Annotated in this window: 104 protein-coding genes, 1 tRNA gene and 1 riboswitch (2 of these 106 cut by a window edge); of the genes, 63 read left to right on the top strand and 42 right to left on the bottom strand. The window is 68.8% G+C overall.

Annotated elements, in window-relative coordinates:
- Nucleotides 1-310 carry the 5' end (the start) of an Fpg/Nei family DNA glycosylase gene (locus FQ142_RS12155; protein ID WP_149423438.1) on the bottom strand. It extends 554 nt beyond the left edge of the window, so the window shows 310 of its 864 coding nt (coding positions 1-310); it begins with the start codon at nt 308-310; the stop codon falls past the left edge of the window.
- Nucleotides 311-359: 49 nt separating this feature from the next.
- Nucleotides 360-923, bottom strand: a complete 564-nt coding sequence (locus FQ142_RS12150; RefSeq protein ID WP_149423437.1) for a GNAT family N-acetyltransferase — start codon at nt 921-923, stop codon at nt 360-362.
- A 75-nt stretch (nt 924-998) separates the two neighbouring features.
- On the opposite strand from FQ142_RS12150, the gene mfd reads away from it, so the two are divergent.
- Nucleotides 999-4586: a transcription-repair coupling factor gene (gene mfd / locus FQ142_RS12145; RefSeq protein WP_188042380.1), complete on the top strand. Its 3588-nt coding sequence runs from the start codon at nt 999-1001 to the stop codon at nt 4584-4586.
- Nucleotides 4587-4619: 33 nt separating this feature from the next.
- Here mfd and FQ142_RS12140 read toward each other — a convergent pair whose 3' ends face one another.
- Nucleotides 4620-5501: an SDR family oxidoreductase gene (locus FQ142_RS12140; RefSeq protein ID WP_149423436.1), complete on the bottom strand. Its 882-nt coding sequence runs from the start codon at nt 5499-5501 to the stop codon at nt 4620-4622.
- A 166-nt stretch (nt 5502-5667) separates the two neighbouring features.
- On the opposite strand from FQ142_RS12140, the gene FQ142_RS12135 reads away from it, so the two are divergent.
- From FQ142_RS12135 to FQ142_RS12125, 3 genes are all read left to right on the top strand, one after another.
- On the top strand, nt 5668-6330 hold the full coding sequence (locus tag FQ142_RS12135) for a gamma carbonic anhydrase family protein (RefSeq protein ID WP_262492140.1): 663 nt from the start codon (nt 5668-5670) through the stop codon (nt 6328-6330).
- On the top strand, nt 6327-9269 hold the full coding sequence (locus FQ142_RS12130) for an aminotransferase (protein ID WP_149423435.1): 2943 nt from the start codon (nt 6327-6329) through the stop codon (nt 9267-9269). Before FQ142_RS12135 ends, FQ142_RS12130 begins: the two co-directional genes overlap by 4 nt.
- Before the next feature lie 157 nt (nt 9270-9426).
- Nucleotides 9427-10854 carry an APC family permease gene (locus tag FQ142_RS12125; RefSeq protein WP_149423434.1) on the top strand — a complete coding sequence of 476 codons (1428 nt, stop codon included), beginning with the start codon at nt 9427-9429 and terminating at the stop codon, nt 10852-10854.
- Between the two features lie 108 nt (nt 10855-10962).
- On the opposite strand, the gene gdhA is transcribed toward FQ142_RS12125, so the two are convergent.
- Together gdhA and FQ142_RS12115 are read right to left on the bottom strand one after the other, a co-directional pair.
- Entirely contained in the window at nt 10963-12333 is a 1371-nt protein-coding gene (gene gdhA, locus FQ142_RS12120) for an NADP-specific glutamate dehydrogenase (RefSeq protein ID WP_149423433.1), read from the bottom strand.
- A 168-nt stretch (nt 12334-12501) separates the two neighbouring features.
- Complete coding sequence (locus FQ142_RS12115; RefSeq protein WP_262492139.1) at nt 12502-15186, bottom strand: phosphoenolpyruvate carboxylase; 2685 nt, start codon at nt 15184-15186, stop codon at nt 12502-12504.
- A 145-nt stretch (nt 15187-15331) separates the two neighbouring features.
- Between FQ142_RS12115 and nhaA the strand changes: the two genes are divergently transcribed.
- The 4 genes from nhaA (at nt 15332) to FQ142_RS12095 (ending at nt 19451) form a co-directional block, all read left to right on the top strand.
- Nucleotides 15332-16501, top strand: a complete 1170-nt coding sequence (gene nhaA, locus FQ142_RS12110) for a Na+/H+ antiporter NhaA (RefSeq protein WP_188042379.1) — start codon at nt 15332-15334, stop codon at nt 16499-16501.
- A gap of 68 nt (nt 16502-16569) precedes the next feature.
- Nucleotides 16570-17223, top strand: a complete 654-nt coding sequence (locus FQ142_RS12105) for a MazG family protein (protein ID WP_149423536.1) — start codon at nt 16570-16572, stop codon at nt 17221-17223.
- Nucleotides 17224-17288: 65 nt separating this feature from the next.
- Nucleotides 17289-18539 (top strand): histidine--tRNA ligase, encoded by a 1251-nt coding sequence (locus FQ142_RS12100; protein ID WP_223145289.1) that lies wholly within the window; start codon nt 17289-17291, stop codon nt 18537-18539.
- A 102-nt stretch (nt 18540-18641) separates the two neighbouring features.
- Nucleotides 18642-19451: an SGNH/GDSL hydrolase family protein gene (locus tag FQ142_RS12095; protein ID WP_082539450.1), complete on the top strand. Its 810-nt coding sequence runs from the start codon at nt 18642-18644 to the stop codon at nt 19449-19451.
- 58 nt (nt 19452-19509) lie between these two features.
- Here FQ142_RS12095 and FQ142_RS12090 read toward each other — a convergent pair whose 3' ends face one another.
- Genes FQ142_RS12090 through FQ142_RS12070 form a run of 5 tightly spaced genes read right to left on the bottom strand, consistent with a single transcriptional unit; the run spans nt 19510 to nt 25815 of the window.
- The gene (locus tag FQ142_RS12090; protein ID WP_149423431.1) at nt 19510-20736 is read right to left on the bottom strand and encodes an APC family permease; all 1227 of its coding nucleotides are present in this window, start codon (nt 20734-20736) and stop codon (nt 19510-19512) included.
- 12 nt (nt 20737-20748) lie between these two features.
- Complete coding sequence (locus FQ142_RS12085) at nt 20749-22404, bottom strand: CocE/NonD family hydrolase (protein ID WP_149423430.1); 1656 nt, start codon at nt 22402-22404, stop codon at nt 20749-20751.
- Entirely contained in the window at nt 22401-23702 is a 1302-nt protein-coding gene (locus FQ142_RS12080) for an MFS transporter (RefSeq protein ID WP_149423429.1), read from the bottom strand. The genes FQ142_RS12085 and FQ142_RS12080 overlap by 4 nt, the downstream gene beginning before the upstream one ends.
- Nucleotides 23702-24787 carry an alpha/beta hydrolase fold domain-containing protein gene (locus FQ142_RS12075; RefSeq protein WP_188042377.1) on the bottom strand — a complete coding sequence of 362 codons (1086 nt, stop codon included), beginning with the start codon at nt 24785-24787 and terminating at the stop codon, nt 23702-23704. Before FQ142_RS12075 ends, FQ142_RS12080 begins: the two co-directional genes overlap by 1 nt.
- A complete protein-coding gene (locus tag FQ142_RS12070; RefSeq protein WP_149423427.1) occupies nt 24784-25815 on the bottom strand; it encodes an alpha/beta hydrolase in 1032 nt (343 codons plus the stop codon). Before FQ142_RS12070 ends, FQ142_RS12075 begins: the two co-directional genes overlap by 4 nt.
- Nucleotides 25816-25917: 102 nt before the next feature.
- Here FQ142_RS12070 and FQ142_RS12065 point away from each other — a divergent pair, with 102 nt between their 5' ends.
- The 12 genes from FQ142_RS12065 to FQ142_RS12010 all read left to right on the top strand — a co-directional run bounded on the left by FQ142_RS12065 (nt 25918) and on the right by FQ142_RS12010 (nt 37418).
- A complete protein-coding gene (locus tag FQ142_RS12065) occupies nt 25918-26886 on the top strand; it encodes a LacI family DNA-binding transcriptional regulator (protein ID WP_262492138.1) in 969 nt (322 codons plus the stop codon).
- A 32-nt stretch (nt 26887-26918) separates the two neighbouring features.
- On the top strand, nt 26919-27269 hold the full coding sequence (locus tag FQ142_RS12060) for a GntR family transcriptional regulator (protein ID WP_149423425.1): 351 nt from the start codon (nt 26919-26921) through the stop codon (nt 27267-27269).
- Nucleotides 27266-28288 (top strand): hypothetical protein, encoded by a 1023-nt coding sequence (locus FQ142_RS12055; RefSeq protein WP_149423424.1) that lies wholly within the window; start codon nt 27266-27268, stop codon nt 28286-28288. The genes FQ142_RS12060 and FQ142_RS12055 overlap by 4 nt, the downstream gene beginning before the upstream one ends.
- A gap of 37 nt (nt 28289-28325) precedes the next feature.
- Nucleotides 28326-29285, top strand: a complete 960-nt coding sequence (locus FQ142_RS12050; RefSeq protein ID WP_149423423.1) for a CPBP family intramembrane glutamic endopeptidase — start codon at nt 28326-28328, stop codon at nt 29283-29285.
- A gap of 32 nt (nt 29286-29317) precedes the next feature.
- Nucleotides 29318-30019: an O-methyltransferase gene (locus FQ142_RS12045; RefSeq protein ID WP_149423422.1), complete on the top strand. Its 702-nt coding sequence runs from the start codon at nt 29318-29320 to the stop codon at nt 30017-30019.
- 58 nt (nt 30020-30077) lie between these two features.
- On the top strand, nt 30078-31358 hold the full coding sequence (eno, locus tag FQ142_RS12040; protein WP_045255593.1) for a phosphopyruvate hydratase: 1281 nt from the start codon (nt 30078-30080) through the stop codon (nt 31356-31358).
- A 176-nt stretch (nt 31359-31534) separates the two neighbouring features.
- Nucleotides 31535-31975: an FtsB family cell division protein gene (locus FQ142_RS12035; protein ID WP_149423421.1), complete on the top strand. Its 441-nt coding sequence runs from the start codon at nt 31535-31537 to the stop codon at nt 31973-31975.
- Between the two features lie 82 nt (nt 31976-32057).
- Complete coding sequence (locus FQ142_RS12030) at nt 32058-32600, top strand: DUF501 domain-containing protein (RefSeq protein ID WP_056415977.1); 543 nt, start codon at nt 32058-32060, stop codon at nt 32598-32600.
- A complete protein-coding gene (locus FQ142_RS12025) occupies nt 32597-33889 on the top strand; it encodes a S8 family serine peptidase (protein WP_149423420.1) in 1293 nt (430 codons plus the stop codon). The genes FQ142_RS12030 and FQ142_RS12025 overlap by 4 nt, the downstream gene beginning before the upstream one ends.
- 39 nt (nt 33890-33928) lie before the next feature.
- Nucleotides 33929-35455 (top strand): NAD(P)/FAD-dependent oxidoreductase, encoded by a 1527-nt coding sequence (locus FQ142_RS12020; RefSeq protein WP_262492137.1) that lies wholly within the window; start codon nt 33929-33931, stop codon nt 35453-35455.
- Between the two features lie 302 nt (nt 35456-35757).
- Nucleotides 35758-36636 carry a cation-transporting ATPase gene (locus FQ142_RS12015; RefSeq protein WP_149423418.1) on the top strand — a complete coding sequence of 293 codons (879 nt, stop codon included), beginning with the start codon at nt 35758-35760 and terminating at the stop codon, nt 36634-36636.
- 80 nt (nt 36637-36716) lie between these two features.
- Nucleotides 36717-37418: a DedA family protein gene (locus FQ142_RS12010; protein WP_149423417.1), complete on the top strand. Its 702-nt coding sequence runs from the start codon at nt 36717-36719 to the stop codon at nt 37416-37418.
- Between the two features lie 18 nt (nt 37419-37436).
- Here the strand turns inward: FQ142_RS12010 and FQ142_RS12005 are convergent.
- Nucleotides 37437-37509 (bottom strand) — tRNA-Leu (locus FQ142_RS12005).
- A 100-nt stretch (nt 37510-37609) separates the two neighbouring features.
- On the opposite strand from FQ142_RS12005, the gene FQ142_RS12000 reads away from it, so the two are divergent.
- From FQ142_RS12000 to FQ142_RS11990, 3 genes are all read left to right on the top strand, one after another.
- Entirely contained in the window at nt 37610-38857 is a 1248-nt protein-coding gene (locus tag FQ142_RS12000; protein WP_056416031.1) for an alanine racemase, read from the top strand.
- On the top strand, nt 38854-40167 hold the full coding sequence (locus FQ142_RS11995; RefSeq protein WP_149423416.1) for a D-arabinono-1,4-lactone oxidase: 1314 nt from the start codon (nt 38854-38856) through the stop codon (nt 40165-40167). Before FQ142_RS12000 ends, FQ142_RS11995 begins: the two co-directional genes overlap by 4 nt.
- A gap of 94 nt (nt 40168-40261) precedes the next feature.
- The gene (locus FQ142_RS11990; RefSeq protein WP_149423415.1) at nt 40262-40828 is read left to right on the top strand and encodes a LemA family protein; all 567 of its coding nucleotides are present in this window, start codon (nt 40262-40264) and stop codon (nt 40826-40828) included.
- Nucleotides 40829-40846: 18 nt separating this feature from the next.
- Here FQ142_RS11990 and FQ142_RS11985 read toward each other — a convergent pair whose 3' ends face one another.
- A complete protein-coding gene (locus FQ142_RS11985) occupies nt 40847-41326 on the bottom strand; it encodes a hypothetical protein (protein WP_149423414.1) in 480 nt (159 codons plus the stop codon).
- Complete coding sequence (locus tag FQ142_RS11980) at nt 41323-42585, bottom strand: winged helix-turn-helix domain-containing protein (RefSeq protein ID WP_149423413.1); 1263 nt, start codon at nt 42583-42585, stop codon at nt 41323-41325. The genes FQ142_RS11985 and FQ142_RS11980 overlap by 4 nt, the downstream gene beginning before the upstream one ends.
- A 76-nt stretch (nt 42586-42661) precedes the next feature.
- On the opposite strand from FQ142_RS11980, the gene FQ142_RS11975 reads away from it, so the two are divergent.
- Nucleotides 42662-43858, top strand: a complete 1197-nt coding sequence (locus tag FQ142_RS11975; protein WP_082539328.1) for an AI-2E family transporter — start codon at nt 42662-42664, stop codon at nt 43856-43858.
- Nucleotides 43855-45084, top strand: coding sequence for a threonine ammonia-lyase (gene ilvA, locus FQ142_RS11970; RefSeq protein ID WP_149423412.1), 1230 nt, complete (start codon nt 43855-43857; stop codon nt 45082-45084). The genes FQ142_RS11975 and ilvA overlap by 4 nt, the downstream gene beginning before the upstream one ends.
- An 82-nt stretch (nt 45085-45166) precedes the next feature.
- Here the strand turns inward: ilvA and greA are convergent, their stop codons facing one another.
- The gene (gene greA, locus FQ142_RS11965) at nt 45167-45655 is read right to left on the bottom strand and encodes a transcription elongation factor GreA (RefSeq protein ID WP_045255581.1); all 489 of its coding nucleotides are present in this window, start codon (nt 45653-45655) and stop codon (nt 45167-45169) included.
- Nucleotides 45656-45751: 96 nt separating this feature from the next.
- Complete coding sequence (locus FQ142_RS11960) at nt 45752-46138, bottom strand: DUF4307 domain-containing protein (protein ID WP_149423411.1); 387 nt, start codon at nt 46136-46138, stop codon at nt 45752-45754.
- Nucleotides 46139-46208: 70 nt separating this feature from the next.
- Here FQ142_RS11960 and FQ142_RS11955 point away from each other — a divergent pair, with 70 nt between their 5' ends.
- Entirely contained in the window at nt 46209-46493 is a 285-nt protein-coding gene (locus tag FQ142_RS11955; RefSeq protein ID WP_045255579.1) for a hypothetical protein, read from the top strand.
- A 16-nt stretch (nt 46494-46509) separates the two neighbouring features.
- Here FQ142_RS11955 and trhA read toward each other — a convergent pair whose 3' ends face one another.
- A complete protein-coding gene (trhA, locus tag FQ142_RS11950; RefSeq protein ID WP_149423410.1) occupies nt 46510-47235 on the bottom strand; it encodes a PAQR family membrane homeostasis protein TrhA in 726 nt (241 codons plus the stop codon).
- A 104-nt stretch (nt 47236-47339) separates the two neighbouring features.
- On the opposite strand from trhA, the gene FQ142_RS11945 reads away from it, so the two are divergent.
- The gene (locus tag FQ142_RS11945; protein ID WP_056416050.1) at nt 47340-48119 is read left to right on the top strand and encodes an isoprenyl transferase; all 780 of its coding nucleotides are present in this window, start codon (nt 47340-47342) and stop codon (nt 48117-48119) included.
- A 234-nt stretch (nt 48120-48353) separates the two neighbouring features.
- The gene (locus FQ142_RS11940) at nt 48354-49736 is read left to right on the top strand and encodes a PhoH family protein (RefSeq protein WP_149423409.1); all 1383 of its coding nucleotides are present in this window, start codon (nt 48354-48356) and stop codon (nt 49734-49736) included.
- Nucleotides 49737-49944: 208 nt separating this feature from the next.
- Here the strand turns inward: FQ142_RS11940 and FQ142_RS11935 are convergent, their stop codons facing one another.
- The 6 genes from FQ142_RS11935 to xseA form a co-directional block, all read right to left on the bottom strand.
- On the bottom strand, nt 49945-50778 hold the full coding sequence (locus tag FQ142_RS11935) for a type IV toxin-antitoxin system AbiEi family antitoxin domain-containing protein (protein WP_149423408.1): 834 nt from the start codon (nt 50776-50778) through the stop codon (nt 49945-49947).
- 257 nt (nt 50779-51035) lie between these two features.
- Nucleotides 51036-52445, bottom strand: coding sequence for a class II fumarate hydratase (locus FQ142_RS11930; protein ID WP_056416059.1), 1410 nt, complete (start codon nt 52443-52445; stop codon nt 51036-51038).
- Nucleotides 52442-53116, bottom strand: a complete 675-nt coding sequence (locus FQ142_RS11925) for a carbonic anhydrase (protein WP_149423407.1) — start codon at nt 53114-53116, stop codon at nt 52442-52444. The genes FQ142_RS11930 and FQ142_RS11925 overlap by 4 nt, the downstream gene beginning before the upstream one ends.
- Nucleotides 53113-53757, bottom strand: a complete 645-nt coding sequence (locus FQ142_RS11920; protein WP_082539329.1) for a DUF4245 family protein — start codon at nt 53755-53757, stop codon at nt 53113-53115. Before FQ142_RS11920 ends, FQ142_RS11925 begins: the two co-directional genes overlap by 4 nt.
- Entirely contained in the window at nt 53754-54002 is a 249-nt protein-coding gene (locus tag FQ142_RS11915) for an exodeoxyribonuclease VII small subunit (protein WP_056416062.1), read from the bottom strand. The genes FQ142_RS11920 and FQ142_RS11915 overlap by 4 nt, the downstream gene beginning before the upstream one ends.
- Before the next feature lie 31 nt (nt 54003-54033).
- Nucleotides 54034-55326, bottom strand: coding sequence for an exodeoxyribonuclease VII large subunit (gene xseA / locus FQ142_RS11910; RefSeq protein ID WP_149423406.1), 1293 nt, complete (start codon nt 55324-55326; stop codon nt 54034-54036).
- A 54-nt stretch (nt 55327-55380) separates the two neighbouring features.
- Between xseA and FQ142_RS11905 the strand changes: the two genes are divergently transcribed.
- From FQ142_RS11905 to FQ142_RS11895, 3 genes are all read left to right on the top strand, one after another.
- On the top strand, nt 55381-56460 hold the full coding sequence (locus FQ142_RS11905; RefSeq protein ID WP_188042376.1) for a 4-hydroxy-3-methylbut-2-enyl diphosphate reductase: 1080 nt from the start codon (nt 55381-55383) through the stop codon (nt 56458-56460).
- Nucleotides 56461-56462: 2 nt separating this feature from the next.
- Complete coding sequence (locus FQ142_RS11900; RefSeq protein WP_149423405.1) at nt 56463-57254, top strand: IclR family transcriptional regulator; 792 nt, start codon at nt 56463-56465, stop codon at nt 57252-57254.
- Between the two features lie 256 nt (nt 57255-57510).
- A complete protein-coding gene (locus tag FQ142_RS11895; protein ID WP_149423404.1) occupies nt 57511-58053 on the top strand; it encodes a DUF6264 family protein in 543 nt (180 codons plus the stop codon).
- 67 nt (nt 58054-58120) lie between these two features.
- Here the strand turns inward: FQ142_RS11895 and fbaA are convergent, their stop codons facing one another.
- Entirely contained in the window at nt 58121-59149 is a 1029-nt protein-coding gene (gene fbaA, locus FQ142_RS11890) for a class II fructose-bisphosphate aldolase (protein ID WP_045255567.1), read from the bottom strand.
- 185 nt (nt 59150-59334) lie between these two features.
- On the opposite strand from fbaA, the gene glpX reads away from it, so the two are divergent.
- A complete protein-coding gene (glpX, locus tag FQ142_RS11885; protein ID WP_056416076.1) occupies nt 59335-60321 on the top strand; it encodes a class II fructose-bisphosphatase in 987 nt (328 codons plus the stop codon).
- Between the two features lie 158 nt (nt 60322-60479).
- Nucleotides 60480-60779, top strand: a complete 300-nt coding sequence (locus FQ142_RS11880) for a hypothetical protein (protein ID WP_056416079.1) — start codon at nt 60480-60482, stop codon at nt 60777-60779.
- Between the two features lie 25 nt (nt 60780-60804).
- On the opposite strand, the gene rmuC is transcribed toward FQ142_RS11880, so the two are convergent.
- On the bottom strand, nt 60805-62175 hold the full coding sequence (gene rmuC, locus FQ142_RS11875; protein WP_149423403.1) for a DNA recombination protein RmuC: 1371 nt from the start codon (nt 62173-62175) through the stop codon (nt 60805-60807).
- Nucleotides 62176-62218: 43 nt separating this feature from the next.
- Nucleotides 62219-62809: an exonuclease domain-containing protein gene (locus FQ142_RS11870; protein WP_056416083.1), complete on the bottom strand. Its 591-nt coding sequence runs from the start codon at nt 62807-62809 to the stop codon at nt 62219-62221.
- 59 nt (nt 62810-62868) lie between these two features.
- Here FQ142_RS11870 and FQ142_RS11865 point away from each other — a divergent pair, with 59 nt between their 5' ends.
- The 6 genes from FQ142_RS11865 to FQ142_RS17500 all read left to right on the top strand — a co-directional run bounded on the left by FQ142_RS11865 (nt 62869) and on the right by FQ142_RS17500 (nt 72740).
- Nucleotides 62869-63618, top strand: a complete 750-nt coding sequence (locus FQ142_RS11865) for a class I SAM-dependent methyltransferase (protein WP_149423402.1) — start codon at nt 62869-62871, stop codon at nt 63616-63618.
- A 57-nt stretch (nt 63619-63675) separates the two neighbouring features.
- Complete coding sequence (ychF, locus tag FQ142_RS11860; RefSeq protein ID WP_149423401.1) at nt 63676-64767, top strand: redox-regulated ATPase YchF; 1092 nt, start codon at nt 63676-63678, stop codon at nt 64765-64767.
- Between the two features lie 10 nt (nt 64768-64777).
- Nucleotides 64778-67537, top strand: a complete 2760-nt coding sequence (locus tag FQ142_RS11855; protein WP_149423400.1) for a DEAD/DEAH box helicase family protein — start codon at nt 64778-64780, stop codon at nt 67535-67537.
- Nucleotides 67534-68778 (top strand): restriction endonuclease subunit S, encoded by a 1245-nt coding sequence (locus FQ142_RS11850; RefSeq protein ID WP_149423399.1) that lies wholly within the window; start codon nt 67534-67536, stop codon nt 68776-68778. Before FQ142_RS11855 ends, FQ142_RS11850 begins: the two co-directional genes overlap by 4 nt.
- A 110-nt stretch (nt 68779-68888) precedes the next feature.
- On the top strand, nt 68889-70379 hold the full coding sequence (locus tag FQ142_RS11845; RefSeq protein WP_149423398.1) for a class I SAM-dependent DNA methyltransferase: 1491 nt from the start codon (nt 68889-68891) through the stop codon (nt 70377-70379).
- A gap of 615 nt (nt 70380-70994) precedes the next feature.
- Nucleotides 70995-72740, top strand: a complete 1746-nt coding sequence (locus FQ142_RS17500; RefSeq protein WP_188042375.1) for a hypothetical protein — start codon at nt 70995-70997, stop codon at nt 72738-72740.
- Here FQ142_RS17500 and FQ142_RS11835 read toward each other — a convergent pair.
- The gene (locus FQ142_RS11835; protein WP_149423397.1) at nt 72710-73024 is read right to left on the bottom strand and encodes a hypothetical protein; all 315 of its coding nucleotides are present in this window, start codon (nt 73022-73024) and stop codon (nt 72710-72712) included. The two genes, FQ142_RS17500 and FQ142_RS11835, sit on opposite strands and share 31 nt — an antisense overlap.
- A gap of 241 nt (nt 73025-73265) precedes the next feature.
- Between FQ142_RS11835 and mobC the strand changes: the two genes are divergently transcribed.
- From mobC to FQ142_RS11820, 3 genes are read left to right on the top strand one after another with little or no spacing between them, the layout of a single operon-like run.
- Nucleotides 73266-73622, top strand: coding sequence for a plasmid mobilization relaxosome protein MobC (mobC, locus tag FQ142_RS11830; RefSeq protein ID WP_149423396.1), 357 nt, complete (start codon nt 73266-73268; stop codon nt 73620-73622).
- Entirely contained in the window at nt 73619-74809 is a 1191-nt protein-coding gene (locus FQ142_RS11825) for a relaxase/mobilization nuclease domain-containing protein (RefSeq protein ID WP_149423395.1), read from the top strand. The genes mobC and FQ142_RS11825 overlap by 4 nt, the downstream gene beginning before the upstream one ends.
- A 33-nt stretch (nt 74810-74842) precedes the next feature.
- Nucleotides 74843-75940 (top strand): hypothetical protein, encoded by a 1098-nt coding sequence (locus FQ142_RS11820; protein ID WP_149423394.1) that lies wholly within the window; start codon nt 74843-74845, stop codon nt 75938-75940.
- Nucleotides 75941-76034: 94 nt separating this feature from the next.
- Here FQ142_RS11820 and FQ142_RS11815 read toward each other — a convergent pair whose 3' ends face one another.
- Complete coding sequence (locus FQ142_RS11815) at nt 76035-77579, bottom strand: recombinase family protein (protein WP_149423393.1); 1545 nt, start codon at nt 77577-77579, stop codon at nt 76035-76037.
- A gap of 279 nt (nt 77580-77858) precedes the next feature.
- Between FQ142_RS11815 and FQ142_RS11810 the strand changes: the two genes are divergently transcribed.
- The 5 genes from FQ142_RS11810 (at nt 77859) to FQ142_RS11790 (ending at nt 82386) form a co-directional block, all read left to right on the top strand.
- Nucleotides 77859-78800, top strand: a complete 942-nt coding sequence (locus FQ142_RS11810) for a DUF4238 domain-containing protein (RefSeq protein ID WP_149423392.1) — start codon at nt 77859-77861, stop codon at nt 78798-78800.
- A gap of 90 nt (nt 78801-78890) precedes the next feature.
- Nucleotides 78891-80711, top strand: a complete 1821-nt coding sequence (locus FQ142_RS11805; protein ID WP_188042373.1) for an ATP-dependent nuclease — start codon at nt 78891-78893, stop codon at nt 80709-80711.
- Nucleotides 80712-80823: 112 nt separating this feature from the next.
- Complete coding sequence (locus FQ142_RS11800) at nt 80824-81243, top strand: hypothetical protein (RefSeq protein WP_149423390.1); 420 nt, start codon at nt 80824-80826, stop codon at nt 81241-81243.
- A gap of 64 nt (nt 81244-81307) precedes the next feature.
- Nucleotides 81308-81817 carry a DUF4279 domain-containing protein gene (locus FQ142_RS11795; RefSeq protein ID WP_149423389.1) on the top strand — a complete coding sequence of 170 codons (510 nt, stop codon included), beginning with the start codon at nt 81308-81310 and terminating at the stop codon, nt 81815-81817.
- A 5-nt stretch (nt 81818-81822) separates the two neighbouring features.
- Nucleotides 81823-82386 (top strand): hypothetical protein, encoded by a 564-nt coding sequence (locus tag FQ142_RS11790; RefSeq protein WP_149423388.1) that lies wholly within the window; start codon nt 81823-81825, stop codon nt 82384-82386.
- 91 nt (nt 82387-82477) lie between these two features.
- Here FQ142_RS11790 and FQ142_RS11785 read toward each other — a convergent pair whose 3' ends face one another.
- Nucleotides 82478-83584, bottom strand: a complete 1107-nt coding sequence (locus FQ142_RS11785) for a N(5)-(carboxyethyl)ornithine synthase (RefSeq protein ID WP_056419378.1) — start codon at nt 83582-83584, stop codon at nt 82478-82480.
- Nucleotides 83585-83850: 266 nt separating this feature from the next.
- Between FQ142_RS11785 and FQ142_RS11780 the strand changes: the two genes are divergently transcribed.
- Entirely contained in the window at nt 83851-84411 is a 561-nt protein-coding gene (locus FQ142_RS11780; RefSeq protein ID WP_045255560.1) for an alpha/beta fold hydrolase, read from the top strand.
- Nucleotides 84412-84416: 5 nt separating this feature from the next.
- Complete coding sequence (locus FQ142_RS11775) at nt 84417-84953, top strand: isochorismatase family protein (protein WP_262492136.1); 537 nt, start codon at nt 84417-84419, stop codon at nt 84951-84953.
- Between the two features lie 50 nt (nt 84954-85003).
- Here FQ142_RS11775 and FQ142_RS11770 read toward each other — a convergent pair whose 3' ends face one another.
- The gene (locus tag FQ142_RS11770; protein ID WP_149423387.1) at nt 85004-85672 is read right to left on the bottom strand and encodes a hypothetical protein; all 669 of its coding nucleotides are present in this window, start codon (nt 85670-85672) and stop codon (nt 85004-85006) included.
- Between the two features lie 33 nt (nt 85673-85705).
- On the opposite strand from FQ142_RS11770, the gene FQ142_RS11765 reads away from it, so the two are divergent.
- Nucleotides 85706-87370: an ABC-F family ATP-binding cassette domain-containing protein gene (locus FQ142_RS11765; RefSeq protein ID WP_149423386.1), complete on the top strand. Its 1665-nt coding sequence runs from the start codon at nt 85706-85708 to the stop codon at nt 87368-87370.
- 19 nt (nt 87371-87389) lie between these two features.
- On the opposite strand, the gene FQ142_RS11760 is transcribed toward FQ142_RS11765, so the two are convergent.
- From FQ142_RS11760 to FQ142_RS11750, 3 genes are all read right to left on the bottom strand, one after another.
- Nucleotides 87390-87734 carry a LysR family transcriptional regulator gene (locus FQ142_RS11760; RefSeq protein WP_149423385.1) on the bottom strand — a complete coding sequence of 115 codons (345 nt, stop codon included), beginning with the start codon at nt 87732-87734 and terminating at the stop codon, nt 87390-87392.
- Nucleotides 87735-87863: 129 nt separating this feature from the next.
- Nucleotides 87864-88163, bottom strand: a complete 300-nt coding sequence (locus tag FQ142_RS11755; protein ID WP_056416108.1) for a hypothetical protein — start codon at nt 88161-88163, stop codon at nt 87864-87866.
- Between the two features lie 76 nt (nt 88164-88239).
- Complete coding sequence (locus tag FQ142_RS11750; RefSeq protein WP_149423384.1) at nt 88240-88809, bottom strand: GNAT family N-acetyltransferase; 570 nt, start codon at nt 88807-88809, stop codon at nt 88240-88242.
- Between the two features lie 130 nt (nt 88810-88939).
- Between FQ142_RS11750 and FQ142_RS11745 the strand changes: the two genes are divergently transcribed.
- Nucleotides 88940-89482 (top strand): Dps family protein, encoded by a 543-nt coding sequence (locus FQ142_RS11745; RefSeq protein WP_056416111.1) that lies wholly within the window; start codon nt 88940-88942, stop codon nt 89480-89482.
- A 21-nt stretch (nt 89483-89503) separates the two neighbouring features.
- Here FQ142_RS11745 and FQ142_RS11740 read toward each other — a convergent pair whose 3' ends face one another.
- Both FQ142_RS11740 and FQ142_RS11735 read right to left on the bottom strand, forming a co-directional pair.
- On the bottom strand, nt 89504-90016 hold the full coding sequence (locus FQ142_RS11740; RefSeq protein WP_149423383.1) for a DUF6328 family protein: 513 nt from the start codon (nt 90014-90016) through the stop codon (nt 89504-89506).
- Between the two features lie 83 nt (nt 90017-90099).
- A complete protein-coding gene (locus FQ142_RS11735) occupies nt 90100-90675 on the bottom strand; it encodes a 1-acyl-sn-glycerol-3-phosphate acyltransferase (protein ID WP_056416117.1) in 576 nt (191 codons plus the stop codon).
- 91 nt (nt 90676-90766) lie between these two features.
- Here FQ142_RS11735 and FQ142_RS17495 point away from each other — a divergent pair, with 91 nt between their 5' ends.
- Nucleotides 90767-90913 (top strand): hypothetical protein, encoded by a 147-nt coding sequence (locus FQ142_RS17495; protein WP_188042394.1) that lies wholly within the window; start codon nt 90767-90769, stop codon nt 90911-90913.
- A 54-nt stretch (nt 90914-90967) separates the two neighbouring features.
- Here the strand turns inward: FQ142_RS17495 and FQ142_RS11730 are convergent, their stop codons facing one another.
- The gene (locus FQ142_RS11730; RefSeq protein WP_149423382.1) at nt 90968-92449 is read right to left on the bottom strand and encodes an MDR family MFS transporter; all 1482 of its coding nucleotides are present in this window, start codon (nt 92447-92449) and stop codon (nt 90968-90970) included.
- Between the two features lie 204 nt (nt 92450-92653).
- Here FQ142_RS11730 and FQ142_RS11725 point away from each other — a divergent pair, with 204 nt between their 5' ends.
- Nucleotides 92654-94693, top strand: coding sequence for an ABC transporter ATP-binding protein (locus tag FQ142_RS11725; protein WP_410477442.1), 2040 nt, complete (start codon nt 92654-92656; stop codon nt 94691-94693).
- Between the two features lie 11 nt (nt 94694-94704).
- Here the strand turns inward: FQ142_RS11725 and FQ142_RS11720 are convergent, their stop codons facing one another.
- The 7 genes from FQ142_RS11720 to FQ142_RS11690 are packed head-to-tail and all read right to left on the bottom strand — an operon-like array spanning nt 94705 to nt 102037.
- On the bottom strand, nt 94705-95478 hold the full coding sequence (locus tag FQ142_RS11720; RefSeq protein ID WP_149423380.1) for an SDR family NAD(P)-dependent oxidoreductase: 774 nt from the start codon (nt 95476-95478) through the stop codon (nt 94705-94707).
- Nucleotides 95479-95498: 20 nt separating this feature from the next.
- Nucleotides 95499-96446: a glycosyltransferase family 2 protein gene (locus tag FQ142_RS11715; RefSeq protein ID WP_149423379.1), complete on the bottom strand. Its 948-nt coding sequence runs from the start codon at nt 96444-96446 to the stop codon at nt 95499-95501.
- A gap of 40 nt (nt 96447-96486) precedes the next feature.
- The gene (locus FQ142_RS11710) at nt 96487-97623 is read right to left on the bottom strand and encodes a cysteine desulfurase family protein (protein ID WP_149423378.1); all 1137 of its coding nucleotides are present in this window, start codon (nt 97621-97623) and stop codon (nt 96487-96489) included.
- A 4-nt stretch (nt 97624-97627) separates the two neighbouring features.
- Nucleotides 97628-98479 carry a carboxylating nicotinate-nucleotide diphosphorylase gene (gene nadC, locus FQ142_RS11705; RefSeq protein ID WP_149423377.1) on the bottom strand — a complete coding sequence of 284 codons (852 nt, stop codon included), beginning with the start codon at nt 98477-98479 and terminating at the stop codon, nt 97628-97630.
- Nucleotides 98479-99990, bottom strand: a complete 1512-nt coding sequence (nadB, locus tag FQ142_RS11700) for an L-aspartate oxidase (RefSeq protein WP_262492135.1) — start codon at nt 99988-99990, stop codon at nt 98479-98481. Before nadB ends, nadC begins: the two co-directional genes overlap by 1 nt.
- Nucleotides 99990-101324, bottom strand: a complete 1335-nt coding sequence (nadA, locus tag FQ142_RS11695; RefSeq protein WP_149423376.1) for a quinolinate synthase NadA — start codon at nt 101322-101324, stop codon at nt 99990-99992. Before nadA ends, nadB begins: the two co-directional genes overlap by 1 nt.
- The gene (locus tag FQ142_RS11690; protein WP_149423375.1) at nt 101321-102037 is read right to left on the bottom strand and encodes an NUDIX hydrolase; all 717 of its coding nucleotides are present in this window, start codon (nt 102035-102037) and stop codon (nt 101321-101323) included. The genes nadA and FQ142_RS11690 overlap by 4 nt, the downstream gene beginning before the upstream one ends.
- 243 nt (nt 102038-102280) lie before the next feature.
- Between FQ142_RS11690 and FQ142_RS11685 the strand changes: the two genes are divergently transcribed.
- The 10 genes from FQ142_RS11685 to FQ142_RS11640 all read left to right on the top strand — a co-directional run.
- Nucleotides 102281-103969 carry an ABC transporter substrate-binding protein gene (locus FQ142_RS11685; protein WP_149423374.1) on the top strand — a complete coding sequence of 563 codons (1689 nt, stop codon included), beginning with the start codon at nt 102281-102283 and terminating at the stop codon, nt 103967-103969.
- 37 nt (nt 103970-104006) lie between these two features.
- Entirely contained in the window at nt 104007-105002 is a 996-nt protein-coding gene (locus tag FQ142_RS11680) for an ABC transporter permease (RefSeq protein ID WP_056416150.1), read from the top strand.
- Nucleotides 104995-105975, top strand: coding sequence for an ABC transporter permease (locus FQ142_RS11675; protein ID WP_056416153.1), 981 nt, complete (start codon nt 104995-104997; stop codon nt 105973-105975). The genes FQ142_RS11680 and FQ142_RS11675 overlap by 8 nt, the downstream gene beginning before the upstream one ends.
- A complete protein-coding gene (locus FQ142_RS11670; protein WP_149423373.1) occupies nt 105972-106835 on the top strand; it encodes an ABC transporter ATP-binding protein in 864 nt (287 codons plus the stop codon). The genes FQ142_RS11675 and FQ142_RS11670 overlap by 4 nt, the downstream gene beginning before the upstream one ends.
- Nucleotides 106832-107668, top strand: a complete 837-nt coding sequence (locus FQ142_RS11665) for an ATP-binding cassette domain-containing protein (RefSeq protein ID WP_149423372.1) — start codon at nt 106832-106834, stop codon at nt 107666-107668. The genes FQ142_RS11670 and FQ142_RS11665 overlap by 4 nt, the downstream gene beginning before the upstream one ends.
- A 79-nt stretch (nt 107669-107747) precedes the next feature.
- A riboswitch (glycine riboswitch) is annotated at nt 107748-107842 on the top strand.
- Between the two features lie 181 nt (nt 107843-108023).
- Nucleotides 108024-109208, top strand: coding sequence for a glycine cleavage system aminomethyltransferase GcvT (locus tag FQ142_RS11660; protein WP_149423371.1), 1185 nt, complete (start codon nt 108024-108026; stop codon nt 109206-109208).
- Nucleotides 109205-109582 (top strand): glycine cleavage system protein GcvH, encoded by a 378-nt coding sequence (gene gcvH, locus FQ142_RS11655; protein ID WP_149423370.1) that lies wholly within the window; start codon nt 109205-109207, stop codon nt 109580-109582. The genes FQ142_RS11660 and gcvH overlap by 4 nt, the downstream gene beginning before the upstream one ends.
- Before the next feature lie 61 nt (nt 109583-109643).
- The gene (gene gcvP / locus FQ142_RS11650; RefSeq protein ID WP_410477441.1) at nt 109644-112472 is read left to right on the top strand and encodes an aminomethyl-transferring glycine dehydrogenase; all 2829 of its coding nucleotides are present in this window, start codon (nt 109644-109646) and stop codon (nt 112470-112472) included.
- Between the two features lie 224 nt (nt 112473-112696).
- The gene (locus FQ142_RS11645; RefSeq protein WP_149423368.1) at nt 112697-114367 is read left to right on the top strand and encodes an ABC transporter substrate-binding protein; all 1671 of its coding nucleotides are present in this window, start codon (nt 112697-112699) and stop codon (nt 114365-114367) included.
- 101 nt (nt 114368-114468) lie between these two features.
- Nucleotides 114469-115343 carry the 5' portion of an ABC transporter permease gene (locus FQ142_RS11640; RefSeq protein ID WP_149423367.1) on the top strand. The gene runs 52 nt beyond the window's last position, so 875 of the gene's 927 nt are visible here — the first part of the coding sequence; the start codon lies at nt 114469-114471; its stop codon lies off the right edge, out of view.

Here is a 115343-nt window from a genome sequence, read left to right as displayed (position 1 = left end):
CGAGCGCCACCCGCACCGCGATCGGCGACTTGCCCGGCTTGATCGGCGTCGTGGGCAGCGTCTCATACCAGCGAAGCCACCCGGCCTTCGCGAGATGGAACACGAGATGCAGGTCGGTGCCGCAGGAGAGCACGATGAACTTGCCCCGTCGCGAGACACCGGTGATCTTCGCGCCGTGCAGCGCGGTGTTCGGCGGGTCGTAGGTCTTGAGGGCGGCGATCGCGCCCACGCTCGTGCGGATGATGGTGCGCCCCACCGCTCGCTCCTCGAGGAACGAGGTCAGGCCCTGGACTTCCGGCATCTCAGGCATGCGCCCATCCTGCCACCCACCGCCGACACCCGGCCAGGGCAGGCGGATGCTAGAGGGTCGGCCACTCCACCGGGGTGCGGTCGTCGGTCGCGAGGAGGCCGCCGAACCAGCCGTCGTCCCGGCCGCGATCACTGGTGAGAGCGCTCCTCCCCAGGCCCTCGTAGCGGAAGCCGAGGGCTCGCGCCGAGCGGGCCGAGGCGATGTTGCCGGCGACGGCGCGCCACCCGATCCTGGCGAGGCCGAGATCCTCGAATCCCCAGTCGATGACGGCGCGGGCGGCCTCGACCAGAAAGCCGTGGCCCCGCGCCGGGGCCGCGACCCAGTAGCCGAGCTCGGCGTCCCCGCCGGTGTGGTGCTCGTGGATGTGGTGCAGCCCGATCGAGGCGACCAACTCGCCGTCGCGGTACGCGCACCAGATGGTCTGACTGCCGTCCGCCCACCATTCCCCGATCAGGCGGACATATCCTTCGCCGTGCTCCCGCGTGTACGGGCTCGGCACGGTCGTCCAGCGGGGGATCTCGGGGTCCTGGCACGCTGTCGTGATCGCCGCGACATCGGACGCGTCCGGCGTGCGCAGGACGAGACGCTCCGTGGTGAGGATGACCGGTTCCATCCGTGCATCCTACGAGGGAGGGGGGAGAGCCCGAGCTGCGGACCCCGTGTCGGTGGCCGCGGCTAGGCTTATCCGGTGACTGTGCCGGGGATTCTGCGCGCCTTGGAAGAGGCCTCTCTTTTTCGTGACGCCCTGACGTGGGCCCAGACCGACGCCGATCTCGGCCTGGTCGACGGGCTCGATGCGCCGACGCTCGCGGGGCTGCTCGACAAGCGGCGTGCCGCGGGGCATCCGGCCGCGCTGCTCACCGTCGTGCCGACCGGGAGGCGGGCTGAGAGCCTCGCCGCGGCACTCGCCGCGTACATCCCCGATGCCGAGGTGCTCACCTTCCCGGCGTGGGAGACGCTGCCGCACGAGCGGCTCAGCCCCAGCCCCGACACCGTCGGTCAGCGTCTGCAGACCCTGCGACGCATCGCCGACTGGTCGGGGGACCACCCGCTGATCGTCGTGGCGTCGGTGCGCGCGGCGCTGCAGCCGATCGCCGGGAACCTCGGCGAGATCCCTCCGCTCGACCTCAGGGCGGGCGGACGCGGTCACGAGCTCGAGCGCGTCGTCGAGCAGCTGGTCGAACGCGCCTACTCGCGCGTCGACATGGTCTCGCGACGCGGCGAGTTCGCCGTGCGCGGAGGCATCCTTGACGTCTTCCCCGCGATTTCCGAGCACCCGTTCCGCATCGAGTTCTTCGGCGACGAGATCGATCAGATCCGAGCGTTCTCCGTCGCCGACCAGCGTTCCCTCCCTGGGGCGATCGAGGCCGTCGACCTCCCGCCGAGCCGCGAGCTGCTGCTGACCCCCGACGTGCGCGATCGCGCCCGCGCGCTGATCGCCGGGTTCCCCGCGATCGCCGGCATGCTCGAGAAGATGTCCGAGGGCATCCCCGTCGAGGGGATGGAGTCGCTGCTGCCCGCCGTCTCGGGGCCGCTCAAGTCGCTTGCCGAATATCTGCCCGAGGGCAGCGCGACGGCCGTCGTCGACCCCGAGCGCTCCAGCGCCAGGGCGATCACGCTCGGTGAGACCAACCGCGAGTTCCTCGACGCGGCGTGGAGCGCGGCCACCTCCGGCGCCTCGGCGCCCATCGACCTCGGCGCCGGGGACTTCCTCACCATCGCGCGGCTGCGCGAGGTCGTCCGCGACCGCGGTGGCGTGTGGTGGCGTCTGAGCCCGTTCGCGATGGGCGGCGAAGACGCCGAGACGATCGACGCGACGGTGATCCCCTCGTTCCACGGCAATGTCGACGGCGCGATCTCGTTCGTCGACGCCAAGGTCGCGGAGGGCTGGCGTGTCGTCGTCATCGCGACAGGGACGGGTCTGGTCGATCGTGCGCGTGACGTGCTGTCCGACCGCGGCGTCGCGGCCCGCGTCGTGACGGAGCTGATCGCGGCCCCCGATGGCGGCGTCGCGACCCTCGTCTGCGGATCCGTCGAGGCCGGCTTCCAGATCGCCGAGGCGAAGCTCGCCGTCCTCACCGACAACGAGTTCTACGGACGCACGATCGGCGGCGACCAGCGCGTCGTCAAGAAGCTCGCGTCGCGGCGCAAGAACGTCGTCGACCCGCTGCAGCTCACGCAGGGCGACTACGTCGTCCACAACACGCACGGCATCGGCCGTTTCGTCGAGATGACCCAGCGCGAGGTCTCCACCGGGGGACGCAACGCGACCAAGTCGGTGCGCGACTACCTCGTGCTGGAGTACGCCCCCTCGAAGCGCGGCTACCCGGGCGACAAGCTCTTCGTGCCGACCGATCAGCTCGACTCGCTCTCGAAGTACGTGGGCGGCGAGGGGCCGACACTGTCCAAGATGGGCGGCAGCGACTGGTCGCAGGCCAAGGGCAAGGCCCGCAAGGCGGTGCGCGACATCGCCGTCGAGCTGGTCAAGCTCTACTCGGCCCGCATGAGTGCGAAGGGGCACGCGTTCGGCCCGGACACCCCCTGGCAGCGCGAGCTCGAAGAGGCGTTCCCGTTCGCCGAGACCCCGGATCAGCTGCAGACGATCGATGAGATCAAGGCCGATATGGAGCGCCCGATCCCGATGGACCGCCTGCTCTCCGGCGACGTCGGCTTCGGCAAGACCGAGGTCGCGGTACGAGCGGCGTTCAAGGCGATCCAGGACGGCAAGCAGGTCGCGATGCTCGTGCCGACGACGCTCCTGGTGAAGCAGCACCTCGAGACGTTCACCGAGCGCTTCGCAGGGTTCCCGGTGAAGGTGCGTCCGCTGTCGCGGTTCCAGACCGACAAGGAGGCGCGGCTGACCCTCGACGGCCTGCTCGACGGCACGGTCGACATGGTGATCGGCACGCACCGCATCCTCACCGACCAGGTCATGTTCAAGGACCTCGGGCTGATGATCATCGACGAGGAGCAGCGTTTCGGCGTCGAGCACAAGGACACGCTCAAGAAGATGAAGACGAACGTCGACATCCTCGCCATGAGCGCGACCCCCATCCCGCGCACGCTCGAGATGGCGGTGACCGGCATCCGCGAGATGTCGACGCTCGCGACGCCACCGGAGGACCGGCATCCGATCCTCTCGTTCGTCGGGCCCCGCAGCGACAAGCAGATCACCGCGGCGATCCGTCGCGAGATCCTCCGCGAGGGGCAGGTGTTCTTCGTGCACAACCGCGTGCAGTCGATCCAGCGCGTCGCCGCGCAGCTCGCCGAGCTCGTGCCGGAGGCGCGCATCGCGGTCGCTCACGGTCAGATGGGCGAGCACGCGCTCGAGCAGGTCGTCGACGACTACTACGAGCGCAAGTTCGACGTGCTGGTCTCGACGACGATCATCGAGACCGGTCTCGACATCTCGAACGCGAACACCATCATCATCGACCGCGCCGACAAGTACGGCCTGAGCCAGCTGCACCAGCTGCGCGGACGCGTCGGTCGCGGTCGTGAGCGGGCCTACGCCTACTTCCTGTACGACGAGATGAAGCCGCTCAGCGAGACCGCCGCGGATCGTCTGCAGACCATCGCGGTGAACAACGATCTCGGCTCCGGCATGCAGGTGGCGCTCAAGGACCTCGAGCTGCGCGGAGCGGGAAATCTGCTCGGCGGCGAGCAGGCCGGTCACATCGCCGGGGTCGGCTTCGACCTCTACCTGCGCATGATCGGCGAGGCCGTCGCGACCTTCCGCGGCGAGGACGTCGAGTCGGGTCAGGAGCTGCGGCTCGAGCTCCCTCTGGATGCGCGCATCCCCGAGTACTACATCGACAGCGAGCGGCTGCGCCTCGAGGCATATCAGAAGCTGTCGGCGGCGTCGGCGGCCACCGCGAAGGACGACGCCATCGACCTCGTGATCGACGAGCTCACCGACCGATACGGCACCCCGCCCGCCGAGGTCGAGGGACTCATCGCGGTCGCCCGACTGCGCCGGCGAGCCGCGCGCGCGGGACTCGCCGACGTCGTGGTGATGGGGTCGAACCTGCGCATCGCCCCGGCCCGGCTCGAGGATTCGATCCAGATGCGTCTGCGGCGCCTGTACCCCAAGGCCAAGCTGGTCTCGGGCGGCGAAGCGCTGGTCGTGCCGATGCCCACCGTGCCCGCCGCGGTCGGCGTCGGACTCGAGCCGCTGCAGGATGCCGAGCTCCTCGACTGGGTCGGGCAGCTGTTCACGGCGATCTTCCCCGAGCCCGCCCCCGAGCCCGCCCCGGAGCCCGTCCGGGTCTCGTGAGGGGCGGACGAGGCCCTCGTGAGGGCCGAGGCGTCAGAGCGAGAAGCCGCCGTCCGACGTGAGCACCTGTCCGACGATCCACGAGCCCGCATCGGTGCAGAGCCACCCGATCAGCTGCGCGGGGTCGTCGGGGCGCCCGACCCGGCCGAACGGGGTGCCCGCGATCCAGTCGGCGACCCCGGTCAGGTCGCGGTCGGTGGTGTCCTCGTCGAGGTACCCGGTGTTCACCGGACCGGGGTTGACGGTGTTCAGGACGATCCCGACGTCGAGCAGCTCGGCGGCCGTCGACCGGGTGATCCCCGCGAGGGCGGCCTTGCTGGTCGCATAGGCGATCTCTCCGCGCATCGCGCCGTGTCCCTGGCCCGAGGTCATCCAGATCACGTGCCCGGTGGGGTTCGCGAACGGGCCGAGCGCGTCGATCCGGTCGCCGGGGCGGGCATCGGCCGTCGCCGGGCGGCCCAGCTCGGTCCGCTTCCGCCGCGCGAAACCCGCCGTCAGCAGCAGGCTGGCGCGGGCGTTGGCCTGCCAGTGCGCATCGAGGTGCTCGGCCGTCATGTCGAAGATCGAGCCGTCGCCGCCGCTGCGCGCCTGATTGCAGACGACGATGTCGAGCCGACCGGTCAGACCGCAGGCCGCGTCCAGGAGCGACTCGACGGCGTCGGCGTCGCGCAGGTCGGCATGCAGGTCGCTCATCACCGCACCGGGCGCGAGGGACTCTCGGATGCCGTCGCGCACCGCATCCAGATCGTCGCCGCCCCAGGGGTGATCGAGGTCGTGCGGGCGGTAGTGGTGCAGGAAGACGCTGGCGCCGAGGGCTGTGAGAGTGCGAGCGGTCGCGAATCCGATGCCGCGACGGCGCGAGACGCCGGTGACGAGCGCCGTGCGTCCGGCGAGGGGAAGAGGGTGTGCGTGCATGGGCGTGCCTTTCGATCGTGGTGCCGGGGCGCGCGTGGATGCGGCCCGACGGCAGGGGGAGGATCGAGTCACCGGCATTGCATGGGCGTCAGTGTAGCAGCAGCGATCCCGGGCACCTCCTGCCGCGGCCTTCTCGCGGTGCACGCCGTCGCACTACGCTGGCGTCATGTTGTACGAGCACCTCGGGGCTCGGCCCCGGATCCATGACTCCGCCGTCATCGCTCCCACCGCCGTGATCTCCGGCGACGTCACGATCGGCCCGGGATGCCAGGTGCTGCACGGCGCCGTGATCACCGCCGAGGGCGGTCCGATCACCATCGGGGCGCACGTCATCGTGATGGAGAACGCGCTGATCCGCGCCACCGCCGCGAACGCCGTGCACATCGGACCCCACACGCTGATCGGCACCCTGGCGAGCATCGCGGGCGCGACGGTCGGCGAGCAGGTCTTCTTCGCATCCGGAGCCCGCATCTTCAACGGCGCCCTCGTCGGCGACCGCTGCGAGGTGCGGGTGAATGCGATCGTGCATCGGCGCGCGGTGCTGCCCGCCGGAACCGTCGTGCCGATCGGGTGGGTCGCGGTCGGCGATCCGGTGCAGCTGCTCTCGCCCGACAAGGACGAGGCGATCTCGGCCGCCCAGCCCGAGCTCGACTTTCCCGGGCACGTGTTCGGCGTCGACCGGGACACCCCCGACCTCATGGTGCAGCTGACCGAGCGCTACGGCAGCTCGCTGGCGAGACATGCCGACGACGTGCGCCTCGACGACGATGTGCGCGATGCCGGCGACGTGCGCCTCGATGCCGACGGACGTGCGGCGGGCCTCGGGTGAGCGAGGAGACAGGGCTCGTCCGACCCGATGTCACCGCGGCCGACGCGACGCTGATCGCGCGGGAGTGCTACGGCGTCGACGCTGCGGCCACCGAGCTCGGCAGCAACCAGGACCGCAACTTCGTCCTCGTCGAACCCGACGGTGCACGCAGTGTGCTGCGCGTGGACAACCCCGTGTTCGGCGATGAGACGCGTGACGCCCAGCACGCGGCGCTCGACGCCTATCGGGCGGCCGGCGTCGCCGTCCCCGCGGTGCTCCCGGGCCTCGACGGCGCGCTGACTCAGCGCTGGCGCGGCTTCGCGGTGCGGCGGAGCGAGTTCGCCGACGGAGAGGCGCTCGTCGACGCGGGGTATCTCGCGCCTGTCGTGCTCGCCGAGTTCGGCACGCTCGCGGCGGCATCCGTCACCGCGCTCGCCGCCCTCGATCACCCGGGCCTCGACCGCGCGCAGATGTGGGACATGCGCGTCGCCGCGGAGCAGGTGCGACGGCTCGCGCCGTCGATCTCGGATGCCGCGCTCCGCACCGCGGTGGTCACGGCGGCCGAGGAGGCGACGGCGGCCCTGGAGCACGTCTCCGCCCGGCTGCCGGTGCAGCCGATCCACGGCGACCTCACCGACGACAACGTCACCGGGCGCCGCGGCGACGACTCGCGCCTGCATCCGCACGTCGTACTCGATCTGGGCGACCTCGGTCTCGGATGGCGGGTGGCCGAACTGGCGGTGTGCGTCTCCTCGATGCTGCACCACGAGCCCGAGCGACCGCTGCGCACGCTCGAGACGATCACCGCGTTCCATGCCGATGCCCCGCTCAGCGGCGACGAGGCCCTCGCGCTCTGGCCGCTCGTCGTGCTGCGGTCCGCGCTGCTCGTCGCCAGCGGATGGAGACAGCTCGAGATCGACGGCGACAACGACTATGCGCGCGAGCGTGTCGCGGGGGAGCAGGCGATCTTCGACGCGGCGACCTCTGTTCCCCTCGCCGAGGCGACGGAGATCGTGCGGGACGCGGTGGGGTTCGGAGCCCCCGGCCCCGATCTGCCCGCGTACCCGGCTCCCGAGCTGTCGATGCTGCTTCCCGACATCGACGGCCGGGTGGTCGTGGTCGACCCCGGGGTCGAGTCCGACGAGCTCGCGGCGGGCCGCTGGCAGGCCCCGGACGCGGAGGCGCAGCTGATCGACGACGCCCATGCCCGCGGTGCGCGCGTCGCGGTGATGCCCTACGGGGTGTACCGGCTCACGCGCACGGCGGTGGACAGCGCGGATGCCGCGGCGACCTGGCCGACCGAGACCGAGTTGCACGTCGCCCCCGGGCCCTCGGTGCGGCTGCTGGCCCCGGTCTCCGGCGACCTGCGCACGTCCGACGAGGCCGTCATCCTCGCCGTGGACGAGGACTGGGAGCTCGAGCTCCGCGGCGCTCACCTCGAGTCGTCGCGCACGGGCGGGGTCGAGGCCGGGGAGAGCATCGGTCGGCTCGCCGCCTCGTTCGAGAACAGGGTGATCACCGTGGGCGTGCGGCGGAGGGATGCTCCGCCGCAGGCGTCCGACCCCGCGGCGGCACGACGGGTCGCTCCGGAGCGTGTCGCGGCGTGGCGCCGGTTCACCGCCGACCCCGCCCCGCTGCTCGGACTGCCCTCGCACGCGCAGCGCGATGAGGCCGGCGATGAGCTGCGGCGACGCGAACGCATCTTCGCCGAGGCGCAGGAGCGCTACTACGAGCGGCCCCCGCAGATCGAGCGGGGGTGGCGTCACCACCTCGTCGACACCACCGGTCGCAGCCACATCGACATGGTGAACAACGTCGCGGGTCTCGGTCACGGCCATCCCGCGGTCGCCGATGCGGCCGCTCGCCAGCTGCGGCGGCTCGCGACGAACTCCCGATTCCTGTTCCGCGATCTTGCCGAGTACAGCGAGCGCCTCCTCGCGCTGATGCCGGAGGGAAGCGGCCTCGACACCGTGCTGCTGGTGAACAGCGGGTCGGAGGCGGTGGACCTCGGCATCCGGCTCGCGCAGGCGGCGTCCGGGCGCCGTACGGTCGTCGCGCTGCGCGAGGCCTATCACGGCTGGACGATGGCGACCGATGCCGTGACGACCAGCGCCTACGACAACCCGGATGCGCTGTCGACCCGGCCGGACTGGGTGCACGTCGCGGACGTGCCGAACCGCTTCCGCGGGACGTATCGCGGCGAGGACACCGCCGTTCGCTACCTCGCGGATCTCGCCGCAGACCTCGACCGCCTCTCCGCCGAGGGCCGGGACCCCGCGGCATTCCTCTGCGAGTCCGTGCTGGGCAACGCCGGCGGCGTCGTGCTGCCGGACGGGTACCTGCGCGGGGCCTACGACCTGATCCGCGACCGCGGCGGGCTCTGCATCGCCGATGAGGTGCAGGTGGGCTTCGGGCGCATGGGCACCAGCTTCTGGGGTTTCGAGCTGTCCGGCGTCGTCCCCGACATCGTGACGATCGCGAAGCCGATGGGCAACGGGTTCCCGATCGGCGGGGTGATCACGTCGAAGCGGATCGCCGATGCGCTGAGCGACCAGGGACAGTTCTTCTCATCCGGCGGTGGCAGCACGCTGAGCTGCCGGGTCGGCCTCGCCGTGCTCGACGCGATGGTGGAGGACGACCTCCAGCGCAACGCGCGCGAGGTCGGCTCCCGGCTCGCCGAGGCGCTGCGGGGGCTGGCGCACCGGCATCCGCTGGTCGGACCCGTGCACGGCATCGGCCTGTATCTCGGCGTCGAGCTCGTGCGCGACCGGGAGACCCTCGAGCCGGCCGCCGCCGAGGCCGCAGCGATCTGCGAGCGGATGCGCGAACTCGGCGTGATCGTCCTGACGACCTCCGAGCGGTCGAACGTGCTGAAGATCAAGCCTCCGCTGTGCCTGACCGCGGAGAGCGCAGACCATGTCGTCGCCATGCTCGACCGTGTGCTCAGCGAGGGATGGTGACCGCCGAGCGTCTTCGAATATCGCGCACAATCGTCATGTTAAATGCGCATTTCGAATCAGATCTCCTCTTCCGCTGAGGAAACTCCCGGGTCCATACTGATGCTCAACGTCGGACGACCCGAAGTCCGGCCTCTGCGCCGTCCCTGAAGGAGTACACATGGCCGCGAAGACCAAGCCGCTCGCGCAGGGCGGGGGAGCCCTCCGACGCAATCTCGGCCTGTGGGCCATCGTCGGACTCGGGCTGGGATACATGACACCCACCGTCGTGTTCGACACGTTCGGCATGGTGGCACGCGACACCCAGGACGTCGTCCCGGCGGCGTACCTGGTCGCTCTCGTCGTGATGGTGTTCACGGCCATCAGCTACGGCAAGATCGCCAGCGCGATCCCGAGCGCCGGATCGGCGTATACGTACGTGCGCGAATCGATCCACCCGAACCTCGGGTTCATGGTCGGCTGGACCTCTCTGATCGACTACGTGCTGCTGCCGATGGTGAACTGTCTCATCATCAAGAGCTACCTCGAGGCGATGTTCCCCGACGTCCCCGCCTGGATCTGGGTCGTGCTGTACTGCATCCTCGTCACCAGCATCATCTACATGACCATGCGCGGCACCTCGAACCTCAACATGATCCTGCTGGTCTTCTCGATCATCGTGATGATCGTCTTCGTCGTCCTCGTCGTCGCGCAGCTGATGCGGGGCGAGGGAGCGGCCACGATCCTCTCGGTCGGCGCGTTCCTGCACGACGACGTGACCATGGGAGCGGTGCTGATGGGCGCCACCATCGTCTGCTTCTCCTTCATCGGGTTCGACGCGGTGACGATGTACGCCGAGGAGGCGAAGGACCCGAAGATCATGCCCAAGGCGATCCTGCTGACGGTGATCATCGGCGGCGGCATCTTCCTCGTCGCCTCGTATGTCTCGCAGCTGCGCTTCCCGGACTGGAACGAGTTCGCCCCCGGTGGCGACATGCAGTTCGTCGAGGACTCGACGCTGCCGATCATCGGACAGCTCGTGGGCGGCAACGTGCTCATGGCGGTGCTGACGGCGGCGGGTTTCTGCGCGACCCTCGCCTCGGGGCTCGCCTCGCACGCCTCGGTATCGCGCATGCTGCTGGTGATGGGACGCAACAACGTGCTGCCGCAGAGAGTCTTCGGCTACATCAACCCCCGCACGCACACACCGACCTTCAACATCGTGCTGGTGGGGGCGATCTCGCTGCTGGCGATCCCCTTCACGCTCGAGCTGATCGCCGCCTGGATCAACTACGGCGCGCTGATCGCCTTCACGTTCGTGAACATCTCGGTGATCGCCTGGTTCGCGATCCGCAAGGGTCGTCGCAAGACCCCGGCCGACATCGTCAACTACATCGTGATGCCCGCGATCGGCATGCTGCTCACCGGTCTGCTGTGGGTCAATCTGCATCAGGACGCCCTGATCGGCGGACTGATCTGGACCGCCCTCGGGTTCATCTACCTGCTCGTGATCACGCGCGGCTTCCGCAGGAAGGTCGTCGCGTTCGATGAGAACCAGGCGGTCACCGGGTACAACAAGGTCGTGAAGGTGCCTGTCGACGAGCGCTGAGTGCCTGTCGACGAGCGCTGAGTGCCTGTCGACGAGCGCTGAGTGCCTGTCGACGAGCGCTGAGTCCGGTCCTCCTCCGACGCGTGTCGGAGGAGGACCGGCGCGGGATCAGATGACGCCCTGCGCGAGCATCGCCCCGGCGACGCGTTCGAAGCCGGCGATGTTCGCTCCTGCCACGTAGTCGCCGGCGACGTCGTGACGTTCGGCGGCATCGAACGCGGCGGCGTGGATGTCGGACATGATCTCGCGCAGCTTGTTCTCGCTGGCGTCGAAGCTCCAGCGCTGCCGGGAGGCGTTCTGGCTCATCTCGAGCGCGGAGGTCGCCACACCGCCCGCGTTCGCGGCCTTGCCGGGAGCGAAGAGCACCCCGGCGCTCTGGAAGGCGTCGATCGCCGCGGGCAGGCACGGCATGTTCGCGCCCTCGGAGACCGCGCGCACGCCGTTGCCGATCAGTGCGCGGGCGTGGTCGAGATCGAGCTCGTTCTGCGTCGCCGAGGGCACCGCGATGTCCACAGGCACCTCCCACACGCTGCCGCCCTCGACGAACCGGGCACCAGGGCGCCGGGCGGCGTACTCCACGATGCGCGCGCGTTCGACCTCCTTGATCTGGCGGAGCAGGTCGACGTCGATGCCCGCATCGTCGACGACGTAGCCGGAGGAGTCGGATGCCGTCACCGGCACGGCTCCCAGCTGCGCCGCCTTCTGGATCGCGTAGATCGCGACGTTGCCCGACCCGGAGACGCCGACGCGCTTGCCGTCGAGGGAGTCGCCGTGCACCCCCAGCATCTCCTGCGCGAAGAACACCGCGCCGTAGCCGGTGGCCTCGGTGCGCACCTCGGCGCCGCCCCAGCCCGTGCCCTTGCCGGTGAACATCCCCGACTCGTGACGGTTGGTGATCTTGCGGTACTGGCCGAACAGGTAGCCGATCTCGCGTCCGCCCACGCCGATGTCGCCCGCCGGCACGTCCGTGTGCTCGCCGAGGTGGCGGTAGAGCTCGTTCATGAACGACTGGCAGAAGCGCATGATCTCCGCGTCCGAGCGGCCGTGCGGGTCGAAGTCCGATCCGCCCTTGCCGCCGCCGATGCCCTGACCGGTCAGCGCGTTCTTGAAGATCTGCTCGAACCCGAGGAACTTGATGATCGACAGGTTCACGGACGGGTGGAATCGCAGTCCGCCCTTGTACGGGCCGAGCACCGAGGAGAACTGGATCCGGTATCCGCGGTTCACCTGCAGGCGACCGGAGTCGTCGACCCACGGCACCCGGAACAGGATCTGGCGCTCGGGCTCGACCAGCCGCTCGAGGATGCCGCCGTCGACGAACTGCGGGTTCCGAGCCAGCACCGGGGCGATGGAGCCGAGCACCTCGTGCACGGCCTGCCGGAACTCGGGCTCGTGCGGGCTGCGGGCGAGCACGGTGTCGAAGACGGGCTGCACGGAATCGGCGAGCGGGTGGAAGGCAGGGGAAGACGAAGAGGTCACGCGAAAGGTCTTTCTGACGGGGGAGGACGTACGTGCGATCGTGTCGCGTGAGAGGGGCGTCGGGCCGGGAGGTTCGCCGGATCGGGGGCCGTTTTCACTCTAGCGGGGACGCCGAGGAGCGCCGTCGACCACGCGTGCGCACCCGTGGTCGACGGCGCGACGGATGGATCACCCGGTGTTCTGGAGCCCGGCCGCGACGCCGCTGACGGAGAGGAGGAGTCGCTTCTGCTCGTCGCCCGCTCCCGATCCCGACGCGGCGTCGGGATCGCGCAGCGCCCGCAGAGCCCGCAGCTGCAGGAGCGACAGGGCGTCGACGTACGGCGTGCGCAGCTGCACGGCGCGCTGCAGGATCGGCTTGTTCTCGAGGAGTCCGACGCCACCGGTGAGCCGGACGACCCACTCGCGGGTCAGCGTCATCTCGTCGAGCACGAGCTGGGCGAGGTCGTCACGGTCGCCGAGCGCGAGATACTGACGGGCGATCCGCTCGTCGGTCTTCGCGAGGCTCATGGCCACGTTGTCGATCATCGTGTGCAGCAGCGGCCAGTCGCGGTAGGCCTCGGTGAGACGGGCCTCATCGCCGACGGCGGCGAGGGCGGTGCCGAGTCCGAACCAGCCGGCGAGGTTGATGCGCGCCTGCGTCCACGCGAACACCCAGGGGATGGCGCGCAGGTCTTCGAGCGACTCGACCGAGAGTCCGCGACGAGCGGGGCGCGACCCCAGCGCGAGCAGGCCGATCTCCTCCATCGGGGTGACCGTCGCGAACCAGGGCGCGAAGCCCTCGGCCTTCACGAGGGAGAAGAACCGCTCACGGGAGGAACGATCCATGACCGCGGCGATGTCCGCGAACCGCGCCGCGGCGTCGCTCGTGCGCTGCTCGACCGACGGCGAGGAGGCGAGCAGGGTCGCCGCGGCGACCTGGTCGATGTGGCGCATCGCGATCGCCGGCTCGCCGTAGCGCGCGAAGATGACCTCGCCCTGCTCCGTGAGCTTGAAGCGCCCGTCGACCGAGTGCGGCGGCTGCGCGAGGATCGCGGAATTCGCGGGTCCGCCGCCGCGTCCGAGGGCACCGCCACGGCCGTGGAACAGGGTCAGCTCGATGCCGGACTCCTGCGCCCACAGCGCGATCTTCGCCTGTGCCTCGTAGAGCGCGAGGTTGGCGGCGACCGGGCCGACGTCCTTCGAGGAGTCGGAGTACCCGAGCATGACCTCGAGACGATTGCCGGTGTCGGCCATCCGTGCCCGGAACTCCGGGAACGTCACGGCCTCGGCGAGGATGCCGGGCGCTGCCTGCAGGTCGGCGAAGGTCTCGAACAGCGGCACCACATCGAGCACGGGGCCGTCGTCGCCGAGGGCGTGCCGCGCGAGACGGTGCACGTTCGCGAGGTCGGAGGCCGCCTGCGTGAACGACACGACATAGCGGCCGGCGGCACGAAGACCGCGGTCGCGCTGGATGTCGGCGATCGCGCGGAAGACCTCGAGCACCTCCTCGGTCTGCGCGCTGATCGCCTCGCCGCCCTCGAGCTCGGCGAGAGCCTTCGCGTGCACCTGGGAGTGCTGACGGACCTCGAGCTCGGTGAGATGGAACCCGTAGGTCTCCACCTGCCAGATCAGATGCTGCACGCCGCCGAAGGCATGGCGCTTCGCTCCGGCATCCGCCAGCGACGACTGGACCGCCCGCAGGTCGGCCAGCAGCTCCTCGGGGCGGCCGTACCGGGACTCCTCGTTCCGTCGGGTCGCGGAGACCCGGTGCGCGAGAGCGAGCAGCACCCGGCGGTGCGGTTCGCCGGGGGAGCGTGCGCCGAGCTCCGACGCCACGCGCGGCTCGGCGTCGGCGAACGCGTCCCACAGCGACGAGACGGCCGCGCTGGGCGGGGTGTCCTCGGCATCGAGGGTGAGAGTACGGCCGATGCGCTCGAGCGCACGCTCGAGACCGCGGAGCACGTGGTCCGAGGCGATCTGCGACGCCTCGCGCGTCACCGACGCGGTGACGAACGGGTTGCCGTCGCGGTCGCCGCCGACCCAGGAGCCGATCCGCACGAACGCGGGCACGATCGGGGCGCTGGCGCCGGAGTCGTCTCCGCGCAGAGCATCGTCGATGCGGCGGTACACGTGGGGAACCGTCGTGAACAGCGTCTCGTCGAAGACGCCCATGACCGTGCGGACCTCGTCGGTCGGCGACGGCTTCTCGGCACGAAGCGGCGCGGTGCGCCACAGCGTGTCGATCTCCTCGAGCATGCGTCGGTGGGCGCGGCGCTGCTCCGCACCGTCGTCGCTGGCGGCATCGTGCTGCGTCAGCAGCTCCGACAGGCGGCGGATGCTCGACGACACGGCCCGGCGCCGCGCCTCGGTCGGGTGGGCGGTGAACACCGGGTGGAAGCGCAGACCCTCGAGGCGTCGACGCGCCTCGTCGTCGCCCACCTCGGTCTTCAGACGCGCATATGCCGACGCGACGGTGTCGGCGGCATCCTCACGACCGGGCTGTCCCGCCCGCTCGCGCAGGACGCGCACACGCTGGTGCTCCTCGGCGAGGTTCACGAGGTGGAAGTAGCACGTGAACGCCCTGGCGACCTCGTCGGCGCGGGTGATCGTGAACGACTCGGCGATCGCGGCGGCGCGATCGAACGCGTCGGAGGTCTCCTCGTCGTACGCCTGGATCGTCGCGAGTCGCAGACGTTCGACGTCCTCGAAGAGGTCGTCGCCGCCGGCCTCGCGCAGTACCTGGCCGAGGAGGCCGCCGAGCATCCTGACGTCGGAGCGCATCGCGTCGGGGATGCCACGGCCGGCTTCGAAGCGGCCGATGATGCGGATGGCCGAGGTGTCGGTGGGCTCGGGGAAGCTGTGTTCGGGGGTCACGCTTCGAGAGTAGCCCGGGTGGCGGGCCCGCTCGGAACTCATGACGGCGCGACGCGTTCGCAAGGCGTCCGTGACGCGTTCGCAAGGCGTCCGTGACGCGTTCGCAAGGCGTCCGCGAGACCGGGCGAACTACCATGGAGGGGACATGCGCATCTCCGTGAACCCCCTTCGTGGACAGCAGTTTCCCGCCGTGCTGCTGCTGCTCGCCGCGGGCCTCGGACTGCTGCTCGCGAACCTGCCCGCACACGACGCGCTCGCCGCGGTGCTGGACCTCCGCATCGCGGTGCCGGGGACCGCGCTGGACCTCTCGATCGAGCACTGGGTGTCCGACGGGCTCCTCGCGGTGTTCTTCCTCGTGGTCGCCATCGAGCTGCGTCACGAGCTGACGCACGGAGAGCTCGACTCGCCGCGCAAGGCCATGCAGCCGGCGATCGCCGCCGCGGGCGGGGTGCTGGTGCCGATCGCCGTGTACCTGCTCATCGCCGGCGGCTCGGCGACCGCGACCGGATGGCCGATCCCCACCGCTACCGACATCGCCTTCGCCCTCGGCGTGCTCGCGATGTTCGGCCGGGGTCTGCCCTCGACCGTGCGGGTGTTCCTGCTAGCGCTGGCGATCCTCGACGACATCATCGGCATCATCTTCATCGCCGTGCTCTTCGCGCACGACGTCCAGTGGCCGCTGCTCGTCCTCGCCGTGATCGCGGTGGCGGCGTTCTGGCTCCTCAGCCGCGCGCTGCACGCCACGGGGCACACGGCGATCGCCGTCGCGATGGTCGTGGTCGGAGTCGTGACGTGGGGACTCGTCGCCGCATCCGGCATCCATGCCACCATCGCGGGCGTGCTGCTGGGCCTCGTGATGTCGCCGGTGCCCGCCGCCCGCACCAGGCATGCCCTCGAACCCACGGTCAACGGGGTGATCCTGCCGGTCTTCGCCTTCGTCGCCGCGTTCGTGGTCATCCCCGACGTCGCACTCTCCGAGCTGTCGCCGGCGTTCTGGGGCATCGTGGTTGCCCTTCCCGTCGGCAAGATCGTCGGCATCACGCTGTTCGGCTGGGTCGCGATGCGCATTCGCCCCCGGGGCACCGCTCCCGCTCTGCCCTTCGGCGACATCCTGGCGGCCGGAGCCCTGGGCGGCATCGGGTTCACGGTCTCGCTGCTGCTCGCCAATCTCGCCTTCACGAGCGACGCGCGCGTCCGCGACCAGGCGATCCTCGGCGTGCTCGTCGGCTCGCTGCTCGCCCTGGTGCTGTCGGGGGCCATCGTGTCGCTGCGCGCCCGCTCGTACCGACGACCATCGCACAGAGGCGAGGAGTGACCGTGTCCGGAGAACGTGAATCGGCCCCGCATGAGGATCCGGATCCGCTGAGGGCGGCGGCGGACACCATGCGCGAGGTGCGTGAGCGCTGCGTGTGGTCGCAGCGGATCACCCACCGTGATCTCGTCCCGTATCTGATCGAGGAGTCGCACGAGGTCATCGACGCCGTCGAGAACGGCACGAAGGACGACCTGCGTGAGGAGCTCGGCGATCTGCTCTGGCAGGTGCTGTTCCACGCGGCGATCGCCGCGCAGGACCCGACCGACCCCTTCGACATCGACGATGTCGCCGCGACCCTGACCGAGAAGATGGTGCGGCGGCATCCGCACGTCTTCGCGGGTGAGACGGCGACCACGCCCGAGGAGGTGCTCGTGCACTGGAATGCCGCGAAGGCGGCCGAGAAACGCACGAGACGCAGCGTGCTCGACGGCATCCCGCGGGGGATGCCGGCTCTCGCCCTCGCCCAGAAGGTGGCAGGCAGAGCGGCGGGGGTCGGAGTGGACGTCGCGAGCGCAGGCGTCGCAGCGGCGGCGGAAGCGGGCGCAGCGCCGGCGGTCGCAGCGCCGGCGGGATCCGTGCCGACCACGGAGGCCGAGCTGGGTGATGCCCTGCTCGCGCTCGTCGCGGTCGCCCGGGCGGAGGGGTGGGATGCCGAGCGCGCCCTGCGCGAGCGGCTCCGGCGTGTGGAGGATGAGGTCCGCGAGGCCGAATCGCGCCCGTGACGCCACGGGCCACCCCGGCGACCTGGGAAGATGGAGGCGTGGCTACTGTGAACCCGCCGCGCGGCATGCGCGACATCCTCCCCGCCGACAAGGCCCGCCGTGAGCGCGTCCTCTCCGTCATCCGCGACCGCTACCGGTCGCACGGCTTCGACGAGATCGAGACGCCGGCGCTCGAGGAGTACTCGCGACTGCACGCCGGGATCGGCGGCGACAACGAGAAGCTCGCGTTCAACGTGCTGCGCCGCGGGCTCGACGCCGAGGCGATCAGGGAGGCGTCCGACGACCAGGGCGCACTCGCCGACCTCGGACTCCGCTACGACCTCACCGTGCCGCTCGCGCGCTTCTACGCGAGCAACCGAGGGCAGCTGCCCGGTGTCTTCCGTTCCATCCAGATCGGCCCGGTGTGGCGTGCGGAGCGCCCGCAGAAGGGTCGCTACCGCCAGTTCGTGCAGTGCGACATCGACATCATCGGCGACGAGTCCGCCCGGGCCGAGTCCGAGCTGATGGTGGCCTCGCTCGACGCGGTCGACGCGCTCGGGCTGGAGGGCGCGACCGTGCGCATCAACGACCGGCGGGCGCTGGACTGGATGCTGGACAGCTTCGGGTTCAGCGCCGAGGAGCGACCCGGCGTCCTCATCACGATCGACAAGCTCGACAAGATCGGACCCGACGGCGTCGCGACCGAGCTGCGGGAGAGGGGCGCGGCCGCGTCGGCGGTCGACGCGTTCGAGGAGTTCCTGCGCCGGCCGCAGACCATGGAGTACAACCCGTTCGGCGAACGACAGATCCGCAAGGCGCTGCCCGACGGTGCACCGGACGAGATCGTTGACCACCTCGTCGGGATCGGCGAGGCGGTCGCGGCGGGGCGCGGTGCCGACGACATCCCGCTCGTCTTCGATCCGTTCCTCGTGCGCGGCATGGGCTACTACACGGGCACCATCTTCGAGCTCGCCCACCCCTCGGTGCCGTACTCGCTGGGCGGCGGCGGTCGCTACGACGGCATGATCGGGCGGTTCCTCGGGCAGCAGGTCGCCGCCGTCGGCTTCTCGCTGGGCTTCGAGCGCCTGGTCGATCTGGTGACCGTCGGCGCAGACGCCGGCGAGCGTGCGGTCGTGCTCATCCATGACGCCGACGTGCCGGTGGCCGCGCTCGTCTCGCACAAGGCGGGGCTCGTCGCGTCCGGAGCGCGAGTGCGCCTGGAGCGACGGACGAAGAACGTCAAGGCGCTGCTCGAGCGCTCGTCCGCCGACGGGTACACGGAGTTCGCCACGGTGTCGGCCGGCACGGTGGCGCTGGAGCTCAAGCCCCTCTCCTGAGATCGGGACATCGGGGCCCGGACTCGTTCCGGGTTCCGAATGCAGGGCCGCGGCACGGATGTCGTTCACGCGGCGTTCACGCCCGTCGGGTCGAATCGGCGCATGAGAGGACATCGTCTCGTCACCGTGGTCGGGCTCGGCGTCGCGGCCGTCGGGGCGGCCGCCGGCATCCGAGTCGTACTCGCCCGTCAGGCGGCCATCGCGCGCCGCCGCATCGGCAAGCCGCTCGGCGAACGGTCGATCGATGCCGACCGCGTCTGGCGTCCCTCACTCGGCGGCGAGCCGATCGAACTGCTCGTGCTCGGCGACTCGCTCGCGGCGGGTCTCGGCGCCGAGCGCCGCAAGCAGACGCTCGGCGGGCGCCTGGCCAAGGGCATGGCTCGACGGATCGGATGGCCCGTGCACCTGCGCACGGGCGCGGTCGTCGGCTCGGAGTCGCCCGACCTGGCGGCCCAGCTCGCGGACCTGCCGGAGGACTACGCACCGCACGTCGCCGTGATCGTGGTGGGCGGCAACGACGTCACGCACCGGATCCCTGTCGCGGTCTCGACGCAGCACCTGCGCGACGCGGTCCTGCGTCTGCGTCGGCGCGGCACCGAGGTCGTCGTCGGCACCTGTCCTGATCTCGGTGCGCTGCGTCCGGTTCCGCAGCCGCTGCGCCGGCTGGTCTCCAGCATGTCGCGCAGACTGGCGGAGGCGCAGACCGAGACGGCTCTCGCCGCGGGGGCGCGCCCTGTCGATCTCCGTCGTGCCGTCGGTCCGATGTTCTTCGACGATCCGGACGCGATGTTCAGCATGGATCGCTTCCATCCGAGCCCGCTGGGCTACCGGCGCACGGCCGAGGCGCTCCTCCCGACCGCGTGCGATGCCGCGGAGGCCGCGCTCCGCTCGCGTCGTCGGACGGTGGGCTGAACCGCAGGCCTCGGCCGCCTCACACCCCGCGCCCTCCCACGCACCCCCGCTCTCCTGATCAGCGCGTCAGCCGCAGCCGGATCATCCTGGCGAGTACCCCGATCAGCACCACAGCCGTCCCGACGATCGAGGCCAGCACCGGCAGCGAGTTCACCAGCAGCAGGCAGCCGAGCGCCCCGACGACCTGCAGCGCGCGGGGATGACGGCGCGCGGAGCCCTGCTGACGGAAGGCCGCGGCGTTCGCGATCAGGTAGTACAGCAGGACGCCGAAGGAGGAGAACCCGATCGCGTCGCGGAGATCGGCGACGAGCACGATCGCGACCACGATGACGGCGATCAGGATCTCGGCTCGTCGGGGCACCTGCCGGCGTTCGTCGACCTTCGCGAGGAACGAGGGCAGATCCTTCTCCCGTGCCATCGCCAGCGTCGTACGCCCGATCCCGGTGAGGAGTGCGAGCAGCGCCCCCAGCGAGGCGGCCGCCGCCGTGATCCGGACGATCGGGGTGAGCGCGGCCCACCCCGTGGAGGAGAGGACGTCGGCGAGCGGTGCCGTGCTCATCGCCGCCCCGCCGCCGAGGGTGAGGAGCACCGTGACCGCGACCAGCAGGTACACGATGACGGCGCCGCCGAGAGCGAGCAGGATCGCCCGGGGAATCGTGCGCGCGGGATCGACGACCTCCTCGCCCAGGGTGGCGATCCTCGCGTACCCGGCGAAGGCGAAGAACAGCAGACCCGCACCCTGCAGCACCCCGTAGGCCGTGGCATCGGGCAGCGGAACGGGGGACGCCGCGGATGCCGTTCCGAGCCCGACCGCGACGACGACGGCCAGTCCCAGCAGCGAGCACACCACGAGGATGCGGGTGACGAGAGCCGTGCGCGTCACACCGAGGCAGTTGACGACCGCGAGCGCGACCACCGCGGCCACGGCGACCGGAACCCGCCAGCCGTCCGGTGCGGCGTACGCGGCGAAGGTCATGGCCATCGCCGCGCAGCTCGCGATCTTGCCGATCACGAAGCTCCATCCGGCGACGAAGCCCCACCACGGGCCGATCTCGGCACTCGCGTACGCGTAGGTTCCTCCGGCCACCGGATGCACGGCGGCGAGCTGCGCCGACGCGGTGGCGTTGCAGTAGGCCACGATCGCCGCGATCACGAGCGCGATGAGCAGGCCGCTGCCGGCGACTCCGACCGCCGGCGCCCAGACCGAGAAGACGCCGGCTCCGATCATCGAACCGAGTCCGAGGGCGGTGGCGTCGCCAAGAGTCAGGCGGCGGGCGAGGGGCATCCCGTCATCGTGTCACGTGCCGGTGAACGACGGATGTCCCGGTCCATCGACCACGGGGAGCGTGAGCCTGGCGGGTGTCGATCCGCCGACCTGCACCGTCTGGGTGCTGGGGACCAGCCGGGAGTGATCGCGCACCGGGTCGTCCGTCCCCGGGTTGCGCAGGTGCACCGGATGCGCACCGGAGGACACCTGCAGGCGCAGGCGCGATCCCGCGGCGAAGCGGTGGGCGATCGGGGCCAGATCGAGGCGCACCCTGCGGGGTCCGTCGGCGCTCGCCTCGGGCTGCAGCCGTCGATACCCGTCGGTGATCGTGCGCGAGGTGCCTCTGGCGTCGACCTCGCACAGCCGCACGAAGACGTCGGCCCGAGGGTTCGTCGACGTGAACGACATCTCGAACCCGGGTGCGCCCATCACGACCAGATCGGCGCGGAGGGCATCGCCCGTGAACACGAGCACGTCGTCGCGGCGTTCGCGGGCGCGCTGATCGCGTCGTCCGGCACGGAACGGATTCAGGGTCCGCCCGCCCGCCGCCGGAGTGGGATCGGCAGGGTCGTAACGGTACGAGAGAGCGGATGCGGTCGCCGAATCCCGGCTCGGAGCCAGCCTGTTCGCGGCGGTCGGATCCAGCGTCAGGGGAGAGGAGGGCGGCGGCCAGCTGTCGAGGTCGCGCCACCCGGCACCGCCCGTGACCTCGACGCGCACGCCGCTCGGCCGCGCGTCGGCGAACGCCTCCAAAACCTCTCGCACGCCGATGTCGGTGATCTCGGTCGCCCCGTGCACCCAGTCCCCGACGATCAGACGCACCGCGCGTCCGGCATCCTGCAGTGCCGCGTGGTCGGCGAGCTGGCCGACGAGGAAAAGGTCCTGCCAGCCGGCCATCAGCGTCACGGGCGGGATGGTCTCGATGTCCGAGGCGAAGTGCAGCGGATGCCACCACGGGTCTCCGGCATCGCTGTGCGCGACCCAGTCGCGGAAGAAGCCGGGGTCCGCGCCGCGCGCCACCCGCACGGCCTCGGTCGGAGGCACCGCTCGTGCGCCGCGATCGAGCGCGGGCGCCGCGAGCAGCAGTGCCCGCAGGCGGGCGGGCAGCGACCTCTCCTGGATGTCGAGCGCGTACGCCCAGGTGAGCGGGGTGTCGATCGAGAATCCACCGCCGGGATAGAGGATCGCGTCATCGAACCGGCGGGCCGAGATCGCGATCCCCATCGCGTCCGGTCGCTCGTCGCCGTCGCAGTACGCCCACTGCGTCACCCCGAAATAGCTCCCGCCCCAGGAGTGCACGCGGCCCGTGGCCCAGTGCTGTCGGCGCAGCCAGCGCATCGCGGACTGGCCGTCGGCGACCTCGTGGTGCAGCGGGTCGAAGGCGCCTCCCGAGCCGAACGTGCCCCGGCAGCTCTGCACCACGACGTGGTGTCCGCGTTCGGCGAGGAACCGCGCGACACCGGCGATCCCGTCGCGCCCGTACGGTGTGCGGATCAGCACGGTGTGGCCGCCCGCGCCCTCGGCGTGCCAGTGATCGGTGAGCAGGGAGACGCCGTCGGCCGCCTCGACCGGGATGCCCGAGGTGCGGCGCACCGTCGGATGCGTCACAGGCGGCATCCCGTCGACCCTGCTCAGGCGCCGGTGCTCGCGCCGAGCGGTGAGGGTCAGCCGCGGGGAGCCGCTCATCGCACGCCCTTCACCCGCGTGACGGAGAACGCCGCGATCAGCGCCATGACCACCGCGCCCATGTAGAGGGCGGCGAAGTTCTCGCCGGTGGGAGAGCCGATGCGGGTCGCGAAGTAACCGAACACGGGCACGAGGATACCGGGAAGCAGGTACGCGAGCGCCACGATGCCGAGATCCTTGCCCGCGTCCTCGATCGAGGGCAGGCACTCGGTCATGAGAGCGACGTCGGCGGCGATGTAGGCGCCCTGGCCCGCACCGACGATCGCGATGCCCACCAGGAACCATACGATGTCGCCGAACGACACGGCGAGCACGAGACCCGCGGCGCTGGCCAGGGAGCCGATCACGACCGACGGCTTGCGGCGTTTCGTGCGATCCGAGATCACCCCGAAGACGAACGCCATCACGAGGTTCATGAGTGTGAAGGCCGCGGTGGCCTGCGTCTGCACGGCGGCGATCGCCGCGGGGTCGTCGATCGCGAAGCGACCGGAGATCGTCAGATAGAGGTAGCTGGTGACCGACACGATCGACGCCGTCATGAAGAACCGGCACATCCACGCCCACGCGAAGTCGGGGTACCGGCGCGGGCTCAGCCAGAACGTGGCGAGCACCCCGTGCCAGTCCAGAGGGGCGGCGGGCGCGGTGCGCCGGATGTCCTTGAGCGCGAAGAACAGCAGGAGCGCGAGGAGCGCCGACAGTCCGCCGGGGATCAGGAACATCCCCGCCTGCCCTGTCGCCGCGACGACGCCCGAGAGCGAGACCCCGCCGAGGATCCCCAGTGCGGTGGCGGCGCCCGTCACCGCCGACATGATCGCACGGATGCTGCGTCTGATCTGATCGGCGAACAGCGTGTGGACCGTCATCGAGATCGCTCCCCAGCCCACCAGGACGAGCACCGTGCCGGTGCCGAGCAGCAGCAGCGACGGCGCGGTCGCCTGGATCCCGTAGCCGATCAGCGCGATGACGGCTCCGGAGAGGATCCAGGGACGACGGATGCCGAGGCGGGACATCGACCGGTCGCTGACCCGGCCGAAGATCGGTGTCGTGACGAGGACGGCGGCGCCTCCGAGAGTGAGGACGATGCTGAGATCGCCGGTGGCCTGATCGGGGTTCCACTCCTTGAGGAGCTGCGGGATCGCGACGCTCGCCACACCCTGGGCGATGCCCGAGCCGAACCAGGCGAGGACGAACGCGACCCAGAACCAGCGACTCTGGCGCTCGCCGGGGATCGCGTCCGACGCGAGCGGAGGTGCGGACGAGGAGGAGGGGAGTACGGGCTCGACGGCGTGGGCGGACATCATCGTCTCCAGGTCGGGGTCGGGGTCGGGGTCAGTATCGGTGTCGGGGTGCGTGTCTCGATCGTGGCGAGGGTCTCGGTGTGGGACCGCGGAGGCGCGCCGTCCGGGAGTGCCACCGCGGCGTCGTATGCGCACGCCACCTCGTGGGCGAACACGTCGCGCCACACGCGCGCGCCGTGCCAGCGGGCGGTGAGCCCGGGGGATCCGTGCACGTGGCCCGCCCCGATGCGCAGCACCACGGGCACGCCGCCGGCCTGCAGCGTGCGCGTGTAGGCGATGGCGCCGTCGCGCAGCGGGTCGTGCTCCGCCGCGAGGATCAGGGCGGGAGCGAGGTGCCGATGGTCCGCGGCGTCCAGGGGCGAGGCCTCCGCGAGGGGAGCCCCGGCGCGGTAGATCTCGACGATCCCCTCTGCGTCCTCCATCCCCGACGCGCGGCGGTACCGGCCCATCGACTCTCCCAGCGGTCGCAGAGCGGTCGGGGGCACCTCGAGCGCCTGATGGCGCAGCGGCCTCCCCTCGTCGCGTTCCCGCAGTGCGGCGGAGGCGGCGATCGTGGCTCCCGCCGAGTTCCCTCCGATGCCGAGACGGTGGGGGTCGATGCCCCACTCCTCGGCATGGGCACGCAGATCGGCCAGCGCCGCGACCGCATCCAGGACGGGAGCGGGGAACGGATGCTCGGGAGCGAGCCGGTACTCGAGCGAGATGAGCTGCACGCCGGAGCGGAGCGCGCGGTCGGCGCATATCCGCTCGTTGAGCACCTCGTCGATCGTGCCTTCGGTCCATCCGCCGCCGTGCAGCCACAGCATCGTCGGCTGCGGGCCGGCGGCTGCGGTCGACCGGAAGCGCCGCGCGCGCAGCGGACCGTCTGCGCCCGCGACCATCAGGTCGTCGACCCGCACGCCGTCGGGGGCGGGATCGGTGAACTCGACCGCGAGGATGTCGCTGACCTCTCTGGCCGCGCGACGGCGGGCGGGGGAGCCGGCGGGACCCGCGTCGGGCAGTGCGGCCGTGAGCTCGACGGTGCGGCGCAGCCAGGCGAGCACCGGCTCGTCGAGCGGGGGGAGGTCGTCGCCGAGATCGATCATCGTGCGCTCTCCTCGCGTCGCGCATCCACCGAGTGCAGGGTGCGCAGTTCGGAGATCAGCAGACGGTGCGCGGCATCCGCTGCGGGGACGAGACCGGTGCATCCCAGCGATCCGTGCGTCTGGCCGATGAAACGCACAGCGGCGACCGCGACACCCGCATCCGACAGCGCACGGGCGTACGCCTCGCCGTCGCCGCGCAGCGGATCGAGCTCCGAGGTGAGGATGAGGGCCGGAGGGAGGTCCTCGTGGGAGGCCGCGAGGAGCGGAGAGGCGTAGGGGAGGCGTGCGGTGTCCGCATCGTCGCCGAGGTACTGCCGCACCAGCTGTCGCCCCGCCGTGCGGACGATCACGCCGGGCATCGAGGCGGCGATCCCGTCCATGTCGGCGTGCCCGATGGTCAGATCCAGCGCCGGGTTCTCCAGGATCTGCAGGGCGATCGGATGGTTCTCCCTGTCACGGTTCATCAGCGTCACCGCCGCGGCGAGGTCGCCACCCGACGAGGCGCCCCCGACCGCGATCCGCCAGGGCGAGCCGCCGAGCTCGGTCGCGTGCGCGCGCACCCACTCGAACGCCGACCAGCACTGCTCGGGCTGGGTCGGATAGCGCTGCTCGGGGGCGTGGGCGTAGTCGACCGCGACGAGCACGATCCCCGCGTCGTGTGCGCGCTGTCGGAACCGGGCGTCCCAGCTCACCCAGTCGATTCCGGCGATCGTGAATCCGCCGCCGTAGAAGTACACGAGGATCGGCAGGTCGGCACCGCGGGCGGTCGGGTCGGCGTCCGGCCAGTACACGCGCACCCGCACGTCGGGGTGCCCGTCGACCGGCACGAGCTCGTCGCGCGTCGCGGTGTCGAGGGGGACGATGCCCAGTGCGGCGCTCACGCGCGTGTCGTTCTCGCTCGCCACTCGTCGGCGGCCGGCTGGGTCCTTCGGCTCGGGAGAGAGCAGCGGTGCGATCCGGCTCTCGTACGTCGCCACCGCGCTGTCGAGCGACGGGCGGCGGAATCGGCGACTCCTCGGTCTGGGCATCTGCATCTCCTTCGCCTCTTCTTCGACGGCTGCGCACTAGTCTGTGCAATCGAAGAACTTCGATGAAGCGGGGAATCGGACATGCGAGCGCGACCGGGCAGAGTGACCATCTACGACGTCGCGGAGCGCGCGGGAGTGAGCATCTCCACCGTCTCGCTCGCGGTCAGCGCACCGCACCGGGTGCGGCAGGAGACCAGGGAGCGCATCGTCGCCGCGGCCACCGAGCTGGGCTATCGCATGACCGAGGGGCGGCGGGTGGGCGCGGCGCGGATCGCGGTGGCCGCGCCCTTCACGACCTACCCGTCGTACCTGCGCAGGCTCTCCGGCATGCTGCGCCGCGCCAGGGACGCCGCCGTCGACATCATCCCCTACGACCTGGATTCCGCGGCCGCCGCCGAGGAGCCGCTGCTGGATGTGCTTCCCACCCGCGCCGACGCCGCGGGCCTCGTCGTGATGGGGGTGCCTCTGGGCGGGGCCGCACGCCGCGCGAGCCGTGCGGCCCGCATCCCGGTCGTCTACGTCGACGTCGTGCCCTCGCGAGCGGATGCCGGGGGACCGGTGATCCTCGTCGACGACCGTGACGGCGGCGCCCAGATCGGCCGGCACCTGGCGCATCTCGGTCACCGACGGGTGCTGTTCGTCCACGAGCCGCAGCGCTCGCCGTCGTACGTGTCTGCGGGGATGCTGCGTGTCGAAGGGCTCGTGGACCACGTCGAGGTCGTGTCTATCGCGCTCGACGGGCCGGGTGCGGTCGGCGCCGACGTCCCGCGGGAAGCCGCCCGCCGGGGCGCGACCGCGATCGTCGCCAACCATGATCAGTATGCGGCGGCGGTGCTCGCCGAGCTCCGCTCCTCGCCTCCGGTCGCGCCCCTCGCGGTGGTCGGATACGACGACGGGGAGCTCGCCGCAGGGCTCGACCTGACCACCGTGCGCCAGCCGTTCGAGGAGAGCGGGCGGGCGGCCCTGGAGCGTGTCCTCGCCCTGGTCTCGGGCACGGAGGTCTCGCACGAGACGGTGCTTCTGGCTCCGACCCTGATCGAACGTGGCTCGACGCGAGGAAAGTTGTTATAGTTCTCCTATAACTAATAGAAATTGAGGCGCCGATGCTGATCCGAATCGATGCCGACAGCTCTCGGCCGCTCTTCGATCAGGTCGCGGCGTCCGTCCGAGCCGATGTCCTGACCGGACGACTCGGCCCCGGCGACCGGCTGCCGGCAGCGCGCGAGCTGGCTGAGGCGCTCGAGATCAACCTGCACACGGTGCTCCGTGCGTACCAGCAGCTCAGAGACGAAGGTCTGATCGACCTGCGCCGCGGCAGGGGAGCGGTGGTCTCGGCGTCCGCAGCGCCGCTCGCCGACCTCTCACAGGACATCACCGCTCTCGTCGCTCGTGCCGCCGCGCTCGGTGTCTCTCCCGCAACCCTGGCCGCCCTCATCAAGGAGACCGACGCATGACCCCTGAGATCCGCAGAGCCCGCACCGCCTTCTGGTGGGTGGGGGTGATCGTCCCGCTCGCCCTGATCGCGCTCGCGAGCATCGTCGTGCTCTCCTGGCTGCCCGATGTCCCCGATCCGGCGGCGACCCACTGGGGGCTCGACGGGGTCGACGGCTACGGACCGAGCTGGACCCCTCTCGCCCTGCTGATCGGGCTCGGCGGTGGGACGGTGCTGCTGTTCGCGCTCATCGCACTGCTCTCCCACCGGCTCCCCCAGCAGGGTGCTGCGGCACCGATCGCGCAGCCGCAGTGGTCCGCGACCGCGCGGCTGCTCGGGGCGATGAGCCTCGGCACGGCGGGCCTGATGGCGGTGCTCGCCATCGTCACCACCGCTGCGCAGCGCGGCCTCGCCGACGCCGCCGATGCCGCCGACATCACCCCGTGGATCCCGGTTCTCCTCGTCGTGATGATCGGGCTCGCCGCGGCCGGCTGGTTCCTGCAGCCGGCGGTGTCGCGGTCGCCCGAGTCCTCGGGCGACGCGGCGACCCCGCTGCCGCTGGCCGATCACGAGCGCGCGGTGTGGATGAAGACGGTGACGGTCGCGAGAGTCGGCCAGGTCGTTCTCGGCACCGCCGTCTTCCTCATGATCGCGATGAGCGTGCTCCTGTTCGCTCAGGACGTCGTCGCGGCGTGGATCGTCGCCGCGGTCGCGCTGATCGTCGCGGTCCTCGTGTCGACGAGCCTCACCTTCCGCGTCCGCGCGAGCGCCGCGGGGCTCCGAGTGCGTTCCGTCATGGGGTGGCCGCGGATCGACATCCCGTCCGCGGAGATCGCGAGCGTTCGCGCCGTGCGGGTCGACCCGTTCGCCGAGTTCGGGGGATGGGGGTATCGCTTCGGCATGGACGGGCGCCGCGGAGTGGTGCTCCGCACGGGGGACGCTCTCGAAGTCGCCCGCACGAACGGCCGCGTGTTCGTCGTCACGGTCGACGACGCGGCCACGGCGGCATCCGTCCTCGCTGCCTCCGCCGACCCCCGATGACATCGTCCGTGTCCGTCCCGATCAGAGGAGACCACTCATGACCCGCCTCCGTGTCACCGCCATCGCCGTGTTCACCGCCCTCGCCTGCGGCCTCGCCTGGCTCGTCGCCCTGCCACTGTGGTCGGGCGACGGACTCGCCGAGCCGCTCGCCGGCATCATCCTGCCCGTGATGATGTTCACCCCCGCGATCGCCGCGCTCGTGGTGACCGTGACGATGCGCGTCCCCGCGCGCGGCGAGAGGCTGCGATTCCTCGGGATGTGGCCGCTGCGTCCGGCGAAGCGCGTGATCTGGCTGATGGTGCTGGGATGGCTCGCGCCCCCGTTGCTCGTCGCGCTCGGCGTCCTCGTCGCCGCCGCGCTCGGATTCGTCCGCCTCGACCTGACGTTCGCCGCGTTCTCGGCCACCATCGCCGGAGCTCTTCCCGAGGGCACCCCGATGCCTCCCATCGGGCTGCTCGTGATCTCGCAGATCGTGATGATCCCTTTCGCCGCGCTGATCAACAGCGTGCTGGCTTTCGGCGAGGAGCTGGGCTGGAGGGGGTGGCTCGTGCCGGCGCTGCGCCCGCTCGGCACCTGGCCCACGCTGCTCCTCAGCGGGGCGATCTGGGGACTGTGGCACAGCCCGATCATCCTGCTCGGCTACAACTTCGGCCGCACCGATGTCACGGGCGTCCTCTTCATGGTCGGCGGCTGCGTCGCCTGGGGAATCCTGTTCGGATGGCTGCGCCTGCGCTCCGCGTCGATCTGGCCCGCCGTCCTGGCGCACGGATCGCTCAACGCGGCGGCCGGGCTCGTGCTGCTCGTCGCCGCATCGCAGCCCGATCTCGCCCTCGCGGGGCCGCTGGGCGTCGCGGGGTGGATCGTGGCCGCCGTCGTCATCGGGATCCTCGCCCTCACCGGGCAGTTCCGCCAGCAGCCGGAGTTGGCGGATGCGCCGGGACGCCTGCTCTCCACCCCGCGCGCGTCGGGGGAGCCGCAGCACTCGTCCACCCCTTGACGCCTCGTGCGCCGCGAGGGTTTGCTGAGGGGATGGACGCCACCGCCGATGCCTGGTCGAAGACCGACTCCTATCTCGCCGATCTGCTCGTCGGGGATGATCCGCATCTCGAGGCGGCTCTGACGGCGCAGCGCGCGGCCGGACTGCCCGAGATCGAGGTGGCACCCGTCTCGGGCAAGCTGCTCCACCTGATCGCGCGCATCAGCGGGGCGCGGCGGGTGCTCGAGATCGGCACCCTCGGCGGGTACTCGACGATCTGGCTGGCACGCGCGGTCGGCGCGGAGGGCCGTGTCGTGACGATCGAAGCAGAGGCCGGCAATGCGGCCGTCGCGCGGGGGAGTCTCGACGCGGCCGGCGTCGGCGACCGGGTCGACATCCGGATCGGGCGCGGCGCGGATGTGCTCCCGACTCTCGTCGGCGGATTCGATCTCGTCTTCATCGACGCCGACAAGGAGTCGAACACCGTCTACCTCGACTGGGCGGCGCGCCTGGGGCATCCCGGCACCGTCGTGATCCTCGACAACATCGGGCGCGAGGGCGAGATCATCCGTGACGACACGACTGACCCGAAGGTGATCGGCACCAGGGACGGACTGCGGATGCTGGGCGAGGACCCCCGTTTCGACGCCACCGCCCTGCAGACCGTCGGGGTCAAGGGATGGGACGGCTTCGCGCTCGCCGTCGTGGTGTCGCCCTCCGACGCGGACCCCGGCGCCGACCCGGCGGCGGGCTAGACTGGCCGAGGATCGACGACGCTCCACACAACGTTTTCTCTGAGCAAGGAGCACATCAGTGGCACTGATCGAGGCTGTAGGCGCACGCGAGATTCTCGACTCGCGCGGGAACCCGACCGTCGAGGTGGAGGTGCTTCTGGATGACGGTGTCGTCCAGCGCGCGGCCGTCCCGTCGGGGGCATCCACCGGCGCATTCGAGGCGTACGAACTGCGTGACGGCGACAAGAGCCGGTACGGCGGGAAGGGCGTCCTCAAGGCCGTCGATGCCATCATCGACGAGCTGGGCCCGGCCCTCGAGGGTGTCGAGGCGAGCGAGCAGCGCATCGTCGACGAGATCCTGATCGACACCGACGGCACCGAGAACAAGCAGCGCACCGGCGCCAACGCGATCCTCGGCGTCAGCCTGGCCGTCGCCAAGGCCGCGGCCGACTCGGCCGACCTGCCGCTGTTCCGCTACCTCGGCGGACCCAACGCGCACGTCCTGCCCGTCCCGCTGTTCAACGTCATCAACGGCGGCGAGCACGCCGACAACGGCATCGACATGCAGGAGTTCTTCCTCGCGCCGATCGGCGCCGAGACCTACTCCGAGGCGCTCCGCTGGGGCGTCGAGACCTACCACGTGCTGCGCGGCGAGCTGAAGGCCGCCGGCTACGCGACCGGACTCGGCGACGAGGGCGGCTTCGCCCCCGACCTGCCCAGCAACCGCGAGGGTCTCGACTTCCTCGTCAAGGCGATCGAGAAGGCCGGCTTCACGCCGGGCACCGACATCGCGCTGGGCCTCGACGTCGCCGCCACCGAGTTCTTCTCGGACGGCGTCTACCGTCTCGACAACAAGGACTGGAGCGGCCCCGAGCTGATCGAGTACTACCGGGGCCTCGTCGCAGACTTCCCGATCGTGACGATCGAGGATGCTCTGGCCGAAGACGACTGGGACAACTGGAAGCTGCTCACCGATGCTCTCGGCTCGCAGGTCCAGCTCGTCGGCGACGACCTGTTCGTCACCAACCCGACGCGTCTCGCCGACGGCATCAAGCGCGGCGTCGCCAACTCGCTGCTCGTCAAGGTGAACCAGATCGGAACGCTCACCGAGACGTTCGACGCGGTCAGCCTCGCGCAGCGCTCCGGCTACACCGCGATGCTCTCGCACCGCTCCGGTGAGACCGAGGACACCACGATCGCCGACCTCGTCGTCGCCACGAACGCGGGTCAGATCAAGGCGGGTGCGCCTGCTCGCAGCGAGCGCGTCGCGAAGTACAATCAGCTTCTGCGCATCGAAGAGGAGCTGGGCGACGCGGCGGTCTTCGCCGGCCGTTCGGCGTTCCCCCGCTACCAGGGCTGAACGCAGCACAGACAGAAGCACGCCGCCTGCGCGGCATCGACGGAGGAGGAGCCGTGGCACGACGACCGGCTCCTCCTTCGGCGTCTCCGGGGTCGTCCCGAGCCGGGGCGGCGAAGACCTCCGCGCCCCGCGCGACCCGGTCCGGATCGCCGCGCGGGTCGGCCGCACGCGACACGATGGCGCGCAGCGTCGACGTGCGGGAGTGGGCCTCCGGCATCCGCCTGTCCGCGTTCTCGGTCATCATGCTCTCGCTCGTCGTGCTGGGAGCATGGGTGCTGGTGCCGACGCTGGGGACGTTCATCGATCAGCGTCAGAAGATCGCCGCGCTCGAGCAGTCCATCCAGGTCTCCGAGGATCAGATCACCGCTCTGCAGAAGGAGCGCGACCGCTGGAACGACCCGGCGTACATCACCACCCAGGCGCGCGAGCGCCTCTACTACGTCAAGCCGGGTGAGGTCGTCTATCTGATCGACGACGATCTCGACCCCGCCGCGTTGCCGCAGGAGCAGGGTCCCGTCAGCGACACCCTCGAAGAGACGCCGTCGGACTGGATGCCGCAGCTGCTGCGCACGCTCACCTCCGCCGGCCTGAGCGACACGGCGGCGGTCACCCGCTGATCCCGGCCGCCCGTCGTCGGGCAGGCGGCGCGTCCGGCACGGCTCCGAGCGAGCTCCCTGGCGTCTCCCGTACGCTGGTCGGGTGACCACGCCGCCTTTCCCCACGCCCACCGCCGCCGAGCTCGCCGTGGTCTCGGCCCAGCTCGGCAGGACCGCCCGCGGCGTGGTGGGCATCGCCGCGCGCTGCGTGTGCGGCAACCCGACGGTCGTCGCGACGACGCCTCGGCTGCCGGACGGCTCGCCCTTCCCCACGTTCTACTACCTGACGCATCCGGCGGCGACGGCGGCGATGTCGACGCTCGAGGCGACGCAGGTCATGCCCGAGCTCGCCGCCCTGCTCGCGGATGACGAGGATGTCGCGGCCGCCTACCTGGAGGCGCACCGGTCGTACCTGCGCGACCGGAACGGTTTCGGCGAGGTCGACGAGATCTCCGGCATCTCGGCCGGTGGCATGCCCACGCGTGTCAAATGCCTGCATGCTCTGGCCGGACACGCCCTCGCGGCGGGTCCCGGCGTGAACCCGATCGGTGACGCGGCGCTCGAACGCTCCAGCTGGTCACCCGATCGGTGCCGGTGCGACGAGCCCGGCGCCGCCCTGCGCGGCGCCGAGGCATCATCCGCATGACGGCGCGTCGGATGCTGCGCAGCGGCGTCGTGCTCGCGACGATCGTGGCATCCGTCCTCCTCCTCGGTGCGGCGGCCACCCCGCCTCCGGTGCCGGACGACCCCGCCGATCCGGTGCGCGCGTCCGAGTACTGGCTCGACGGCGCCCGCATCCGTGACGCGTGGCAGACCACTCGCGGCGACGGCGTGACGATCGCGGTCATCGACACCGGGATCGGCAAGGTCCCGGGGGTGTTCGACGGCGCGGTCACCGACGGTACCGACGTGTCGGGCACCGGCTCGCCGGACGGCCGCACCCCCGTCGGCGCGATCGACGGCAATCACGGTTCGTGGGTCGCCTCGCTCGCGGCAGGGCGCGGTGCCGCCGACGGCAAGGGGATGATCGGCGTCGCCCCCGAGGCCGATCTGCTGTCGATCTCGGTCGGCTTCGGTGCGGCCGCGGCGGTGCCCTTCACCGAGCAGGTCGCCAAGGCGATGCGCTGGGCGGTCGACAACGGCGCCGACATCATCAACCTCTCCTTCACCACCAACACGCTCGACTGGGACAAGAGCTGGGACGACGCGTTCCTCTACGCCTTCGAGCACGATGTGGTGGTGGTCGTCGCGGCCGGCAACCGGGGGAGCGGCACCGACATCATCGGCGCCCCGGCCACGATCCCGGGCGTGCTCACCGTCGGCGGAGTCGATCAGACCGGGACCGCCAGCCTCGAGGCGTCGACCCAGGGCATCACGATCGGCATCGCCGCTCCGAGCGAAGGGCTGCTCGGCGTCTCGGCCGACGGCACGGTGGTCTCGTGGCGGGGCACCAGCGGCGCGGCTCCGATCGTGGCGGGGATCGCGGCGCTGATCCGGTCGGCGCACCCCGATCTCGATGCGGCCAACGTGATCAACAGGATCATAAAGACGGCCATCCCCGTCGAGGGGATGTCGAAGACTCCGGATCCCCTGTACGGCTACGGTCTCATCGACGCGGAGGCGGCCCTGAACGCCGATCTGCCGTCGGTCGCCGAGAATCCCATGGGCGACCTCGCCGAGTGGGTCCGTCTGTATCGTCGGGCCGAGACCGTTCCTCAGCCGGTGCCCACCGCGACGCCGGTGACGGTGCCGCCGCTGCCCGATGCCGATGCGCCGACAGAGGCGGGTTCACCGCTGCTTCCCAGCGCTGAATCGCTGCGCTACGGTACCCTGCCGCTCATCGCGCTCACAGTCCCTGGTATCCTGATAGCGCTTGGCGTCACCGCAGCTGCCCGGCGTATCCGCTCGGCGCGCATTCGCACGCCACATTCCTGACTCCCGAGGAGTTGTCCCCCTGTGCCTCAGAACAGCACTGTGCCCAAGATTCTGATCGTCGGTGGAGGCTACGCCGGCTTCTATACGGCGTGGAAGCTGGAGAAGCACCTTCGCAAGGGCGAAGCAGACGTCACCATGGTCGACCCGCTGCCGTACATGACGTACCAGCCCTTCCTTCCCGAGGTGGCCGCCGGCTCGATCGAGGCCCGCCACTCGGTGGTCGCCCACCGTCGCCACCTGAAGCGCACGAACGTGCTCACCGCCAAGGTGACGAACATCAACCACGCCGACAAGGTCGCCACGATCACCCCTCCGCTGGGTGAGCCGTACGAGTTCGCGTACGACCAGATCGTCGTCACGGCGGGTGCCGTCTCCCGTACGTTCCCGATCCCGGGAATCGCCGACAACGCGATCGGGCTGAAGACCATCGAAGAGGCTGTCGCCATCCGCGACCGCGTCATGTCGAACTTCGACAAGGCGTCCTCGCTGCCCGCCGGCCCCGAGCGCGACCGTCTGCTGACCGTCGTGGTCGTCGGCGGTGGCTTCGCCGGCATCGAGGTGTTCGCCGAGCTGCGCTCGCTCGCCTCGTCGCTGGTGAGCAAGTACCCGCAGCTGCGCTTCGAGGACACGCACTTCCACCTGATCGAGGCGATGGGGCGCATCATGCCCGAGGTCTCGCTGCAGACGAGCGAGTGGGTGCTCAAGGACCTCGCGAAGCGCGGCGCCAACGTGCACCTCGACACCCAGCTCACCAGTGCCGTCGACGGCAACGTCGAGCTCTCCACCGGTGAGGTCATCCCGACCGATGTCATCGTCTGGACCGCCGGTGTCATGGCGAACCCGACCGTCGTCCGCGGCGGCGACCTGCCGGTCGAGGAGCGTGGTCGCATCCAGACCCGCGCCGACCTCCGCGTGGGCACCCCCGAGGCGTTCGTCCCCGGAGCCTGGGCCGCCGGTGACGTGTCGGCCGTCCCCGACCTCTCGGGTGGTGGCGTCGGCGGCTTCTGCGTCCCCAACGCCCAGCACGCCGTGCGTCAGGCGAAGCTGCTCGCGAAGAACATCGTCGCCGTGCTGCGCGGTGAGGACCCCAAGGAGTACTTCCACAAGAACCTCGGTGCCGTCGCGGGTCTCGGCCTCTACAACGGTGTCTTCCAGTCGGGCAAGATCGCGCTCAAGGGCTTCGTCGCCTGGGTCGCGCACCGTGGCTACCACGGCCTCGCGATGCCCACGTGGGAGCGCAAGTTCCGCGTGGTCTGGGGCTGGTGGAACAACCTGTGGCTCGGCCGCGACCTCGTGAACCTCGAGACCGTGCAGAACCCCCGGTACGTCTTCGAGGAGTTCGCGGCACGCCCGCGCCCCGCGGCCGACGCCCCCGCCGCTCCTGCGGCGAAGGCCGCCGAGCCGAAGACCGCCGAGAAGGCTCCTGCAGCGAAGGCCCCCGCCGCGAAGAAGGCCGCAGCGAAGAAGGCTCCGGCCGAGAAGGCTCCGGCCGAGAAGGCTCCGGCTCCTGCCACGACCGACCCGGCCGAGCACGCCGAGGCGACCGAGAAGGCCGCCGCCAAGTAATCGATCCGTCTGCACGAACGGCCCCGCGCGACTCCGCGCCGGGGCCGTTCGTCGTCTCCCGCCCGGTGGTGCATTCGCACACGATTCATAGGTGACCCCGCTACCGTCGACATCAGCAAGGGGAGTACTCCCGTCTGCGGTGGAGTCGTCATTACGGGCATGAAGTCGTGCCCCGGCCCACCGGCCCCTCGGGGTGGAGGAGACCTGGCGTCCGTATCCACGGACGGCCATGGCATCCCCTCATCGCCTTCACCGCGTCGAGACTCCGTGGCTGTCCCCTCGCCACCGAAGGAACCACGACCATGGCAAAGTTCTCCCGTCTGATCGGTCTCGCCGCGAAAGCGATCGAGTCGCACGTCTCCTCCGACCGGGGAGGTCAGGCCGCGCCGGGGTCTCCGGCCCGGCCGTCCGCCCATCCGGCTGCCCAGGGGTATGCGCCTCCGGCCGCCCAGGGGTATGCGCCTCCGGCCGCCCAGGGGTACGCGCCTCCGGCACCGCGAGGCTACGCAGCTCCGGCACCGCGCGGCGCGCGCGGGTCCTCGTCGGTGTCGGACGCCGATCGTGCGGCGATCGCCCGCTACGACTATCTCCTGCAGACCGCCGATCCGCACCGCATCGAGCAGATGCATCGCGAGGCATTCGATCGCCTCACACCGGCGCAGCGCACGCAGGTGCAGGAGCGCATGCAGGCCGAGCTCGCCCCGGGCGAGCGCCCGTCCTCGGCATCGTCCCACGACCTCGCCAGAGCCGCAGGGCGCACCGAGGCGGCGGCTCCGGGGCGGATGCGGTCGCTGCTCTCCCGAGTGCGCGGCGGCGCCGGCGGCGGGGCAGGCCGGGTCGGCGGCATGGCGGTCGGCGGCGCGGCGGTCGGCGTCCTCGGAGCCGTCGCCGGGGGAGCGGTGCTGAGCTCGGTGGCCGGCCCGCTGCTCGAGCAGGCCGCGGGCCTCGGTGTCGACTTCGACGCGCTGGCGCAGGGGCTCGACGTCGAATCACTCATGCAGGGCGTCGACCTGGAGGGGCTCGCCGGCGGAGTGGACGTCGAAGGGATCGGCGGCGCGGCCGAGGGGCTGCTCGGATCCGCGGGGGAGACGGTCTCGGGCCTCGGCGAGACCGCGAGCGGGTGGGGCGAGCGTCTGGGAGACCTCGGCATCCCCGGCATCCGCGACCTCTTCGGCCGATGAGCTGCGCACCGAACGCTCAGGGTCGCCGCATCGGCCTCGCCTAGCATGGGCGCACAGCCACAGACAGAGACGAGCCCGCCATGAGCCCCGCCACTGCCATCGCGAACACCGCCGACCACGGCTTCACCGGTCTGACCGGGTTCGCGGCCGACATCCTCACCGCCCTGGGAGACGTCGGTGTCGGCGTCCTCGTCTTCATCGAGGTGCTGATCCCCCCGATACCGAGCGAGGTCATCCTGCCGTTCGCCGGCTACCTCAGCCAGAGCGGGGACCTCCACCTCGGGTGGCTGATCTTCTGGAGCACGCTCGCGTCATGGATCGGCGCCCTGCTGCTGTACGCCCTGGGCAGGGCCATCGGGATGGAGCGCGCGGTGCGCCTGCTCGCCGCCACGCGCCTGGTCAGCAGGACCGACCTCGAGCGCGGTGCCCACTGGTTCGCGCGCAGCGGCGGGTGGACCGTCATGGTCGGGCGGATGGTGCCGGGCGTGCGCTCGCTCATCTCGATCCCCGCGGGGGCGTCGCGCATGGGCCTGGTCAGGTTCAGCGCCTACACGATCATCGGCAGCGGGGCGTGGAACGCGATGCTCATCGGTGTGGGAGCGGCGCTGGGGACCCAGCACGAGAGGCTGGAGCACTATCTCGGCTACCTCGACTACGCCGTCTACACGGCCATCGCGGTGGCGCTGCTCGTGCTGGTGATCCGGAGGGTGCGCGAGGCGCGCACCCCGCGATCGCGGTCCGCGAGGGCGGATGCCGCCGCCATCGACGGCATGGCGGACTGACGGGGCGGATGCCGGGGGTGCCCCCGCTGGGACTCGAACCCAGACTGAAGCGATTTTAAGTCGCCTGCCTCTGCCATTGGGCTACGGGGGCGTGACCCTGGTCAGCCTATCGGGGAGGAGAGGCGTGCCCCGCGCCGAAACCCGGTGCCGTGAGGGGTGAATCCCGGTCCCGCACGCCGTATGGTGGGGGAGTGCTCGACCTCACCGCCGAACTGAGCCCGATCGAGGCTCGACACCCCGTCGCCCCCGAGTGGGACGATCCCGCGCGCTACTGGCCGAGGCTGTCCGCCGCGACAGGACACCTGCCCGCGCCGGTCGCGGTGATCGATCGCGAGGCGCTGCGTTTCAACGCGATGGATCTGCTCGCGCGTTCGGGGGGCCTTCCCATCCGTGTCGCCTCGAAGTCCGTGCGCGTGCGCGCGGTGCTGGACGCCGTCCTCGCCCTGCCCGGCTACCACGGCATCCTCGCCTTCACGCTCGCCGAGGCGCTCTGGCTCGCCGCCGATCACGACGACATCATGCTCGGCTATCCGACGGTCGACCGCGCCGGGCTCGCTCAGCTCTTCGCCGACGAGGATGCCGCGCGCCGGATCACCCTCATGGTCGACGACCCCGCCCACCTCGACGTCATCGACAGCGTGGCGGCGCCCGGTTCGCGGCCCGAGATCAGAGTGGCGATCGACGTCGATGCGTCCTGGCGGTCCGCGCTGCTGGGGCACATCGGGGTGCGGCGCTCGGCGCTGTTCACGGCGGGCGAGGTCGCGGCCTTCGCGCGGCGCGTGGTCGCCCGGCCCGGATTCCGTCTCGTCGGTCTGCAGATGTACGACGCGCAGATCGCCGGCCAGGGCGACGACGCGGGGCCCGACGCGCCGCTGATCCGCCTGGTGCAGGCGCGCTCACGGACGGAACTGCGCGAGCGCCGCGCGGCGATCGTCGCGGCGGTGGCCGAGGTCGCCGCGCTGGAGCTCCTCAACGGCGGCGGCACGGGCTCGCTCGAGTTCTCCGGCAGCGACGAGTCGCTGACCGAGGCGAGCGCCGGCAGTGGCCTGCTCGGCGGTCATCTCTTCGACGGCTACCGGTCGTTCCGTCCCGCTCCGGCATCCGCCTTCGCCTTCGACGTCGTCAGGCGTCCCGCCGCGGACATCGCGACGGTCCTGGGCGGGGGATGGATCGCGTCCGGTCCGGCTGTCGCGTCGCGGCAGCCGCTGCCCGTGTGGCCGCAGGGTCTGCGCACCCTCCCGCGTGAAGCGGCCGGCGAAGTGCAGACGCCGCTGCAGGGGCGCGCCGCCGAACGTCTCGGCGTGGGCGACCGGGTGTGGTTCCGGCACGCGAAGAGCGGCGAGCCCGCCGAGCGCACCGACCGGTACCACCTCGTGTCGGGCGACGAGGTCATCGACGAACTGCCCACGTACCGCGGCGAGGGAAAGGCGTTCCTGTGACGCGGATCGGCGGCACCTGGCAGAACTGGGGGCGGTCGGTGCAGGTCAGGCCGTTGCGCGTGGAGCGTCCTCGGACGCCCGAGGGCGTGCAGCGCGCGGTGGTCGCGGCGGCCGCACGCGGCCTCTCGATCAAGGCGGTCGGCGCCGGTCACAGCTTCACCGGCATCGCCGTGGCGCCGGGGGTGCTGCTCGAACTCGACGACATGCAGGGGCTGGTGTCGGCTGATGCCGCAAGCGGTCGCGTCACCCTGCTCGCCGGCACCCGGCTGCACCGCATCCCCACCCTCCTCGCGCCGTTCGGGCTGGCGATGGAGAACCTCGGCGACATCGACCGACAGTCGATCTCGGGAGCGATCTCGACCGGCACGCACGGCACCGGAGCGCGCTTCGGCGGCCTCGCGGCCCAGGTCGTCGGCGTCTCCCTCGTGACGGCGGCCGGTGAGTTCCTGCGCATCGACGAGCATCAGAACGCGGAGCTGCTGCCCGCTGTCGCCCTGGGTCTCGGGGCGCTCGGGATCATCGTCGAGGTGACGCTGCAGTGCGTGCCCGCGTTCGTCCTCGACGCGGTCGACGAGCCGGTGCCGCTGGACGAGGTGCTCGACACGGTGTCGGAGCGCGTCGCGGCCTCCGATCATTTCGAGTTCTACTGGTTCCCGCACACCGACGTGGCACTCACGAAGAGGCAGACGCGTCTCCCCGAGTCGACGAGGCGCCGGCCGCTCCCGCCGGTGGGACGCTGGATCGACGAGACGCTGCTGTCGAACGGCGTCTACCGCGCCGTGTGTGCGGCCGGACAGTTCGCCCCTGCCGTCACCGCACCCTTCAACCGTCTCGCGGTGACCCTCACGGGTGACCGTCGCTACACCGACCTGTCGCACCGCGTGCTCACGCAGAGTCGCACGGTGCGGTTCCGCGAGATGGAGTACGCGCTGCCCGCCGAGAACACCGTCGCGGCCTTCCGCGCCGTGCGAGCCCTGATCGACGAGCGCGGATGGCGGATCGAGTTCCCGATCGAGGTGCGCTTCGCGGCCGAGGACGACCGCTGGCTGTCCACCGCGTACGGCAGGGCGAGCGGATACATCGCCGTGCATCGGTACTGGCGGGTGGATCCCACCGAGTACTTCGAGGCGGTGGAGCAGATCATGCTCGATCACGGGGGCCGGCCGCACTGGGGCAAGCTCCACACGCTGACGGCCGACGGGCTTCGGGAGCGCTATCCGCGCTTCGACGACTTCACCGCGCTGCGCGACCGTCTCGATCCCGACCGCAGGTTCACCAACCGCTACCTCGATCGCGTGCTGGGCGCGTGACGGCGCTCCACGGAGTCGACGACGGCGCCGCACCCAGTCGACGCGCAGACTGCGCCGATAAGATGAGAAAAACACGAGGAAGGGTGGGCTTCTGATGGAATGGCTCGTGCCGGTACTGATCGTCGTCGGTGTGATTCTTCTCATCGGAATCTACCTGTGGGCGACGTACAACTCGCTCGTGCAGCTCAACGTCCGCGTGGACGAAGCCTGGAGCGGGATCACCGTGCAGCTCAAGCGCCGGGCCGACCTGATACCCAACCTCATCGAGACGGTCAAGGGCTACGCGTCGCATGAGAAGGCGGTCTTCGAGAACGTCACGAGGGCGCGAGCCGAGACGCTGTCGGCATCCGGGCCCGGCGAAGCCGGGATCGCAGAAGGACACCTCCAGCAGGCTCTGCGCAGCCTCTTCGCGGTCGCCGAGGCGTACCCGCAGCTGCAGGCCAGCCAGAACTTCCTCCAGGTGCAGCAGGCACTCGTCGACACCGAAGACAAGATCCAGGCCGCGCGTCGCTTCTACAACGGCGGGGTCCGCGAGCTGAACACGAAGATCAAGGTCTTCCCCAACAATCTCTTCGCCCGGGGACTGGGCTTCACCGAGCGCGAGTTCTTCGAGGTGGCCGACAGCGGAGCCATCTCCGAGCCGCCGCGCGTGCAGTTCTGACGCGACGGTCGACCTCGGTCACCAGACGTCGAGTGCGACGTTCGTGCCGTCGCGTGTGACGTCGCCGCGCACGGTCCACGAGTCGGTGCGGTAGGTCTCGGTCCTCGCCGATCCGTTCTGCCCCGTGCCGGTGACCGTGACCACGAGAACGCCGTCCTCGGCGACGAATCCCTCCTCGGTCAGCTCTAGCGTGGGCAGCCGGTCGATCCGCATGCGCACACGATCGACCGCGGCGAACTCAGTGCCCCACGGTATGCGCAGGCCGCAGCCCTCGGGGAGCACCGCATCGACGGCATCCGCGATGCAGCTCCCGAGATGATCGTCGAGCTGCTGCTGCGCGAGCTGCTGCACGTCCGCGTCGGTGGCGACCGATGTCGGAGAGCGAGATGCCAGGGGAGCGGGATCCTCGAGCGACGACTGCCACCACCAGACGGCGATGCCGGCCAGCAGCAGGGCCAGCGCGACGGCGCCGAGCGACCAGGCGGCGCGTCGAGTCACGGGGTGCTCTCTCTGGGGTGCACATGGCGCCGCACCGAGGCGTCGGGGCGGGCGGTGAGGGCGGCATGGACCGCGTCGGCCGCCGAGCCCCACCTCGAGACAGACACGTGCTCGAGGCCCTGCCACGATGCCGCGAGCCGCAGCTCTGCTGCGATCCGGTCGGCATCGTCGTGAGGCCGGGCCTGGGGCTCCCACCAGGCGGACTGCACCTGCAGCGTCGACGTCGCGCGATCGGCCTTGAGATCGACCCTGGCGACGATGCGGTCACCCACGAGCACCGGCAGGGAGTAGTACCCGTAGCGGCGCCTGTCTGCGGGCACATAGATCTCGATGCGGTAGTCGAGCTCGAACGCTCGCAACGCCCGGTCGCGGAACCACACCACGGGGTCGAACGGCGTCAGCAGCGCGGCGGCATCGATCGCACGAGGCAGAGACGCGTCGCGATGCCGCCAGGCCTGCAGGGGACGACCGCCGCGCTCCCAGTCGCGCACGGTGACCGGCAACAGCTCGCCCGTGTCGACGAGGTCGGCGATCGAGCGGGCGACGGCCGCGCGATCGCGGATCCGGTGGTAGTCCGCGAGATCGGACTGCGTCGCCACCCCTGAGTGACGGGCGGCCCGGCGGGTCAGCTCGCGGATCGCATCGTCGCGCGTGACGTGCTGATCTCGGAGCGCATCGGGGATCACCTGCTCAGCGAGCGCATAGCGTCGCTCGAAGCCCTTTCGACCGCTGATCGCCACGTCGCCGGTGCGCCAGAGGTGCTCGAGGGCCAGCTTGACGTCATCCCAGTCCCACCAGCCGCCGCGCTCCCTCGGCACGTCGTCGCGAAGATCGGCGGGGCGCAGCGGACCCCGCGCTCGCAGCTCGTCGCGCACCCAGTCGAGGGTGCGCGCGTTCGTGCTCGTCCAGGAGTCGGGGGCCGCCCAGCGCTCGCGGAAGCTCTCCATCCGGAATCGCCACAGCGGCCAGTCCTCGATCGGGATGAAGGTGGCCTCGTGCGCCAGGTACTCCACGTAGTGCGTCGTGCGCGAGTGGAAGACCCGGTCGAACACCGCGGGGTCGTACGCCCCCAGGCGCGAGAACATCGGCATGTAGTGCGACCGCGCGAAGACGTTGACCGAATCGATCTGCAGCACGCCGAGCCGGGACATGGTGCGATGCAGGTGCGCGGCCGAGACCGTGGTCGGGCGCGCCCGGGAGAACCCCTGCGCACCCAGCGCGATGCGGCGGGCCTGGGCGGCGCTGAGGGAGTCGGTCACGTGGTCAGCGTAACGCCGTGCGCCGACATCCGGGCGGGCGTCGTGGCCCGCAGCGACAGCGCCGTAGAATCGGACGATGAGCGAAGAGCAGCGTCCACGGCTGAGGGATCTCTTCCGTCCGCGCGCGGTGTCCACGCAGCGCACGGTCACCACCGACGCCGATGCCGCGGTGCCGATCGGGCTGCGTGTCACCGCGGCCTACGCCTGGCGTCTGCTGCTGATCGCCGCGGCCGTCGCCGGCATCATCTGGCTCGTCATCGAGCTCAAGCTCCTGGTCATCCCGCTCATGGTGGGCATCCTGATCACGGCTCTGCTGTGGCCGGCGCTGCAGTGGATGCTGCGGCATCGGTTCCCGCGATGGCTCGCCGTCGCGGTCTCGCTCATCGGCACGATCGCGATCGTCTCGCTGCTGCTGTGGCTCGTGATCTGGCAGGTGCGCGAGCAGCTGCCCGACGTGCAGCAGCGCAGCTCGCAGGCCATCGAGGAGTTCCGGCAGTTCCTCCTCAACGGGCCGCTGCACCTGAGCGAGGCCCAGATCCAGAGCTACATCGACCAGGGCCTGCAGATCATCAACGAGCAGACCCAGGCGCTCCTGAACGGGGCCCTCGCCGTCGGCACCACCGCGGCCCATGTGGTGACGGGCGCCGTGCTGTCGCTGTTCATCCTCATCTGCCTGCTCGCCGACGGACGCGGCATCTGGCGGTGGACGCTGCGCCTGTTCCCGCGCGCGGCCCGTCCCGCGGCCGACGCCGCGGCCAGCAACGGCTTCGCGACCATCATCAACTACGCGCGCACCCAGCTGCTCGTGGCGGCGATCGACGCCGTCGGCATCGGGGTCGGTGCGGCTCTCCTCGGCGTGCCGCTGGCGATCCCGGTCGCCGTCCTGGTCTTCCTCGGATCCTTCATCCCGATCGTCGGTGCCGTCGTCACCGGCGCGATCGCGGTACTGCTCGCCCTCGTCTACAACGGTCCGCTGATCGCACTGGCGATGCTGGCGGTCGTGCTCGGGGTGCAGCAGCTCGAAGGCCACATCCTGCAGCCGATCCTGATGGGCTCGGCCGTGAAGGTGCACCCGCTCGCCGTGGTGCTCGTCGTCGCCGGCGGAGCGATGGTCGGCGGCATCCCCGGCGCACTCTTCGCCGTGCCGCTCGCGGCGTTCGTCAATGTGGCGGCGGTGACCGTGAGCAGCGGCGCCTGGCGCACGGGGGACCAACCCGACGCCGACCTGATCTGGAGCACAGTCCCGCGCGAGCGGACACGGAGGAATCGATGAACGCAGTCCCCAGCCTGACCGAGTTCGAGGAGGCCGCTCGGAGTCTGGCTGAGGTGATCACGCACACGCCGACCCTGCCGTCGAGGGCGCTGTCGGACATCCTCGGTGCCCCCGTACTGCTCAAGATGGAGAACCTCCAGCGCACCGGATCGTTCAAGATCCGCGGAGCCGCCTATCGGCTGTCGCGCCTGAGCGAGGACGAGCGCTCACGCGGTGTCGTCGCCGCATCCGCCGGCAACCACGCGCAGGGCGTCGCCCTCGCCGCGCAGGCCCTGGGCATCCCGGCCACGATCTTCATGCCGCTGGGGGTCCCGGTGCCCAAGCTGCTCGCGACGCGCGGCTACGGCGCCGAGGTCGTTCTCGAGGGCGAGACCGTCGCGACCTCCCTGCGTCTCGCCGCGGAGTTCTCGGAACGCACCGGAGCGGTGCTCATCCACCCGTTCGATCACCGCGACATCGTCATCGGCCAGGGCACGCTCGGACTCGAGCTGCTCGACGACGCACCCGAGGTCGACACGATCGTGCTCAGCATCGGCGGCGGCGGTCTCATCGCCGGTGTGGCCGCGGCGGTGAAGGCCAGGGCCGCCGAACTCGGACGAGAGGTGCGGATCATCGGCGTGCAGGCCGAGAACGCGGCCGCCGTCCCGCCCTCGCTGCTGGCCGGACAGCCCGTCGACATCGAGACGCGGCCCACGATCGCCGACGGCATCCTCGTCGCCCGGCCGGGAGCGGTGCCCTTCGACATCATCAAGGATCTCGTCGACGAGGTCGTGACGGTCTCGGACGACGACCTCGCCCGAGCGATCCTCATCATCCTGGAGCAGTCCAAGGTGGTCGCCGAGCCCGCGGGCGCGGCCGGCGTCGCGGCGATCCTCGCGGGCAAGGTGTCGGCGACCGGGACGACGATGGCCGTGCTGTCCGGAGGCAACATCGATCCGCTCCTGCTCCAGCGCGTCGTCTCCCACGGTCTGGCGGCGTCCGGACGCTACCTGACGATCCGGATCCCGCTTCCCGACCGCCCCGGTCAGCTCGCACGTGTGTCCGAGCTCATCGCCGAGGCGGGGGCGAACGTCATCGAAGCCATGCACACCCGGCACGGGCACGGCCTGCAGATCAGCGACGTCATCCTCGAGCTCAGCGTCGAGACCCGCGGCGCGGAGCATTCCGAGCTCACGCTCGACACGCTGCGCCGCGCGGGCTTCCACCCCATGATCGTCCCGGACTGACCGGATCCCACCCGCACGCAGAGGGCCCCGTCCACATGGACGGGGCCCTCTTGCATGCGTGCGCGGCTCGGCGCCTGCCGCGTCAGCCCGTGTAGGTCTCGACCGCGACGATCTCGACCGAGATCGAACGGCCGTTCGGGGCCTCGTACGACGACTTCTCGCCGACCTTGAGGCCCAGGATCGCCTGGCCGAGCGGGCTGGCCTCGCTGTAGACGTCGTGGTCGCTGCCCGCGGCGATCTCGCGGCTGCCGAGCAGGAAGACCTCCTCGCCTCCGGCGACGATCGCGGTGACGACGGTGCCGGGCTCGACGATGCCGCGGCTCGCGGGCGCCTCGCCGACCTTGGCGGTCTTCAGGAGGTTCTCGAGGGTGCGGATCCGCGCCTCCTGCTTGCCCTGCTCGTCCTTCGCGGCGTGGTACCCGCCGTTCTCCTTGAGGTCGCCCTCTTCGCGGGCCGCCTCGATGCGCTTCGCGATCTCCTCGCGCCCCGTGGTGGAGAGGTGCTCGAGCTCGGAGACGAGCCGGTCGTAGGCTTCCTGCGTGAGGAAGGGAACCTGAGCGTCAGTGGACATGACGGAGCTCCTTCGTTAGGTACCCGGCGATGGTCCGCGGGGGATATGCCAAGACGCCCTGGCACAGTGCCAGGGCGTCATCTGTCTGCGATGAGTCTAGGCGACCCAGCAGCTGTTCACCAAACCTGTGGTGGCCTCGGACACGGTGGGCACGCTGGCCGACAGCGCCTGCGAATGGCTGTCCCCGGCCGGGATCTCGACGACCTTCCAGCCGACGACGCCGAACTCCTCGTCGAGGGCTTCGACCGCGCACGCGACATCCTTGCCCTGCACCCCGGTGACCTGGAAGCGCACGGTCACGCTGTGCTCGTCGACGAGGTCGTAGCCGAGGTCGTCGGCATCGACGGCGTTCATCTGCGTCGTGACGATCGACCACCCGAACGCGGCGATGATCACGACGGCGATCGTCAGGAAGACGATCCAGGGGCCGCGTCGTCGTCGGGTACGGCCATAGCGGGCGTCGAGCTGTTCTGCGGTCGTCACGGGGCGGGTCTTCCGGTCGTTAGGCTGGTAACACCAGGTTATGCGACCTGCGCAGGAAAGGCAGAACCCCATGCTCGCTCTGACCGAGACTCCGATGCCCACCCCCACGATGACGGTGGACCCGCAGCTGGTCACCCCGGGCTTCGTCGGCTTCGCCGCCGTGGTGATCATCCTGGTCGCCGTGATCCTGCTGATCCTCGACATGAACCGACGGATCCGCCGGGTGCGCTACCGCGAAGAGGTCAGGGAAGAGCTGGATGCCGAGGAGGCCGCCCTCGCCGCGGATCGGGCCACCGAGACCGATGCCGATCTGCCCATCGTCACCGAGGGCGACGACGACCCCGACAGGCGCTGACCGCTCGCAGCGGAGATCAGGCGCCCAGGGACGGTGACAGCGGGCCGAGGGCGATGAGCAGGCACGCCGCCCAGTGGCAGAGGAACGCGAGCACGGTGCACACGTGGAAGATCTCGTGGAAGCCGAAGTGGCCGGGCCAGGGGTTGGGCTTCTTGAGCGCATAGACGATCGCACCGCCCGTGTAGAGCAGTCCGCCGACGACGACGAGCACCATCATCACCGCGTTCGCCGTGAACAGATCGACCATGAACATCACCGCGGCCCAGCCCATGAGCAGGTACAGCGCGACGTAGAGCCAGCGCGGGGCGTTGATCCAGAACACGCGGAAGAGGATGCCGACCACGGTGCCGCCCCACACGAGGGAGAGCAGCAGGGCCCCCTTCTGCGGGGGGAGCGCGAGCACGGCCAGCGGCGTGTACGTGCCGGCGATCAGCAGGAAGATGTTGGCGTGGTCGATGCGCTTGAGGGTGACCTTGACCTTCGGGCTCCAGTCGAAGCGGTGGTACAGCGCCGAGTTGCCGAACAGCAGCATCGACGTCACCATGAACACCGCCGCGGCCCACTTGGCGGCCCCGCCCTGAGCGGCCGCGATCAGCACGATGCCCGCCACGATGGCGACGGGGAACGTGGCCGCGTGGATCCACCCTCGCCAGGTCGGTCTGATCTCGACCGCGGAGTCGTGCGCCGCCTCCTCGAGGAGCGGCAGCTGGGGGAGGTCGGATGCCGAGTCGGGAGTGCTCACGGCCCCACTCTATTGCGGCGGGCATTCCGCGAACCGTACATATCCGGTGGTGCTGCTCTCTCACACGTGCCCCGCACAGTCGGGCACGATAGCGTAGGGAGGTGATGTCACGCGACGGCCAGGGGCGAGGCCCGCTGTACCGGCTGTACACCAGCCGGCTGCGCCGCCATCTCGACCCGTCGTCCGTGCCGCACCACGTCGCCATGATGATCGACGGCAACCGGCGCTGGGCTCGTCAACTCGGTTACGCGACGCCCGCGGAGGGGCACCGCGCGGGCGCGGCGAAGATGCGCGAGTTCCTCGCCTGGTGCGACGAGCTCGGCATCCGGGTGGTGTCGCTGTACCTGCTGTCGAGCGACAACCTGCGCAAGCGCGACTCCGCCGAGCTCGCCGATCTCATCGAGATCATCGCGGAACTCGCCGAAGCCGTGTCGGAGGAGCCGAACTGGCGTGTCAAGCACGTCGGCCGCTCCGACATCCTTCCTCCGGAGCTGGCCAGGGTGCTCGATGACGCCGAACAGCGCACGCGCGATCACACCGGTCTGCACGTGAACCTCGCCGTCGGCTACGGCGGGCGCAACGAGATCGTCGACGCCGTGCGCAGCATCGTGACGTCGCACCAGGCGTCCGGCGGCACGATCGAGGATCTCGCAGCCCACCTGACGCCCGAGATGATCGGCGAGCACCTCTACACCGGGGGTCAGCCCGACCCCGATCTGGTGATCCGCACGAGCGGCGAGCAGCGACTCAGCGACTTCCTGCTGTGGCAGAGCGCGCACAGCGAGTTCTACTTCGTCGAGGCGCTCGGGCCGGATCTGCGCCAGGTCGACTTCCTGCGGGCGATCCGCGACTTCGCCGACCGCGACCGACGTTTCGGCCGCTGAACCCCGTGGAGCCGTCGCTCGCGCGACGCACGGCCCGGGTCCTGACCCTGCGACACGAACCGTTAATCAACGCGTAACGAATCCGCGGTGTGTCGGATCGGGCGAATGTCGGCACCTGGACGTAACTTCAAGGCATCGGGCAAGGCGCCCGTCGGGTCGACCTCAGGTCTACGACTCGTGACCCCCTGGTCGACTCGTTCGAACTACCGGGAATGCCCGGGTCGGGAGTGGGTCGTGACCTCACGTACAGCGCAGCAGTCCGCAAGCACCGCGCAGCAGTCCACCCGTAAGTCCACGTCACGGGCAGGGGGAGCCGATCCGGATCAGGATCTGCGCACCTACGTCCTCGACACGTCGGTCCTGCTGAGCGATCCGCAGGCGTTCTTCCGATTCGCCGAGCACTCGGTCGTACTCCCCGTCGTGGTCATCACCGAGCTCGAGGGCAAGCGTCACGACCCGGAGATCGGCTACTTCGCTCGACAGGCGCTTCGCCACCTCGACGATCTGCGGGTCGAGCACGGACGTCTGGACTTCCCGGTCGAGGTCGGCGAAGGGGGCACGCTCCGCGTCGAGCTGGCGAACACCGATTCCTCGGTGCTGCCCGCCGGCATCCGCCTGAGCGACAATGACACGCGGATCCTGTCCGTGGCCATGCACCTCGCCCAGGACGGGCAGGATGTCACGATCGTCTCGAAGGACCTCCCGATGCGCGTCAAGGCGGCGTCGCTCGGCCTGCGGGCCGAGGAGTACCTCGCCGAGCAGGCGGTGGACTCGGGCTGGACGGGCATCACGACCCTCGATCTCTCCGGCGACGAGATCAGCGACCTCTACGAGAGCGAGGTCGGGATCAGCGAGGACGCCCGGGGTCTGCCGGTCAACACCGGGCTCATCATCCACTCCGAGCGTGGATCCGCCCTCGGCAGAGTCACGGGCGACGGCGAGTACCGGCTTGTGCGGGGCGACCGCGACGTTTTCGGGATGCACGGCCGCTCCGCCGAGCAGCGCATCGCGATCGACCTCCTGACCGATCCCGACGTGGGCATCGTCTCGCTGGGCGGTCGCGCGGGAACGGGCAAGTCGGCACTCGCCCTCTGCGCCGGGCTCGAGGCGGTTCTCGAGCGGCAGCAGCAGAAGAAGATCATCGTCTTCCGTCCGCTGTTCGCGGTGGGCGGTCAGGAGCTCGGCTACCTGCCTGGCGACCAGGGCGAGAAGATGGGGCCGTGGGGCCAGGCCGTGTTCGACACTCTCGGATCGGTCGTCTCCGGCAACGTGGTCGAAGAGGTCGTCGAGCGCGGTCTTCTCGAGGTTCTGCCGCTCACGCACATCCGCGGACGCTCCCTGCACGACGCGTTCGTGATCGTCGATGAGGCCCAGTCGCTCGAGCGCAATGTGCTGCTGACGGTGCTCAGCCGCATGGGGCAGAACTCGCGGGTCATCCTCACCCACGACGTGGGCCAGCGGGACAACCTCCGCGTCGGTCGTCACGACGGCATCGCGAGTGTGATCGAGACGCTCAAGGGCCACGACCTGTTCGCGCACGTCACGCTGATGCGCTCGGAGCGGTCGGCGATCGCGGCGCTGGTCACGGAACTGCTGGAGGGCAGCGAGCTCAGCTGACCCCGGGACCCGGGGCCCGTCCCGGGCCCCGGGTCCGGGCCCCGGGGTTCGGCCCCAGGGTCCGGGGACCCGGGGTTCGGCCCCAGGGTCCGGGGACTCGGGGTTCGGCCCCAGTCAGCGTCTGTGCCATTTTGGGGGCCGACACGCCAGATCTCGGACGTTCCGGTGCGATCGGAACGACATGTGGCGTGTCGGCCCCCGAAATGTGTCATGCGTGGTCGTGCTCGCGGGTGACGGCGCCCAGGATCGCAGCCTGTACGGCCGGCCAGGAATGGATGACCTGGGCATAGCTGAACCGCAGCGTCTCGTATCCGGCAGCGGATGCGGCGGCGTCCCGCATCAGATCGCGGTGTCTCCTCGCACCGGTGTGGTTCTGCCGCCCGTCGACCTCGATGATCAGACGGTCCCCGATGACGAAGTCGACACGTCCGACCCCTCCGATGTCCACTTGGCACGCGAGCACGAACCCGAGGAGATGAAGCCGGAATCGCAGCAACGATTCGAGTCCGCTCTGTGCGTCGGAGCGAGCGAGATCGACCAGCCAGCGAGCGTAGGACGGGATCGACCGACGGATCCGCTGCAGGGCGGAGCGACTGACGCGGCAGAGGTTGAGGGCGGACTCCAGCGATGCGAAGAACGCCTCATCGCCTTGACAGTCGTGTAGCTGGATGAGCGCGGTCTCGATGGTGACGAGACCCAGCGGAACGTCTCCGCGGAAGTAGTGGCTGACACATCGGCATCCTTCGTGCTCCATCCGGCGGCCGCGCCGGCCGATCCACACGTGCGGCCGCGTGCCCTCGTCGAGCACCCAGATGCCGTGCGCGCGCAGAGCCGATGTGCAGGCGAGGGCGCCGCCGTGCAGCGCGGCCTCGCGAACGTCGCTTCGCACCGAGACCGCTGCGAAGAGTCCTGGACGCACGCGTTCGATCTCTCCGCGTCTCGTGGCCTGGGAGAGGCGTTGACGGGTGACGCCGAAGCTCTGCAGCGTGGTCCCTCGTGCGATCCCGCCGAGGGTGGTGAGGACGTCGTGGGGTGAGAGCATCGACCCAGTGTCGCGGGGTCGCCGCACGGCGGCATCCGGGCCGGCCGTCCGCGCCGGCATCCGGGGAGAACTCGCAGAATCTCAGGTCTGGGGAGAGCAGGTGGGGTGCGCAAAACGGGGGGCCGACACGCCAGATGTCCAACCGCATCGTGTGTCGCGGCTGTGATCTGGCGTGTCGGCCCCCGAAGTGTGAGAGCGGCCCCCCGAAGTGGGAGAGCCGAGCCGGGGTTCCCGGAAGGGGCGTCAGCGGGAGACGATCACCCGGGGTGGGTCATCGAGAGCAGGTCGAGCTTCTCGTCGAGCTGCTCGATCGTCAGGTCGCCGCGCTCGACATAGCCGAGGTCGATCACGGCGTCGCGCACCGTGATGCCCTGGGCCACGGCGTGCTTGGCGATCTTCGCCGCCGCCTCGTAGCCGATCAGCTTGTTGAGCGGGGTGACGATCGACGGGCTCATGCCGGCGAACGCGGCGGCCCGGTCGAGGTTCGCCTGCAGGCCGTCGACGGTCTTGTCGGCGAGCACGCGCGAGGCGTTGGCGAGAAGACGGATGGACTCCAGGACTGCCGTGCCCATGACGGGGATCGCGACGTTGAGCTCGAAGGATCCGGATGCTCCGGCCCAGGCGACCGTCGCGTCGTTGCCGATCACGCGTGCGCACACCATGAGCACCGCCTCGGGGACGACCGGGTTGACCTTGCCGGGCATGATCGACGACCCGGGCTGCAGGTCGGGGATGTGCAGCTCGCCGAGACCCGTGTTCGGGCCGGATCCCATCCAGCGCAGGTCGTTGTTGATCTTCGTGAGCGACACCGCGATGGTGCGCAGGGCGCCGGAGGCCTCGACGAGACCGTCGCGGTTGGCCTGAGCCTCGAAGTGGTCCTTCGCCTCGGTGATGGGCAGTTCGGTCTCGGCCGCGAGCAGCTCGATGACCTTCTGCGGGAACCCGAGCGGGGTGTTGATGCCGGTTCCGGTCGCCGTACCGCCGAGGGGCACCTCGGCGACGCGCGGGAGGGCCGACTGCACGCGCTCGATGCCCAGGCGCATCTGACGTGCATAGCCGCCGAACTCCTGGCCGAGAGTGACCGGCGTCGCGTCCATGAGGTGCGTGCGGCCGGACTTGACGGCGTCCTTCCACAGCTCCGCCTTGGCCTCGAAGGCCACGGCGAGGTGGTCGAGCGCGGGGATGAGGGTGTCGATGAGCGCCTGCGTCACGGCGATGTGCACGGAGGTCGGGAACACGTCGTTCGACGACTGCGAGGCGTTCACGTGGTCGTTGGGGTGCACGTCGGCGCCGAGGATGCGGGTCGCGAGCGTCGCGAGCACCTCGTTCATGTTCATGTTCGACGACGTCCCCGACCCCGTCTGGTAGGTGTCGACGGGGAACTCGGCGTCGTGCGCGCCGGTGGCTACCTGGTCGGCGGCCTGCGCGATGGCGTCGGCGATCGCGCCGTCGAGGGTGCCGAGCTGCTTGTTGGCGAGCGCCGCAGCCTTCTTGATGCGCGCGAGGGCGGCGATCTGCGTCGACTCGAGGCCCTTGCCGGAGATCGGGAAGTTCTCCACGGCGCGCTGCGTCTGCGCACCGTACAGGGCGTTGACGGGCACCCGTACCTCACCCATGGTGTCGTGCTCGATGCGGTATTCCTGCGCTCCGCTGTGCTGGTCGGTCATTCCGAACCCTCCTTGGTTGCGGGGTCGTGCCCCTCGGTGTCGATCCCGACCGTGATGATGGGCACCGCGGTGCCCTCGGCCAGGCGGTAATTGGCGCCGACGATGCCCAGACGGCCCTCGGCGACGGCCTGGGAGATCACCTCGGACGACTGCAGCAGATCGCTGACGGTGTTGCGGAGGTGCTCCTCGCCGACGAGATCGGCGTCGATCTCGTCGACGGTGCTCCCGCCGTTCTCGACCAGCACCTTGCGCGCGGCCGGGACGATCGGGGCGATGAGCTTCCAGATGTGCGGGGGCAGAGGAGCGGCGTCGATCGCGGTCCCGTCGATCGCGGCCCGGACCGCACCGCACGAGTCGTGGGCGAGCACGACGATCAGCGGCACCTCCAGCACGGCCACGGCGTATTCGAGACTCGCGACGATCGACTCTCCGATCACCTGTCCGGCGTTGCGCACCACGAACAGGTCGCCCAGTCCGAGGTCGAAGATGATCTCGGCGGCCAGGCGCGAGTCCGAGCATCCGAAAAGCGTGGCGACCGGATGCTGCGCCGCGGCCAGGTGCCGGCGGCGCGCGACGTCCTGGTTCGGGTGCTGGGGAGCGTCGTCGACGAAGCGTCGGTTGCCCTCCTGCATCTGGATCCAGGCGGCGGTGGGCGTGAGCGCGTGGGTCATGAGGTCTCCGAGAGATCGCGGATCTGGGGGACGAGGGACTCGGCCAGCTCGGCGGTCGAATCAGCCGAGCGGGAACCGTAGAGCAGCACGTAGTCGTCTCCGGCCTGGGTGCCGATCGCGTAGGTGATGTTCTGCTTCGCACCGGCGTCGCCGAGGGGGTAGACGTCCCACTCCAGGCCGCCGATCGAGATCGTGTCGGTGGCGGCCGTGCCGTTGAGTCGCTGCGGCGCCCACGAGGAGTCGGCGTCGAACGCCTGCGCGAACTTGATGAAGCCGCGCTCGTTCTGCGCGGACGGGGCCAGGGTGACATCCCATACAGCGGTCGCGCCGCTGGTGAGGCCTGCGGCGTTGACGCGCCAGAAGCCGTCGAGATCCGGCACGATCACGGCGCTGTCCACGGTGGACTCGACGTCGGCCGCGATGCCGACCATGTCGATGGTCCTGGTGGTCGCGGGCTCGCCTCGGGGAACGGCGAACACGATCACGGCGACGATGGCGAGGGTGGCGATCAGCGCCGCGACAAGGCTGCGCACGGTCTGGCTCGACCGGTAGGCCTTGCTCGAGGCGGCCTTGCGTGCGGCGGTCTCTGCCGGGGTCTCGGGGCGTCCGAGTTCGGCGACGATCGGTGCGGGCTTGTTCACGATGCGTCCTCGCCGGACGGGGCGGCGGAGTCGGATGCCTCGGTGCGGGCGGCCTCGAGCCGGCGCTTCGCGCCGAGCAGCCATTCCTCGCAGCGCGCGGCGAGCGACTCGCCTCGTTCCCAGAGGGCAAGGGACTGCTCGAGGGTGGGAGCGCCCTGTTCGAGTTCGGAGACGACCCTCACGAGCTCATCGCGAGCGGCCTCGAACGACAGGGTGTCCACAGGGGTGTCGTTCAGCGCAGTCACCCCTTCATCCTACGCCGTGCGCGGGGATCGCTCATTCGGCGGAGGGTGCCGATGCCTCGTCGATCTCGCCTTCGGAACGGGCGGCGACGGAGCCGCGGTCGACGGTGATGGTCAGGGCGCTGCCGGCCGGCGCATCCGCGGCGTCGCGGAGGATCACACCGCCCTCCAGATGGGCGATCGCGTAGCCGCGTGCGAGAGTGGCGGCCGGCGAGAGGGCGCGCAGCGACGCCCGCAGCTCGCTGGTCGCCCGCCCGGCGGAGTCCAGGCGCCGCGTGATCGTGTCGCGCCCTCGCGAGAGCAGCAGCCACACGTCCTGCGAGCGCGAGTCGATGATGGGATCGGGGGAGCGCAGCGCCGGGCGGGAGCGCAGCTGCTCGAGCTGGGCGATGTCGTGCGACAGCCGCTGCGTCAGCCGGCTCGTCGCCCGCGAGCGCAACTGGGCGATCAGCGCACGCTGCTCGCTGACATCCGGCACGACCCGCTTCGCGGCGTCGGTGGGCGTCGATGCCCGGAGGTCGGCGACATCGTCGAGCAGAGGGTGGTCGTTCTCATGCCCGATCGCGCTGACGACGGGGGTGGATGCCGCGGCCACGGCGCGCACCAGGCGCTCGTCGCTGAATCCGAGCAGGGTCTGCGGGTCGCCGCCACCGCGGGCGATGACGATCACATCGACGTCGGGGTCGGCATCGAGCCGAGCGAGCGCGGCGAGGGTCTCGGGCACGCAGCGATCGCCCTGCACCGCCGCGTACTCGGTGCGGAACCGGACCTGCGGCCACCGCAGCTCCGCATTGCGGTGCACGTCCTTCTCCGCGTCGGACTTCTCGCCTGTGATCAGCCCGATCACGTGGGGGAGGAAGGGCAGCCGCTTCTTGCGGGCCTGATCGAACAGGCCCTCCTGGCGCAGCTGCAGCCGCAGCTTCTCCAGACGCTCGAGCTGGTCTCCCAGTCCCACGTGCTTCATGGCGGAGACCGCGAAGCTGAAGTCGCCCGCCTTCACGAAGTAGTCCGCCTTGACCGCCGCGACGACGTGGTCACCGACAGCGAGGTCCCCGGGGATCCGGGGGCGCACGCTCGACCAGATCCGGATCGAGATCTGAGCATCCGAGCGGGTGTCCTTGAGGCGGGCGAAGATGTTGCCGCCTCGCACGTTCCACGACGTGATCTCGCCCTCGACCCACACGGTGTTCCAGCGCGCGATGAAGTCGCGGATCGTGCCGTTGAGCCGGGCGACCGAGGTCGGAGCATCCGCCGTCGAGTCGCGCGGAGCGACCGCATCCGCCGGGGGAGTCTCACCCGGGCCCGTGGACGCTTCGAAGACCGTCATCCGCTCAGTGCACCTTCCCGCTCCTGCTCAGGTTCTCGGCGGTAGAATTGGCGTGTGACCTCGACTGCCGTTCATCTGCCCCTTCCGCGCGTTCCACGAGTACGTGGGGCGGCGGGGCGGCTTCAGGATAACCCGGTGGCGGGCAACAAGCGTGTTCTGCTCGCCGCTCCTCGCGGGTACTGCGCCGGCGTCGACCGCGCGGTGGTCGCCGTCGAGAAGGCTCTGGAGCGCTATGGAGCCCCCGTGTATGTGCGCAAGCAGATCGTGCACAACATCCACGTGGTGACCGAGCTCGAGGACAAGGGTGCGATCTTCGTCGAGGAGGTCGATGAGGTTCCCGAGGGCGCTCACGTCGTCTTCAGCGCCCACGGGGTCTCGCCCGCGGTCGTCGATGCCGCATCCGACCGCGGACTGCATGCCATCGATGCGACCTGCCCCCTCGTCACGAAGGTGCACCGCGAGGCCGTGCGCTTCGCACGCGACGACTTCGAGATCCTGCTCATCGGCCATGAGGGCCATGAGGAGGTCGAGGGCACGGCGGGCGAGGCGCCCGAGCATGTGACGATCGTGAACTCTCCCGACGAAGCCGACACGGTCCAGGTGAAGGACCCGTCGAAGGTCGTGTGGCTCTCGCAGACCACTCTGTCTGTCGACGAGACCATGGAGACGGTCAACCGTCTGCGCGCCCGTTTCCCCGAGATGCACAATCCGCCGTCCGACGACATCTGTTACGCGACGCAGAACCGCCAGGTCGCGATCAAGAAGGTCGCGGCGAACGCCGATCTCGTGATCGTGGTCGGCTCGTCGAACTCCTCGAACTCGGTGCGACTGGTCGAGGTCGCCCTCGAGTACGGAGCGAAGGCCGCCTACCGGGTGGACTACGCCGAAGAGGTCAAGCAGGAGTGGCTCGACGGCGTCGCCACGGTGGGCGTCACCAGCGGCGCCTCGGTTCCCGAGGTTCTCGTGCGCGAGGTGCTCGACGCGCTCGACGGCGCGGGCTACCGCGATGTCGAAGAGGTCAAGACGGCGGAGGAGGACCTCATGTTCTCGTTGCCGAAGGAACTGCGACAGGACGCCTCCGGCCAGCGCGATGCTCGTGCGTTGGGTGGACGCGCTTCCGGCGGAGGCGCCTGACGGTGCCCGGCACCGAGGCGGCGCCGACCCTCATCGGGTCGGTCCAGCGTGCGCTGCGACTCGTCGACATCGTCGCGAACTCCCCCCGCCCCGTGCCGGTCAAGACCCTCGCGATGCTCACCGGCCTCACGCAGGGCACCACGTACAACCTCGTGCGCACGCTGATCCACGAGGGATACCTCGCCACCGAGCCCGAGGGACTGGTGCTCGGGGAGCACCTCCCGATGTTCCAGTCGCGTCCGGATGCCGGCGGTGTCCTTCTCGCGCGAGTGCGCGTCGCGCTGCGTCAGGTCACCGAAGACGTCGGCGCCACCGCATATCTGTCGAGGTATCACGAGGGCGAGGTGCATCTGATCGACATCGTCGATGCCGCGGAACGGCCGCGGATCGATCTGTCGGTCGCCCTCGAGTCGAGCGCGCACGCCACGGCGCTGGGCAAGCAGATCCTCACCGACCTCACCGGTGCCGAGCGTCTCGACTATCTGTCGCGCCACCGCCTGGAGGAACTGACACCCCGTACGATCAAGGACCCGCGCGCGCTGCTGGCGGAGCTCGAACGGTCGCCGGGGTTCACCGTGGACCGCGAGGAGTACGCGATCGGCAACGCCTGCGTCGCTGTCCCCGTGATCGCGCCGAACATCCGGGCGTCCCTGGCGATCTCGCTCCCCGTCGAGCAGGCGCACGCGGGGCGTGGTCTCGTGGCGACGCTCACTCAGACCGCCCGGAGGCTGGCCCTACAGCTGGGTGCGGACGGCTTGACCGGGGGAGCCCCCGGACTGAGCGCCGCCCTCTGAGCACGTTCTTCACTATCTGAAGAACTGCCACTAGCGGATCGGCACGCGCTTTCCTAGAGTGTTGAGGGTAGTCGCATGTGCAAACGGCACTACAGGTGACGGAACGTCCCCAGCGTTCCTCGCCCACTTGGATGACGAGCGTCCCCAGCGCTCCGAGTCCGCGGCCCCGAGGAGTCCCCACTTCTCCGGGGCCGCCATCATTTTCGGGGCCTGCATCCTGAGAGTCGTGCAGAGGCCGGACGGATAGCATGTCGGGATGACGGACCAGCGGCCGCAGTACGGCGAAATCGCGACCATCGAAGAGCAGCGCCGAGCAGCAGGGCTGCCGCCGCTCGGCGAGGTTGCGCCGCCCGCTCCCGCCGAGGCCGTGCCCGGCGCCGGGACGGGAGCTCCGAGGGCGGGTGGCCGCACGGATGCGCCTCGCCGGCGTCCTGTCGACCGTCTCGTCACCATCGCTCTGCTCGCCTACGGCCTGGTGAACGTCGCCGTGACCGCGGTGTCGTACCTCGACTTCCCGACGGCGATGAATCAGATGATGGACGCGCTCGGCGTCGACGGCGAGTTCACGAACTATGCGCAGGGGAAGCTCTGGGGGACCATCGCCTCGATCGTCCTCATCGTCGGATGGTCGCTCACGGCGATGTTCTCGGTCCGTCGTCTGCGCAGCCGCAAGGTGGCGTGGTGGGTGCCCCTGGCCGGCGGTGCCATGACCCTGCTGGTGGCGTCGGTCTGCGCGGCGATCCCGCTGATGAACGACCCGGCGTTCATCGACTTCGTCGCGAAGACCGCCGGGCAGTAGCGCCGATCACACGACGATGCCCCCGACCGGATCGGTCGGGGGCATCGTCGTGTTCCGCGTCTGCGGGTCAGCTCTGGGACTGGCCGTACGAGCCGAGCTGACGCGTGGACTCGAGCACGCGAGCGGCCATCGCCGTCTCGGCGACCTTGCCCCAGGCGCGGGGGTCGTACAGCTTCTTGTTGCCGACCTCGCCGTCGACCTTGAGCACGCCGTCGTAGTTCTTGAACATGTAGTCGGCGATCGCGCGCGTGTAGGCGTACTGCGTGTCGGTGTCGATGTTCATCTTGATGACGCCGTTGGCCACCGCGAGGGCGATCTCGTCGTCGGTCGAGCCGGACCCGCCGTGGAAGACGAGGTCGAGCGGCTTCGCTCCGGTGTTGTACTTCGCGGCGACCTGCTCCTGGATCTCACCCAGCAGCTCGGGCCGCAGCTTGACCCCGCCCGGCTTGTAGACGCCGTGCACGTTGCCGAACGTCAGGGCCGCGATGTAGCGACCCTGCTCGCCGAGACCGAGCGCCTGAACGGCCTGGTCGACATCGGCGAACGTGGTGTACAGGGCCTCGTTCGAGCCCTCGTGCTGCACGCCGTCCTCCTCGCCGCCGACGACGCCGATCTCGACCTCGAGGATGGCGTTGATGTTCTTCATGCGGGGGAGCAGATCCTTGGCGATCTCGATGTTCTCCGCGAGCGGGACGGCCGAGCCGTCCCACATGTGCGACTGGAAGATCGGGTTGCGTCCGGCCTTGACCTCTTCTTCGGACGCGGCGATCAGCGGCTCGACGAAGCCGGCGAGGGCGTCCTTCGGGCAGTGGTCGGTGTGCAGGGCGACGGTGACCGGGTAGTTCTTGGCGACCTCGGTGGCGTAGCGGGCGAAGGCGAGCGCGCCGGTCGCGCGTGCCTTCACCGTGTGGCCGGCGAAGTAGTCGGCACCGCCGGTGGTGACCTGGATGATGCCGTCGGAGCCGGCCTCGGTGAGGCCCTGCAGGACGGAGTTGATCGTCTGCGAGCTCGAGACGTTGAAAGCCGGGTACGCGAAGCCGCCGGCCTTCGCGCGGTCGAGCATTTCGGCGTACTGATCCGGGGTGGCGACGGGCATGAGAAACTCCTGCGATAGGGGAAGCCGGGACAGCAGTCACTCTATCGGGGCTGGCTCGCGGATGTCGTCGACGCCGGTCGGCGTCCGATCTCCGCCATGCTCTCCTGTTAAGAAACGAGATTCCTTCAGCGCCGGACGGACGAAAACCGCCCCGTCGGAGCTGTTCCGATGGCTAGGCTGGCCGCATGGTGAGTCTGACTGCGGATCTGAGCCCTCTTCGTCCCGATCGAAACCTCGCGATGGAGCTGGTGCGCGCGACCGAGGCGGCGGCGATCCGTGCCGTGCCTTTCATCGGTCGGGGAGCCAAGGAGGCTGCCGACGGTGCGGCCGTCGATGCGATGCGTGCCTTCCTCGGGACCGTCGCGTTCCAGGGCCGGGTGGTCATCGGTGAGGGCGAGAAGGACAACGCCCCCATGCTCTTCAACGGCGAGGAGGTCGGCACCGGCACGGGGCCGGAGTGCGACATCGCGGTCGACCCGATCGACGGGACCTCCCTCACCGCCGCCGGACGACAGAACGCGCTCTCGGTCATCGCGGTGTCTGACCGCGGATCGATGCTCGACGCGTCGAGCGTGTTCTACATGGACAAGCTGGTCACGGGGCCCGCGGGCGTCGGAGTCGTCGACATCCGCCTCCCGATCGGCGAGAACATCCGCAAGCTCGCCGGAGCGCTCGGCAAGCCGGTGGACGAGATCGTCGTGTCGGTGCTGAATCGCCCCCGACACGAGAAGTTGATCCAGGAGATCCGGGATGCGGGTGCCGGAACCCGCCTGATGAGCGACGGCGACGTCGCCGGTGGCATCAATGCCGCACGTCACGCCGCGCGCACCGACATGTGCGTCGGTGTCGGCGGAAGCCCGGAGGGCATCGTGACCGCCTGTGCGATCAAGGCGCTGGGTGGGCACATCCAGGGACGCCTGTGGCCGCGCGATGATGAGGAGCGCCAGCGGGGCATCGATGCGGGGCTCGACATGGACAAGGTCTACGAGGCCGATGATCTGGTGCGCGGTGACAACACGATCTTCGTCGCGACCGGTGTCACCGATGGCCAGCTCGTGGCCGGGGTCCGGCGCGAGGGCGGCTACATCTACACCGAGAGCGTCGTGCTGCGCGGGGCCTCGGGAACACTGCGCAGGATCGCGTCGGAGCACCTCGTCTCGAAGTGGCTCTGACACGGTTGGCCTGACCGCGCCACGGGCATCGTTACCGACCCGGTACCGCGTCGCGGGGCGCTGAACCGGGCTTCCTCCGGTCGCCGTGTCACAATTGACACTGGATTTGTCGCCGTCGACGGAGCCGCCAGGCACCGCAGGCACAGGAGGGCAGACCGATGACAACGCAGCACACGAGTGGCTCCAAAGCCACTCCGACCAAGATCGTGACGACGAGCACGGGGCGCATCATGCGTGTCAGGGTCGACGAAGCGGGCGCGCCGATCGCGAGCAACGTCCCTACGCCGCCGGTGGTCAAGGCCCCCGTCATCGCGGATCCCGCGCGTCGCGCCGACGTCCTCTTCCGCGTCCGTCGCGACGAAGGTCATGAACTCAGCTCCTGGTGGATGATCGGCGCTTTCGTCGTCACCAGCGGCCTCGTCATCCTGCTGCTCAGCGGCGTTCCGGGTATCGCCTGACGGCACCTCGCGACGGCATCGCCCGTCAGCGCTGTGCGTTCAGGGATCCGTCAGGGGCCGAGAACGGCTGTTCCGTGTTCTCCGCGTCAGAGTTATCCGTGTCAGCGCTCTCTGCGTCAGGGATCTCCGTGTCAGTGCTCTCCGGGTCATCGCGATCCACGTCGTCGAGACGCGTACGGATCTCGCCGACGTCGGCGATCATCGCCGCGTCGTCGTGATCACGGGCCTCGACGAGTTCGGGCGCGGTGAACCTGCGTGTCTGCGCGGCGATGGTCGGGGGAGCGGCATCGAGGGTGGTGGCGCTGATGCCGGGGAACTGCCGCGCGGTCACGAGAACCCTGTTCTCGAGCGACCCGGCGAATCGGTTGTAGCTGTCGACGGTGCGCTCCAGTGCTCTTCGCAGATCGTCGGCGTGGCCGGCGAGCACGCCCAGACGGTCGTAGAGCTGCGTGCCGAGGGTGAGGAGTGCACGGGCCTCGGTCGAGACCTCCTGCTGGGTCCACGTGTACGCGACGGTCTTGAGCACTGCCCACAGGTTCACGGGGGAGGCCAGGGCGACCCGCCTGCTGAAGGCGTAGTCGAGCAGCGTCGGGTCTTCGTCGATGGCGGCGGCGAGCAGCGATTCACTCGGCAGGAAGCAGATGACGAACTCGGGGCTCGAGTCGAGCCCTGCCCAGTACGCCTTCTTCGCGAGGGCATCGACATGGGCGCGGACCGCCTTCACGTGCTTCTGCATGTGCTGTCGGCGCTGTGCCTCGTGCGTGTCGCCCAGCGGCAGCGCGGAGGCTTCGAGGTAGGCGTCGAGCGGCACCTTCGCATCGACGGCGATGGAGGCACCGCCGGCGAGCCGGATCACCATGTCGGGTCGGCCCCGACCCTGATCGGACGAGATGGTCGTCTGCAGGTCGAAGTCGACGTGCCGGGTCAGCCCCGCGGCCTCGACCACCCGACGCAGCTGCGTCTCGCCCCACACCCCGCGCGTGGCCGTGGACTTCAATGCCCCGGCCAGGGACTCGGTGGTCGCACGCAGCGCCTCGTCGGACTCCTGCGCGCGGCGCAGCTGCTCCGCGAGCGAGCCGAACTGCGCATGACGCTCCTGCTCGATGGCGGAGACCTTCTGCTGCATCTGCTGCAGGCTCTCGCGCACCGGTGCGAGCGCGGTGAGCACCGCGTTCTGCTGCTGCACCCGCTGCGCCTCGGCGCGCTGCTCGCCGCGGGCGTGCTCCACGGCATCTCGGTACAGGTCGTACTGACGGTCGCGATCGTCTCGTGCGGCCACCAGCTCGGCACGCGCCGTGGCGAGGTCGGCCGCCCCGCGGAAGGCGTGGAGATACCAGCCGACGGCGACGCCGGCCACCAGTGCGGCCAGGAGGAGAACCATCGTCAGAGCGTCCATGTCTCCATGATGCGCGCGACCACGGACATTCGTCCGTCACGACTCAGGCGACAGCGCGCTCCGGGACTGCGGCGGGCTCGGTCACGCGCAGTGACAGAGCTGCGGCGAGGCCGAAGATGTCGGGGGACGCGGTCCGGCGAGCGGCGTCCATCACGATGTGGGCGCAGGCGAGAGCATCCGCGAGCGCATCGTGATGCGAGAAACCGGTGAACCCTGCGGCCTCGGCCGCCTTCGGCAGACGATAGGAGTCGAGGTCGTAGACCTTCCGGGCCACCTGCAGGCTGCATAGCGAGCGGTAGGGCGGGCACTCGCTCCCGGTCGCCTCCGAGGCGCGGCGCAGGACGTTGAGATCGAAGCCGGCGTTGTGGGCGACCAGCACGTCGGCTCCGGCGAACTCGCACAGGCGGTCGAACTGGTCGACCCAGGTCGCGGCCGAACGAACATCGTGAGCGCGGATGCCGTGGATCCGGGTGTTCCACTCCTGGAACTCGTCGTGCCCGGCCGGCGGACGGATCAGCCATCCCGCGGTGGCGACGACCTGACCGTCGCGGACGCGGACGAGCCCGACAGAACAGGCGGAGGCGGGGCTGGAGTTCGCGGTCTCGAAGTCGATCGCAGTGAAGTCCAGGGGCACATCCCCACTCTCTCCCGAGCATCCTGACGCCCGAGGAGGACTCGCCGTAGGCTGGCGATATGAGTGCAGACAGGGCGACGTCGTTCGGTGCCGAGGCAGAGAACTACGAGGCCGGGCGACCCGAGTATCCCTTCGAGGCCGTCGCCTGGATGCTCGAGCGGATGCCGCAGGGTGCCCGCCGGATCGCCGACGTCGGAGCGGGGACGGGCAAGCTCACGCGGGTGATCCGCCAGGCACCCGGTGCCGAGGTCGTGGCGGTCGACCCCGATCCGGAGATGCTCGCCGCGCTGCGGCGGAGCGTTCCCGGCATCCCGACCTTCCAGGGGTCGGCCGAGCACATGCCGGTGCCGGATGCGAGCCTCGATGCGGTGACGCTCGGCCAGGCGTGGCACTGGGTCGAGCCGCTCGCGGCATCCGTCGAGCTCGGCCGGGTGGTGCGCACCGGGGGAGTGCTCGGCCTGATCTGGAACATCCGCGACGAGCGCGTCGAGTGGGTGCGTCGGCTGACCGACATCATGCACAGCAGTCCGGCCGAGAACATGGTCAACGGCCCCGAGTCCGAAGGACCGCGCATCGCCGAGCCGTTCGGAGAGGTCGAGTCGCAGCAGTGGGAGTGGAACCGGGCGATGACGCGCACGCAGCTGCACCGGATGGCGCTCTCCCGCAGCTACCTCATCACCGCCTCGGTCGAGGAGCGCGCCGAGATCATCCGGCACATGGACGCACTGTTCGACGAGCTCGGGCTCGAGGGCGAGGGCACGATCGACCTGCCGTACGTCACGCACGTGTTCCGCGCCGTCCGCAGCTGAGCGGGGATCGCCCGGCACGCAGGGGCGGAGCATCCGCGACCGGTAGACTCGACCCCCGTGGCTCTCACTATCGGAATCGTCGGTCTGCCCAATGTCGGCAAGTCCACCCTCTTCAACGCTCTGACCAAGAACGACGTGCTCGCGGCGAACTATCCGTTCGCGACGATCGAGCCGAACGTCGGGGTGGTCAACCTGCCCGATCCGCGTCTCGACACGCTCGCCGAGATCTTCGGCAGCGAGCGCATCCTGCCGGCCGCGGTGTCGTTCGTTGACATCGCCGGCATCGTGCGCGGAGCGAGCGAGGGCGAAGGCCTCGGCAACAAGTTTCTCGCGAACATCCGTGAGGCGGATGCCATCGCGCAGGTCGTCCGCGGCTTCGCCGATGATGACGTCGTGCACGTGGATGGCGCCGTCAACCCGGCATCCGACATGGAGACGATCAACGCCGAGCTGATGCTCGCCGACCTCGAGACGGTGGATCGCGCGATCTCCCGATACGAGAAGGAAGTGCGCGGCAAGAAGATCGAGCCGGTCGTGCTCGAGACCGCCGTGGCCGTGAAGGACGCCCTCGAGCGCGGCGTGCTGCTGTCGGTCGCCGGCATCGACCTCACCCCGGTGCGCGAGCTGGGCCTGCTGACGGCCAAGCCGGTCATCTTCGTCTTCAACGTCGACGAGGCCGTGCTGACCGACGACGCTCGCAAGGCGGAGCTCGCCGCCCTCGTCGCCCCGGCGAAGGCGATCTTCCTCGACGCGAAGATCGAATCCGAGCTCATCGACCTCGACCCCGAGGATGCCGCCGAGCTGCTGGCCTCGACCGGCCAGGACGAGTCCGGTCTCGACCAGCTCGCCCGCATCGGCTTCGACACCCTGGGCCTGCAGACGTACCTGACGGCCGGTCCGAAGGAGGCGCGCGCCTGGACGATCCCCAAGGGATCGAAGGCCCCGCAGGCCGCCGGCGTCATCCACACCGACTTCGAGAAGGGCTTCATCAAGGCGGAGATCGTCTCGTTCGCCGACCTCGTCGAGACCGGATCCGTCGTCGAAGCGCGAGCCAAGGGCAAGGCACGCCTCGAGGGCAAGGACTACGTCATGCAGGACGGCGACGTCGTGGAGTTCCGTATCGGAAACACCTCTAGCGGGACGAAGTAGCGAGGGCGCCATGACGCCCGTCGACGACGCCAGCCGCCTTGCCGCGGAGGCGCGCGCCCGCGTGCTGATCGATCGGCAACTTACGGCGGCAGGCTGGTCGGTCCAGGATAAGAAGGCGATGAACCTATTCGCCGGCCAGGGAATTGCAGTCCGTGAGGTCACGCTCAAACCGGGGCATGGTCGCGTTGATTACCTCCTCTATCTCGACCAGAAGGTCGTCGGCGTCATTGAGGCGAAGCCTGAAGGTACACCGCTGTCGGGTGTCGAGTGGCAATCCAGCAAATACGCGGAGGGCCTGCCCGCGGACGTGAGGCTCGCTGCCCTCACCACTCACGGTCGCTTGCCGTTTGTGTTCGAGTCATCCGGCACCGAGACCCACTACACCAATGGGTATGACCCAGACCCGCGCGCGCGCCGGATTTTCAACTTCCCGAAGCCATCGACTCTCGCCGAGGTCCTCAACGTTCGCGAAGAGAAGCACCCGACCTGGCGTGGCAAAGTCCGTGATCTGCCCACCCTCGACACCAAGCCGCTTCGCCCGGCGCAGATCGAGGCGATCAACGGCGTCGAAGCCAGTCTGCGGGAACAGCGCTACGATCGCAGCCTCGTGCAGATGGCTACCGGCGCAGGCAAGACCTACACGGCGGTGACCCTGTCCTATCGCCTCCTGAAGCACGGCGGCTTTGGACGCATCTTGTTCTTGGTCGACCGCAACAATCTCGCTAAGCAAACAATGGGCGAGTTCGAGAACTATCAGACTCCCGACGACGGCCGAAGGTTCACCGAGCTGTACAACGTCAACAGGCTTCGACGCGGCCCGATGCCGGAGGCTACTAGCGTGGCGGTCTCTACAATCCAGCGGGTATTTAGGGCGCTCCGCAACGAGGACACCGGCGAAACCGATGATCCCGAGCTTGACGGATGGGTCCCTGAGGCGCCGGTGACGGTGGCATATAACCCCGACATCGCGCCAGAGACTTTCGACCTGATCATCGTCGATGAGGCGCACCGTTCCATCTACGGGCAGTGGCGCGGGGTCCTGGAGTATTTCGACGCCCACGTCGTCGGGCTCACGGCTACCCCCGGCAAACAGACCTTTGGATTCTTCAAGCAGAACCTTGTCTCCGAATACACCTACCCCCAGTCCGTAGCAGACAACGTCAACGTCGACTTCGACATCTTCCGGATCAAGACCCAGATCAGCGAGCATGGCTCGTTGATCGAAGCCGGCACCGTCGTTCCAAAGGTTGACCGGCGCACGCGCGCTCAGCGGTACGAAGCGCTTGACGAGGACCTCGAGTACCGCAAGACCCAGCTCGACCGCGCCGTCACGGCAACCGACCAGATCCGCACGGTGTTGGGGACATTTCGGGACAAGCTCTTCACCGAGATCTTCCCCGGTCGCTCGACGGTGCCAAAGACTCTGATCTTCGCGAAGGACGACGCCCACGCCGAGGAGATCGTCACCCAGGTCCGCGAGGTGTTCGGCAAGGGCAACGACTTCGCCGCGAAGATTACCTATAACGCTCGCAACGCCGATCAGCAGCTTGCCGCCTTCCGTACCAGCGCTGCTCTACGGATCGCAGTCACGGTCGACATGATCGCTACCGGAACTGACGTGAAACCGTTGGAATGTGTCTTCTTCATGCGGGACGTCCGCTCGCCGCAGTACTTCGAGCAGATGAAGGGTCGCGGTGCCCGCACTATCCCTGACGCAGACTTCCAGGCGGTCACTCCCGATGCCAAGGAGAAGACCCGGTTCGTCCTCGTTGACGCCGTCGGGGTTACCGAGCACGACTTTGTCGAGCCGCCCCTCAACCGTGAGAGGTCGATCAGTCTGCAGAAGCTGTTGGAGAAGGCGGCAAATCTCACCATTACCGAGGACGAAACCGCGACCCTTGCCTCCCGTCTCGCCGCTCTCGAAGCGCAGGTCTCTCAGGACGAACGCGCAGAGCTCGACGCGGTCGCCGGTGGATCGCTCCGAGCTGTGGTGCGTCACCTCGTGGATGCAGTCGATCCCGATGTTCAGGCCAAAGCCATTGTGGGGGCGATCGACCCGGCGGAGACCCGGCAGCAGTTGATCATTAACGCTGTAAAGCCCCTCGCGTCCAACCCCGAGCTGCGAGCACGCATTCTTGAGTTGCGTCGCGCGCACGATCGGATCGTGGATGAGGTGTCAGCTGACGTGCTCCTCGACGCATACGGCGTCGTTGACACCAGCAAGGCCCAGTCGGTGATCGAATCCTGGCGCGCTTACCTCGATGAGCATCGCGCCGAGATCACTGCTATTCAACTCCTTTCCGAGGCCAAGGAGCGACGAGTCTCGTTCGACGACATCAAGGAGCTCGCTGACAGGATCTCCAGACCGCCGTTCAACTGGACAACAGACCTCATCTGGAATGCCTACCTCGCCGTTGAGGTCAGCGGATACCGGCCACATGGCACTCGCCGCACACTCACCGACCTCGTCTCCCTGATCCGATACACGGTCGGTGAGGAGGACCAACTCGTGCCATACGCCGAGCGCGTGAAAGAGAGATACGCCGCATGGCTCGTCCAACAGGCGCAGGCTGGAACGACCTTCTCGCCGCGCGAGCGCTGGTGGCTCGACCGCATCGTGCAGGTCATCGCTTCCTCGGCAGGCATCAGTCCTGCAGACCTCGATAACCCGCCCTTTGTGGAGAACGGTGGAACCGAGGGAGCGATCCGAGACCTCGGTGACCGCGCTGCCAACCTCATCGACGAACTTAACAAGGAACTCACAGCGTGACAAAGCTCCCGACTGGCTGGATTGAAAAGCCGTTAGCCAAAATCGTGCGGCTCGGCAGCGGCGGGACGCCTCAAGCGAAAAACCCCGCATACTACGGCGGTGACATTCCCTGGGCGATTATCGGCGACCTGTGCGACGGCCCTGTCTCCGTCACGCAAAACACCATCACGCAACTCGGACTAGATAGGTCATCCGCGAAGGTAGTCCCGGCTGACACTATTCTTCTCGGCATGTACGGCTCGATCGGAAAGCTTGGAATCGCCAGCATGCCGATGGCTACAAACCAAGCTATCGCGACCATGCAGGTCGGAGACGAGCTTGAATTTCGCTATCTGTTCTATTACCTGCTGTCTCAGCGCTCGAGGCTTGATAGAGAAGGTAAAGGCGCCACTCAGCGCAACATTAGCCAGACCATCTTGAGGCCTTGGCCCGTGCGCTTCCCGGTCGACCTCGTTGAGCAACAGCGGATCATCGGCATCCTCGAAGACCATTTTTCCCGTCTCGACGCCGCGGATGCCTACATCGACTCAGCGCGGCGTCGCGCTGAGAACCTTGACTCGCAACTCTTGGTGACCCAGTTGGCCGTGCTCGGGACCCAGGAAGTGCGGTTTGGCGAGCTGCTCTCAACGGGACTCTCGAACGGTAAGTCAGTGCCAACCCAAGATGGCGGCTTCCCCGTCCTGCGCCTCACCGCTTTACGGGATGGCCGGATCGATCTGACTGAACGGAAAGATGGAGCATGGACGGCCGCAGACGCTGCCCGATTCATGGTGCGACGTGGAGACTTTCTGATAGCGCGGGGCAACGGTAGCCGTCGGCTGGTCGGTAGGGGAGGGCTGGTGAGGGATGCCCCGGACGCTGTCGCCTTCCCTGACACGCTTATCCGGGCGCGGCCTGATCTTGGCCGGATCGATCCCGAATTCCTTGCGCTCGTCTGGAACGCCCCGATGATTCGCCGCCAGATTGAAGCGGCAGCGAAGACGACCGCAGGCATCTACAAGGTGAACCAAAAGGATCTCGCCGAGATTCGTGTTCCGTTACCCTCCCTGGCCGACCAGACTCGAGTGGCTCGGGCGGTTCAGGAATCGCGTGACGCTCTGTCGCGACTCGCGGTCGAAGTTGACCGCGTCAACTACCGTTCACTCGCGCTTCGTCGCTCGGTGCTCATCGCCGCCTTTTCGGGCCGCCTCACTTCACAGTCGATCTATGCGAGGGACATCGGGGATTTGATCTCGGTGTGACAGCCACGCCAACCCGAGTCTCGCTGACCGCTGCTGAATGGGCGCTCTTACATCTGCCTCGGGTGTCGACCGCTCTGTCGGCCCCCGCCTTCCTCTGAAAGGGTCACCGCTTGTCTGAATCGAACCGTCTAGTTTCCAAGCTCGTCGCCGGTAGTAACGTGCTCCGCGACTCCGGCGTCAACATGTACGAGTACACCGAGCAACTCACCTACTTGCTGTTCCTTAAGATGGCCGAGGAGCGCGCAACCCGCGCACTGAATCCCGAGCGAGTCGTGCCCGACGAATACTCCTGGCACCGGCTGCTCGGGCTGTCGGGTGAAGCGCTCGAAGACACCTACAATCACATCCTGCGCGGGCTTGCCAGCCAGCCGGGTGTTCTCGGAGCGATCTACCGTGGCGCGCAGAACAAGATTTCGAATCCGTCGCACCTCAAGACCTTGATCGTCGACTACCTCAACAAAGAGAACTGGTCTGCCGCTGGTGCCGACATCAACGGTGATGCCTATGAGGAGCTGCTGGAGCGGTCAGCTGGCGATACTAAGTCCACCGCAGGGCAATACTTCACCCCGCGTGCGCTGATCCAAGCCGTCGTAGACGTAGTCCAGCCCAGCGTTGCGGACCGCGTGATCGACCCGGCTTGCGGTACGGGCGGGTTCCTTCTGGCCGCGAACGCTCACGCGACGCGTGAGGCGGCCAGCCTGACTCCGCCAGAGCGTGAGCACCTGCGGACAAAGTTCGTCCACGGGGTCGACATCGGTGCGACGACATCTCGGCTCGCCGCGATGAACTTGTTGCTCCACGGCATCGGCTCGATCACGGGCGACTCCCTCATTTCTACCAAGGACGCGCTGATGGCCGACCCCGGCGAGCGCTGGAGCGTCGTGCTGGCCAATCCGCCGTTTGGTCGAAGCTCCTCTAGCGACATCGGCGGCGGAGACGACGAAGGCGCAGAAGTCTTCCGGCAGGACTTCGTCGTCACGACATCCAACAAGCAGCTCAACTTCCTGCAGCACATAATGACGATCCTTGACATCAACGGCCGCGCCGCCGTCGTTCTCCCCGATAACGTTTTGTTTGAAGGCGGTGCTGGGGAGGTCCTTCGCCGCAAGCTGCTGTCGTCGTTCGATTTCCATACGCTACTGCGGCTTCCAACTGGCATCTTCTACAAGCCGGGCGTGAAGGCGAACGTGCTGTTCTTCGACAAGAAGCCCGCGGCCGAGATACCGTGGACGCGGAGGCTCTGGGTCTACGATCTGCGCACTAACAAGCACTTCACGCTCAAGAAGAGTCCGCTGCGACGACGGGACCTCGATGATTTCGTGCAAGCCTCTTTGCCCGGCGACCCGCGCGAAGAACGTACGGAGTCTGAGCGATGGAAGTCGTTTACCTACGACGAGCTGACTGCCCGCGACAAGGTCAACCTTGACATCACTTGGCTACGCGACGACTCCCTAGAAGATGCCGACAGCCTCCCTGCGCCGGAGATCATTGCCCGCGAGATTGTCGAGGATCTGACCGCCGCGCTCGTCGAGTTCGAGGCGGTGGCTGCAAGCCTTGAAAGCAGGATGGGTCTCGCGGCCGCTGATGCCGCCGGAGATTGAGTCGGTCACACGTGGCGGTTCAAGCTTACCTTTGGCGCCACGCGGCATGATAATCTGCTCGACGCAAGAGTGTCGTCACGATGATGGCTAGCTCGGTGAGGAGATACTCCCTCACCACGCTCTGAACCTCAGGGCGTAAGCGGGCGCAAGAGACGTACAGCAGAGGGTCTCGAAGCACTCCTCATTCGAGGAGTGCCATTTGGCTATCAATGTTTCTGCCCCCTGCCCCGCGACCGCCAGAATGGCCGCTGCGGCGCATTCGGCTAGCGCAGACATCGAGCGAGTTGCGCAGCGCGTCGCTGATCTGGCTCCGCCACTGAGCGAGGCCACGCGTGAGCGGCTCCGGGAGCTGCTTGGCGGCGTCCTGTGATCCCCTCCACGGCCAGGTTGGTGGCCGACCGCCCCATGACCAGCCCTGGCGGGGACGCCAGCGCATCTAGAGACAAACGGACAAATGGATACAGTCCTTCTTCAGACGGTCTGTCGCCTACCTCGAATCCCGCTCAGGGCAGGAGCTCGCATGCGCGCGACTCCTTGGGTTCGCGCGCATCTGTTTCGGAAACGGATGCAGATGTAGAACCTTCGGATGCAGGACTCGGGCCTTCGGAGACCCGCGTGCGCTGTTCCGAGCTGGATGTCCCTGGCGCTGATCCGGGCGACGATGTGGAGCCGTTCGAGGTGGTCTCCACGCCTGGTCAAGTCGCGACTGCGAAGGAGTTCTTCAACGATGCCAAGGCTGCTGAGAACCCTGAACAGGTGAAGCGGGCTCGGACCCTTTCGCGGGTGTTCTCGCTGATGCAGTACCGCGTCCACCCGGAAAAGGGCGAGGTCATGCTCACGCAGGAGCAGATCGACGAAGGCCTGGCGGTGCTTGGAGATCGCTTGCATCGCTGGGCCTACGTCTGGCACCCGCACGACCGCTTGGTGGACGTCGATGAGGGCACCGGCGAGTTCACCTGCACAGGACTCAAGGGGTTGCACGTGCACATGGTGCTGTGGTGCAAAGACGACGACGGATCTCGTCCCACCATCCGCACCGTCTCCGATGCCTTCTCGATCCCTTCCGCGCGCGTGCGGGTGCCGAAGGAGCTCGCCGCGCAGGGTGAGGTGGAGGCCCGCAGGGGTAGCGGAGCTGCTGAGAAGTGCTTCTTCGATCTCGCGGAGTATCTGCCCCACGAATCACGCGGCAAGGCATCGATCAAGGGCGTCACGCAGGCGGAGCGGTTCTACCTCGTGGACACGTCTCAGGACGGTAACCCAGGGAAGTATCAGTACGGTCGTGGCCGGGTAGTCGCGAACTTCGACTTCAGCGCTGAACTGGACCGCCACATGGTTGGGCGAGTGTCGGCTGCGGAGGGGGCGGGCAGCCTCGCGGCTCGGAAGCGCAAGCTGCGCCGCCTGGTGAGACTGGACGGCCTCTCCCTCGACGAGGCCCGGGCGAAGGACTTCGATGCGTGGGCCGATGACCTGCCGCGTTTGCGCGCTCTGCATCTCGACTGGTTGGCCGACCCAGCCAACAAGCCGAAAATCGGCACGGTGTTCACGAAAGGCACGGTGGCGATCTGTGCACCCTCTGGACACGGCAAGGGAATCCTTGCCGATGACACGGCCGCGCAGGTGCTCGTGCTTGCGACGCTGGCCGGCGGTCGCAACTGGACGGTAGCCGAGCCAGCTGGGCGCAACGCGATCGAGGACGTCGGCCCTGCCGAGGTCGTGATCCACGATGATGCGCGATTCTGGCTGTTGCCGACCCACGATGAGTTCTTGAGGTGGATGGACCCGAACCGAGTGACAGCTGCGGCAACACGCAATGTGAACACGCCCGCGCCGGCCCCTCGTGCGATCCTGCTGACGACGTCGAACACGTTGGAGGAGTTTGCCCTGACCGTCTTCACTCGCAAGCCCAGTGAGGTGCTGGCCGAGGGTGCTCGATTCCGTTCCGGCTCGACGAACATCGATGAACTGTTGCGCCGCATCGGCTGGTTCGTAGAGATCCGCACCCCGTCGTGGGTGCTGGAGCAGGAAGGAACGATCACCAAGGGTGAGTTCCTAGCGCTGATCCGTGACGAGATGGTCGTGTCCGTCCACCGGATGCGGGTTGTGCCGAAGACCGTCCTGCGCGTCCTCGACCGCGAAGGTGCACATCTCGGTGCCGCCACGACCACGCGAGAGCCCGAGCTCGTCGCGATGATCAAGGGGTGCCGTCCCGCCTCCCGCTTCCTCGCGATCTCGCTGATTGAGGAGTGCTCCCCGGATGTGTGGGCGGACCTCCCCATCGATGCGGCGCAAGCCATCAATTCGGAGCGACAAGGGATCCACCTGGCAGGGCTTCAGCGTGCGGCCGAGGCAGTCGCATCGTGACTGGCCGAAGCCAGCTCGAGGCCGAGATCGACGCCGCGAAGGCTATTGCCAAGCGCCGCCTCGCTCGTCTCCACGAGAAGCAGCGCCGCGACCGAGTGCGGCACGACTCGGCGGTGCTCGAGATCCTCCGCGGCCGGATCAACCCGGAAGCGATGGTCAAAATCGAGGCCGAAGCCCGAGCGCAGCTCGACGCCCAGGACGCTGAACGTTCGCGTCGAGCACAGGATGCTGCTCAGCGCCGCAATAGCACCGCGGCGACGCCCGTCACAGTGGCGAAGCAGCACGGGGTGTCCTCGTGACTCTCCACGCGAGGAGCCTCGGCCGCGCAGCGAGCGCTCGCCGTCGCGAGATCAGGGGGTCCGGGGCTTCCCCGGCAAGTGTGAGCGGTGGGTGGTCGGGCGGAGCCCTGGCCGTCCCACAGCTTGCCTGCTTGCCGTCGGGGAATGAGCAGGCTCCGCATGCTCCCGTTACGCAGCAGGTGATCCAGTGACCGCTGCTCAGACTGCGGAGTGCACCGGCACACGCATGCAACGCATCGACGTCAGGATGACCGTCACAGACCGCGCCCGTGTGCATCGCGCCGCAGGTGCGCTCGGTCTCCGACCGTCGCAGTACGTCCGCGCCGTTGTGCGCGAAGCGCTGGCTGCCCGCCCAGAGGACAATTCACCCCGCCCCGCTCTCACCATCACTCGCCTCGGCGACGACGACCGCGCCGTTATCCTCGCCGCGCAGCTCGAGATTCGCCGCGTGGGGACGAACCTCAATCAGCTCGCCCGCCTCGCGCATCGTGGAGAGCTCGATCTCGAGCATCTCGGCCCGATCGTCCGCGAGCTGGCCACCGTTGTCGAAGATCTCGCCGTGAAACTCGGGGCGCACTCGTGAGCGTCGTCCGGGTCGCTGCGCTCCATGACCTCGCAGGCCATGACGCTTACGTCAGCGAAGGTCGCGGCGAGCAGCGCCGTGACCACCTGGCGGACGCGACCGACCGCCTCGCGCCCGGCTCCCGTGCCGATCTGTCGCGCGAAGAGTTCGTGGCGCTTGGGCACCAGCTCGCGCGCGAGCATGGTCGACGGGTCGAGGCACTCGGCATCGTCGTCGCATGGTCGCCCGACGAGTTGAGTATCGACAGCCCCGTCGATCTCCAACTAGCGGGCGATCACGCGTACGCGCTGGCTAAGCGACTGCATCCGCACTCGCCAGTCTCTGTCGTGGTGCACGCCGATAGTGCAGGCCAGCACGTTCACGCCCACGTGGCAATTCTGAATCACAATTTCGAGACGGGCCGCGCGCTCACTGCAGGCCGGCGGCATCGCGACGTCGCTGCCGTCAACGACGAGCTGTCCCGTGAGCAGGGCATGCGCGTGATCGAGCCGCAGCCGCGGACCGCCACACGTGCCGCTGCCCCCTTTGACGACCTTCTTCGCCAGCGCATCGTGGAGGCGCTCGCGCATCCCGAAACCTGCGACTGGGAGGCATTCGTCGCCACGTGCGCCGCCCGCGGGGTCGAGGTGGTAGCGACGTCGCACGAGATCATGAGTGACGCGCGCCGCGGCAAGCGGCGCGGCGACGCCTCTACCGGCGTGACGTACAAGGCGCTCGACACGACGGGCCCAAAGCGGCGCGTGCGCCGCCGAAAAGCGTCCGCTCTCGGAGCGGAGTTCACCTACGACGCGATCCTCGCGGCGTTGGCCATGAAGGATACGCAAGCCGAGCGGGAGGCTGAGCGCGAGTCCTCAGCTACTAGCCGCGCCCGACCCGCTCGTGAGCGCTCGGAGTTGCTCGACACGATGCAAGGTGTGCTTTTGCGCGGCGCGTACGCAGCGCTGCCCGGCTACGCGGGCCTTGCACTCAAGGTCGGTGTGACCGCCACCCGCTCCAGTCAACGCCTCGCCGCCCAGCGCGCTCTCGAGGCGGACCTCGTTCGTCAGCATGTCGAGGCGATCGAGGCCGAGGCTGCGCGTCGTCGGCCGCGATCCGCGTCTCGCTCTCACCTCCCGCCCGCAGCCCAACGTCATGCCGAGATGGATCGCGCTGTGCGTCAGCGCGGCGACCGCGGCGTTGGCGAATAGCCATCACCCAACACCGAAGAAAGAGACCCCCAAATGACCACTGATCTGAAGACCGCGCAGCTGCACCGGGCCCGTGAGCTCTCGCTCGACATGGCCCGGGACTACTTCGCTTTGCTGTCGTCTGTGCCGGATTCCTCGCCCGCCTTGCGCGGGCGAATCACGCGCGCCACCGGCGTAGTCATCGTCCCGGAAGACGTGTTCGGCCCCGAGCGAGTCCGGCTCGCTGCCCCCTTCGCGTTGCCGCGAGCAACCTCGGACTTGCTGCGCCGCATTACGACCCATGCGACCTCTGCGCTCGGCGGCACGCTCGCGAACGTGATCGCGGCCGGGGAGAAGGAGCGCGCATGGCGCCTAGGACGCGCGTCTGCGCTGCGCGTGGGAACACTGCGTCGGCTACTTGATGCCAACCGGCTGCGCCGCGCGACCGTCGACCACATGGTCTCTGCGCTCGCGCTCTTTGAGACGCTTCCTGTACGACCGGGGGCTGACTTCGACGCGACGCTCGACGACGTTGCTCGGGGCTCTGGCTTCGCGGCTGTCAGCGGCGGCTACCGGCTTGTGGACGAGACCGGCAATGCGCTTGGGCGTGTGGTCACAGACGAGAATCTCGGCGTCGGGCGCTCGTGGGAAGAGTTGGAGGGAGCAGCCGCCGAGGCCGCGGACGAATACGCCGCGGTTCTTGAGCTGATCCTGGCCCTCCTGTGGGCGAGCAGCGGCACCGATGGCGTTGACGCACTTCTCACCGAGGGCGAGTCTCTGATCGATGTCGCCGGTGCGGGTGAGCTGGATGACATCGGGCTTGCACCCACCGGGGATCTCGACCTCGAGGACCCTGACGCAAGGCTGCGCCTGCGCTTCCGCCGCGCCGTTCACCTGCACGGTCAGATGCTCCCACTTCGCGAAGCGGCGCGACGCATCACAGGTGCGGCGCAGGCTGAGGAGGATGCTGCCGCTAGGCGCTCTCGCATCATTGCTGAATTCGAAGCGAAGAAACAGGCAAAGCGCGAAGCGAACCGCCGAGCTGCCGCGGCGGAGGTTCGCGAGATGCGTCTCGGCCGCTACGACGCACTGACCGATGATGCGCAGCCGACGAAGGACGGCCTGGTGGACGGCGACTACCAGCTGGGCTGACCCTCGAAGAGGGCAAGGGCGCGCTATGCGCCCGCGGCAGCCATCTAGCGTCCCGATCAGCAGTGCGTCGGGGCGCTGGCTGGCATGTACTGGGCTACTGGTGCCACTCGATGGCAACGGTGTTCGGGTCGAATCGCTTGACGCCGCGCGGATGTCCGTGGAGTCGGACCTCGCAGAGCGCTTCAATGACTCCGCGCTTCGCGCCGAGGTCTGCGGCCTGGAACGCGGCTACCGGATCTTGTGCGCCGAGCACTGTGCCAGCTGTAGCGCTAGCGGCTAGGCGTACGCGCTCGGCCTCGAGTAGGGCGATCGCGGCGTCCTCGTGGTCACGTACGCGCTTGAGGTCGCGCCCCTCGATGACTTCGGCGTCGTAGTCGCGCTGAGCCCTTGCGATCCTCGCGCGATGCTGGCCGATCTGGCTCTTGATCTCATGCAGTCGGGGCTCGTCACGGCTCGGTAGAAGGTTGGCGAGGTCTGGGCGGGCCAACCGCGAACGGACGGCGGCACTCACGTATGCGTCGATCTGCTCTCGGCTTCGGGTGATGTGTCCCGCGCAGCGGTACCGACTTGTATGCGCACGCACGCGCTGACCGCAGACGCCGCAGCGGTACAACCCGCTGCCAAGGTGGCGGCGCTCGGTCCCGACACGGTTCGTAACGCGGTCAGTGCTGTCGAGCCTGTCCTGTACTGCTGCCCATGTCCCTTCGTCGACGAGGGGATTCCATTGCCCACGGACCGGCTCACCGGACTCGTCTCGGAGGATCGACGCGCGCCACGACCTGCGCTTGCCGCCACCAGGTTGCGTCTCTTTTGGTGTGTACGTTGAGTACCCGGCATACCGAGGGTTCCGCAAAATTCCAAGGACGGTGCTCGGGGGCCACGGCGCATTCTCCGGGATAGGACGCGGCTTTTGCTGCTTCTGCGCCGGGAGGGTCTCATTCTCCGCTTCGCGTCGGGCATTACGCTCGAGCGCGATGGTCCTCGTATGACGGGGGAGCGCTGGCACTCTGGGTGGTATGCGCTCGCTTACCTCGCCGGATAGGCCCGCCGCGATCGCCCTCAGTGAGCTCCCGCTGTTGAACGCAGTGTAGATCGCCCGGACAGCGTCCGCCTCGTGTTCGACGACGCCGCCCGCCACGGTGTACCCGAGCGGGCGCATGCCCTTCGGTACGCGCCCCTGGGCAGCTCTCTGCGCTTGAGCCGCTGACTGGCGGGCGGTCTTTCGCTCGACCTCCGAGCGGGCAACTGCGGCCTTGACGCGGGCGAACAGTCGTCCGCCGTCGGTAGTCAGGTCCGCCTCGCCATTCGCGGTTATCAGGCGTAGCCCGCGCTCCTCGGAGGCATCGATCCAGTCTTCTAGCTGCCGAGGCTGGCGGGTCAGGCGGTCGAGATCCCAGCAGATTATGGCGTCGAACTCTCCGGCCGCGAAGCCGCGAACAAGCGCGTCGTAACCGGGGCGACGTTTAGTTTTGTCCGTTGCGCTCCGCGATTGGTCGATGTACTCCTTGACTACCTCCCACCGGCGTGCCGTAGCGATTTCCAGGCACTCGGCACGCTGTCGATCAATCGCTAGACCGTCCATTTCACGATCGAGGGAGATACGAAGGTAGAGCGCTGCACGTACGCGAGCCTGAGACATTCACACAATCTACAAGAAAGGTGTTTCTCGGTTGCGGAACGTTCACATGTCCTGCTTCCTGATTAATCTCTGTTGGCCGTCCGGGGAGTTGTGCGGTGGCCGAGGAGCACGACGTTGTTGTCTGGCGCGCACGATGGAGCGGGTACAACTACCGTCCTGCCGCTCTAGCCGGTCTCGTTCTCTTCCCGTCCATGTGCCGACCGCATCGGGCGAGAGGATCGGCGTGATCCAGGCCTCTCGGCGGCAACGCGCCGCTACCACCGCCGATACCTTGAGCAGATGAACGTCGCGAAGTACCACCACATCAACCCGCAGTTTGTCTTGCGCCGCTTTGCCACTGAGGACGAGTGGGTCCGAGTGATTCGCCTGCCGGGACGAACGGGTTACTCATCGCTCGTCGAGAACACCGGTGGTGAGAACCATCTCTACTCGATACCTGAGCATCCGAGTGGCTCGGATGTGTTCGAGAAGGCGCTCGGCTCGGGACTCGAGGGTGAGACATCAGCCATCTTCGACCGCGTCAGAGACGGCGAATGGCCGCTCCCGCAGGATGCCCGTGACACTCTCGCGGAGTTCGTTGCGTTGCAGATGCTACGCGGACCTGAGCGGCGTAGACAAATGGAGTCTGCGATGGGCGAGATCGTCTCCAAGGCCGCCGGGCAACTGAGTAAAGAGGATTTCGCGAGATGGGCATCTGACACTGCAGGACGCCCGCTCACCGACAAAGAGGTAGAGGAACGCCGGGCCCTCATTTTCAGCCCCGCAGGCCTCTCGATCCCACAGACCGCTCGGGACCATATCGAGATGATGGGTGAAACGACTGGCGAGGTCGCCGGGTTCCTCGCGAGTCGTCCTTGGACGTTAGTCCCGTTCACAGACCGCTCGCTCATCACATCCGATGCCCCTGTGTCGTTGGTTGCCCACAAGCAACCAGGCTCAGGGCTGGGAGTGGGTGTCCGGACCGCTCGACTTGTGCTCTATCCGATGAGTCGCAGCATCGGCATCGTGATGAGAGACCCTTTCGACGGTCGCAACCCGACGGACGATCTCAGAAACTTCGTTGAGAAGGCGCGCTCGGGCGTTCTCGACGACCGGTCACCTGGCACTGCGGATATCGAGAGATCGATGAATGCACGCACCGCGGCCCACGCGGTGAGCAACATTTATCATCACCCCGATGACGCTGAGTTCGTGCCGTCGGACTACCGGGAGACGCAGTGACCGGCTGGATTCTTCGACGCCCATAACCTTGAACCCAAGACCATGCAGTCGGTGACGCTCCAATCTACTCGCACCTTTTAGGATGACATCGTGCACATACAACAAGTCCAGATCAAGCGACTTCTAGGCTTCGAGGCGCTGACGCTTGATGTGGACTCGAACCTTCAACTGATCGCAGGACCGAACAACGCAGGCAAGTCCTCGTTCATCCGTGTGCTCGAGGCCTTCTTCTCCGATCCGACCGCGGGCGATTTCAGACAGCTGAAGCCCCTGAACGACTACTACGTCCAGGGCGGTCCCAGAATGCTGTCGAGCATCAAAGTCCATTTCGGTGGACTCACCGATGCCGAAGCCAATGAGCTGAATGACGTAGTAAGCCGCGAGGGAACGTTCTGGGTTGAGATCACCTGCACGAGGAAGGGCAAAATCAGCTACCGCACTTGGACAGGTACAGATGCGCGATCTCGCGAGATCTTCGAGTGGGTTCTGCAGTCGTTTGACTTCGTGAAGATCCCGTCCGTCAGAGTGAGCGGCGACGACGAACACGATGCAGACCGCTCGTTGGCGCGGCTTTATGACACCTTGGAAGGTGTGCTTATCCGATCGGGCAGCTCCCGTTCCACGCAGCTCCAGAAGGACTTTGCCAAGGCGATGGAGCCGGTTGAGGATCTGGTGCGAGGGGTCCTCAACGAGTCAGTAAAGGCGGTGGCGACCGAACTTCCGTTCCAGGATCCTGTTCTCGGAGTGGACCTACCGGCGTCTCAGCACGCGCTGCGCGGAATGCTCAGGGAAGCCGTGATCACCAGTCACGATGATGTAGTAGTGCCGATCGCCGAGCGCGGCACCGGATTCCAGTCCGCTTTGGTTCTCGGTATTCTTCGCTACGTCTCGTCGAAGAGCAGGCAGGCAGGCACCAGCGTTCTCTTCGCCATTGAGGAGCCCGAGGCGTTTCTCCATCCACAGACGCAGCGGGCGATGGCAAAGATCCTCAAGGACATCTCGGCGGAAGCCCAGATGCTCGTCACTACCCATAGCCCCGTGCTCGTTGACTCGTTCTCCGTTACACGGATCGCGCGTCTTCCCCTTAGCCCGGAGGGCATGACTTACTCGGCGTGGAAGCCCGACCTGGCAGTTGACGAAGAAGGACGGCTGACGCGTTACTGCGACGCCACCAACAGTGAGCTAGTGTTTGCCAGCTCCGTGATACTGGTCGAGGGGCACGGTGACAAGCTCGTCGTCGACTACTTGCTGGAGAGCATCACCGGTGGACCGGGTGGTCACTACGCCCTTGGTATCGCAGTGATCGAGGCTTCCGGGATCACGACGATATCGCACCTGCTCCGGCTCGCTCAGCTCTTTGGCGTCCGCGCCTTTGTGCTTACCGACAAGGACGGTGTCCACAAGAGCGGCGACAACAAACGCGCGCTGGTCGAGATTCTAAAAGCCAAAGATGCCAAACCGTCCGTGGCCTTCCTCAATGGCCTGCGTGATCTCGCCGACCGACCGGTGACCACCCTCAAGGCGGCACTCGAGCACCAGAAGGAGCTCAACACGATGCTGCAGCCGTGGGACGCGTTCGTGTTGAGCTCCGACCTCGAAGGCATGCTCCTTGACGTTGTCCCGCAGGAAAAGCTGGCGGCGATGCTCGGGCCTGACGAGGCCAGTGAAGTGAGTAAGGAAACCGCCGAGGAGTTCGCGACGGGTGCCGCTGGGCGTGAAGCGATGGCGGCCCACCTCGGCTCAAAGGGATGGAACTCTGATCGTAAGAAGTCCGGCAAGGCAAAGCCGCACATTCCATCGGCGCTGCTGCGGCAGCATCTCGGTTCGGTGTCGAGCCAGCACCGCGCCATCAGACCGTTGATGGCTTGGCTCGGAGGGATCGTAGACGCCCACAAGCGCGCGCCGCTTTGATCACCCCGGTCCGCAGATTCATGCGTCTGCGTGGTCTACGAGATGTTTGACCACTACGGCACGTGGTGGAGTTCCGCTTCAACAATTGAGTGGGACCAGTTGGTCGTCAGTGATGGACCGGAAGAGGTACGAGCCGAACGGGCTGCTGTCGCGCCTTGTCGGCGAGCGGATGTACTCCGTTGAGTTCGTCCTCAACGACTATGTGCAGTTTCGGTTCGACGGATCGCCCGGCGCGGGTGACCCGGTCACGCTCAATTGCTACGTCTGGCCCCTGATCGAGTTCGATGGACGCACGTGGAGCGAGAAAGACGCCGGATATGCGGATGTCCTGCGCAGGCTGACGCCCGGTACGGTCGTTTCGACAACGGAACAGACGGGATCAGGCGTTCGACTCGCCCTGGACACTGGCGCACTTGTCATCCATCCGACGCTCGACGAGATTCACGTGGAGATTGCGGAGATCAGCGGATTCAAAGACGGCGCATGGATGGTGTGGCATCCCGGTGAAGAGAGCTTCGAGGACTTGGCATGAATCGCGACGTCGTGGAGTTCCGCTTCAACAACTGAGATCGGGCGGATCCGAGTAAGCTTCGTCGATGATCCAGCGCAACAGGGCGTCGCTCAGCATCCACAGCGACACCAAGACCGTGGCCGAGATCTCTGCGATGCTCGGACTGGAGCCCACCAACTGGGGTGACAAAGGCGATCTCACCCGTGCCGGGCGGGCCGGTCGGAACTACGCGCCGGAGCGTCTGACGCATCAGCGAACCTACTGGTCGTTCACCGAGACAATCGATGAACCGAGCACCGAGGATCAGACCGGCTTCTTCGCACTTCGTTCGTTGGTGGTGCGACTGCAACCCAGCGGACATGCACTCATGGAGCTCCGTCAAGGCGGAGAGACCACGCTCTGGTGGTCCGGAGACTCCGACAGCACGCAAGGTGGATTCGTGCTGGAGGCGGACCTGATCAGTGGCATTGCCAAGCTGGGCTGTGATGTCTTCGGCACCGCTTATCTCACCGAGGACGACGAGGACGAGGATGCGATGAGGGACAGCGACGTCACTGAGTTCGGTATCGGAAGTACACCCACGAGCAAGAACTGATCGCGATGGTTTCGCGGCGGTTGCACAAGGCGCTCCAACGGGCGCAGGACACGAAGTCGATTCTGCGCATCGAGCGCAAGCCGAAGTTCGCCGATCGGGTCGATGGCATCGTGCTTCGAATCGGCGAGCAGTGGATTCTGATGGCGCAGACCGCCGACGGCGGGTACTTCGACGGGTACGTCCTGCTCCGATTGCGCGATGTCGCGCGTCTCACGCCTGACGAGACATTTGCCCACGAGTTCGTCAGGCTTCAGCCTGAGTGGCCGCCTTCCTTCCCCTTCGACGTCGATCTGGACGACACTGCGTCCGCCCTCAGCGGGTTTGCGCGTCAAGGCGAATTGGTCGGGATTCAGAAGGAGAATGAACGCAGCGCGATCTGGATCGGCACTCCGGATGATGTGACTTCGCGCTATATCTACCTGAACGAAGTTCGACCAGATGCCACGTGGCATCCTCGACCGCTCGGCTACAAGCTGCGGTCGATCACGATGGCTGAGGTGGGTACGCGGTACCTCATCGGGCTATCGGAGGTCGCAGGGGCGGGTGCTTCGTCGGTTCGAGCCGACTAGGACGGCGACGTCGTGGAGTTCCGCTTCAACAACTGAGTGTCCCTCCTCGCACGGCGCGGGCCAGCGTGCGCCCGAACGTGCGGGGGACCCGCTAGGCCGAGCGCGGATGAGGGTAGGCGGCGTCGCGTCCCTGGAAGCTGAGGATGCTCGGGTTCTGCACGACGCCCTCGCGGATCTCGATCGCGCGCGTGAGGGTGGTGTTCTCCGCCCAGGCGTCGGGGCCCTCGAGCACGGTGCGGAGGAACGGCAGCAGGGCCTCGCTGATGTCCCACGTCGCGGAGTTCCACAGGTACGACGGGCTGTGATCGACGGCGTAGTAGTTCACGCCCTGGCCCACGGTGAACATCGGCTCATCGAACGTCGTCGGCGTGGCCCATTCGAACCCCATGCCCTCATCGCACGAGACGTCGACGATCAGGCTGCCCGGCGTGAAACGGCTGAGGTCCTCGGTCCGCAGGTATGTCAGCGGTGCCGCGACATCCTGGAACGTGCAGTTGACGACGATGTCGTACCGGGCGAGGAAGTCGGGGAGCAGCACCTCGCCCTCCTCCGTGCTCACCTCGCTGAGGTGGGTGGGGCCGTCGTCAGTGTTGAGCTGGGTGAGGTGGGCGTTGTGGATGGGGGAGCCCACGGCCGCCGCTCCGCGCTGCGTGAGCACCTCGATGTCGTGGACTCCGTGCGCGTTGAGCGCGGTCACGGCTCCCCGGGCAGTGGCGCCGAAGCCGATCACGACCGCGCTCAGCCGGGGTCCGTAGTCCCCGGTGGACCCGACGAGGCTCATCGCGTGGAGCACCGAGCAGTATCCGGCAAGCTCGTTGTTCTTGTGGAAGACGTGCAGGCTCATATCGCCTTGCGAGGTCCAGTGATTCATGGCCTCGAACGCGATCAGCGTGAGGCGGTTGTCGATCGCGGTCTGCGCGAGCTCCACATCCTGCACGCAGTGCGGCCAGCCCCACAGGATCCGCCCCTCGGGGATCGCGGCGACATCAGCCAGCTGCGGCTTGGGCAGCAGCAGGACGTCGGCGGATGCGAGGACCTCCGCCCGGTCTGCGACTCGCCCCACCCGCGATTCGATGTAGCCGGGCTCCAGCTGGAAGTCCGACCCGTAGCCGTGCTCGACGATCATCCGGGCGCGCACATCGGCGTCGATGCGGTCGAAGTGGTGCGGGTGGATCGGCAGACGCCGCTCGTTCTCCATGGACGAGCTCGCCAGCAGGCCGAGGCTGCGGAGTCCGTCATTCGACGATGCGGTATGAGCGGTGGACGTGCGTGTCGTGTCGGACAACGGGTTCCCATCTTCGGGGAACCAGGGTCAGCTCCTGTGCTGACTCTACGCCCGAAGTCACGCGGCCCTCGCCGCAGGCGGGATACGCTTGTTCGCGCAGGGTCGGCCGCGACTGTCAGATCAGCTCCGCGCAGCCCGCTCGACACCCCCACCGCGACGGCACGAGGAGAACGACGCCCATGACCGACACCCAGATCTTCGAGCCAGACGGCCGTGCCATCCCCTTCGTGGACGAGGGCGACGGACCCGTCAAGCTCGTGCTGATCCAGGAGCAGGGCCTCGCGGCCGACGTGCTGGGCGTGGCCGCCCACTACCTCGCCGAAGAGGCGGGATTCCACGTCCTGCGCATCGGACACCGTGCCGGTGACGCATCGCTGGAGGAGCGTGTCGACGACGCGATCGCCGTGATCGACCACGTCGGCATCGACGACACCTGGATCGGTGGACACGGCTTCGGCGGGACGATCGCCCGCGCCCTCGTCGCCGCACACTCCGACCGGGCCAACGGACTGCTGCTGCTCGGCGTCGAGGACGTCGACGTCGCCGTGGCACCGGCGATCCCGGTGCTGATCGTGCAGGCCACCGAGGACACCGACACCCCTCCCGCGAATGCCGAGGCGCTGCACGCGACGATCCCCGACCGTTCGAGCATCAAGACGATCGCGGGCGATCACCTGTTCCCGATGCATCACCCCATCGAGACCGGCGTGATCATCGAGGAATACCTGGACTGGGACTGAACTCGGTGATCTCGGGCGAGCGCACCGTCGTCCTCGCGATCGACCTGCAAGCCGGGGTGATGCCCGGATGCCACGACGAGCAGGGCGTGCTCTCGCATGCCGCTGCGCTGGTCGATCGCGCTCGTGCAGCTCACGTTCCCGTGGTCTGGGTGCATCACGACCCCGTCGGAGTGGGCACACCCGAGTGGGAGCTCGCGACGCCACTGCACCGCGCCGAAGGCGAGCCGCTGGTGCACAAGAGCTACCGCGACTCCTTCACCGACACCACGTTGAGGGAGACGCTCGACGCGCTCGGCGCGACGCACCTGGTGATCACCGGGGCGCAGTCGGACTTCTGCGTGCGCACCACGATGCAGCGCGCTGCGGCGGAGGGCTACGACGTCACGCTCGTGAGCGACGCGCACACGACGGTCGACACCGAGTGGGACGGCGTGCCGATCTCGGGAGAGCAGATCGTCGCGCACACGAACATGTACTTCTCCGGTCTGCGGTACCCGGGCCAACGGTTCGCGATCGCCACGCACGACCGAGTCGCGCTCTGAGGGCGGCTCGCGCCCTACCCGGATCCCGTGGATCCGCTCGTCTCAGCGGCTCACAGGTCGCTGTAATCGTTCGAGGGTGACTGGATCTCGGAGACCAGGTCCCCGTCGAGGGAGATGAGCACGAACATGATGCCGACCTCGCCCGGGCGCGACAGCGAGGTCGTCCCCTCCACCTCCTGATGCCCGACGCCGACCTGTTCGGCGATGCCGTCCCCGTCCTCGTCCCAGACGTCCCATCCTCCGGCCCTCACGACGTCGGTTCGCGACGATCCGACGGCGAGCCCGTCGTCGGTGGTGATCGCGACGCCGTCGACGGTGGGAGCCGTCGCGGTGACCGTCGCGCTACCGGTGCCACCGGCATCGGTGACGACCATGAGGCCGTTCCATTCGTAGCGGACGAGGTCGATCTCGTAGCCGGGTGGGCTCTCGAGCTCGACCGGTGCGGGGAGTTCGCCCGTCGCATCTTCGAGCAGGGCGAGCACGCTCGCCGCATCCTCGAAGGGCGCCGTCGCCGTGTCGTCGCCGTCGACGTACTCCACGCCGTCGATGGTGATGACCAACTGAGCGGCGACTGCGGGGGTGGGCGTCGACGACGGAGGGCTGGACGGCGGTGTCGTCGCGCTCGGCGACGCCGCTTCCTGCGCGGACTGCGGCGCACAGGCGGTGAGCAGCACGACGCTGGTGGTGAGAGCGAGCAGAAGTCGGACGCTACGGTGCATGGGCCCGATGCTAGCGCCTGACAGACTGGTGTGATGACCGCCACCCTCGTCGCCCAGGACCTCGCAGGTGGCTATGGTCACCGCATCCTCTTCGAAGGCCTCGACCTGACCGTCGCTCCCGGAGACGTCATCGGGGTCGTGGGCGCGAACGGAGCGGGCAAGTCGACGCTGCTCCGGATCCTCGCGGGGGTTCTCGCTCCCGCTGACGGAACTTTGTCTCTCGCACCGACCGACGCCTTCGTCGGCTGGCTGCCGCAGGAGCACGATCGGATCGAGGGTGAGACGGTCGCCGAGTACATCGCGCGACGCACGGGGTGCGCCGCGGCGACACGCGAGATGGATGCCGCGGCTGCCGCCCTCGGCGATCCGTCGCTCGCCCCTGCGGGCACGGACCCCGCAGACACGTATTCGCTGGCCCTCGACCGCTGGCTCGCCAGCGGCGCCGCCGACCTCGATGAGCGCATCCCCGCGGTGCTGGCGGATCTGGGGCTGCCCAGCGGAGGTCGCGTCTCGGACGAGGCGCTGATGACCGGTCTGTCCGGCGGGCAGGCCGCCCGCGTGGGGCTCGCCGCCCTGCTGCTCTCGCGCTTCGACATCGTCTTCCTCGACGAGCCCACGAACGACCTCGACCTCGACGGACTCGACCGTCTGGAGTCGTTCGTCCGCGGGCTCCGCGGCGGGGTCGTGCTCGTGAGCCATGATCGCGAGTTCCTCGCGCGCAGCGTCACCCGGGTGCTCGAGCTCGACCTCGCACAGAACTCGCACCGTCTCTACGGCGGAGGATACGACGCGTACATCGAGGAGCGCGCGGTCGTGCGTCGCCACCTGCGGGAGAAGTACGACGAGTTCGCCGACAAGAAGGCCGACCTCGTCGCGCGCGCCCGCACCCAGCGCGAGTGGTCGAGCCAGGGCGTGCGCAACGCGATGAAGAAGTCTCCCGACAATGACAAGATCAGGCGCAAGGCATCGACGGAATCCAGCGAGAAGCAGGCCCAGAAGGTCCGCCAGATGGAGAGCCGGATCGCCCGCCTCGACGAGGTCGAGGAACCGCGCAAGGAATGGCAGCTGGAGTTCACGATCGGCTCCGCCCCGAGATCGAGCAGTGTCGTCTCGACACTCAACTCCGCGGTGCTGCGGCAGGGTGACTTCACGCTGGGCCCCGTGTCGGTGCAGGTCGATGCCGGTGACCGGATCGGGATCACCGGGCCGAACGGCGCGGGCAAGTCGACGCTGCTTCGCGCCCTGCTCGGGCGGCAGGAGCCCGTCGAGGGCAGCGCCGCCCTCGGCAGCAGCGTGCAGATCGGCGAGATCGACCAGGCCCGATCGTTGCTGCTCGGCGACGAGCCGCTCTCCGAGGCGTTCGAGGCCGCCGTGCCGGAGATGGCGTCTGCGGAGGTGCGGACGCTGTTGGCGAAGTTCGGACTCAGGGCCGACCACGTGACCCGGCCGGTGTCGGGCCTCTCACCCGGGGAACGCACGCGGGCGGCGCTGGCGCTGCTGCAGGCCCGTGGAGTGAACCTGCTCGTGCTGGACGAGCCGACGAACCACCTCGATCTCGCGGCGATCGAGCAGCTCGAAGAGGCGCTCGAGTCCTACACCGGCACGCTGCTCCTGGTCACCCATGATCGACGGATGCTGGAGGCGGTGCAGACGAACCGGCGGTGGAGCGTCGCGGACGGACGCGTCGAGGAGCGCTGAGTCTCAGCGTCCCTGAGTCTCAGCGTCCCTGGCGCTTCTTGTAGGGCTTGGGCTGCCCCTTGACGATCGGGGCCCGGCCCTTGCCCTTCGAGGCCTTGGCCTTGCCGCCCGCGGGAGCGGCCGTCTTCGGCGCGGGCGGGGGAGCAGCGGCGACGGTCTCCTTCGCCTCGACGAGGAACAGCTCGCCGACACTCGTCAGGCGTGGTGTCCCCTCGCGGTTCACGAGTGCGTGACCGACCTCGTCCTCGAGCTTGTCGAGCGACGTGTACAGCGACGCGAGGGGGATGCCCAGCTCTTTCGCCGCACGGGGGAAGTGCAGCGTCTCGGCGAGCACGACGTACCGGCGGAGCAGTGCGATCTTCATGCGGGGGAACGGTCCTTCTCGAGCCGCGACGATCGCGGCTCTGGTTCTAACCTACGCGAGCGGGGGGCGCGGTCACTCCGCACGCACGGATGCCGCGACCCGAGGGCCGCGGCATCCGGTGCACCGCGCTCAGGCGACCTGGGGGAGGACCGCGAAGGAGACGGAGCCCTCATCGTCGACGCCGGCGTCGAGGATCTTGTCCTCGAGCGCGGCGGCGGCGGTCTCATCGAGGAAGAGGCGCGTGCCCGACACCTCGACGACCCGGTCTTCGGGCTCCGGGTCGGGGGTGACCAGGACCGCGAGCCTGGCACCGCCGTCGGGTCCGGGTGCCGGGGTGGAATGGATGCGGAGCCCCGCATCGGTGGCGTCGGTCTGACGGCTGACCAGGGTGTTGACGATCGCGGTGGCGTTGTCGGTGAGGGTGAGCACGAGACTCTCCTTCCGGTTGCGGTCACGACGCGGTTGCGGCGCGTTCGGGACACGATTCCGAACCCCGCCGCGCGATTCAACCCGACGCGCCCCGTTCGGAGGGGTCTCCCACCTGATGCAGAGGTTTTCTCAGGAAGACCTGCTCGGTGCCGTCCCCCTGCGGGATCCGCTCGTGCTCGCGATACCCGACCGATTCGTAGAGCCGGATGTTGGCTTCGCTCAGGCTGCCGGTGAAGAGCTCGGCGACCTCGGCCGACGACGACCGCTCTGCGGCGTCGAGCAGCCTGCGTCCGATGCCCTCGCCCTGGGTGTCCGGGGCGATGGCGATCCTGCCGATCAGCAGCACGCCGTCATCCTCGACGAAGCGGATCGCGCCCACTAGCCTGCCGTCGATGCGGGCGGTGAGACCGTCGCCCGCCCGCAGCTCCGCCTCGACCTCCGCGAGCGTCTGCGTGAGCGGGGGCATGTCGGCGCTGCCGTAGATCTGCGCTTCCGACACGAATGCGGCGCGCTGGAGCGTGAGCACCTCTCCCGCATCCGATTCCGTGATCGCGGCGATCACGACCTCCGGGTGGGCGTCCTGCGCGCCGGCATCGCCGGTCTGTGCTCTCTGGGTGTCCGATGTTCTCTGGGCGTCCGATCTCATCACTCCGCCACGATCCGACGTGCCGGAGGAGCCTGTCAACCCCCTCGATCGGCGGGGCGTCGCGGCGTTACGGTCTGTGGGCCGGGGCCTGCACGTCGCTCCGGATCCACTCACAGAGCAGGAGACACCCATGGCTGAGAAGACGAAGTCCACGACTGCCGCCTCCGCGAAGCGCGGCGCGAAGACGACCAGGCGTCAGAACGCGGAGAAGGGCTTCACCGCGTCCTCCGAGCTCGCCGGCAACCTCCAGACCGTGCTCGTCGACCTCATCGAACTCTCGTTGCAGGGCAAGCAGGCGCACTGGAACGTCGTGGGCCGCAACTTCCGCGACACGCACCGTCAGCTCGACGAGATCATCGACGCCGCGCGCGAGTTCAGCGACACCGTCGCCGAACGCATGCGCGCCCTGCACGCGGTGCCGGACGGCCGCACGGACACGATCGCGGAGACGACCTCGCTGCCGGCCTTCCCGGCCGGCGAGGTGTCCACCACCGACACGATCGATCTGATCACCGCGCGCCTGGATGCCGTCGTCGGCACGATCCGCGACGTCCATGACGCGATCGACGAGGAGGACCCGACTTCGGCCGACATCCTGCACGCGGTCCTCGAGAGTCTCGAGCAGTTCGCCTGGATGGTCAGCGCCGAGAACCGCACGCCCGCAGGCCGCTGAGCCGTCGCCGGTGGGTCGCTCTCAGGAGCGGCCCACCGCTCTGCGCACGAGACGCGGAAGGACGAGCGAGAGCAGTCCTATCGCCACCAGCGAGGCCACCAGAGCGATCAGCCCGGCGGCGCGATCCACGGTGAAATCGACGATGAGCGTCGTCACGCCGGTCGTGAGGGCAGCGATCACCACGAGGTCGATCTTCACGATGCCGGCCGCCACGCGCACCAGCTCGGGCTTGCGGCGTCGCCCGAAGGTGGCACGATGCATGCCGACGGGGGCGAGAGCGAGGATCGTCGCCAGGGCCGCGAGGCCGACCAGCACGACGTAGAGGTCGCGCTGGAGCTCGTCCATGTCCTCGAAGCGGGGCTGGAAGGCCACCGCGAGCAGGAAGCCGGTGAGGATCTGCGTCCCGGTCTGCATGACGCGCAGCTCCTGCAGCAGCTCGTCCCAGTTGCGATCGGCCCGCTCGTTGCGGGTCTCATCGCGTCCGTCGGCCTGATCGTCGAGCTCGTCCGGCGTCGCGCGCTGTTCGGGTTCCATGCGGCCAGTCTCGTGGCGCAGGTCCGATCGTGTCCACAGTCTTGTGTGCGCACGAGGGGGTGTGTGCGCGACGGGCTCCGGTCTCAGCGCTCGCCGTCCTCCTCGCGCAGGCGCGGAACGGTCCGCCGCTCAGGGCGGAGTCCTGCCTTGTCGGCGTAGAACGCGCGGATCCGATCCATGTCCGCCGCGACGTCTCCTGTGAGATCGAGGGTGGGTCCGAGGCCGGTGGTCATGGTCGTGCGGTCGACGAAGCCGAGGGTCAACGGCATCCCGGTCTCGCGGGAGATCCGATAGAAGCCCGACTTCCAGTGCTCGTTACCGCCGCGAGTGCCGTCCGGTGTGATCACCAGTCCGAACACCGAGCCGGAGCGCACCTGATCGACCACGTCCGCCACCACACGGGCGGGGTCGGCACGATCCACCGGGATGCCGCCGAGTCGCCGCATGAGGGGACCGCGCCAGCCGCGGAACAGGCTGTTCTTGCCGAGCCAGTGCACCTCGATGCCCAGCTGCCACGAGATGGCGAGCATCAATACGAAATCCCAGTTCGAGGTGTGCGGCGCGCCGATCAGGATCGTCGGCCGAGACGGCGTCGTCTCGGCGGTCAGGGTCCATCGGCTGAAGGTCCAGAACACGCGGGCGAGGAGTCGTTTGAGCACTCGTCAACCGTAGAGGACGACGACCTCGCGTCTGCCGTGAGAGACGAGCGGATTCGACGCCTCCACCCCGCAGCAGGCGTAGCATCTAATGATGGCCACGTCACAGGACTCCGATGCGCAGGATGCACCCGCGGTGCTCCAGACGATTCCGGACGCTCTGAACCTGCTCGAGGAGGGCGCCGTCGGATACTGCAGCGGCGGCGTCTGCCACATCCCCGCGCCCAAGAAGCAGCAGTAGCGGACGCCGCCGCCGCGGTCGTCGTCGCTCGCCGGTTACAGCGAGCTGTGCGGATCAGTGCCCGCCGTGGGCGCCGCCCGAGACGTCGTCTGCGGGCTTGCGCACGAAGGCGCTCAGGGCCACCGCCGCGAGCGAGATGATCGCCGCGATCAGGAACGCCATGCGTGCACCGGGTGCCCCGGCCGCCGCGGTGGCCAGTCCCTCGGCCTCGCCCGCGTGCAGGATCGCCGAATAGGTCACGGTGAGCACTGCCACGCCCGCCGCGCCGCCGACCTGCTGCAGGGTGTTCAGCACCGCGGACCCGTGGGAGTACAGCGAGCGCTGCAGGGATCCCAGCGACGCCGAGAACAGCGGGGTGAACGACATCGCGAGACCCACCGACATCGCGGCCTGCACGATGATCAGCACCCACCACACGGTGTGCTCGCCGACCGTCGAGTAGTAGAACAGCGCGGCCGACACGAGGATCGTGCCGGGGATCAGCAGCGGACGGGTGCCCCGGGCGTCGTAGAGGCGACCCATGACGGGGCCGAGCAGACCCATCAGCACGGACCCGGGGAGCAGGATCAGACCGGATTCGAGGGCGTTCAGACCCGCGACGTTCTGCAGGTACTGCGGCAGCAGCGTGAGAGTGCCGAACATCGACAGCGCGAGGATCGTCATGATGATGACCGAGAACGTGAAGTTCGTCGAGCGGAACACCCGCAGGTCGAGCAGCGCGTCGTCGACACGCTGCAGCACGAGCTGACGCCAGACGAACAGCGCGAGCGCGACGGCGCCGACGACGAGCGCGGTGATGCCCGCGGCCTCACCGGATCCGCCCTCGCCGCCGAACTGGCTCAGACCGAACACGATGCCGCCGAAACCGAGCGCGGCGAGCGGGATCGACAGCACGTCGAGGGGCACCGCGCGGGTCTCGCCGAGATTGGTCATCCACTTCACGCCGATGAGGAGCGAGACCAGGGCGATCGGCAGGATGATCGCGAACAGCGCGCGCCAGTTCAGTGTCTCGAGCACGGCGCCGGCGACGGTCGGGCCGATCGCGGGTGCCAGCGAGATGACGAGGCCGACGCGGCCCATCATGCGTCCTCGCGACTGGGCGGGCACGACGTTCATGATCGTCGTCATGAGGAGCGGCATCATGATGCCGGTGCCGGCGGCCTGGATCACGCGACCGGCGAGCAGCACCGCGAATCCCGGCGCGACCAGGGCGACGAGGGTGCCGAGGGAGAAGAGGCTCATCGCTGCGATGAACACCTGCCGCGTGGTGAAGCGCTGCAGGATGAAGCCGGTGGTCGGGATGACGACGGCCATGGTGAGCATGAACGCACTCGTCAGCCACTGGCCGAGCTCGGGCGGGATGCCGAGATCCGCATTGAGATGCGGGATGGCGATGCCCATGGTCGTCTCGTTGAGGATGGCGACGAACGCCGCGACGAGGAGCAGCCAGATGACGCGCATGTCGCTGCGCGCGATCTCACCCGTCGGCGCGGAAGAAGTGGGCGTGGGGATCGAACCGGTGTCGACGGCAGACATACGGCCTCCAAGGCACGCGAGAAGAGGGGAGGGAGGGTGCACGCGAGAGCGTGGACCATTCAGCGTAACGGCAGGCATCGACATTTCATTCCGGATCCGTACGAATCCGCTGCACCCGCGCGGGCGCCGGTGCCTGCGTCGCCTGCCCGTTCGACGCCGTCGGATCCGACCGTCCGCCGCCCTGACTACGCTGGCGGGATGAGCATGGGTGGAGGACGCGGCGGGTTCCGCGGCGTCGACGAGGACGCGCAGCGTCGACTCAACGCCGAGGCACCGCGCATCAGCGGGCTGGGAGCGCGGGTGGTCGCCCTGTTCCGGCCCTACCGCTGGCGGATCCTCTGGACCGGGGTGCTCGTGATCCTCGGCGCCGGCATCGCGGTGATCCCTCCGCTGATCGTCCAGCGCATCTTCGACGAGGGTCTGTTCCCGGTCGACGGCGGAGGACCGCACCTCGACCTGCTGGCCTGGCTCGTCGGCGGCATGGTCGTCCTCTTCCTCGTCTCCGCAGCCCTGGGCGTCGCCCAGACCTGGTTGACCTCGACGGTCGGCAACAACGTCACCGGAGATCTGCGGGTGCGGCTCTTCGAGCACCTCCAGGCGATGGAACTCGGATTCTTCACGCGGACGAAGACGGGCGTGATCCAGTCGAGACTGCAGAACGACGTCGGCGGTGTGTCCGGTGTGCTCACCAACACCGTCACCAGCATCCTCGGCAACGTCGTCACGGTCATCGCCTCCCTCGTCGCGATGATCCTGATCGACTGGCGACTCACGCTGATCGCGGTCGTGCTGATGCCGTTCCTCATCGTGGTGCAGCGACGCGTGGGACAGGTGCGGGCCCGGATCGCCGGCGAGACGCAAGAGTCCCTGTCGGAGCTCACCTCGATCACCCAGGAGACGCTGAGCGTGTCGGGGATGCTGCTGTCCAAGGCGTTCAACCGTCAGCGCACCGAGTCGCAGCGCTACCAGGCCGAGAACCGCAACCAGGTGACGCTGCAGGTGCGCCGGGCGATGAGCGGTCAGGGCTTCTTCGCGGTCGTGCAGGTGCTGATGGCGAGCGTCCCCGCCGTGATCTACCTGGTGTCGGGGTATCTGATCGCCGGCGGCACCGGCGCGATCACGGCCGGCACCGTCGTCGCGTTCACGACGGTGCAGGCACGCCTCCTGCAGCCGCTGATGGGGCTGATGCGCGTCTCCCTCGACCTGCAGACGTCATCGGCGCTCTTCGCGCGCATCTTCGAGTACCTCGATCTGGTGCCGGAGATCCAGGACGCGCCCGACGCGATCACCGTCGCCGATGCTCCGGGGCCGCGCGGCCGGATCGAGTTCGACGATGTCGTCTTCCGCTACCCCGATGCGGCGGCCGACGCGCGACCGACCCTCCAGGGCGTCTCCTTCGTCGCCGAGCCGGGGCAGCATGTGGCGTTCGTCGGCCCGTCGGGCGCAGGCAAGACCACGGTCCTCTACCTGGCGCCGCGCCTGTACGAGGCTGCGGGCGGTGCGGTGCTCTTCGCGGGCGCCGACGTGGGCACGCTCACCCAGGAGTCGATCATCGACCAGGTCGGCATCGTGTCGCAGGAGACGTACCTGTTCCACGCCACGATCCGCGACAACCTGCTCTACGCCCGTCCGGAGGCGACGGAGGACGAGCTGATCGCGGCATGCACGGCCGCGAACATCCACCACATCATCGCCGGATTCGAAGACGGGTACGACACGATCGTCGGCGAGCGCGGCTATCGCCTCTCCGGCGGCGAGAAGCAGCGCATCGCGATCGCCCGGGTGCTGCTGAAGGATCCGCCGGTGCTGCTGCTCGACGAGGCCACCTCCGCGCTCGACACCGTCTCGGAGCGTGTCGTGCAGGAGGCGCTCGACGAGGCGGCCAAGGGACGGACGACACTGACCATCGCGCACCGACTGTCGACCGTGATCGGCGCCGACGTCATCCACGTGCTCGAGGCCGGCCAGATCGTCGAGTCCGGCACCCACTCCGAGCTGATCGCCCGGGGCGGCCTCTACGCGGAGCTCGCGGCGCAGCAGGTCGCGGCGTCACGGGTGATCCAGACCGAGGCCGTCGTCGAGAGCACGGTCACCGGCGGTGTGCGGGCGGCGCTGCCAGACCGGCGGGCCGATCGGGCACCCCACGATTCCGCGGGGGCGGATGCGGTCGCCGCGCTCACCGCGCCGGTGCCGCTGCTCGACGTGACCCGCGCGGACGAGAGGGTCCACCCGGCGGAGGACTGAGCGCCGGATCGTCAGTGCACCGACAGACCGCCGTCGACGAACAGCGAGTGGCCCGTCACGTATCCCGATCCCGCGCCCGCGAGGAAGACGGCCGCCGCGGCGAAGTCCTCCGGCAGTCCGTTGCGGCCGATCATGGTGCGCGCGGCCAGAGCGGCGATCTGCGCGGGGTCCTCCTGCAAGCGCGCGTTGAGCGGCGTGAGCACGAACCCCGGCACGAGGGTGTTGCTCGTCACGCCGGTGCCGCCCCAGGCCTCGGCCTCCGACCGCATCAGAGATTCGACCGCGCCCTTCGAGACGCCGTAGACCCCGCTGCCGACGAACGCGCGGTGGGCCTGCTGGGAGCTGATGTGGATCAGTCGGCCGAACCCGCGTTCGGCCATGCCCACGGCATAGCGCTGCCCGAGCAGCAGCGGGGCGAGCGTGTTCACGGTCATGCTCGCGTCCCAGTCGGCCTCGGAGATCTCGGCGAACGGCGGCCGGATGTTGATCCCTGCCGAGTTCACCAGGATGTCGGGTTCTCCGAACGGCTGCGCGGCGGCCTCGGCCAGAGCGCGGATGCCGGCTCGCGAGCTCAGGTCGCCGACGACACCCGCCGCACGGCAGCCGGCATCCGTCAGCTCTCCGACCGTCTGCACGATCCGCTCCTCGCCACGCGCGACGACGACGGTCGCCGCTCCGGCCCGTGCGAGGGCGGTGGCGATGCCGCGGCCGATGCCCGAGCTTCCTCCTGTGACCACGGCCGTGCGGCCGTCGAGCGCGAAGAGGTCGGCGAGGTAGTCGTTCATGAGTCTCCGGGGTTGCGGCGTCACCACGCCAGGGCGGCGGCGAGTGCGGGGTCGGGGTGCGCGTCGCCGAACTCGGGCAGCGCCTCGATGTCGGCGACGAAAGACGCCACGACCGCCGAGTACTCGGGGTCGGGATGGGTCGCGGCGATGTCGAGAAGGGGAGGCAGATCCATCGCGAGGATCAGCTCGAGTCGGGCGACGACCGCCGCGCGGGCTCCCGCCTCGTGCAGCACGCGGATGCCGCCGCGGAGCGCGGCGAGGTAGTCGCGCACCACCCGTAGCTGCGCGCGCCCCTGCGTGATGGACGTGCCGTCGGCACGCAGCCGCCACCGCACGACCGTGTCGGGGATCACGTCGAAGGCCCGAGCGCGGGTGTAGAGCAGCTGGGCGACGATCTGATCCTCGTAGGCGACACCCTCGGGGAACCGCACATCGCGCCACAGCTCGGTCCGGCTCATCTTCGACCAGGCGACGATGTTCGCACTCGCCGCGGGGTGCTCCAGGATCGTGGTGCCCATCCGTGCCGGCGACGTCGCCGCGGCCACCCAGGGCTGCACCCGACCGGGGAGGTAGCGTTCGCCATCGAAGCGCGACCGCACGTAGGCCCCCGCGACCAGGTCGCTGCCGGTCTCGGCGAGCGTGCCGCTCAGGCGTTCGAGGGCGGTGGGGGTGAGCTCGTCGTCGCCGTCGAGGAATCCGACGAGGGGCGTGTCGACCAGGTCGAGCGCCGCGTTGCGAGCGGCGCCGAGACCACGGGACGCCGCGTGGGTGAGAGCCCGGAAGCGGCGGTCGGAGGCTGCGGCCGCCGCGAAGATCTCCCCGGTGTCGTCGGTGGACCCGTCGTCGACGAGGATCGCCTGCCACCGGCGCTCGGTCTGCGCCAGGAGCGAGTCGAGAGCGGCGGGTGCGAATCCGCCGATGTCGTGGCCGGGGACGATCACGGTCACGAGCGGTGCGGAGGCGGTCACGAGCCGAGTCTAGAGCCGCCCGCGCGTCGCACCCGTCCGCTCACCCGGCGACGGCGCGCACGGACTCGGCGACGAGGGCGGCGAGCCGTGGGGGCAGGTCGTCGGGCAGCGTCTCGCGACCGAAGGTGAAGCGCACCGCACTCTGCGCGACCGCGGGATCCACCCCGCAGGCGAGGAGCACGTGGGAGGGGTCGTCGCTCCCGGCCGCGCACGCGGAGCCGCTCGACGACACGACGCCCCGACGCTCGAGCTCGAGGAGCACCGCCTCGCCGCTCACGCCCGCGAAGGTGAAGCTCGCGGTGGCGGGGAGTCGCCCCGCCGGGTCTCCCGTCAGCACCGCCTGCGGGACGGCCGCGAGGATCCCGGCGATGACGCGGCGGGTGGCCGCGCCCACCCGTGCGCTCGCCGCCTCACGCTCGGCCTCGGCCAGTTCGAGCGCGACGGCGAGACCGACGGCGCCCGCGACGTTCTCGGTGCCCGAGCGGCGACCGCGCTCCTGACCGCCTCCGTGCAGCAGGGGTTCGAGGGGGATGCGCCCTCGTACCGCCAGGGCGCCGATCCCCTTCGGGGCGCCGAGCTTGTGACCGGCGATGGCGACGGCATCCGCGCCGAGTCCGGCCAGCGGCAGCCATCCCGCGGACTGCACCGCGTCGAGGTGCAGCGCGGCGCCCGTGGCATGCGTCACCGCGGCGAGTCCCGCGACGTCCTGGACCGTGCCGATCTCGTTGTTTCCATGCCCCAGGGCGACCAGGGCCGTGTCGTCTCGGACCTGTGCACGCAGAGCATCGGGGGAGATCCGCCCCCACGCGTCGACCACCGGCATCGTCACCTCGACATCGTGGAATCGGCGCAGGAAGTCCGCCGACTCCAGGATCGACTCGTGCTCGATCGGCGAGACCACCAGATGGCGCCGCCCCGCGCCGAGAGCGGCGAGCACGATCCCCTTCACCGCGAGGTTGTTCGCCTCGGTGCCGCCCGCCGTGAACACCACATCGCCGGCCCGCATCCCCAGCACGCGGGCGACCCTCGCCCGTGCGTCGTCGAGCGCCGACGCCGCCGCCTCGCCGTAGGTGTGATGGCTCGACGGATTGCCGAACGTCCCGGTGAGGTACGGGCGCATCTCGTCGAGCACCTCCGGTCGCACCGGAGCCGTCGCGGCATGGTCGAGGTAGAGCATCCGTTCAGTCGATCCGCACGTCGAGGCCGAGGTCGAGGGCACGCGCCGAATGCGTGAGCGCCCCGACCGAGATCACGTTGACCCCGGTCGCGGCTATCGCACCCACCGTCTCGAGATCGACGCCGCCGGAGGCCTCGGTCTGCGCCCTGCCGCCGATGAGCGCCACCCCCGCCCTCAGGTCGTCGAGCGAGAAGTTGTCGAGCAGCACCGTGTGGGCGCCGCCGTCGATCACGGCGGCGATCTGATCGAGCCTGTCGACCTCGACCACCACATGAGTGGTGTGGGGGAGCGCGGCGAGCGCGTCGCGCAGGGCGACGGCGAGATCGAGGCCTGAGCGCTGCAGCACCGCGAGGTGGTTGTCCTTCGCCATCACGGCGTCCGACAGCGAATGCCGGTGATTGCGTCCGCCGCCGGACACCACCGCGTGGCGCTCGAAGGCCCGAAGGCCCGGAGTGGTCTTGCGGGTGTCGGCGATGCGCGCCGCGGTTCCCTCGATCGCACGCACATACGCGGCGGTGAGGGTGGCGATCCCGCTCATGCGCTGGGTGAAGTTCAGTGCGACGCGCTCGGCGGTGAGGATGCTCCGAGCCGTCCCCGACACCGAGGCGAGCACGTCGCCGGTGGCGAACGTGTCGCCGTCGCCGACGTGCACGTCGACCCTCAGGGTCGGATCGGTGAGGGTGAAGGCCGTCGAGAACACGGCACCGCCGCTGAAGACACCGGGTTCCCGCGCGACCAGATCGGCGTTCGCTGTGGCATCCGCCGGCAGCAGCGTCACGCTGGTCAGGTCGCCCCAGGGCGCGTCCTCGTCGAGGGCGGCCGCGACGACGCGGGTGAGGATGGCGGGCGTGAGCATCAGACGGTCTCCAGAACGGGTGAGGGTGCGGGGTCGCGGAAGTGCGCACCGACCGAGTCGGTGCGGGTGAGGGCGGCGGTCGCCGTGGCGGATCCGAGCAGCAGGAGATTCTGCTCCTCGTGCTCCACGACCGTGCGGGGATGCCGCGAGTCGGCGCGCCAGGCATCGAGCGTGTCGAGCGCCTGCCCCAGCCCCTCGGCGGATCTGAGCAGCCCGACACGGTCCCACATCAGCTGCTGCAGGGCCGCGCGGGAGAAGGCGGGGACGCCCGCCGACGGACGCGTCGAAGGGGGTGCTCCGTCCGTCGGGGCGGGGCCCGGTGCCACGGCCGGAACGGAGCCGGCCGGCCAGGGCGCGTCGAGCGCGGCCGCCGCTCGCGCTCCGAACACCGCGCCCTCGAGCAGCGAGTTCGAGGCGAGCCGGTTCGCCCCGTGCACGCCGGTTCGAGCGACCTCGCCGACCGCGAGGAGCTGGGGGAGTGATGTGCGTCCGGCCAGGTCTGTGGCGACGCCTCCCATCAGGTAGTGCGCCGCCGGTGTCACCGGGATCGGCTCCGACGCCCAGTCGAATCCGCGCTCGCGGGTCACCCGGTCGATCGTCGGGAATCGGCGGGCCAGCGCCGACGCTCCGAGCATCGTCGCATCCAGCCGCACGGGCGATCCCTGCGCGGCGGCCTGTCGTGCGATCGCCCTCGACACCACGTCACGGGGAGCGAGTTCGCCGTCGGGATGGCTGTCGAACACGAATCGGCGACCGTCGGCGTCGAGAAGCGTCGCCCCCTCGCCGCGCACGGCCTCAGAGACGAGGAACGGAGTGCCCGCATCGAGGAGGACCGTCGGATGGAACTGGACGAACTCCAGATCTCTCACGACCGCACCCGCGCGCAGCGCCGCAGCGATGCCGTCACCGGTCGTGCCGGCCGGATTCGTCGTGTGCGCATAGAGCTCACCGGCCCCTCCGGTGGCGAGGATGACGGCATCCGCGGTGAGATCCGTCGTGACGCCGCCGATCAGCACCCGGATGCCGTGGGCGACGCCCCCCTCGACGAGCAGATCGACGAGGAACGCGTGCTCGATAACGGCGATCTGTGCCGCGTGGGTGGCATGCACCAGCGCCCGGGTGATCGCCGCGCCGGTCGCGTCGCCGCCGGCGTGCACGATGCGCGCGTGGCTGTGCGCGGCCTCGCGCCCGCGCAGGAGTGCGCCTGCGGCGGAGCGATCGAACGCGACACCGCGGGCGATCAGCTCCGTGATCCTGGCCGTCGCGTCGCGGACGAGCACGTCGACGGCCGCGGGGTCGGACAGCCCCGCTCCCGCCGTCATGGTGTCGGTCGCGTGCTCGGCGGCGGAGTCGCCGGCGCCGTAGCTCCCGGCGACGCCGCCCTGGGCGTATCCGGTGCAGCCGTCGCCCAGCGCGCCCTTCGTCACGACGGTGACCGTGTGGCCGGCCTCGTGCGCATTAAGGGCGGCGGTGAGCCCGGCGATGCCGGAGCCCGCGACGATCACCTCCATCAGGGGCCCGCGATCACGGGCGGCTTCGCCGCCAGCATCCGCTCGAGGGCTACCCGCGCGGGATCCGCCACGTCCGCCGTCACCGCGATGCGGTTCGGGGTGCGTCCGGCGACGAGTTCCTCGAGCACCCACGCGAGATACCCCGGGTGGATGCGGTACATCGTCGAGCAGGGGCACACCACCGGATCGAGACAGAAGATCTCGTGCTGCGGGAACTGCGCGGCGAGACGTCGGACCAGGTTGATCTCGGTGCCGATCGCGAAGGTCGTCGGCGTGGTCGCGGCGGCGATCGCGCGGCGGATGTAGTCGGTCGATCCCGCCTCGTCGGCGGCATCGACGACCTCCATCGGGCATTCGGGGTGCACGATCACCCGCACACCCGGGTGCTCCTCCCGCGCCTTCTCGATCTGCGCGACGGAGAAGCGACGGTGGACCGAGCAGAACCCGTGCCACAGGATGACGCGCGAGTCGAGCAGCTCTGTGGCGGAGGAGCCTCCGAGCGCCGCGCGCGGGTTCCACATCGGCATCCTGTCGAGAGGCACGCCCATCGCCTTCGCGGTGTTGCGGCCCAGATGCTGGTCGGGGAAGAACAGCACGCGCCGGCCCCGCTCGAAGGCCCATTCCAGCACGGTCTCGGCATTCGACGACGTGCACACGATGCCGCCGTGCCTGCCGACGAATCCCTTGATCGCGGCGGAGGAGTTCATGTAGGTCACGGGGATCACCGGGACCCGGCCGCTCTCGTCGACGGCGTCGAGATCGCCGAACACGTCGGACAGCTGCTCCCAGCAGTCCTCGACCTGGTCGATGTCGGCCATGTCGGCCATCGAGCAGCCGGCGGCGAGGTTCGGCAGGATCACGGCCTGGTCGGGGCCGGAGAGCAGATCGGCCGTCTCGGCCATGAAGTGCACTCCGCAGAAGACGATGGCCTCGGCATCCGTGCGCGCCTTCGCCGCGGTGGCGAGCTGGAAGGAGTCGCCCACGTAGTCGGCGTGACGCACCACCTCCTCCCGCTGGTAGAAGTGGCCGAGCACGACCACGCGGTCGCCCAGGGCCGCTTTGGCTGCGCGGATGCGGTGGTCGAGCTCGTCCTCGCCCGCCTCGCGGTACGAGGCGGGGAGCTCCCCCTGGCGTGGGGCGCCGGTGGGGATCACGTCGCCCATCGATGAGCCGGGCCCGTACCCGGGCCGCGTGTCGAAGTCCCAGGGTCCGAGCGCGAGATCGGTCGCGCAGGTGGCATCTGTGGAGGCGCCGGACACGATCGACCGGATCGCGTGATCGACGGAGGCGTCGATCGCCGGCACGTCGGGCGTCGGAAGGAAGGTGATGCTCATCGGGTACTCGTCTCGTCGGGGCCGAGCGGGCCGTGGTCGGCCAGTTCGACGTCGGTGTTGTATCGGTACAGGCGGGCGGGGCGGTGGCTGCCGGTGCGGAACCGGTCGGTGGGCAGCAGGGTTCCCGAGCTCTCCACCTGGCGTCGGAAGTTCGCCGGGTCGAGCTGTCTGCCGAGGATCGCCTCGTAGGCCTCGCGGAGATCGGCCAGGGTGAACTCGGCGGGGAGGAAGCCGTGTGCGACGCGGCTGTAGCCGACCTTGTTGCGCAGGCGCCACAGGGCGTAGTCGACGATCACGCGATGGTCGAACGCGAGCGGCGGGAGGTCGTCGAGATCGAACCAGCGCACGTTCTCGGGCGCGCGGCCGGATGCGCGGTGCGCGGCGCTCTGCGCATCGACGTCGTCCTGGCGCAGCAGCGCCCAGTAGACGATCGAGACGACGCGGGTGGGGGAGCGGTCGACGGCGCCGAACGCGTACAGCTGCTCGAGGTAGCTCGGCGTCAGGCCGGTGGTCTCGGCGAGGGTACGGGCCGCGGCATCGACGGGGGATTCGACCGTGGTGAGCCAGCCGCCGGGCAATGCCCACTGTCCGGCGAACGGCTCGCGGGTGCGCAGCACCAGGGGGAGCGCCAGCACGGCCGCCCCGTCGTCGGTGCGGCGCAGCGTGAGGATGACCGTCGACACGGCGACATCGATTCCCCTGGTTTGAGTCATAGTTACCTTAACCTCCGGATCGATCTTAGTGTCATCCGGACACTTAGTGCACCTGTGTGACGGACGCGGCGCCGAGGCCGAAACGTTATACGGCCGCCTCCCGAATGCTTGTCGCCCCGTGGGTAATTTGTTAGGTTACTGTCCTAACAAATCCCTTCCCGGGATCTGTCACGAGTCCCGGTTCCGGGGCGCGGCTCCATCCGGAGATCCCTCCTGCAGTGCAGCACCGAGAGGAAATACAGAATGATCCGTAACGGAAGGCGCAAGATCGCGCTCACCGCTGTGGCGGGGGCATCCGTCCTCGTCCTGGGTTTGACCGCCTGTGGCGCAGGCGGCAGCGAGGGGAGCGGAGGAGACGGAGACCGCGCCCTGCGTGTCTGGGCGGGAAGCCAGACGCCCATCACCGCGAACTACAACCCGTTCGCACCCACCGTGCTGCACGGCGCGCTCGGTCCGATCTACGAGCCGCTGTTCTTCTTCAACAAGACCGCGGACTCCGAGCCCGTCGGGCTGATCGGCGACGCCTACGAGTACAACGACGACGGCACGGCGATCACGATCACCATCAAGCCCGACCTGCTGTGGAGCGACGGCGAGCCTCTCACGGCGGCCGATGTCGCCTTCTCGTTCACCTACGAGGCGAACAACCCCGAGGGCAACGGCCTCGTCTCGGCGGAGGCCACCGACGACACCACCGTCGTGCTCACGTACACGAGCGCGCAGTACACGACCGAGTTCCAGCGCCTCGGGTCGACCTACATCCTCCCCGAGCACATCTGGGCCGACGTCACCGACTTCGCGAACTTCGCCAACGAGGAGCCGGTCGGCTCGGGGGCCTACGTCGTCGACAAGACCACGAGCGAGTCGTACACGCTCGTCGCCAACGAGAACTTCCGCGATGCCGACGAGCTCGGAGTGAAGAAGGTCCAGTACATCGCGGTCGACAACAACCAGACGGCGCAGGATCTCCTCGCCGCCGGCAAGCTCGACTGGACGGGCATGTTCATCCCGAACCCCGACGACGTGACCGCGAACGGGGCGATCGACTGGATCAACACCCCGCAGGACCCCACGGTCCTCTACACCTGCGCGAACGCCGAGCTCGGCTGCACCGGCCCGCAGACGGACGTCGCGGTGCGCCAGGCCCTCAACGTGGCGATCGACCGCGCCGCCATCAAGGACAAGGCCTTCGTCGGTCTGACCGGCGACATCTCGCCCACGTTCGCGCTGCTGCCGCGTGACGAGAAGTGGGTGGCCGATGCGGCCGACGAGGTCAGCCCCCAGGAGGCGGACGCCGCCGAGGCGGGCCACATCCTCGAGGCCGCGGGGTACACGAAGGACGGCGACTTCTATGCGAAGGACGGGAAGCCGCTCGAGCTCAGTCTCATCTCCGTCGACGGATGGACCGACTACAACGACGCGGCCAAGCTGATCGCCGAGCAGGCCGAGGCGGCCGGCATCAAGATCACCGCGTCGACCGTGCAGTGGCAGGAGTTCTCCGACGCCCGTCAGGGCGGGGACTTCCAGCTGATCGTCGGCGGTGTCATCGGCACCTCGGTGGCCGACCCGTTCCAGATCTACCGCGACTGGTTCGGTGGAACCGCGGTCGAGTCGACGGCTCCGGTCGGCAGCGAGGTCCCGGCAGGGCGCTGGAACTTCAGCCGGTACAGCAACCCGGTCGTCGACCAGGCGATCCAGTCCGCGATCAGCACCGACGACGAGGCCGAGAAGAAGGCGCTGTACGGCACGATCCAGACCGAGATCGTCCGTGACCTGCCCTACATCCCGCTCGTGATCAACGCCACGCAGACCTTCTACAACACGAAGGACTTCACGGGCTGGCCGACGGAAGACGACCTCTACGCCTTCCCGCCGTCCTGGGGCGCGATCGCGGCGGGATACGTCCTGACGCATCTCGAGCCGGTCGAGTAGGACGTGGTGTCGGGGAGCAGGAAGCGCGGTCTGTGACATGAAGTTCTATGCACGAAGGGTCGGGTTCTACGCATTCACGCTGTGGGCCGCGATCTCACTCAACTTCCTGCTTCCCCGGCTCATGCCGGGGAACCCGGCCGACATCATGATCGCCAAGATGCAGCGGGCGGGCGGCGAGGTCTCCGAGACCACCATCCGCAACATCAAGCTGCTGCTCGGCGGTGACGACTCCTCGCTCTGGGAGCAGTACCTGGCGTACTGGGGTCGCATGTTCCAGGGCGATCTGGGCGTCTCGGTCACCAAGTTCCCCACCCCGGTGAGCGAGCTGATCGGGCAGGCGCTGCCGTGGACCCTCGTGCTCGTGGGCACGGTGACGGTCATCTCCTTCATCCTCGGCGTCGTGCTCGGCGCCTGGGCGGGGTGGAAGCGCGGCACCTGGGTCGACCACCTCATTCCGGCGACCACGGTGCTGCAGTCCATCCCGTACTTCTGGATGGCGCTGCTGCTGGTCTCCGTCTTCGCCGTCGGACTCGGATGGTTCCCGATCTTCGGCGGCTACGACGTCTTCGACTTCCCCGACGGCCCGGAGCCGACGTGGGCGTTCTTCTCGAACGCCCTCTCGCATGCGGTGCTCCCGGCGCTCACCATCGTCATCTCGTCGGTCGGCGGCTGGATGTTCGGGATGCGCAACATGATGGTGCAGACCATGGCCGAGGACTACGTCCTCACCGCGGAGGCGAAGGGGCTGCGCCCGCGGCGCATCATGACGACGTATGCCGCGCGGAACGCCGCGATCCCCTCGATCGCCGGCTTCTCGATCACGCTCGGCTTCGTGGTCGCCGGCTCCATCGTGATGGAGCAGGTGTTCACCTATCCCGGCATCGGGAAGCTGATGTTCCAGGCCGTCACCAACAACGACTACGCGCTGATGCAGGGACTCTTCCTCGTCATCACCATCACGGTGCTCGCCGCCAACTTCATCATGGACCTGGTCTATGGCTTCATCGACCCGAGGGCTCGCCAGAATGTCTGACACCGACAACGCCGTGCTGATCACCAAGGATCAGCCGATGACCCAGCCGGCGAGCACGATCTCGCTGGCCACGCAGCGAGGACGTCGGCGTCGCCGCATCCTCCCCACCTCGTCGACGAAGTTCGTCGTCGGGGTGACCCTGGTGCTCGCGATCGTGCTGTTCGCGATCATCGCGCCGATCTTCTCGCAGAACCCGCGCAGCTCCGACAATCCGGCCCTGCTGCCGCCGTCCGGCGAGCACTGGCTGGGCACGACGAAGCTCGGCAACGACATGTTCGCCCAGCTCGCGATCGGTGCGCAGGGGTCTCTGCTCGTCGGCGTCGTCGCGGGTGGCATCGCGATCGTCCTGTCGCTGGTCTTCGGCGTGCTCGCCGGCTACCTCGGCGGATGGCGCGAAGACGCCCTGGCGCTGCTGACCAACGTGATGATCGTGATCCCCGGACTCCCGCTGGTCATGGTCATCGCCTCCTTCGTCCCGCAGCGCAGCTGGCAGCTCGTCGCCTTCGTGCTCGGGATCACCTCGTGGGCCGGCGCCGCCTACGTGCTGCGCCTGCAGACGCGCTCGCTGCGCACCCGCGATTACGTGTACGCGTCGAAGGTCGCGGGGGAGCGCTCGTTCCGCGTCATCCTCGTCGAGATCATGCCGAACCTGCTCCCGCTGCTCACCGCCCAGTTCCTGTTCGCGATCATCTTCGCGATCCTCGGCGAGGCGGGTCTGTCCTACCTCGGACTCGGACCCAACTCATCGATCACCTGGGGCACGATCCTCAACGACGCGCAGTCCGGCCAGGCGCTCGGTCGCGGAGCCTGGTGGTGGTTCGTTCCCCCGGGGGTCATGATCGCCGTGCTCGGTGCCGGTCTGGCGCTGATCAACTTCGCGATCGACGAGGTCATCAACCCCAAGCTCCGCAATGCCCCCGACGCCGCCCGCCGGGTGCGCAGGGCCGCCAAGACGAAGGGAATCGTCGCATGAGCGCTCCGCAGGCGGTGCTGACGGCACGCAACGTCTCCATCGAGTACGAGGTCGATCCGCCGGTGAAGGCCGTGCGCGACGTCTCCCTCACCCTCAACCGCGGCGAGATCCTCGGTCTCGCGGGCGAGTCGGGCTGCGGCAAGACGACGCTCGCCTACGGCATGAACCGGCTGCTCAAGGCGCCGGCGCTGATGACCGGCGGCGAGATCGTGTTCCACGACCGCGATGGCCACGACGTCGACATCGTCGCTCTCGACGGAGAGGGCCTGCGGGCGTTCCGGTGGGACAAGATCTCGATGGTCTTCCAGGGGGCGATGAACTCACTGAACCCCGTGATCAGCGTGCGTGCGCAGATCTTCGACATCTTCGACACCCATCGACCGGGGATGTCCCGGAAGGACAAGCAGGCGAGAGCCGAGGAGCTGCTCACGCTGGTCGGGGTCGATCCGTCACGGCTCACGAGCTTCCCGCACGAGCTGTCGGGCGGCATGCGCCAGCGCATGATGATCGCGATGGCGCTCGCGCTCGATCCGCAGGTGATGATCATGGACGAGCCCACCACGGCGCTGGACGTCGTGGTGCAGCGCGGGATTATCCGCGAGATCATGCGGCTGCGCGAGCGGCTCGGATTCGCGGTGATCTTCATCACCCACGATCTGCCGATGCTGATCGAGATCAGCGACCGCATCGCGGTCATGCTGCAGGGGCAGATCGTCGAGGAGGGGACGGCGGAGGAGATCTACCGCACCCCGCAGCACGAATACACGAAGCGTCTGCTGTCGAGCTTCCCGAGCCTGACCGGCGCGCGCGGCGACTTCGTCCGCACCGGCACCCGGCCGAGCCAGGAGGAGATCCGATGAGCGCACCCACTCTCGAAGCACGCAACCTCGTCAAGGACTTCACGCTGCGGTCGGGGCTTGCGACCTCGGTCCTGCACGCCGTGAAGGACGTCTCGTTCACGATCGAGGCCGGACGGACCATCGCGCTGGTCGGCGAATCCGGCTCGGGCAAATCGACGATCGCCCGGATGCTGATGAAGCTCGAGACGCCCACGAGCGGCCGGATCCTGCTGGACGGAGAGCAGACCGCGTCGCGGGGTCGAGCCCTCGAGCACTATCGGTCGCAGGTGCAGATGGTCTTCCAGGACCCGTTCGCGTCACTCAACCCGTTCCACACGATCCTCCACCACCTGGAGCGCCCGATCCGCCTGCATCACCCGCAGCTGTCGGGCGACGAGGTGCGCGCGCGGGCGCTGGAGCTTCTGGAGCGGGTGCGACTCACCCCCGGCGAGAGCTTCGCCGAGCGCCGACCCCACGAGCTCTCCGGCGGTCAGCGCCAGCGGGTCGCCATCGCTCGCGCCCTCGCTCCCGGTGCCCGGTTCATCGTCGCCGACGAGCCGGTCTCGATGCTCGACGTCTCGATCCGCCTCGGCGTGCTGAATCTGCTCGCCGACCTACAGCGCGAAGACCGGCTCGGCGTGCTGTACATCACGCACGACCTCGCGACGGCGCGGCACTTCAGCGACGAGATCATGGTGCTCTACAAGGGCGATGTGGTCGAGCGCGGCCCCGCGGACGCGGTGATCCTCGACCCGCAGCACGAGTACACGAAGACGCTGCTCGGCGCCGCACCCGAGCCCGAGAACCTGGGGCGTCTGCGCGACGAGGTCCGCGCAGAGATCGCCGGCCGCTGACGGCGGCCTCGCGGGTCGGTGCACCCTGGCGTCGATGCTCCGACCCGCTAGACTGGGCCCACAAGTGAAGACAGGCCGAATGACCCACGCGGGAGAGCCCCGGCGAACGCAGCCGGGCACCGAAGGAGCAAGCCTCCCCGCCAATCTCTCAGGTACGCGTACCGCGCGGTTCCGGCCACTCTGAAAAGCGATTCCACCCTTCGTCTCGGGCGCGCTCCGCGCGTCCTCGCCCAGGAACCACGGGATCCGCCGACGGTGAAAGCCCGATCCCGGGTGAAGCTCTCAGGCTCATGACAGAGGGGGAGTTCCGAGGAGCGGCAGCGCCGTTCCTCCCGACCCAGCCCGGGAGAACTCCATGTCCGACCCTCGCTACACCCCGCTCCGCGAACGCCACGAAGCGCTCGGCGCGTCATTCACCGACTTCGGCGGCTGGCAGATGCCGGTGCGCTACACCTCGGATCTCGCCGAACACCACGCCGTGCGCCGGTCCGCCGGGATCTTCGACATCTCGCACATGGCCGAGTTCCTGGTCACCGGCGACTTCGCCGCGCACTTCCTCGACTACGCGCTCGCCGGGCGGCTGTCCGCGATGGCCGTGGGCAAGGCGAAGTACTCGCTGATGCTCGCCGACGACGGCGGCATCGTCGACGACGTGATCGTCTACCGACTCGCCGAAGACCGGTTCCTGGTGATCGCCAACGCCGGCAACCGCGGTTTCGTCGACTCCGCCTTCGCGTCGCGCATCCGCTCGTTCCCCTCGATGGTCGAGCGCGAGCGCCCGGAACTCGTCGCAGGAGAGGAGCGCACCTTCGAGGGCTTCCTCGGGGACCGCGGCGTCGACGTCGAGGACGTCTCGGACGAGTACGCGCTGCTCGCCGTGCAGGGACCCGCCGCCGAGGCGATCGTCGCGGCGACCGAGGGCATCTCCGAGGTCTCGGTGCCCTGGGCCGAGCAGCGATACTACGCGTGGGCCGACGCGACCTTCCTCGGGTCGCCCCTGCTGATCGCCCGCACCGGCTACACCGGGGAGGACGGCTTCGAGCTGCTCGTCCGCGCGGCGGACGCGCCGGCGCTGTGGGATGCGGTCGTGGCGGCCGGGAACGCGCACGAGCTCGTGCCCGCGGGTCTCGCCGCCCGCGACACCCTTCGTCTCGAGGCGGGCATGCCGTTGTACGGCCACGAGCTGTCGCGCGAGATCACACCCGCGCAGGCCGGACTCGGTCGGGTCGTCGTCTCCGACAAGGAGAGCTTCATCGGCAGGGACGCCACGCCCGCCGCCGCCGACGCGCCCGTGCTGGTCGGTCTGGTCGCCGAGGGCAGGCGCGCGGGTCGCGCCGGGTACCCGGTCGTCGACCACGACGGCGTCGTCCTGGGTGAGATCACGAGCGGCGCGCTCAGCCCGACACTCGGCCATCCGATCGCGATGGCCTACGTCGCACCGTCTTCTGCTGCGGAGGGAACCGCAGTATTCCTTGATGTGCGGGGGACCAGGATCCCCGCGACCGTGACCGCTCTGCCTTTCTATCGGAGGACCAAATGACCGACCTCAACGCACTCAGCTACACCGACGAGCACGAGTGGATCGCCTCAGACGGCGGCACCGCCACCGTCGGCATCACCGACTACGCGGCCGACAAGCTCGGCGACGTCGTCTTCGTCGAGCTCCCCGCGGTGGGCACCGAGATCACGGCGGGTTCCGTGGTCGGCGAGATCGAGTCGACCAAGTCCGTCGGGGAGCTGTACGCCCCCGTCAGCGGCACGGTCGTCGAGATCAACGACGCCGTGGTGGACGACCCCTCGCTCGTGAACGCCGAGCCGTTCGCCGGAGGGTGGCTGCTCAAGGTCTCGGTCGCCGCGGGAGCGCTCGACGGCCTGATGGACCGCGACTCGTACGTCGCTCTCACGGAGGGCTGATCGACCAGTGGTCTCCTTCGCCGATCGTCACATCGGAACCACCGCCTCCTCCCAGCGTCTGATGCTCGACGCGCTGGGTGTCGAGTCCTCCCTCGAGGACTGGAGCCCTGTCGAGGCGCTGATGCGCCAGGCCGTGCCCTCGTCGATCTTCACCGACGCCTCCGCGGACTCGGTCATCCCGCGCGCCGCGAGCGAGACCGAAGCGCTGGCGGAGCTGCGCGCGCTCGCCGCGCGCAACACGGTGAACCGGCCGATGATCGGCCTCGGCTACTACGGCACGATCACCCCGCAGGTGATCCAGCGCAACGTGCTGGAGAACCCGTCCTGGTACACCGCCTACACGCCCTATCAGCCGGAGATCTCCCAGGGTCGCCTCGAGGCCCTCATCAACTTCCAGACCATGGTCGCCGAACTCACCGGTCTGACCACCGCGAACGCGTCGATGCTGGACGAGTCCACTGCGGTCGTGGAGGGGATGCTGCTGGCACGCCGTGCGTCGAAGAACGCGTCGAACGTGTTCGCCGTCGACGCCGATGCCTTCCCGCAGACGAAGGCGCTGCTCGAGACGAGGGCCGAGGCCGTGGGCATCGAACTCGTCGACGTGGACTTCGCCGCGGGCGAGGAGCTCCCCGCCGAGCTGTTCGGCGTGTTCGTGCAGTACCCGGGTGCGTCCGGACGCGTCTGGGATCCGAGCGCCGTGATCGACGCCGCGCACGTGGCGGGCGGACTCGCCGTGGTCGCCGCCGATCTGCTCGCGCTCACCCTGATCGCGTCGCCGGGCTCGCTCGGCGCCGACGTCGCGGTGGGCACGACGCAGCGCTTCGGCGTCCCTCTCGGCTTCGGCGGCCCTCATGCGGGCTACATGGCCGTGCGCGCGGGTCTCGAGCGCCAGCTGCCTGGACGCCTCGTGGGCGTGTCGGTCGATGCCGACGGCAAGCCCGCGTACCGTCTGTCGCTGCAGACGCGGGAGCAGCACATCCGTCGGGAGAAGGCCACGAGCAACATCTGCACCGCGCAGGTCCTGCTCGCGGTGATGGCCTCGATGTACGCGGTCTACCACGGTCCCGACGGACTGAAGGCGATCGCCGGCGAGGTCGCGGCGAAGACCGTCATGCTGCGGGACTGGCTCGCCGACGCGGGAGCCGACCTCGTGCACGACGCGTTCTTCGACACCCTGCGGGTGCGGGTACCGGCCCGGGCGGCCGAGATCGTCGCACAGGCTCACGACTCCGGCATCCTGCTGCACGCGGTCGACGCCGACACGGTCGGGCTCTCGGTCGACGAGACGACGACCGTCAGCGAGCTCCACCAGGTCGCTCAGATGTTCGGCGGCCCGCGGGAGCGTGCCTTCGGTTTCTTCGGCTCCGGATCTCGCGGCGCTCTTCCCGACGACCTGCTCCGACAGGACGAGTACCTCACCCACCCGGTCTTCCACGCGCATCGCAGCGAGACCGCGATGATGCGCTACCTGAAGAGCCTCGCGGATCGCGACTACGCGCTCGACCGCGGCATGATCCCGCTCGGCTCGTGCACCATGAAGCTCAACGCGGCCACCGAGATGGCGTCGATCACGTGGCCCGAGTTCGCGGGCATCCACCCGTTCGCTCCGGCATCCGACGTCGGGGGCTACCTCGACATGATCACCCAGCTCGAGGCGTGGCTCGCCGAGGTGACGGGATACGACGCGGTCTCGCTGCAGCCGAACGCCGGCTCGCAGGGCGAGCTCGCGGGTCTGCTCGCGATCCGCGGCTACCACCTCGCGAACGGCGACACGCAGCGCACGGTGTGCCTGATCCCGTCGTCCGCCCACGGCACCAACGCGGCCTCCGCCGTGCTCGCGGGGATGAAGGTCGTCGTGGTCGCCTGCGACGAGCTCGGCAACGTCGATCTCGACGACCTGCGGGCGAAGATCGCGACGAACGCCGATGAACTGTCGGCGCTGATGATCACCTACCCGTCGACGCACGGCGTCTACGAGCAGGATGTGGTGCAGATCACGGATGCCGTCCATGAGGCCGGCGGACAGGTCTACGTCGACGGCGCGAACCTGAACGCGCTGCTCGGCTACGCCCGATTCGGCGACCTCGGCGGAGACGTCTCGCACCTCAACCTGCACAAGACGTTCGCGATCCCGCACGGCGGCGGTGGTCCCGGTGTGGGCCCCGTGGCGGCCAAGGCGCACCTCGCCCCGCACCTGCCGTCGCATCCGCTCGCCCAGCGTGCGGAGCACGCCGGGGGCTTCGTGTTCGAGGGCGGCGCGGTCTCGGCAGCCCCCTACGGCTCGGCGGGCATCCTCCCGATCTCGTGGTCGTACGTGCGCATGATGGGGGCCGACGGCCTCCGTCACGCCACGGCCGCCGCCGTCCTCTCGGCGAACTACATCGCCGCCCGCCTCGCCGAGCACTACCCCGTGCTCTACGCCGGCGAGGGCGGACGGGTCGCGCACGAGTGCATCCTCGATCTCCGTCCGCTCAAGGAGGCGACCGGGATCACCGTCGACGATGTGGCCAAGCGTCTCATCGACTACGGCTTCCACGCTCCGACGATGTCGTTCCCCGTGGCGGGCACGCTCATGGTCGAGCCGACCGAGTCCGAGGACATCGGCGAGATCGAGCGGTTCATCGAGGCGATGGTCATGATCAAGGCCGAGGCGGATGCCGTGGCCGCAGGACGCTGGCCCGCCGACGACAACCCTCTCGTGCACGCGCCGCACACCGCGGTCTCGCTGATCGCGGGGGAGTGGGAGCACGCCTACACCCGCGAGGACGCCGCCTACCCGGTGCCTGCCCTGGTGGCGGGCAAATACTGGCCGCCGGTGCGCCGCATCGATCAGGCATACGGCGACCGCAACCTCGTCTGCGCCTGCCCGCCGATCGAAGCCTTCGCCTGATCTGCACACGGCCGACGAGCGGCGCCGCGTCCTCCGGGATGCGGCGCCGCTTCTCATTTCCGTGCGATTCCGCATGTTTCCGCGAGATTACGGTTGGTCACCACTCAGTAACGGTTCATTAGCCGAGACCGGAAGGCGCGGAATGCCGGGTTACAGTCAGATATCCCTACGCGCTCGAAGATGTGCGCGCAGTCTGATGCAAACCGTCCACAGGAGGACACAAAGTGAAGCGCAACAAGATCGCCCTTGCGGGCACCGCGCTGTTCGCGATCGGCGCCCTGGCGCTCGCGGGCTGCGCGAGCGGCGGCACCGACAACGGCAACACCGGTTCGGGAGCAGCCGACGCGGATGCCATCATCACCACGAACGGCTCCGAGCCCGAGAACCCGCTGATCCCCACCAACACCAACGAGGTGGGCGGCGGAAAGATCCTCGACGAGATCTTCGCCGGTCTGATCTACTACGACGCCGACGGCAAGCCGGTCAACGACGTGGCCGAGGAGATCACCACGGAGGACCCGCAGAACATCACCGTGAAGATCCGCGAGGGTCTGAAGTTCACCGATGGCGAAGAGGTCACCGCCGACAACTTCATCAAGGCGTGGAACTACGGTGCGCAGGCCGAGAACGCACAGCTCTCCGGCTACTTCTTCGAGGACATCGAGGGTTTCATCAACGACCCGGGCGACCCGGCGAACCCCGATGACGACATCTTCGGCGCACAGGGCGACCTGAGCGGCCTCAAGCAGGTCGACGACTACACCTTCACGATCGCGCTGAACAAGCCGGCGTCCGACTTCGCACTGCGTCTCGGCTACTCGGCCTTCTACCCGCTGCCCGACGCCGCGTTCGACGACATGGACGCGTTCGGTCAGAACCCGATCGGCAACGGACCGTACAAGATCGACGGCGACGACGCGTGGCAGCACGACGTGCAGATCGACCTCGTGCGCAACGACGACTACGACGGCGGCCGCAAGGCAGCCAACGGCGGTCTGACGATCAAGTTCTACGCCACGCAGGAAGCGGCCTACGCCGACCTGCAGGGTGGTGACGTCGACGTGATCGACGCGATCCCCACCGGCTCGCTCCCGGTCTTCCAGGACGAGTTCGGCGACCGTGCGGTCAACCAGCCGTCTGCGGTGTTCCAGTCGTTCACGATCGGCCAGTTCCTCCCGCACTTCAGCGGTGAAGAGGGCCAGCTGCGCCGCCAGGCGCTGTCGATGGCGATCAACCGCGAGGAGATCACCGAGACGATCTTCTCGGGCACCCGCACCCCGGCCGCCGACTTCACCTCGCCGGTCATCGACGGCTGGTCGGACTCCGTCCCCGGCAGCGAGGTCCTGGACTACAACCCCGACGAGGCGAAGAAGCTGTGGGCCGAGGCCGACGCCATCTCGCCGTGGGACGGCGAGTTCAAGATCGCGTACAACTCCGACGGCGGACACGACGCCTGGGTCGACGCGGTGAGCAACAGCATCAAGAACACGCTGGGCATCGAGGCATCGGGCGACCCGTACCCGACCTTCCAGGATCTTCGTTCGAAGATCAACGACCGCACGATCACGACCGCTGCGCGTTCGGGATGGCAGGCGGACTACCCGGGTCTGTACAACTTCCTCGGACCGCTCTACGCGACCGGCGCCGGATCGAACGACGGTGACTACTCGAACCCCGAGTTCGATGAGCTCATCAAGGCCGGCATCAGCAACCCCGACGCCGACGCGCAGATCGAGGACTTCACGAAGGCGCAGGAGGTCCTCTTCCAGGATCTGCCCGCGATCCCGCTGTGGTACTCGAACGTGACCGGTGGTTTCGGTGAGAGCGTCGACAACGTGACGTTCGGCTGGAACTCGGTTCCGCTCTACTACGCGATCACGAAGGCCGGCGAGTAAGTCTGACGGCACTTCACCTGTGAGGCGGTGACGATTCTTCGTCACCGCCTCACAGGCTTGTGTTCGCCGCACTTTCTTTCCCCTCGAGAAGGGACAAGCGGATGCTCGGTTACATTCTGAGACGTCTTCTGCAGGTGATCCCGGTCTTCTTCGGAGCCACCCTGCTCATCTATTTCCTCGTGTTCGCCATGCCCGGCGATCCGATCCTCGCCCTGTTCGGCGACAAGACCCCGAGCCCGGCGGTCGTCGCCCAGCTGCGCGAGCAGTACCACCTGAACGACCCGTTCCTCGTGCAGTACTGGTACTACATCACCGGCGTGTTCCAGGGTGACCTCGGCACGACCTATTCCGGTCGCCCGGTCTCCACGGTCCTCGCCGCGACGCTTCCCGTCACCGGGCGTCTCGCCGTCATGGCGATCGCGATCGAGTTCGTGCTGGCGATCATCATCGGCACCATCTCGGCGCTGCGCAAGGGCAAGCTGTTCGACAACGTCTCGCTCGTCGTGGCTCTCGTCGCGATCGCGATCCCGATCTTCGTCGTCGCCTTCCTCGCCCAGTACTTCCTGGCGATCCAGTGGGGCTGGTTCAAACCCACCGTGGGTGCAGACAACGATTGGGGTGGTCTCTGGCTGCCGGCGATCGTGCTCGGCTTCAGCCTCTACGCCGTGAGCATGCGCCTGATGCGCAGCTCGGTGATCGAGACGTTGAACCAGGACTGGGTGCGCACCGCCTACAGCAAGGGGCTCTCGCGCAACCGGGTGCTGCCCGTGCACGTGCTGCGCAACTCGCTGATCCCGGTGATCACCAACTCCGCCACGAACTTCGGCGTGCTGCTGGTCGGCGCCACCGTCACCGAGGGCATCTTCAACGTGCCGGGCGTCGGCAACACGCTGTTCCAGGCGATCCAGCGCGGTGAGGGGCCGACGGTCGTCTCGTTCGTCACCGTCTTCGTCATCCTGTACGTGCTGGTCAACCT

Origin of the sequence: Microbacterium sp. ANT_H45B (assembly GCF_008369345.1) — a bacterium.
GTDB lineage: Bacteria > Actinomycetota > Actinomycetes > Actinomycetales > Microbacteriaceae > Microbacterium.
Note: the sequence above shows the minus strand (reverse complement) of the source record. Positions and strands in the feature narration are given on the sequence as shown.

Excerpts from the sequence above, each read along its gene's own strand:
- FQ142_RS11780 (WP_045255560.1), top strand. The coding sequence starts at position 83,851 with ATGACCGACACCCAGATCTTCGAGCCAGACGGCCGTGCCATCCCCTTC.
- FQ142_RS11935 (WP_149423408.1), bottom strand. The coding sequence starts at position 50,778 with ATGCTCTCACCCCACGACGTCCTCACCACCCTCGGCGGGATCGCACGA.
- FQ142_RS17495 (WP_188042394.1), top strand. The coding sequence starts at position 90,767 with ATGGCCACGTCACAGGACTCCGATGCGCAGGATGCACCCGCGGTGCTC.
- FQ142_RS12150 (WP_149423437.1), bottom strand. The coding sequence starts at position 923 with ATGGAACCGGTCATCCTCACCACGGAGCGTCTCGTCCTGCGCACGCCG.
- nadB (WP_262492135.1), bottom strand. The coding sequence starts at position 99,990 with ATGGAGGTGATCGTCGCGGGCTCCGGCATCGCCGGGCTCACCGCCGCC.
- FQ142_RS11785 (WP_056419378.1), bottom strand. The coding sequence starts at position 83,584 with ATGGAGAACGAGCGGCGTCTGCCGATCCACCCGCACCACTTCGACCGC.
- FQ142_RS12135 (WP_262492140.1), top strand. The coding sequence starts at position 5,668 with ATGTTGTACGAGCACCTCGGGGCTCGGCCCCGGATCCATGACTCCGCC.
- FQ142_RS11880 (WP_056416079.1), top strand. The coding sequence starts at position 60,480 with ATGACAACGCAGCACACGAGTGGCTCCAAAGCCACTCCGACCAAGATC.
- FQ142_RS12015 (WP_149423418.1), top strand. The coding sequence starts at position 35,758 with ATGGCAAAGTTCTCCCGTCTGATCGGTCTCGCCGCGAAAGCGATCGAG.
- FQ142_RS11975 (WP_082539328.1), top strand. The coding sequence starts at position 42,662 with ATGAGCGAAGAGCAGCGTCCACGGCTGAGGGATCTCTTCCGTCCGCGC.
- FQ142_RS11675 (WP_056416153.1), top strand. The coding sequence starts at position 104,995 with ATGTCTGACACCGACAACGCCGTGCTGATCACCAAGGATCAGCCGATG.
- glpX (WP_056416076.1), top strand. The coding sequence starts at position 59,335 with ATGGTGAGTCTGACTGCGGATCTGAGCCCTCTTCGTCCCGATCGAAAC.
- nhaA (WP_188042379.1), top strand. The coding sequence starts at position 15,332 with ATGCGCATCTCCGTGAACCCCCTTCGTGGACAGCAGTTTCCCGCCGTG.
- FQ142_RS11690 (WP_149423375.1), bottom strand. The coding sequence starts at position 102,037 with ATGACTCAAACCAGGGGAATCGATGTCGCCGTGTCGACGGTCATCCTC.
- FQ142_RS11930 (WP_056416059.1), bottom strand. The coding sequence starts at position 52,445 with ATGACCGACCAGCACAGCGGAGCGCAGGAATACCGCATCGAGCACGAC.
- FQ142_RS11820 (WP_149423394.1), top strand. The coding sequence starts at position 74,843 with ATGACCACTGATCTGAAGACCGCGCAGCTGCACCGGGCCCGTGAGCTC.
- FQ142_RS11925 (WP_149423407.1), bottom strand. The coding sequence starts at position 53,116 with ATGACCCACGCGCTCACGCCCACCGCCGCCTGGATCCAGATGCAGGAG.
- xseA (WP_149423406.1), bottom strand. The coding sequence starts at position 55,326 with ATGACGGTCTTCGAAGCGTCCACGGGCCCGGGTGAGACTCCCCCGGCG.
- FQ142_RS11790 (WP_149423388.1), top strand. The coding sequence starts at position 81,823 with ATGGTTTCGCGGCGGTTGCACAAGGCGCTCCAACGGGCGCAGGACACG.
- ilvA (WP_149423412.1), top strand. The coding sequence starts at position 43,855 with ATGAACGCAGTCCCCAGCCTGACCGAGTTCGAGGAGGCCGCTCGGAGT.
- FQ142_RS11745 (WP_056416111.1), top strand. The coding sequence starts at position 88,940 with ATGGCTGAGAAGACGAAGTCCACGACTGCCGCCTCCGCGAAGCGCGGC.
- FQ142_RS11945 (WP_056416050.1), top strand. The coding sequence starts at position 47,340 with ATGTCACGCGACGGCCAGGGGCGAGGCCCGCTGTACCGGCTGTACACC.
- FQ142_RS11795 (WP_149423389.1), top strand. The coding sequence starts at position 81,308 with ATGATCCAGCGCAACAGGGCGTCGCTCAGCATCCACAGCGACACCAAG.
- FQ142_RS11865 (WP_149423402.1), top strand. The coding sequence starts at position 62,869 with ATGAGTGCAGACAGGGCGACGTCGTTCGGTGCCGAGGCAGAGAACTAC.
- FQ142_RS12075 (WP_188042377.1), bottom strand. The coding sequence starts at position 24,787 with ATGATCGATCTCGGCGACGACCTCCCCCCGCTCGACGAGCCGGTGCTC.
- FQ142_RS11710 (WP_149423378.1), bottom strand. The coding sequence starts at position 97,623 with ATGCTCTACCTCGACCATGCCGCGACGGCTCCGGTGCGACCGGAGGTG.
- FQ142_RS11760 (WP_149423385.1), bottom strand. The coding sequence starts at position 87,734 with ATGAAGATCGCACTGCTCCGCCGGTACGTCGTGCTCGCCGAGACGCTG.
- nadA (WP_149423376.1), bottom strand. The coding sequence starts at position 101,324 with ATGAGCATCACCTTCCTTCCGACGCCCGACGTGCCGGCGATCGACGCC.
- FQ142_RS11720 (WP_149423380.1), bottom strand. The coding sequence starts at position 95,478 with ATGAACGACTACCTCGCCGACCTCTTCGCGCTCGACGGCCGCACGGCC.
- FQ142_RS11810 (WP_149423392.1), top strand. The coding sequence starts at position 77,859 with ATGAACGTCGCGAAGTACCACCACATCAACCCGCAGTTTGTCTTGCGC.
- FQ142_RS11815 (WP_149423393.1), bottom strand. The coding sequence starts at position 77,579 with ATGTCTCAGGCTCGCGTACGTGCAGCGCTCTACCTTCGTATCTCCCTC.
- FQ142_RS12010 (WP_149423417.1), top strand. The coding sequence starts at position 36,717 with ATGAGCCCCGCCACTGCCATCGCGAACACCGCCGACCACGGCTTCACC.
- FQ142_RS12125 (WP_149423434.1), top strand. The coding sequence starts at position 9,427 with ATGGCCGCGAAGACCAAGCCGCTCGCGCAGGGCGGGGGAGCCCTCCGA.
- FQ142_RS12140 (WP_149423436.1), bottom strand. The coding sequence starts at position 5,501 with ATGCACGCACACCCTCTTCCCCTCGCCGGACGCACGGCGCTCGTCACC.
- FQ142_RS11955 (WP_045255579.1), top strand. The coding sequence starts at position 46,209 with ATGCTCGCTCTGACCGAGACTCCGATGCCCACCCCCACGATGACGGTG.
- FQ142_RS11800 (WP_149423390.1), top strand. The coding sequence starts at position 80,824 with ATGGACCGGAAGAGGTACGAGCCGAACGGGCTGCTGTCGCGCCTTGTC.
- FQ142_RS11680 (WP_056416150.1), top strand. The coding sequence starts at position 104,007 with ATGAAGTTCTATGCACGAAGGGTCGGGTTCTACGCATTCACGCTGTGG.
- FQ142_RS11670 (WP_149423373.1), top strand. The coding sequence starts at position 105,972 with ATGAGCGCTCCGCAGGCGGTGCTGACGGCACGCAACGTCTCCATCGAG.
- FQ142_RS11765 (WP_149423386.1), top strand. The coding sequence starts at position 85,706 with ATGACCGCCACCCTCGTCGCCCAGGACCTCGCAGGTGGCTATGGTCAC.
- FQ142_RS12070 (WP_149423427.1), bottom strand. The coding sequence starts at position 25,815 with ATGCCCAGACCGAGGAGTCGCCGATTCCGCCGCCCGTCGCTCGACAGC.
- FQ142_RS11725 (WP_410477442.1), top strand. The coding sequence starts at position 92,654 with ATGGGTGGAGGACGCGGCGGGTTCCGCGGCGTCGACGAGGACGCGCAG.
- FQ142_RS11740 (WP_149423383.1), bottom strand. The coding sequence starts at position 90,016 with ATGGAACCCGAACAGCGCGCGACGCCGGACGAGCTCGACGATCAGGCC.
- FQ142_RS11685 (WP_149423374.1), top strand. The coding sequence starts at position 102,281 with ATGATCCGTAACGGAAGGCGCAAGATCGCGCTCACCGCTGTGGCGGGG.
- fbaA (WP_045255567.1), bottom strand. The coding sequence starts at position 59,149 with ATGCCCGTCGCCACCCCGGATCAGTACGCCGAAATGCTCGACCGCGCG.
- FQ142_RS12085 (WP_149423430.1), bottom strand. The coding sequence starts at position 22,404 with ATGAGCGGCTCCCCGCGGCTGACCCTCACCGCTCGGCGCGAGCACCGG.
- FQ142_RS12035 (WP_149423421.1), top strand. The coding sequence starts at position 31,535 with ATGGCGCGCAGCGTCGACGTGCGGGAGTGGGCCTCCGGCATCCGCCTG.
- FQ142_RS12045 (WP_149423422.1), top strand. The coding sequence starts at position 29,318 with ATGGACGCCACCGCCGATGCCTGGTCGAAGACCGACTCCTATCTCGCC.
- FQ142_RS12090 (WP_149423431.1), bottom strand. The coding sequence starts at position 20,736 with ATGCCCCTCGCCCGCCGCCTGACTCTTGGCGACGCCACCGCCCTCGGA.
- gcvP (WP_410477441.1), top strand. The coding sequence starts at position 109,644 with ATGCTCGACGCGCTGGGTGTCGAGTCCTCCCTCGAGGACTGGAGCCCT.
- FQ142_RS12105 (WP_149423536.1), top strand. The coding sequence starts at position 16,570 with ATGCGCGAGGTGCGTGAGCGCTGCGTGTGGTCGCAGCGGATCACCCAC.
- gcvH (WP_149423370.1), top strand. The coding sequence starts at position 109,205 with ATGACCGACCTCAACGCACTCAGCTACACCGACGAGCACGAGTGGATC.
- rmuC (WP_149423403.1), bottom strand. The coding sequence starts at position 62,175 with ATGGACGCTCTGACGATGGTTCTCCTCCTGGCCGCACTGGTGGCCGGC.
- FQ142_RS12080 (WP_149423429.1), bottom strand. The coding sequence starts at position 23,702 with ATGTCCGCCCACGCCGTCGAGCCCGTACTCCCCTCCTCCTCGTCCGCA.
- FQ142_RS12055 (WP_149423424.1), top strand. The coding sequence starts at position 27,266 with ATGACCCCTGAGATCCGCAGAGCCCGCACCGCCTTCTGGTGGGTGGGG.
- FQ142_RS11770 (WP_149423387.1), bottom strand. The coding sequence starts at position 85,672 with ATGCACCGTAGCGTCCGACTTCTGCTCGCTCTCACCACCAGCGTCGTG.
- FQ142_RS12100 (WP_223145289.1), top strand. The coding sequence starts at position 17,289 with ATGCGCGACATCCTCCCCGCCGACAAGGCCCGCCGTGAGCGCGTCCTC.
- FQ142_RS11855 (WP_149423400.1), top strand. The coding sequence starts at position 64,778 with ATGACGCCCGTCGACGACGCCAGCCGCCTTGCCGCGGAGGCGCGCGCC.
- FQ142_RS12025 (WP_149423420.1), top strand. The coding sequence starts at position 32,597 with ATGACGGCGCGTCGGATGCTGCGCAGCGGCGTCGTGCTCGCGACGATC.
- greA (WP_045255581.1), bottom strand. The coding sequence starts at position 45,655 with ATGTCCACTGACGCTCAGGTTCCCTTCCTCACGCAGGAAGCCTACGAC.
- FQ142_RS11665 (WP_149423372.1), top strand. The coding sequence starts at position 106,832 with ATGAGCGCACCCACTCTCGAAGCACGCAACCTCGTCAAGGACTTCACG.
- FQ142_RS11730 (WP_149423382.1), bottom strand. The coding sequence starts at position 92,449 with ATGTCTGCCGTCGACACCGGTTCGATCCCCACGCCCACTTCTTCCGCG.
- FQ142_RS11660 (WP_149423371.1), top strand. The coding sequence starts at position 108,024 with ATGTCCGACCCTCGCTACACCCCGCTCCGCGAACGCCACGAAGCGCTC.
- nadC (WP_149423377.1), bottom strand. The coding sequence starts at position 98,479 with ATGCTCACGCCCGCCATCCTCACCCGCGTCGTCGCGGCCGCCCTCGAC.
- FQ142_RS11895 (WP_149423404.1), top strand. The coding sequence starts at position 57,511 with ATGACGGACCAGCGGCCGCAGTACGGCGAAATCGCGACCATCGAAGAG.
- FQ142_RS12060 (WP_149423425.1), top strand. The coding sequence starts at position 26,919 with ATGCTGATCCGAATCGATGCCGACAGCTCTCGGCCGCTCTTCGATCAG.
- mobC (WP_149423396.1), top strand. The coding sequence starts at position 73,266 with ATGCAACGCATCGACGTCAGGATGACCGTCACAGACCGCGCCCGTGTG.
- FQ142_RS11750 (WP_149423384.1), bottom strand. The coding sequence starts at position 88,809 with ATGAGATCGGACGCCCAGAGAACATCGGACACCCAGAGAGCACAGACC.
- FQ142_RS12095 (WP_082539450.1), top strand. The coding sequence starts at position 18,642 with ATGAGAGGACATCGTCTCGTCACCGTGGTCGGGCTCGGCGTCGCGGCC.
- FQ142_RS11990 (WP_149423415.1), top strand. The coding sequence starts at position 40,262 with ATGGAATGGCTCGTGCCGGTACTGATCGTCGTCGGTGTGATTCTTCTC.
- FQ142_RS12050 (WP_149423423.1), top strand. The coding sequence starts at position 28,326 with ATGACCCGCCTCCGTGTCACCGCCATCGCCGTGTTCACCGCCCTCGCC.